This window comes from Pseudalkalibacillus salsuginis, assembly GCF_021646685.1.
GTDB classification, from domain to species: Bacteria; Bacillota; Bacilli; order Bacillales; family Fictibacillaceae; genus Pseudalkalibacillus; species Pseudalkalibacillus salsuginis.
Genome location: NZ_JAKJHW010000007.1, coordinates 115,344 through 230,686 on the forward strand (window position 1 = coordinate 115,344; position 115,343 = coordinate 230,686).

Annotated in this window: 104 protein-coding genes and 2 pseudogenes (1 of these 106 only partly in view); 27 read left to right on the plus strand and 79 right to left on the minus strand. The window is 42.0% G+C overall.

What is annotated here, in order from left to right; genetic code table 11:
• Positions 1 to 757, minus strand: the 5' portion of a protein-coding gene (locus L1611_RS16625) for a HAMP domain-containing sensor histidine kinase (RefSeq protein WP_236314841.1). It extends 596 nt beyond the left edge of the window; 757 of the gene's 1,353 nt are visible here — the first part of the coding sequence; the start codon lies at positions 755 to 757; its stop codon lies beyond the left edge, outside the window.
• Between the two features lies 1 nt (position 758).
• Positions 759 to 1,454: a response regulator transcription factor gene (locus L1611_RS16630; RefSeq protein WP_236314842.1), complete on the minus strand. Its 696-nt coding sequence runs from the start codon at positions 1,452 to 1,454 to the stop codon at positions 759 to 761.
• 455 nt (positions 1,455 to 1,909) lie between these two features.
• Here L1611_RS16630 and L1611_RS16635 point away from each other — a divergent pair, with 455 nt between their 5' ends.
• Positions 1,910 to 3,091: a styrene monooxygenase/indole monooxygenase family protein gene (locus tag L1611_RS16635; protein WP_236314958.1), complete on the plus strand. Its 1,182-nt coding sequence runs from the start codon at positions 1,910 to 1,912 to the stop codon at positions 3,089 to 3,091.
• 345 nt (positions 3,092 to 3,436) lie between these two features.
• On the opposite strand, the gene L1611_RS16640 is transcribed toward L1611_RS16635, so the two are convergent.
• From L1611_RS16640 to L1611_RS16685, 10 genes are all read right to left on the minus strand, one after another.
• Complete coding sequence (locus L1611_RS16640) at positions 3,437 to 3,595, minus strand: hypothetical protein (RefSeq protein WP_236314843.1); 159 nt, start codon at positions 3,593 to 3,595, stop codon at positions 3,437 to 3,439.
• Between the two features lie 390 nt (positions 3,596 to 3,985).
• The gene (locus L1611_RS16645; RefSeq protein WP_236314844.1) at positions 3,986 to 5,260 is read right to left on the minus strand and encodes a TRAP transporter large permease; all 1,275 of its coding nucleotides are present in this window, start codon (positions 5,258 to 5,260) and stop codon (positions 3,986 to 3,988) included.
• Positions 5,257 to 5,715, minus strand: a complete 459-nt coding sequence (locus L1611_RS16650) for a TRAP transporter small permease (RefSeq protein WP_236314845.1) — start codon at positions 5,713 to 5,715, stop codon at positions 5,257 to 5,259. The genes L1611_RS16645 and L1611_RS16650 overlap by 4 nt, the downstream gene beginning before the upstream one ends.
• A gap of 92 nt (positions 5,716 to 5,807) precedes the next feature.
• Complete coding sequence (locus tag L1611_RS16655; RefSeq protein ID WP_236314846.1) at positions 5,808 to 6,797, minus strand: TRAP transporter substrate-binding protein; 990 nt, start codon at positions 6,795 to 6,797, stop codon at positions 5,808 to 5,810.
• Between the two features lie 16 nt (positions 6,798 to 6,813).
• Positions 6,814 to 7,611, minus strand: a complete 798-nt coding sequence (locus L1611_RS16660; protein WP_236314847.1) for a carbon-nitrogen family hydrolase — start codon at positions 7,609 to 7,611, stop codon at positions 6,814 to 6,816.
• Positions 7,612 to 7,623: 12 nt separating this feature from the next.
• Positions 7,624 to 8,325: a DUF2848 family protein gene (locus tag L1611_RS16665; protein ID WP_236314848.1), complete on the minus strand. Its 702-nt coding sequence runs from the start codon at positions 8,323 to 8,325 to the stop codon at positions 7,624 to 7,626.
• A gap of 40 nt (positions 8,326 to 8,365) precedes the next feature.
• Positions 8,366 to 9,019, minus strand: coding sequence for a GntR family transcriptional regulator (locus L1611_RS16670; protein WP_236314849.1), 654 nt, complete (start codon positions 9,017 to 9,019; stop codon positions 8,366 to 8,368).
• A 634-nt stretch (positions 9,020 to 9,653) separates the two neighbouring features.
• Positions 9,654 to 10,295, minus strand: a complete 642-nt coding sequence (locus L1611_RS16675; RefSeq protein WP_236314850.1) for a YczE/YyaS/YitT family protein — start codon at positions 10,293 to 10,295, stop codon at positions 9,654 to 9,656.
• A 247-nt stretch (positions 10,296 to 10,542) separates the two neighbouring features.
• Positions 10,543 to 11,421, minus strand: coding sequence for a phosphatidylinositol-specific phospholipase C/glycerophosphodiester phosphodiesterase family protein (locus L1611_RS16680; protein ID WP_236314851.1), 879 nt, complete (start codon positions 11,419 to 11,421; stop codon positions 10,543 to 10,545).
• 263 nt (positions 11,422 to 11,684) lie between these two features.
• Positions 11,685 to 12,161 carry a hypothetical protein gene (locus L1611_RS16685; protein WP_236314852.1) on the minus strand — a complete coding sequence of 159 codons (477 nt, stop codon included), beginning with the start codon at positions 12,159 to 12,161 and terminating at the stop codon, positions 11,685 to 11,687.
• A gap of 171 nt (positions 12,162 to 12,332) precedes the next feature.
• Here L1611_RS16685 and L1611_RS16690 point away from each other — a divergent pair, with 171 nt between their 5' ends.
• Positions 12,333 to 12,785, plus strand: a complete 453-nt coding sequence (locus L1611_RS16690; RefSeq protein ID WP_236314853.1) for a CHRD domain-containing protein — start codon at positions 12,333 to 12,335, stop codon at positions 12,783 to 12,785.
• Here L1611_RS16690 and L1611_RS16695 read toward each other — a convergent pair.
• From L1611_RS16695 to L1611_RS16735, 9 genes are all read right to left on the minus strand, one after another.
• Positions 12,782 to 13,057 carry a cation:dicarboxylate symporter family transporter gene (locus tag L1611_RS16695; RefSeq protein WP_322972569.1) on the minus strand — a complete coding sequence of 92 codons (276 nt, stop codon included), beginning with the start codon at positions 13,055 to 13,057 and terminating at the stop codon, positions 12,782 to 12,784. The genes L1611_RS16690 and L1611_RS16695 overlap by 4 nt on opposite strands.
• Positions 13,058 to 13,178: 121 nt before the next feature.
• Positions 13,179 to 13,694 (minus strand): hypothetical protein, encoded by a 516-nt coding sequence (locus tag L1611_RS16700; protein ID WP_236314854.1) that lies wholly within the window; start codon positions 13,692 to 13,694, stop codon positions 13,179 to 13,181.
• A 340-nt stretch (positions 13,695 to 14,034) separates the two neighbouring features.
• On the minus strand, positions 14,035 to 15,096 hold the full coding sequence (locus L1611_RS16705; RefSeq protein WP_236314855.1) for a DUF4030 domain-containing protein: 1,062 nt from the start codon (positions 15,094 to 15,096) through the stop codon (positions 14,035 to 14,037).
• The gene (locus L1611_RS16710; protein ID WP_236314856.1) at positions 15,086 to 15,616 is read right to left on the minus strand and encodes a sigma-70 family RNA polymerase sigma factor; all 531 of its coding nucleotides are present in this window, start codon (positions 15,614 to 15,616) and stop codon (positions 15,086 to 15,088) included. Before L1611_RS16710 ends, L1611_RS16705 begins: the two co-directional genes overlap by 11 nt.
• A 692-nt stretch (positions 15,617 to 16,308) precedes the next feature.
• Positions 16,309 to 17,673 (minus strand): SLC13 family permease, encoded by a 1,365-nt coding sequence (locus tag L1611_RS16715; protein ID WP_236314857.1) that lies wholly within the window; start codon positions 17,671 to 17,673, stop codon positions 16,309 to 16,311.
• Between the two features lie 57 nt (positions 17,674 to 17,730).
• Positions 17,731 to 19,239 (minus strand): FAD-dependent tricarballylate dehydrogenase TcuA, encoded by a 1,509-nt coding sequence (tcuA, locus tag L1611_RS16720; protein WP_236314858.1) that lies wholly within the window; start codon positions 19,237 to 19,239, stop codon positions 17,731 to 17,733.
• A gap of 239 nt (positions 19,240 to 19,478) precedes the next feature.
• Positions 19,479 to 20,990, minus strand: a complete 1,512-nt coding sequence (locus L1611_RS16725) for a tripartite tricarboxylate transporter permease (protein ID WP_236314859.1) — start codon at positions 20,988 to 20,990, stop codon at positions 19,479 to 19,481.
• A 12-nt stretch (positions 20,991 to 21,002) separates the two neighbouring features.
• Positions 21,003 to 21,452, minus strand: coding sequence for a tripartite tricarboxylate transporter TctB family protein (locus L1611_RS16730; protein WP_236314860.1), 450 nt, complete (start codon positions 21,450 to 21,452; stop codon positions 21,003 to 21,005).
• 185 nt (positions 21,453 to 21,637) lie between these two features.
• Positions 21,638 to 22,612 (minus strand): tripartite tricarboxylate transporter substrate binding protein, encoded by a 975-nt coding sequence (locus tag L1611_RS16735; RefSeq protein ID WP_236314861.1) that lies wholly within the window; start codon positions 22,610 to 22,612, stop codon positions 21,638 to 21,640.
• Positions 22,613 to 23,089: 477 nt separating this feature from the next.
• On the opposite strand from L1611_RS16735, the gene L1611_RS16740 reads away from it, so the two are divergent.
• The 4 genes from L1611_RS16740 to L1611_RS16755 all read left to right on the plus strand — a co-directional run bounded on the left by L1611_RS16740 (position 23,090) and on the right by L1611_RS16755 (position 27,578).
• Positions 23,090 to 23,785: a response regulator transcription factor gene (locus L1611_RS16740; RefSeq protein ID WP_236314862.1), complete on the plus strand. Its 696-nt coding sequence runs from the start codon at positions 23,090 to 23,092 to the stop codon at positions 23,783 to 23,785.
• Positions 23,778 to 24,782 (plus strand): sensor histidine kinase, encoded by a 1,005-nt coding sequence (locus L1611_RS16745; protein WP_236314863.1) that lies wholly within the window; start codon positions 23,778 to 23,780, stop codon positions 24,780 to 24,782. Before L1611_RS16740 ends, L1611_RS16745 begins: the two co-directional genes overlap by 8 nt.
• A 101-nt stretch (positions 24,783 to 24,883) precedes the next feature.
• Positions 24,884 to 25,645 carry an ABC transporter ATP-binding protein gene (locus tag L1611_RS16750; protein ID WP_236314864.1) on the plus strand — a complete coding sequence of 254 codons (762 nt, stop codon included), beginning with the start codon at positions 24,884 to 24,886 and terminating at the stop codon, positions 25,643 to 25,645.
• Positions 25,635 to 27,578 carry an ABC transporter permease gene (locus tag L1611_RS16755; protein WP_236314865.1) on the plus strand — a complete coding sequence of 648 codons (1,944 nt, stop codon included), beginning with the start codon at positions 25,635 to 25,637 and terminating at the stop codon, positions 27,576 to 27,578. Before L1611_RS16750 ends, L1611_RS16755 begins: the two co-directional genes overlap by 11 nt.
• A gap of 169 nt (positions 27,579 to 27,747) precedes the next feature.
• Here the strand turns inward: L1611_RS16755 and L1611_RS16760 are convergent, their stop codons facing one another.
• The 22 genes from L1611_RS16760 to L1611_RS16865 all read right to left on the minus strand — a co-directional run bounded on the left by L1611_RS16760 (position 27,748) and on the right by L1611_RS16865 (position 54,172).
• Positions 27,748 to 28,422, minus strand: a complete 675-nt coding sequence (locus L1611_RS16760; protein WP_236314866.1) for a response regulator — start codon at positions 28,420 to 28,422, stop codon at positions 27,748 to 27,750.
• An 18-nt stretch (positions 28,423 to 28,440) separates the two neighbouring features.
• Complete coding sequence (locus L1611_RS16765; RefSeq protein WP_236314867.1) at positions 28,441 to 30,126, minus strand: sensor histidine kinase; 1,686 nt, start codon at positions 30,124 to 30,126, stop codon at positions 28,441 to 28,443.
• An 80-nt stretch (positions 30,127 to 30,206) separates the two neighbouring features.
• The gene (locus L1611_RS16770; RefSeq protein WP_236314868.1) at positions 30,207 to 30,716 is read right to left on the minus strand and encodes a hypothetical protein; all 510 of its coding nucleotides are present in this window, start codon (positions 30,714 to 30,716) and stop codon (positions 30,207 to 30,209) included.
• A gap of 273 nt (positions 30,717 to 30,989) precedes the next feature.
• Positions 30,990 to 31,796: a CBS domain-containing protein gene (locus L1611_RS16775; RefSeq protein WP_236314869.1), complete on the minus strand. Its 807-nt coding sequence runs from the start codon at positions 31,794 to 31,796 to the stop codon at positions 30,990 to 30,992.
• Between the two features lie 29 nt (positions 31,797 to 31,825).
• Positions 31,826 to 32,917, minus strand: coding sequence for a threonine aldolase family protein (locus L1611_RS16780; protein WP_236314870.1), 1,092 nt, complete (start codon positions 32,915 to 32,917; stop codon positions 31,826 to 31,828).
• A 107-nt stretch (positions 32,918 to 33,024) separates the two neighbouring features.
• A complete protein-coding gene (locus tag L1611_RS16785) occupies positions 33,025 to 34,233 on the minus strand; it encodes a M20 family metallopeptidase (protein WP_236314871.1) in 1,209 nt (402 codons plus the stop codon).
• 27 nt (positions 34,234 to 34,260) lie between these two features.
• On the minus strand, positions 34,261 to 35,382 hold the full coding sequence (locus L1611_RS16790) for a metal-dependent hydrolase family protein (RefSeq protein WP_236314872.1): 1,122 nt from the start codon (positions 35,380 to 35,382) through the stop codon (positions 34,261 to 34,263).
• A 356-nt stretch (positions 35,383 to 35,738) separates the two neighbouring features.
• Positions 35,739 to 37,292 carry an AbgT family transporter gene (locus L1611_RS16795; protein WP_236314873.1) on the minus strand — a complete coding sequence of 518 codons (1,554 nt, stop codon included), beginning with the start codon at positions 37,290 to 37,292 and terminating at the stop codon, positions 35,739 to 35,741.
• 25 nt (positions 37,293 to 37,317) lie between these two features.
• The gene (locus tag L1611_RS16800; protein ID WP_236314874.1) at positions 37,318 to 37,953 is read right to left on the minus strand and encodes a helix-turn-helix transcriptional regulator; all 636 of its coding nucleotides are present in this window, start codon (positions 37,951 to 37,953) and stop codon (positions 37,318 to 37,320) included.
• Positions 37,954 to 38,573: 620 nt separating this feature from the next.
• Positions 38,574 to 39,293 (minus strand): LutC/YkgG family protein, encoded by a 720-nt coding sequence (locus L1611_RS16805; RefSeq protein ID WP_236314875.1) that lies wholly within the window; start codon positions 39,291 to 39,293, stop codon positions 38,574 to 38,576.
• Positions 39,286 to 40,719 (minus strand): LutB/LldF family L-lactate oxidation iron-sulfur protein, encoded by a 1,434-nt coding sequence (locus L1611_RS16810; protein ID WP_236314876.1) that lies wholly within the window; start codon positions 40,717 to 40,719, stop codon positions 39,286 to 39,288. The genes L1611_RS16805 and L1611_RS16810 overlap by 8 nt, the downstream gene beginning before the upstream one ends.
• 7 nt (positions 40,720 to 40,726) lie before the next feature.
• Positions 40,727 to 41,452: a (Fe-S)-binding protein gene (locus L1611_RS16815; protein WP_236314877.1), complete on the minus strand. Its 726-nt coding sequence runs from the start codon at positions 41,450 to 41,452 to the stop codon at positions 40,727 to 40,729.
• An 89-nt stretch (positions 41,453 to 41,541) separates the two neighbouring features.
• Complete coding sequence (locus L1611_RS16820; RefSeq protein ID WP_236314878.1) at positions 41,542 to 43,035, minus strand: L-fucose/L-arabinose isomerase family protein; 1,494 nt, start codon at positions 43,033 to 43,035, stop codon at positions 41,542 to 41,544.
• 132 nt (positions 43,036 to 43,167) lie between these two features.
• A complete protein-coding gene (locus tag L1611_RS16825) occupies positions 43,168 to 43,932 on the minus strand; it encodes a DeoR/GlpR family DNA-binding transcription regulator (RefSeq protein WP_236314879.1) in 765 nt (254 codons plus the stop codon).
• 20 nt (positions 43,933 to 43,952) lie between these two features.
• A complete protein-coding gene (locus L1611_RS16830; RefSeq protein ID WP_236314880.1) occupies positions 43,953 to 45,428 on the minus strand; it encodes a rhamnulokinase in 1,476 nt (491 codons plus the stop codon).
• The gene (gene rhaI / locus L1611_RS16835) at positions 45,425 to 46,645 is read right to left on the minus strand and encodes an L-rhamnose isomerase (RefSeq protein WP_236314881.1); all 1,221 of its coding nucleotides are present in this window, start codon (positions 46,643 to 46,645) and stop codon (positions 45,425 to 45,427) included. Before rhaI ends, L1611_RS16830 begins: the two co-directional genes overlap by 4 nt.
• Before the next feature lie 119 nt (positions 46,646 to 46,764).
• A complete protein-coding gene (locus L1611_RS16840; protein ID WP_236314882.1) occupies positions 46,765 to 48,831 on the minus strand; it encodes a bifunctional aldolase/short-chain dehydrogenase in 2,067 nt (688 codons plus the stop codon).
• A gap of 363 nt (positions 48,832 to 49,194) precedes the next feature.
• The gene (gene rhaS, locus L1611_RS16845; protein WP_236314883.1) at positions 49,195 to 50,220 is read right to left on the minus strand and encodes a rhamnose ABC transporter substrate-binding protein; all 1,026 of its coding nucleotides are present in this window, start codon (positions 50,218 to 50,220) and stop codon (positions 49,195 to 49,197) included.
• A 48-nt stretch (positions 50,221 to 50,268) separates the two neighbouring features.
• Entirely contained in the window at positions 50,269 to 51,285 is a 1,017-nt protein-coding gene (locus tag L1611_RS16850; protein WP_236314884.1) for an ABC transporter permease, read from the minus strand.
• Between the two features lie 3 nt (positions 51,286 to 51,288).
• Entirely contained in the window at positions 51,289 to 52,296 is a 1,008-nt protein-coding gene (locus L1611_RS16855; RefSeq protein WP_236314885.1) for an ABC transporter permease, read from the minus strand.
• Between the two features lie 17 nt (positions 52,297 to 52,313).
• Positions 52,314 to 53,825 (minus strand): sugar ABC transporter ATP-binding protein, encoded by a 1,512-nt coding sequence (locus L1611_RS16860; protein ID WP_236314886.1) that lies wholly within the window; start codon positions 53,823 to 53,825, stop codon positions 52,314 to 52,316.
• A gap of 32 nt (positions 53,826 to 53,857) precedes the next feature.
• Positions 53,858 to 54,172, minus strand: coding sequence for an L-rhamnose mutarotase (locus tag L1611_RS16865; protein WP_236314887.1), 315 nt, complete (start codon positions 54,170 to 54,172; stop codon positions 53,858 to 53,860).
• A 192-nt stretch (positions 54,173 to 54,364) separates the two neighbouring features.
• On the opposite strand from L1611_RS16865, the gene L1611_RS16870 reads away from it, so the two are divergent.
• Positions 54,365 to 54,568 carry a hypothetical protein gene (locus L1611_RS16870; protein WP_236314888.1) on the plus strand — a complete coding sequence of 68 codons (204 nt, stop codon included), beginning with the start codon at positions 54,365 to 54,367 and terminating at the stop codon, positions 54,566 to 54,568.
• Between the two features lie 359 nt (positions 54,569 to 54,927).
• On the plus strand, positions 54,928 to 55,398 hold the full coding sequence (locus tag L1611_RS16875; RefSeq protein WP_236314889.1) for a DUF1259 domain-containing protein: 471 nt from the start codon (positions 54,928 to 54,930) through the stop codon (positions 55,396 to 55,398).
• Positions 55,399 to 55,767: 369 nt separating this feature from the next.
• Here L1611_RS16875 and L1611_RS16880 read toward each other — a convergent pair whose 3' ends face one another.
• Positions 55,768 to 57,162: a hypothetical protein gene (locus L1611_RS16880; protein ID WP_236314890.1), complete on the minus strand. Its 1,395-nt coding sequence runs from the start codon at positions 57,160 to 57,162 to the stop codon at positions 55,768 to 55,770.
• A gap of 309 nt (positions 57,163 to 57,471) precedes the next feature.
• A complete protein-coding gene (locus L1611_RS16885) occupies positions 57,472 to 58,389 on the minus strand; it encodes an aldo/keto reductase (RefSeq protein ID WP_236314891.1) in 918 nt (305 codons plus the stop codon).
• A gap of 171 nt (positions 58,390 to 58,560) precedes the next feature.
• Here L1611_RS16885 and L1611_RS16890 point away from each other — a divergent pair, with 171 nt between their 5' ends.
• Positions 58,561 to 59,304 carry a class I SAM-dependent methyltransferase gene (locus tag L1611_RS16890; protein ID WP_236314892.1) on the plus strand — a complete coding sequence of 248 codons (744 nt, stop codon included), beginning with the start codon at positions 58,561 to 58,563 and terminating at the stop codon, positions 59,302 to 59,304.
• A gap of 37 nt (positions 59,305 to 59,341) precedes the next feature.
• Here the strand turns inward: L1611_RS16890 and L1611_RS16895 are convergent, their stop codons facing one another.
• Positions 59,342 to 60,502, minus strand: coding sequence for an MFS transporter (locus tag L1611_RS16895; protein ID WP_236314893.1), 1,161 nt, complete (start codon positions 60,500 to 60,502; stop codon positions 59,342 to 59,344).
• 165 nt (positions 60,503 to 60,667) lie between these two features.
• Positions 60,668 to 62,050, minus strand: coding sequence for an amino acid permease (locus tag L1611_RS16900; protein WP_236314894.1), 1,383 nt, complete (start codon positions 62,048 to 62,050; stop codon positions 60,668 to 60,670).
• A gap of 476 nt (positions 62,051 to 62,526) precedes the next feature.
• On the opposite strand from L1611_RS16900, the gene L1611_RS16905 reads away from it, so the two are divergent.
• The 4 genes and pseudogenes from L1611_RS16905 to L1611_RS16920 all read left to right on the plus strand — a co-directional run.
• On the plus strand, positions 62,527 to 63,900 hold the full coding sequence (locus tag L1611_RS16905; protein WP_236314895.1) for a M20/M25/M40 family metallo-hydrolase: 1,374 nt from the start codon (positions 62,527 to 62,529) through the stop codon (positions 63,898 to 63,900).
• A 25-nt stretch (positions 63,901 to 63,925) separates the two neighbouring features.
• On the plus strand, positions 63,926 to 65,368 hold the full coding sequence (locus L1611_RS16910) for a YfcC family protein (protein WP_236314896.1): 1,443 nt from the start codon (positions 63,926 to 63,928) through the stop codon (positions 65,366 to 65,368).
• Positions 65,369 to 65,557: 189 nt separating this feature from the next.
• Positions 65,558 to 66,904, plus strand: coding sequence for a serine hydroxymethyltransferase (locus L1611_RS16915; protein ID WP_236314897.1), 1,347 nt, complete (start codon positions 65,558 to 65,560; stop codon positions 66,902 to 66,904).
• A 357-nt stretch (positions 66,905 to 67,261) separates the two neighbouring features.
• Positions 67,262 to 67,366 (plus strand): annotated as a pseudogene (locus L1611_RS16920) (8-oxo-dGTP diphosphatase MutT); the annotation flags it as partial.
• 382 nt (positions 67,367 to 67,748) lie between these two features.
• On the opposite strand, the gene L1611_RS16925 reads toward L1611_RS16920, so the two are convergent.
• From L1611_RS16925 to L1611_RS20840, 4 genes are all read right to left on the minus strand, one after another.
• The gene (locus tag L1611_RS16925; protein ID WP_225066986.1) at positions 67,749 to 69,077 is read right to left on the minus strand and encodes a CitMHS family transporter; all 1,329 of its coding nucleotides are present in this window, start codon (positions 69,075 to 69,077) and stop codon (positions 67,749 to 67,751) included.
• 626 nt (positions 69,078 to 69,703) lie between these two features.
• Positions 69,704 to 70,615 (minus strand): hypothetical protein, encoded by a 912-nt coding sequence (locus L1611_RS16930; protein ID WP_236314898.1) that lies wholly within the window; start codon positions 70,613 to 70,615, stop codon positions 69,704 to 69,706.
• Positions 70,616 to 70,748: 133 nt separating this feature from the next.
• A complete protein-coding gene (locus L1611_RS16935; protein ID WP_236314899.1) occupies positions 70,749 to 71,270 on the minus strand; it encodes a TetR/AcrR family transcriptional regulator in 522 nt (173 codons plus the stop codon).
• Between the two features lie 99 nt (positions 71,271 to 71,369).
• A complete protein-coding gene (locus L1611_RS20840) occupies positions 71,370 to 72,071 on the minus strand; it encodes a MerR family transcriptional regulator (protein ID WP_236314900.1) in 702 nt (233 codons plus the stop codon).
• 148 nt (positions 72,072 to 72,219) lie between these two features.
• Between L1611_RS20840 and uvrA the strand changes: the two genes are divergently transcribed.
• Positions 72,220 to 74,676, plus strand: coding sequence for an excinuclease ABC subunit UvrA (gene uvrA, locus L1611_RS16945; protein ID WP_236314901.1), 2,457 nt, complete (start codon positions 72,220 to 72,222; stop codon positions 74,674 to 74,676).
• Between the two features lie 76 nt (positions 74,677 to 74,752).
• Positions 74,753 to 76,489, plus strand: coding sequence for an ABC transporter ATP-binding protein (locus tag L1611_RS16950; RefSeq protein ID WP_236314902.1), 1,737 nt, complete (start codon positions 74,753 to 74,755; stop codon positions 76,487 to 76,489).
• A 124-nt stretch (positions 76,490 to 76,613) separates the two neighbouring features.
• Here L1611_RS16950 and L1611_RS16955 read toward each other — a convergent pair whose 3' ends face one another.
• A complete protein-coding gene (locus tag L1611_RS16955; protein WP_236314903.1) occupies positions 76,614 to 78,017 on the minus strand; it encodes an aminotransferase-like domain-containing protein in 1,404 nt (467 codons plus the stop codon).
• A gap of 403 nt (positions 78,018 to 78,420) precedes the next feature.
• On the opposite strand from L1611_RS16955, the gene azlC reads away from it, so the two are divergent.
• Positions 78,421 to 79,140, plus strand: coding sequence for an azaleucine resistance protein AzlC (azlC, locus tag L1611_RS16960; RefSeq protein ID WP_236314904.1), 720 nt, complete (start codon positions 78,421 to 78,423; stop codon positions 79,138 to 79,140).
• On the plus strand, positions 79,137 to 79,469 hold the full coding sequence (locus tag L1611_RS16965; protein ID WP_236314905.1) for a branched-chain amino acid transporter permease: 333 nt from the start codon (positions 79,137 to 79,139) through the stop codon (positions 79,467 to 79,469). Before azlC ends, L1611_RS16965 begins: the two co-directional genes overlap by 4 nt.
• A gap of 291 nt (positions 79,470 to 79,760) precedes the next feature.
• Here the strand turns inward: L1611_RS16965 and L1611_RS16970 are convergent, their stop codons facing one another.
• From L1611_RS16970 to L1611_RS17020, 11 genes are all read right to left on the minus strand, one after another.
• Positions 79,761 to 80,312 (minus strand): GNAT family N-acetyltransferase, encoded by a 552-nt coding sequence (locus L1611_RS16970; protein ID WP_225066993.1) that lies wholly within the window; start codon positions 80,310 to 80,312, stop codon positions 79,761 to 79,763.
• A gap of 538 nt (positions 80,313 to 80,850) precedes the next feature.
• A complete protein-coding gene (locus tag L1611_RS16975; protein WP_236314906.1) occupies positions 80,851 to 81,183 on the minus strand; it encodes a hypothetical protein in 333 nt (110 codons plus the stop codon).
• A 218-nt stretch (positions 81,184 to 81,401) separates the two neighbouring features.
• Complete coding sequence (locus L1611_RS16980) at positions 81,402 to 82,070, minus strand: O-methyltransferase (RefSeq protein WP_236314907.1); 669 nt, start codon at positions 82,068 to 82,070, stop codon at positions 81,402 to 81,404.
• 286 nt (positions 82,071 to 82,356) lie between these two features.
• Entirely contained in the window at positions 82,357 to 82,602 is a 246-nt protein-coding gene (locus L1611_RS16985; RefSeq protein ID WP_236314908.1) for a hypothetical protein, read from the minus strand.
• A gap of 353 nt (positions 82,603 to 82,955) precedes the next feature.
• Positions 82,956 to 84,413 (minus strand): protein adenylyltransferase SelO, encoded by a 1,458-nt coding sequence (locus L1611_RS16990; protein WP_236314909.1) that lies wholly within the window; start codon positions 84,411 to 84,413, stop codon positions 82,956 to 82,958.
• Between the two features lie 155 nt (positions 84,414 to 84,568).
• On the minus strand, positions 84,569 to 85,660 hold the full coding sequence (locus L1611_RS16995) for an ABC transporter permease (protein WP_236314910.1): 1,092 nt from the start codon (positions 85,658 to 85,660) through the stop codon (positions 84,569 to 84,571).
• On the minus strand, positions 85,657 to 86,583 hold the full coding sequence (locus tag L1611_RS17000) for an ABC transporter ATP-binding protein (RefSeq protein ID WP_236314911.1): 927 nt from the start codon (positions 86,581 to 86,583) through the stop codon (positions 85,657 to 85,659). The genes L1611_RS16995 and L1611_RS17000 overlap by 4 nt, the downstream gene beginning before the upstream one ends.
• 87 nt (positions 86,584 to 86,670) lie before the next feature.
• Entirely contained in the window at positions 86,671 to 87,099 is a 429-nt protein-coding gene (locus L1611_RS17005) for a DUF6526 family protein (RefSeq protein ID WP_236314912.1), read from the minus strand.
• Between the two features lie 608 nt (positions 87,100 to 87,707).
• Entirely contained in the window at positions 87,708 to 88,283 is a 576-nt protein-coding gene (locus tag L1611_RS17010) for a dihydrofolate reductase family protein (protein WP_236314913.1), read from the minus strand.
• Positions 88,280 to 88,666, minus strand: coding sequence for a VOC family protein (locus tag L1611_RS17015; RefSeq protein WP_236314914.1), 387 nt, complete (start codon positions 88,664 to 88,666; stop codon positions 88,280 to 88,282). Before L1611_RS17015 ends, L1611_RS17010 begins: the two co-directional genes overlap by 4 nt.
• Positions 88,667 to 88,711: 45 nt before the next feature.
• Positions 88,712 to 89,125 (minus strand): DoxX family protein, encoded by a 414-nt coding sequence (locus L1611_RS17020; RefSeq protein ID WP_225067002.1) that lies wholly within the window; start codon positions 89,123 to 89,125, stop codon positions 88,712 to 88,714.
• Between the two features lie 489 nt (positions 89,126 to 89,614).
• On the opposite strand from L1611_RS17020, the gene L1611_RS17025 reads away from it, so the two are divergent.
• Positions 89,615 to 90,784: a DUF4317 domain-containing protein gene (locus L1611_RS17025; RefSeq protein WP_236314915.1), complete on the plus strand. Its 1,170-nt coding sequence runs from the start codon at positions 89,615 to 89,617 to the stop codon at positions 90,782 to 90,784.
• A gap of 79 nt (positions 90,785 to 90,863) precedes the next feature.
• Here the strand turns inward: L1611_RS17025 and L1611_RS17030 are convergent, their stop codons facing one another.
• Positions 90,864 to 91,526 (minus strand): class I SAM-dependent methyltransferase, encoded by a 663-nt coding sequence (locus L1611_RS17030; protein WP_236314916.1) that lies wholly within the window; start codon positions 91,524 to 91,526, stop codon positions 90,864 to 90,866.
• A gap of 318 nt (positions 91,527 to 91,844) precedes the next feature.
• Here L1611_RS17030 and L1611_RS17035 point away from each other — a divergent pair, with 318 nt between their 5' ends.
• Positions 91,845 to 92,420 carry a TetR/AcrR family transcriptional regulator C-terminal domain-containing protein gene (locus tag L1611_RS17035; protein WP_236314917.1) on the plus strand — a complete coding sequence of 192 codons (576 nt, stop codon included), beginning with the start codon at positions 91,845 to 91,847 and terminating at the stop codon, positions 92,418 to 92,420.
• A 74-nt stretch (positions 92,421 to 92,494) separates the two neighbouring features.
• Here the strand turns inward: L1611_RS17035 and L1611_RS17040 are convergent, their stop codons facing one another.
• Together L1611_RS17040 and L1611_RS17045 are read right to left on the minus strand one after the other, a co-directional pair.
• Positions 92,495 to 94,291 carry a YhgE/Pip domain-containing protein gene (locus L1611_RS17040; RefSeq protein WP_322972570.1) on the minus strand — a complete coding sequence of 599 codons (1,797 nt, stop codon included), beginning with the start codon at positions 94,289 to 94,291 and terminating at the stop codon, positions 92,495 to 92,497.
• 2 nt (positions 94,292 to 94,293) lie between these two features.
• Entirely contained in the window at positions 94,294 to 96,351 is a 2,058-nt protein-coding gene (locus L1611_RS17045) for an efflux RND transporter permease subunit (RefSeq protein WP_236314919.1), read from the minus strand.
• Between the two features lie 169 nt (positions 96,352 to 96,520).
• On the opposite strand from L1611_RS17045, the gene L1611_RS17050 reads away from it, so the two are divergent.
• The 4 genes from L1611_RS17050 to L1611_RS17065 all read left to right on the plus strand — a co-directional run bounded on the left by L1611_RS17050 (position 96,521) and on the right by L1611_RS17065 (position 100,258).
• On the plus strand, positions 96,521 to 97,087 hold the full coding sequence (locus tag L1611_RS17050) for a TetR/AcrR family transcriptional regulator (protein WP_236314920.1): 567 nt from the start codon (positions 96,521 to 96,523) through the stop codon (positions 97,085 to 97,087).
• 231 nt (positions 97,088 to 97,318) lie between these two features.
• A complete protein-coding gene (locus L1611_RS17055; protein ID WP_236314921.1) occupies positions 97,319 to 98,035 on the plus strand; it encodes a response regulator transcription factor in 717 nt (238 codons plus the stop codon).
• Positions 98,032 to 99,096, plus strand: a complete 1,065-nt coding sequence (locus L1611_RS17060; protein ID WP_236314922.1) for a sensor histidine kinase — start codon at positions 98,032 to 98,034, stop codon at positions 99,094 to 99,096. The genes L1611_RS17055 and L1611_RS17060 overlap by 4 nt, the downstream gene beginning before the upstream one ends.
• Before the next feature lie 88 nt (positions 99,097 to 99,184).
• Positions 99,185 to 100,258 carry a hypothetical protein gene (locus L1611_RS17065; RefSeq protein WP_236314923.1) on the plus strand — a complete coding sequence of 358 codons (1,074 nt, stop codon included), beginning with the start codon at positions 99,185 to 99,187 and terminating at the stop codon, positions 100,256 to 100,258.
• A gap of 164 nt (positions 100,259 to 100,422) precedes the next feature.
• On the opposite strand, the gene L1611_RS17070 is transcribed toward L1611_RS17065, so the two are convergent.
• The 4 genes and pseudogenes from L1611_RS17070 to L1611_RS17085 form a co-directional block, all read right to left on the minus strand.
• The gene (locus L1611_RS17070; protein ID WP_236314924.1) at positions 100,423 to 100,989 is read right to left on the minus strand and encodes a GNAT family N-acetyltransferase; all 567 of its coding nucleotides are present in this window, start codon (positions 100,987 to 100,989) and stop codon (positions 100,423 to 100,425) included.
• A 112-nt stretch (positions 100,990 to 101,101) separates the two neighbouring features.
• Positions 101,102 to 101,269, minus strand: a pseudogene (locus tag L1611_RS17075) (IS1595 family transposase); the annotation flags it as partial.
• 18 nt (positions 101,270 to 101,287) lie between these two features.
• A complete protein-coding gene (gene rlmD, locus L1611_RS17080; protein ID WP_236314925.1) occupies positions 101,288 to 102,661 on the minus strand; it encodes a 23S rRNA (uracil(1939)-C(5))-methyltransferase RlmD in 1,374 nt (457 codons plus the stop codon).
• Positions 102,662 to 102,787: 126 nt separating this feature from the next.
• Positions 102,788 to 103,510 carry a DUF1385 domain-containing protein gene (locus tag L1611_RS17085; RefSeq protein ID WP_236314926.1) on the minus strand — a complete coding sequence of 241 codons (723 nt, stop codon included), beginning with the start codon at positions 103,508 to 103,510 and terminating at the stop codon, positions 102,788 to 102,790.
• Positions 103,511 to 103,653: 143 nt separating this feature from the next.
• On the opposite strand from L1611_RS17085, the gene L1611_RS17090 reads away from it, so the two are divergent.
• Positions 103,654 to 103,833 (plus strand): hypothetical protein, encoded by a 180-nt coding sequence (locus L1611_RS17090; RefSeq protein WP_236314927.1) that lies wholly within the window; start codon positions 103,654 to 103,656, stop codon positions 103,831 to 103,833.
• Between the two features lie 19 nt (positions 103,834 to 103,852).
• On the opposite strand, the gene ggt is transcribed toward L1611_RS17090, so the two are convergent.
• On the minus strand, positions 103,853 to 105,622 hold the full coding sequence (gene ggt, locus L1611_RS17095) for a gamma-glutamyltransferase (RefSeq protein WP_407681742.1): 1,770 nt from the start codon (positions 105,620 to 105,622) through the stop codon (positions 103,853 to 103,855).
• Between the two features lie 272 nt (positions 105,623 to 105,894).
• On the opposite strand from ggt, the gene L1611_RS17100 reads away from it, so the two are divergent.
• Together L1611_RS17100 and L1611_RS17105 are read left to right on the plus strand one after the other, a co-directional pair.
• Entirely contained in the window at positions 105,895 to 106,809 is a 915-nt protein-coding gene (locus L1611_RS17100) for a LysR family transcriptional regulator (RefSeq protein ID WP_236314928.1), read from the plus strand.
• A gap of 187 nt (positions 106,810 to 106,996) precedes the next feature.
• A complete protein-coding gene (locus L1611_RS17105) occupies positions 106,997 to 107,179 on the plus strand; it encodes a YciI family protein (protein WP_236314929.1) in 183 nt (60 codons plus the stop codon).
• Between the two features lie 145 nt (positions 107,180 to 107,324).
• On the opposite strand, the gene L1611_RS17110 is transcribed toward L1611_RS17105, so the two are convergent.
• The 4 genes from L1611_RS17110 to L1611_RS17125 all read right to left on the minus strand — a co-directional run bounded on the left by L1611_RS17110 (position 107,325) and on the right by L1611_RS17125 (position 110,149).
• A complete protein-coding gene (locus L1611_RS17110; RefSeq protein WP_236314930.1) occupies positions 107,325 to 107,819 on the minus strand; it encodes a S4 domain-containing protein in 495 nt (164 codons plus the stop codon).
• Between the two features lie 320 nt (positions 107,820 to 108,139).
• On the minus strand, positions 108,140 to 108,739 hold the full coding sequence (locus L1611_RS17115; RefSeq protein ID WP_236314931.1) for a flavodoxin family protein: 600 nt from the start codon (positions 108,737 to 108,739) through the stop codon (positions 108,140 to 108,142).
• Between the two features lie 310 nt (positions 108,740 to 109,049).
• Complete coding sequence (locus L1611_RS17120) at positions 109,050 to 109,403, minus strand: PH domain-containing protein (RefSeq protein WP_236314932.1); 354 nt, start codon at positions 109,401 to 109,403, stop codon at positions 109,050 to 109,052.
• A gap of 131 nt (positions 109,404 to 109,534) precedes the next feature.
• Positions 109,535 to 110,149 (minus strand): TetR/AcrR family transcriptional regulator, encoded by a 615-nt coding sequence (locus tag L1611_RS17125; RefSeq protein WP_236314933.1) that lies wholly within the window; start codon positions 110,147 to 110,149, stop codon positions 109,535 to 109,537.
• A gap of 179 nt (positions 110,150 to 110,328) precedes the next feature.
• On the opposite strand from L1611_RS17125, the gene L1611_RS17130 reads away from it, so the two are divergent.
• Positions 110,329 to 111,504 carry a YhgE/Pip family protein gene (locus L1611_RS17130; protein WP_236314934.1) on the plus strand — a complete coding sequence of 392 codons (1,176 nt, stop codon included), beginning with the start codon at positions 110,329 to 110,331 and terminating at the stop codon, positions 111,502 to 111,504.
• 214 nt (positions 111,505 to 111,718) lie between these two features.
• Here the strand turns inward: L1611_RS17130 and L1611_RS17135 are convergent, their stop codons facing one another.
• The 4 genes from L1611_RS17135 to L1611_RS17150 all read right to left on the minus strand — a co-directional run bounded on the left by L1611_RS17135 (position 111,719) and on the right by L1611_RS17150 (position 115,340).
• Positions 111,719 to 112,192 carry a hypothetical protein gene (locus tag L1611_RS17135; RefSeq protein WP_236314935.1) on the minus strand — a complete coding sequence of 158 codons (474 nt, stop codon included), beginning with the start codon at positions 112,190 to 112,192 and terminating at the stop codon, positions 111,719 to 111,721.
• A 126-nt stretch (positions 112,193 to 112,318) separates the two neighbouring features.
• Positions 112,319 to 113,602, minus strand: a complete 1,284-nt coding sequence (locus L1611_RS17140; protein WP_236314936.1) for a DUF4179 domain-containing protein — start codon at positions 113,600 to 113,602, stop codon at positions 112,319 to 112,321.
• Positions 113,599 to 114,117, minus strand: a complete 519-nt coding sequence (locus L1611_RS17145; protein ID WP_236314937.1) for an RNA polymerase sigma factor — start codon at positions 114,115 to 114,117, stop codon at positions 113,599 to 113,601. Before L1611_RS17145 ends, L1611_RS17140 begins: the two co-directional genes overlap by 4 nt.
• 524 nt (positions 114,118 to 114,641) lie before the next feature.
• Positions 114,642 to 115,340 (minus strand): YetF domain-containing protein, encoded by a 699-nt coding sequence (locus L1611_RS17150; RefSeq protein WP_236314938.1) that lies wholly within the window; start codon positions 115,338 to 115,340, stop codon positions 114,642 to 114,644.
• Between the last annotated feature and the right edge of the window lie 3 nt (positions 115,341 to 115,343).

Here is a 115,343-nt window from a genome sequence, read left to right on the forward strand (position 1 = left end):
GACTGGAATAGCTCTCAATGATCGTGAGCGGCGTCCTTAATTCATGGGATGCATTGGATACGAAGCTCTGCTGTTTTTCCGAGTTCTCCTTAAGAATGTCGACCATATTGTTGAATGTCGTTCCCATCTTATGAAGTTCATCCTTCGACTGGTCCTCGAGCTCGATATGCTTGAAAGTCTTCTTCCTTTGGATCTCTTCCATAGTTGCGGTCAGCCGTTCTATAGGTCGTAAAATCAATTCGCTCAGGACTCGTGCTGAAAGGAAAGCGGGCAAAATCGCTAGCAACGTCGCCAGTAACAAGATCGTGCGCAAAATTTCAAGGTTGGCCTGGACTCCAGCCAGACTTTCTGTCACTTCAAGTGTGACGACCTCCCCATTTTTCCAGATGATCGGAATCGAAACGACTGCATAGGACGCAACGCCGATTTCACGGATATCAGCGGATTGTGAAGACTGGAACTTCGCCTCGCTCTTCTGGAGTTCATCTGTTTTCACCTGTGTTAAAACCGCTTTCGAATCCTGATTAATGATCCGGATCATGCCGTCACTCGGAATGAATGCAGGCAATAATGTACGTGGATCGATTTGTTCTTCCTTCAGTGCAGCAGCAACCGTTTCCGTCTGGTTCGTCAGACGATCCAGTTCTCCTTCTGTCGTCACTTTATTGAATAAGTAATAGATTGTACTATTGATCAGCAACAGGATGATGAATAGAAAAATAGTTGAAAAAAGATGAATTTTATTACGTATTCTCATCTTATTGCTCCTTCAAGACGTACCCGACACCACGGACTGTATGGATCAAAGGTGGTTCCCCATTGTCGATTTTCCTCCGCAAATAACGGATATATACATCAACTACATTCGTATCACCATAATAGTCGAACCCCCATACAGCGGATAAAATCTGATCCCTGTTCAGCACAAGTTGCTTATTTTGAAGAAAATAAACGAGCAGGTCAAACTCTCTCGGTGTCAGTTCAATCTCTCGATCACCACGTTTAACTTCTCTTGTCTTCTCGTTGACAACCAGATTACCAAGAATTAACCCCTTCTCTATGTCCTCTGTCTTATTAGATATCCCCTTCAGCCGTAATGATGCTCGGACGCGGGCTAACAATTCCTCGATTTGGAAAGGTTTCGTGATATAATCATTGGCACCTTGGTCCAAACCAGCCACCTTTTCGGGTACAGAATCCCGGGCGGTCAGTAAAATCACCGGTGTATTCTCATCCTTTGTACGGATCCGCCTTAAAACTTCCAGCCCGTTGAGTTCCGGGAGCATGATATCTAACAGGACAAGATCCCATGTGTCTGAACGGATTTTTTCAAGTCCTGTTAAACCGTCGTATGCGGCATCAACTTCATATCCTTCAAATTCCAGTTCAAGCTTGATAACACGAGCAATTTTCTCTTCATCTTCCACGATCAATATCTTCTGATTAGCTATCATTTTCCCACCTATTTCACGATTATTCCGATTTCAACTCATTCAGCTTCATTATACTTCTCTAACATTAAAAAATGGTGAGAAACATTAAGAAAGGCTGTTTTGATTGTTGCTTTTTTACATATCCAATGAATAGCTTGATATAATCAGGTTTCAGGAGGCGAACATAGAGTGTGGAAGTATATATACCAAGAGATCTGCGATTTAAGTAAACCGGAGTACTTAGCATTATTCAAAGCTATGAAACATTTCAAAAGAACCAGATAAAATAACCTAGCTACTGAATAATATCCGTGAAAACTCGTTTCAACAGTGGTTTAGCTTGTGTCTATTGTGGATATAAGTTTATACTACCTGGAGAGTCAGCTTATGAAGGTAAAGATCAAGGCCTATTACATATATGTAACTAGTGCATGCACGCAAATCACTTGTTGAATGCCAAATTTTCTAATAAAGGAATGAGAGTGTTGAAAAAGAGACTCTGTATTATTGGTAGTGGGGTATCCGGACTACACCTAGCTTATGCTCTAAAGGAAGATTTTGATATTACAGTCATTGAACGTCAATTACCAGATCAGATTAGAAAAGGTAGAATTATGTCTACCCAGGTACATTTCGGATCGACAAGGACTCGTGAAACACGCTTTAATGTACCTGAATGGGGAGAACAAACCCTTATTGAAAGTATTCATATTACCATTGGAAATCAAAAACTATTTGTAGGACAGTTACAAGAACCGGCATTATCTGTTGATCAACGTTTGTATTACTCTCATTCTATTGAAGATCTTATAGATAAAGGAGTTTCCTTTCGTTTTGAAAAGGTAGATAAAGAGAGTGTGGAAGTACTAATAGATGAGTTTGATTTAGTTATTGATTGCACAGGGAAAAATGGAACTCTTTTGCCATTTCCGATTGAAGAGGACCTGTCCCCTTTTCAAACTCCTCAGCGAAAATGTATCGTTGGTTATTTTATAGGTATAAAAGCAAACACTCCTCTGGGAGTAAGTGTAACGGTTCTTCCTGAGTTGGGTGAAATGTTTGAAATACCTGCAATAACAGAACACGGTCCTGTAACCATACTGTTCATTATGGCAATACCAGACAGCGATTTAGACGTATTTAAAGGAATAAAAAATGCAGAAGAGTTTACTCTTAAAGTAAGACGTACAGTTCAACAGTTTTTCCCAGAAATTTATAACCGAATTGAAGGGGAAAATTTTGCTTTATGTGATGAAAATAGTTTTCTTCAAACTGCTTTAACACCTGTTATTCGAAAGCCTTATCTCATGATTAAAAATAAGCTGGTGGTTGGCTGTGGCGATAGTGTTTTTTTAAATGATCCTATTACGGGTCAGGGCTGTAATCTCTCTTCTTACTGTGCTGAACAATTGTATGAAACCCTTACCGAATACAAAAACTCTAAGTGGGACATGAAAACAGGAGAAGCTTATTGGAATCGAACGAAACAGTTTGTAAAAGAAGTAACTGAATGGACTAATGCCATGACGAAGCCATTACCTGAGCATGTTGTTCAATTGCTGCTTCAGGGTACACAGGATCAGGTAAAAGCAAACGAAATTGCTGAATGGTTTGCCAATCCGACAAAAGCGTATGAAGCGTTTTTTTCAACAAAATGATACATTTATAAAGTCAATGACCGCCATGAGGGTCCATTCCAAAAGTTAATGACTACTCCTGAATTTAATAAGCTGTAATATATGAGGTATTTGCTAATAAATATTTCCTTCCTTCTTAACAATCGAGAGCTATTCAAGAGTATTGGATTGCGCCATTTTCAAAGATAAGGGGGGATTTAACGGAAAAAGCAACCCCATAAAACAGTAGATCATTAATAAAATTGGCGTACCTCTTAGTAAAATAGGGTACGCCTTTTATTTAGGACTAATAGCAATAATCTATTTGAAAACAGCCTTAAAAAAAAGACCTGTAAAATAGGTATTGAATAAGATCAAACAAATAATTCAGCCTTGAAAACCAACAGGATGAAACCGATCAAGGCAGTTCCAGAATTTAATGATTGTAAAAATACCTCTAAGGAGCCATTTGATCGGGTAGATGATCAGCTCAGGGATCCCTATTAATAAATCCGGTAACCAGCTATCTTTTTTACGTTTTCGCATTTTCCCTTGCTCCTTCTAAAATCAGAGTTCTATTTCTACGTCTTTCATGATGTAAGGTTTCAATCATGTAGATTTTTCTAAGAAAAATCGCCAATTTAGAGGACCAGACTGGAATCAATCAACCTACTTTTTGTGTTAATCTGTTCACTTCTCCGCTCATTCTTTCTGGTCACTTCTCTAATCATTCTGGTCACCTTCTGATTAATCTGTTCATATTAAAAATCTCCCAGCAGAATGGCTGGGAGATTTAAGAATCTTTTATTCTTCTACTTTCTGTTCCGAAATGATCGAACACAGCACGGTATATTCAAAACTCCAATGTAAGTTATCTATGGGAGTATGGAAAACACCATGATTGCGTTGCTCACCTTTTTAAAACAATAACCCTATTTATTTGAATAATTCAACAGGGAAAAGGATAACTTCTGGGACATAAGTTATAATCAAAAGGATTAGTATCAGGATTGCAATTTGCGGGAACAAATACTTGAACATTTTCGGTACGCCTATCTTCGCAATGGAAGATGTAACAAACAAACATACTCCTAATGGTGGAGTGACCATACCGATTGTAAGATTGACAGCTAAAATTATTCCGAAGTGTACTGGATCAATACCGCCAGCTAATACCAATGGCAGGAACAATGGGGTGAAAATAGAGACAGCACTGATGGTATCAATAAATGTACCTGCAATTAACAAGACGATATTAATAATGAGCAACAATAGAATCGGGCTCTCAGATACATCCCCCATCATCTCAATTAATTGATTCGGAATTCGGTTGAAGGATAAGAACCAGATAAAAAGTGAGGCGCTCCCGATCAAAAAGACAATCGCTGCCGTAGTCTTTGCTGTCTCAAGCATGATCGGCCATAGATCTCGCAATGAAATCTCTCTATATACAAACATCCCGATGATCAATGCATAAACGACAGCTATGACGCCGGATTCAGTTGGGGTGAATATACCTGAAACGATCCCCCCGATAATGATAACCGGCATGATCAAGGCAAGTAGTGCATCCTTCGCACCGATTACTACCTCATTCAAGGTAGCGCGCCGATCACTCGAACGGTACCCTTCCTTTTTCCCTACATAATAACTATAAGCCATTAGGCCAATACCCATCAGTAAACCAGGAATGACCCCAGCTATGAATAGATCTCCGATAGAGACACTTGCAATTACCCCATATAAGATCAAAACGATGCTTGGAGGGATGATCGGTCCGATTGTTGCTGATGTAGCCACCAGACTGGAAGAAAACCGGACATCATATCCTTCTTTGTTCATGGCTGGGATCATCATGCCACCAATTGCAGCGGCTGCTGCTATCGCAGTCCCAGTCAACGCAGAAAAGAATACGCTCGCAAGTACGACGACCATAGCCAAACCTCCTGGCAGAGGACCGACAAGTGTTTTAGAAAAGTTGATCAAGCGCTTCGAAATACCGCCCTTAGACATGATTTCACCCGCTAAGATGAATAATGGCACAGCTACTAGAGTAAAGTTGTTTACCCCGCCGAATACTTTTCTCGGAACATTTGTAAGCAACCCTGGGTCTGCGAGAAAAATTCCAAGAATGGAAATGAACCCTAGTGCGAAGGCAATCGGGATTCTTAAAAGTATCAATAGGAACAATAATACGACTAGCCAAATCATATAAACACCTTCTTAACATGGTAATAGATCATAAATAAGGCACTTAGAGGTACGGCTAGATAAACATAAGCCTTCTGGATTGGCAAAATCCCAAGAACCTGCCCTGACGCAAAATTGTCCATTACTAGAAGATAGCCGAAATAAAGAAGGACCACGATTACAATCCCTACAACTATGAATTCAAGAACCTCCAGAATTTTAGATAATAGTTTAGGAGCATTTTCCAGCATATCCACTGTTAGATGATCCCGGTTTTTGATAGCTAACGCTGCACCAAACAAGACACTATAGACAAAACTGATCATTAATGCTTCCTGTGACCAACTTAGAGGCTGTTTTAGTACATAACGAAATATGACTTGTAAAAAAGTGATCACTACAGTAGCTGACAAACAGATTGTAATGATAACTTCAAGCAGTTTCCCTAGAAAGGCATCTATTTTATTGAAGACCATACAGCCTCCCCTTTCTTTAAAAGAGGGGATCGACTCACAAGGACCTGACAGGAGTGCCGGGCACATTGTTCAAGAGTCATCCCCTACAGTGATTATTGTTGGATTTTATTGATCAAATCCTCCGGCACCTGTGAACTAACTGCGTCTTTTACGTTCTGTGTAGCATCACGGAATGCTTCACGATCGGGTTCAGTGAAGGTTACCCCATTCTCTTCAAGCTTATTTTGAATTTCCTTCGCTTTTTCAGCTAGTGTTTCCCTATGGTATTTGGTAGTTTCTGAAACTGCTTCTTGTACAAGCTTTTGTTGTTCTTTATCAAGCTTGTCCCAAGCACTATTACTCATGACAACGATTGCCGGTGAATAGGTATGAGCTGTTATGGCTACATATTTTTGTACTTCATAAAATTTCATAGAATCGATTGTAGGCAGCGGATTTTCTTGTCCATCCACTACACCTTGATCAAGTGCAGAATATAGCTCGTTGAAATCGACAGGAGTCGGGCTTGCACCTAAGGCTTTCATGTGAGATTCCCAGACAGGGGCTGGCTGTACACGTATTTTCAGCCCTTTTACGTCATCAGGTGTTTTGATTTCTTTTTTATTATTCGTTAAATGTCTGAACCCGACTTCCCAATAGCCGAGCCCTTTCATATTGTGCTCATCGACTAGACTCAACAGCTCTTTTCCAACTTCTCCATCCAATGTGCTGTAAACATGTTCAGTATCATTAAATAAATATGGAATTCCGAAAACATTCATTTCGGGAACCGTGTTTGCAAAAGAACTATCTGCCGCGACCGTCGTCATATCTACAGAACCATCCATGACCTGTTCGATCACGTCTGCTTCACTTCCTAGTGTTGCGTTACCATGGATTTCCACTTTTACAGAACCACCCGTCTTTTCTTCAACCAATTCCTTGAATTTTTCGGCTGCTATATTGTACTGATGGGAATCAGAACCCGAGTGGGCGAGCTTGAGCGTTACAGTATCACCATCACTTCCACTGCCAGAACACGCTGTCACAACGACTAACAATAAGGCGAACAAGCTGACTGTCAATAACTTTTTAACCTTCATTGATCATTCCCTCTCCCTATAACTCTTTTTTATATAAATGAGGCACCCTGCTTGTGAAAATAGGTACATCAGTCCTAACCTTCTTAACCTTCTCTAAATCGAGCACAATCGATAACGATTCTTCCTTTTCAACCTTTCCTTCAACCAATACATCTCCCCATGGGTCAATTACCATTGAGGTCCCGCTGAATTCGACACCATCATAAGCACCAATCCGATTACAAGACAGTACATACATCTGGTTTTCAATAGCCCTTGCTTTTTGAAGAGTCATCCAATGATTTCGGCGTGCTAAAGGCCATTCTGCAACAATGAATAAAATTTGAGCGCCTTCGAGAGCTAACGAACGGATGAGCTCAGGGAACCGCAAATCATAACAAATGATGACACCCATCTTAATACCATCCAGTTCAAACACTTCCGCCGCTTTTTCCCCTCCTGTCAGAAAGTTTGGCTCATCCAGCATTGGTACAAGATGTACCTTATCGTATTGATAAACCTGTTCCCCTTTACGATTGAAAACGAAAGAAGAATTGTAGATCTTTCCATCTACTTGATTCGCAACCGAACCACCAATGATATTGATCTCATATTTTGCTGCCAATTCCTTCAAAAAGCTACGGGTAGGTTCACCATCTCGATCAGCTAATCCATCCAATTCATTCAGGGTATATGCAGTCGTCCACATTTCTGGTAAAACAATCGTATCTGGTGCATTGTCATTCACTTCTTTCTCAATCCATACCTTGACTTTTTGTCTGTTCCTTTCTGGATCTCCAGGGAAGATGTCCATTTGGTAAAGAGAAAATTTCATCCTTACACGCTCCTAATCAATTAAATTATCAATCTCATATTCAGCTTTGATCTGATCTCCATTTGTAGGATCCGAGAAGACCATTCTGAATTTCTCTCCATATTTGAATCCATCGAGTAATGGGACAGTACCAGAAAATGCAATGCTGTTTCGGAGTGGAACATTTTTACGATTCAAATACTCTTTGATCTCCTCGTATGGAATGATTGCGTCTATCGTATCTTTCTGATAGGCTATCCACTCACCGTCAATGTATATTTGTGAAGACAATTCCAGCTGATCCCAATGGTCTTTCACCTTTTCAAACGACCATGCTTTGGTAGCAAATGGTTTATCGCACACTTGTTTTGACTTATTGATGTCTATAGTCTCAAGTGAACGGTCGGTATGATCACTTCCAACCGTTACAAAGACTTCATCGGAAGAATCACCGTAAATCAACACAATCTCTGCTTCACCGCTTGTTTTATCACCAATTACCTCCACCCTCTTCCCCTGGCTTAAACTACTTATGCTGACTGGGTATAATGAAGGGACTTCTTCAGGCTCTGGAACACCGATTTCAGCAAGTTCTTTAACATGCTCCCACGTTTTTTCTTTATTCCTTCCTGCATAACCGACACAATAGGCCTTATCGATCTTGATTTCCTTTTTTTCACCTTCAACCTCCACAACGTAAAGATTCCTTTTTTGGTTTCCATTTGTATGATTCATATTTCCTCCACCTGTTTCGCTTACATTTTTGATGATAAGCCTAATTATTTTCTACCGATCTTACTGTTTCCCAAGTCTTTTCCAAGTGATCAATCATCAATTCGGTTGCTTTTGACTCATCATGATTTTCTAGAGCATCGATGATTTCTTTATGTTCCCGGATAACTTCCTCCATCCGGCCTTCCTTCATCAAGGCTGTATGCCCGATCAATCGGGTAAGGTTGTAAACCTCTTTTAATATTCGCTCTAAAAGGTTCTGGTCAGCAAACTCTAATATTTTTCTATGAAAGAATTGATCCAGTTCGATATATTTAATACGATTATTTGCTGCCATGGCTTCTTCTTGCCTATTGACAATTTCTCTAAGTAACTCGATTTGCTCGTTGGAAACCACTTTGGCTAACTTCCTTAAACCTTCAGCCTCAATAGATCGTCTTAGAAAAATGATTTGCTCCTTTTCACTTTCGGTTATTTCTCTTACCTTGAAGCCTTTCCTTGGTATATGGACCAATAACCCTTCTTTAAGCAACTCCGATACTGCTTCTCTTATAGGTGTCCGTGACGTCTCCAACGTTTCAGCAAGTGACGTTTCCGTCAGCATCTTTTGCTTTGGAATCATGCCTGTCAGTATCGCATTTTTGATTTGGTCGTAAACAATTTCTTTTGTGGTTTTCTTCTTTTTAACTGGTTCCATTTTAAAGTTCTCCATAAAAAACCTCTCTAAATGTATAATGTATACATTGTACATCATACAGTATAATTTTCAGAAATGTCAATATTGCCTGTTAATTTTCGCTCAGGTATTTTATTTTAACCAAAGAAAAGCGCAAGCGCCCTGGTTAACCACGAAGGTCATTGGAAGTCCGACGAGGAGGCTCTAAAGATCGGTTTTTCGCGTTTTAGGTGCCTCATAAAGGGTCTAATGAGTACCTTAAGATCGGTTTTTCGCGTTGTAAGTGCTTCATAAAGGTCTTATGAGTACCTTAAGATCGGTTTTTCGCGTTGTAAGTGCTTCATAAAGGTCTTATGAGTACCTTAAGATCGGTTTTTCGTGTTGTAAGTGCTTCATAAAGGTCTTATGAGTACCTTAAGATCGGTTTTTCGCGTTGTAAGTGCTTTATAAAGGTCTTATGAACCAAACAAAGTTCGGTTCTACGTGGGCAAACACTTCGACCTAAATCAATGTGTCGGCCGCCGCAGGAGGACTGAAGTGATCCAAGTGGTTGGGCGGTGGAGCTAGACATTTCTTAACTGAAACCAAAACTTTTATACTCTCTTATCCTCAAAAAGAAAACTGCCGATTAAAATCGACAGTTCATTTAACAGTTTTAAGCTGATCGGACATCCTTCTTCGGTTTTAAGGGTTCAGAAAGCTTACTTCCCCATTTCGTCGTCATCAGATAAGCATATTGATAGATCGGGCTCTGAATGAACGTAAATATAAATGTGAATATGAAGACCGGACCGCCAAGCAGCCATCCTAATAGCAGTACAACGCTTTCAACCATGATTCGCACCCGGCTGATCGACATCCCCAGTTTATCGGAAACTGAAAGCATGAACCCATCCCTTGGCCCGGCACCAATCCGCGCTCCTGAGTACATTCCACCGCCGATTCCCATCAGTACAACACCTAATATCAAAACCAGGATATCGGTGAATACGGAAGAGGAAGGTGGAAAGAACTCCAGATAGAGGAACAGGTCGACCAAAGGACCGACAGCCAATGCATTCAGGAACGTCCCGATGTTTATGTAGCTCCGGTCTAAAAAGAAGGAGACGAGGACAAGAAACAGCCCAACCAGAACAGCCCACGTCCCGATCGTAAGACCTAATTTTTCAAATAAAGCGATGTTCAGGACATCCCATGGGTGAATCCCCAAATGTTGCACCTGGATTGCTACCGAAATCCCATATGTGAAAATGACCAACCCAAGCATAAAAAAAGGAATTTGTATGCGGAGTTTCATAAGTTGTGCCTTCCTTCAAAATAGTAAGTTCTTTCATTTTATTTTAAAATAACGCTTAATACAATTTATTCGTATTCCTCCAAAAACGAGACCGACCCACTCCATGTCAGCGTTCCTCCTCTTGGAAGGTGGCATACACATAGTTTTGGCCGATCTCGCTTCTGATCACATCCAGTTAATGTTTTCTATTATTAGTTTTGCTGATAATGGGTTCTTAGGATCCGAGCAGGGAACGGGCAAGTAAGTTTCACCAATTGATATGCGGTTGGGTAGGGTCAGGGTCATTTTTTTCAAGGAACTCTTGCAAACCAGGAAGATCATCACTATTAATTAAATCGACACCAGCTTCCAATAATTCCTTCCACACTGAATTCCTTTCTTTAGATGCACTGTCAGGAGTCGCCCAAAATCGAACGATCTGTCCATTTTCATGAGCTGTGGAAACGATCCTTTTAAGCTTTTCCTTTTCATCTTCCGGCATCTCACCTTCTCCAGTCCATGAGAAATGTTTACTCCAATTGTCGCTGATCACAGGCATGAACTCATTGCTGGTATTCGAACCAAGGTCAATCATCCGTCCATCATACGCAGCAAACCTGATTTCCTGTTCCTCCATTAAAGTACGGGGACGGTTTCCTGAAACGATCACGGTTACAGAACCAGGCTTTACACCTGATGGCAGAAATTTCGTGAGCATTGCCTGATAATTTTGAAGCTGTTTATGCAATTCTTTGTATGTAGCTTCATCCTCAGATTTAATATCTATCCAAAGGAGGAAATCCTGCTGGGATCCAGGATAAACTGACCCATGGTTCTTGACAGTCTCCATTAATGGGTCTAAATAAAGAGATTTCAATGTACGGTCCTGCTGGATCTCTTCTTCATCATGCGCAACAAAAAGGTCTCCATCTTTCAGCCACACATCTGCTTCCACACTGGTAAAACCATGATCCAGTGCATCCAATAACGGTCGGTCGTGCCAGTAATCATTATGCGCATGAGCTTTTGAGAGTGGCTGTACAGCCGATTTTCCTTTTGGAGATTCTGCATCAACAGGCATTGCACTTGAAAATGACATTAATAGTGCTGAAATGATTAAACCGATTTTTACAAACCTATTTTTCATCATTTATGGCCTCCTATAGTTTGTTCGCCTTCAATATTATAGGAGCCCGGTTCAAATTCAATATAGATCCTTAATACTTAACTAAACCTTTAAATCCAATTTACAACGTAAGCGAAAAAGTTCTGCTAACCTTGTAGCAGAACTTCTAGTGGAAGAAGATGGGTGGGTGCTTGCGGCATATTCATCTCTTTACCAATATTTTCAGCTCCTTTACCAATAAATTTTGGCGGTTTACCAATATTTCGTGTAGAAGTACACTTCCCTCATAAAGCTTTCTCCTTCAATAGCTGATCGACCCGATTTTGCATCGATAAAATTACGGTCCGCTTATACCTTGCACCCAACAACAAAACTTTGATCTGCTGGTAGCGGGACAGTTTTTGAAAACGCGGCTCCTTTTTAAGGAATGCACGTACGATCGACCAGCTTTTCGGTGCCAACGGAAAATCGTCCAAAGGCTGCTTGTTCCGAATTCTCAAAATGATCGCTTTCATCCTCGATGGACCATTATCATCCACAATACAAGGTGCATAAACGTTCCGTGTCTTATTTCGTAAGTGATCATATCGTTCCCGTCCACTCAAAAGGGTATAGCTGCCGTCTGCCCGGTTCTTCTTTACAACTAAGATATACATGCAATCCCACATCAGATGTTGAAGTTTCTTGATGTGCTCAGTAATTTTCACCGATAAATCCGGTTTGATCTTACTCAGCGGAATATACTGTACCGTGAATTTCATCTATACCCTCCCCCTGTCCCTGGGCTGAATTTCTTTTACCTATTATATGAACGTTCTGGGCGAATGTGACTGTGTCCATTCTTCTTATTCCTTGGACAATCGGTACGTTCAACCATACGACCTGTCTACAACTTGAATAGGATAAGTATAGTTTCTTTTGCAGTTCAGGAGGTGGTAAATTTGCAAAAGTATAACGTCAAGCTGAGCGGTAATAATCAAGTTCCAACAGTGGATACAGACGCTTTCGGGGTAGCCAGGTTCGTTTCTAATCGTGATAAAAGCCAAATCAGGTTCATTTTCAAAATGGATGACATCCGTAATTTCGTACAAGCACACATCCATTTCGGTGCGATCGGCCAAAACGGCCAAGCTGCAGTCTTGTTAAAAGGTGATGAACTGTCTTCATTTGAAGAGCAATCCAGTACCGGCATTCAAAAAGGACTGATCGCGGGTACGATTACAGATAAAAATATCATCAGCAATGATGAAGGCATCGATAGTGTGAGTGACTTGATTCTTTTAATGGATGAAGGCCTTACTTATATCAACGTGTACACTGAACAAAATCCAGATGGTGAAATCAGGGGACAAATCATACCTGTACGAAAACGGCCGAGCTTTTAAAATTTTACGCAAGAAGTCACATAATAAAGGAACACCTTCGTCCCCATCCTCCCCAGATGACGCGATCGGGTCATATTTATACCGACTATCAACGTAAATAAAACAAGAGGAATGATCAGAAATTGAAGCAGACGAAGCAACAGATCACCTAGTGGAGCCAAAACTGCTGTCTGTTCACCAAAAAGGATACCAGTAATAATCCCGAGAATTAATGCGACGGTAATCATTAGAATTAAAGAGGTATTCAAATACCCATTTATCAGTCTTTTCATTTTTGATATTTCCCCCTTCCTACAAGTCAAATTAAACTCATATAATTAGTAGGGATTAAGGTACATGACATTCTCCATCCTGTCAAAAAAACAGCTTGTTGAGAGACTACCTTGGGGGGCTTTAATTCATTTCATTCAGCTGTGCCAGTGTTTCCAACACATGATCAATCAATGCAGGGATATCCTGGATGTGACCCTCATTGATTTTACGATTGAACCCTACTTCAATCTTGTTCATAAATTTGTTCTGGTCAGGGCTATAAACGAAGGAAATCGTCTGGGTCAGGGGGCGTTGATCCCAAATGCTTTGCATGAGCTGTTCAATCAGTCCACAATCAGTCTGAACATCGTTTACTTCCATATAAAAGCGGACCAATAGGGTGCAGCCGGGATTTTCCCCTGAAGTTTCCATGATTTCTGCCGCTAAATCATCGAGGGAAGCTGCTAAGAAAATTTCCGCTGTAACATCCTGTTGACCGGCAAGAGTGAACTGAAGGCTGAACGCCCTGGACATTGAAGCCATCTCCATCTTATCTTTCCGATTACTGACAGATACTTCTCCATTAATATTATCGAGGTCATATACATAGTTTTCAAACGCTACTTTTAAATTATCAAATATGGTAGGATCATTCATTGCTTTCCACTCTTTTCATTATAGAAATCTATATACATCTTACCACTTTTTGGCTATACTCATTCACGATAAACCCACAACCGACTTATATATAAAGAAAAGCGTAAGCGCCCTGGTCATCCAGGAAGGTCACTGGAAGTCCGACGAGGAGGCTCGAACAAACAAAATTCGGTTCTGCGTGGGTAAATGCTTCGATTTAAATCAATGTGTCGACTGCCGCTGGAGGATTGAAGTACCCCAGTTAGGTGATGGGGCTGGATTTTCCTTCACTGGATAAAAGTTTTCTTCTCTTAAAAAAAAAAGACTGCCCAATCGGACAGTCCTTATGATACATATTCGACTAGTTAAGTTTCTTGTGATCCTTACTTCGTATCGTAATCGTGTATGAATCACCTTTCACCTTATCCTTCATTTCTTCCGAGCTCAGGAAATCCTCAATGATTTTTTCCATGTCTTCACCGTATTCCTTAGCATCTGGGTCTGTGCTTTTGACCGAAGATTTGAAAATGATCTCGGGTTCAGGGTCTACGGAATTGGCCAACCCTGTAATTTTATAAATCTTTTTACCTAGCAGGTCTTCCCCGACAAGATGGAGTATATTTGCCCACCTGGCTTCCTGTTCTCTTTTTTCGAGATCGACCTTCTTGAACTCGACAGGATATGTCTCTATGTCATTTGACTCAACCACATCATTGATCAATGATTCAATTTTATCAAGTTGAGCCTTAGACTCTGTCTCTGGTACCTCTACCATTATTCCCCGTTTTAAATTATCATTCTTGATACTCAATGTAAGAATGTCATATCCATGCTTTTCCAACACATCATTGATCGTCTTGTACAGGAAATCATTTTCTTCTATTCTTTTTTTATCTTCTTCACTGATTTTCATAAATTCTTCATTTACTTCGGCCCGGCTCACTTTTACTGTATAGGCATCATAGTTCCTGGATCCCAGGATATCATGTGTAGTTTTTTCAACATCTTCTTTAATCTCGTTGAAATATTCTTCAGAGCCTCTAATCCGAATACTGATCTCTTTTCCATCCTGATATGATACCCCGACTCCTGAGATTGGATAATCCATTTTTTCCAATTCTTCAGCAATGTCACTGACAACAAGATCGGATTCAAATATCTGGCCTAAGTATGGAAGCTTCGAGGCCATCTTCGCCATGACAGGTGAGACGAAAGCTGAACCGATGAACAACCCGAAGAATAAGACGACAGCCGCGCAAACATAGGTTGTTTTTTTAGAGAACCATCGGTTTTTAGACCGCTTATTCACTTCAGAGCTCCCATTTAATTCAGCTTTCGCTTTTTGAAACCCCATTTTCGCCCGATTATGTAGTTCACTCGGGATTTCGATCTTCTCTAATTCGTGTTTTAATTTATTGTTCATATACATCATCCTTCCGGACTTTTTTTCGGAGTTTATCCAGCCCCCGGTATAAAACGGATTTCACTGTGCCTAGTGGAGATTCGACAATTTCAGCGATCTCATTCAACTTGTAACCGTAGTAGTATTTCAGCAGCACGATCTGTTTTTCGTTTTCATTCAGGGTCTCGATCAATTCCTGTAAGGAAATGGAAAGTGGAATATCTTCGTCTTTTGACCGGATGTTATCCGTGTATTTCGGATTCAAATGTATGACCTTCTGTTGTTTCCTTAACAAGTCGAGCGCACAACTCATCGTGATTTTGATCAGCCATGTCTTGAAAAACTCAGGGTTTTTCAACGTGTTGATTTTCTTAAACGACCGATAAGCTGTTTCTTGAACGACATCAAGGGCATCATCTTGATTTTTGACATACAGATATGCTGTTCGATAGATATCTATCTCATATTTCTGGAATAGTTCCAAGAAAGCTTGATCATTTCCTTGCTTCGCTTCATTCACCAGCTCGATAATTTGACTCACCCTCTTTTCTATTTGGTTTTCATTCATTAGACGACCGGATCGGCTATTTGGCTTAACTTTTTTATCGGTAATTTCTCCCACTAGAAAAACCTGATCCGTTCAAACGAATCAGGTCTAGGAAAAATCCTGCATATTAATTATAAAGAGGAAATGGTATTAGGCAAAGCTGACAAAATTTGCTTTTCGGCAATCAAATGTCACAACACCGTTCGTAGCCGTATTTAGTCCTGTTACACAACAAGTCTTCTGGTCAAAGCACAAGAACGTCAGAGCAATAGGAGAGCCGCCAAAAGAAACAGTCACTGTAGTACCCGGTCTTAGATCGCAGAATATTTGACAAGTACAAAAATGTGAGCTGAAACAAGAGTGGGAACATGAGCAAGACTTCTTAGACGAGTGGCGGCAAGAGCAGGAAAAGGACTGAAAACATGAACAACTCATATTCGTATTCCCTCCTTTCTATGGGGGAATACTATATTCTATTAATCTAGTAACCAAAAAGTATAGACCTATTTACTAGATTTTAAAGATTTGGTGCCTGGCACCGAATAAAAGTCCTTACAGGGGAAGGGATCTGAAACAGTGCCTGGCACCGAATGGAAGTCCTTGCAGGAGAAGGGGGCTGAAACGGTGCCTGGCACCGAATGGAAGTCCTTGCAGGAGAAGGGAGCTGAAACGGTGCCTGGCACCCGTCACCAATAGAACAGGAGGGAGGTTATGATGACGATCAACCATATGAGCGCTGCGGGGATCCCAACTTTAAGCAGGTCTGTTTCAGAAAAATAACCGTAAGAATGACTGATAAGATGGACTGGTGATTGGGTGATAAGCAAGAATCCAGGAACCCCTGTCAGGAATACGGCCATGGCAACTACTAATGGTGAAAAATCGGGGATGTCCTGGCCAATCGTAATCGCCAAAGGAATCATGATACTCAAAAACCCGAGTATATTGACAAAAATGATCCTTAACAAGGCAGTACAGATGAGCAACACAAACACGATAAACAGTGGCGATTGGCCGGATAACGTATCCAGAAGCTGGCCTGAAATCCATTTGATCGCCCCTGTCTTGATCAACATTCCAGATACCATCAGGGTGCTGGCGAAGAACAGCATCATGTCCCAATCGATCGACTTCTTCGCCGTTTCCCAGTTCCAAACTCCGACAACCGGCAGAACCGTCAGCGCAGCACTTAACAAACCGATCAGAGAAATGGAAAAGCCGTGCCAGCTATGGGTCGTCCACAACAGGATCGTCATCGCCATGATCCCCATCACTTTTTTCTCTGGCAAAGAGATTCTCCCGAGCTCTATTATTTTTTCATCCAACAAACGCATCAAATGTTTCCGATCGATATTTTCCGGCGGGAACAGATATAATAACAACAACCACAAAAGCCCAACAAACAAGAATATCGGTGGCACGAAATAATACAGCCATTTTACATAATTGAGATCAGGAGAAACCTCCGAAAAGAGCCCGAACGTATAAATCGTCGAGCTGGCACCGGTCGCTACCACAGCCCCAGAAATGGCAACCAAATACGCAATCCCGATGAATAGTGATTTTGCGAGTTTCTCAGTCTGCCGGATCTTATCTAAACTTTTCACCAGCCGATCAAGAACCGAGGATACGAGGCTTCCTTTCCCTACATTCGAAGGGATCAGCATCGACAAAACGAACATCAGAATAAAAGAAAACAAGATCAATAGCCTGCCGGACCCACCGGACAATTTAAGCATTTTAAGAGAAACGCGGCTTGCCAGGCCTGTACTTATGAACGCCTTTGAAATGATGAATGTAGAAAATAGCAGCCAGACGATATCCGTACTGAAATAAGCCAACGTCTCTTCATAACTGAAAAAATGAAAAGAGAGAATCAAAATTAATAGGATCGAACTGAACGCGAGCGGGAATACCCTGCCGATCCATAACATCTGGATGATGACTAAAGTGATCGCAGCCTGCACTTTGATATCCCAATGAAAAAAAGGCAGGAAAAACACCAAGTATAAAATCAATGCCAGTGTACCTACGAGAACCTTCTTATCCATGCTAAGACCCCTTGAAGTAGAAAAGCCACCAGAGCGAGGTGGCTTCCCATCATATTGTTATTTTTGAATAAGACGACTATATTTTGCGGCAGATTCTCCTGCTAATTTTCCGAACACAGCACCGGACATCAATCCTGAGCCGCCAGGATAGTTTTCATAAAAGATGCCTCCAACCATTTCGCCTGCAGCGAACAACCCCTCTAAAGGTCCGCCGTCCTTACGTATTACTTCTCCCTCGGAGCCTACACGCAATCCACCGAATGAAAATGTAATGCCGCATGTAACCGGGAATGCAAAAAACGGCCCTTCCTTGATTGGCAAAGCCCAATTCGTTTTCGGAGGATTAATGCCTTCCGTTCCTTTTCCATCTTTTACGGTTGGATTATAGTTCCCGGACTGGACCGCTTCATTATATTCTTCAATCGTTTTTAAAAATTCCACCTTATCGACAGGAAGCTGGTCGACAAGATCCTCGAGACAGTCCGCTTGAAAAAAGGTTGCTTCTTCAAGGTCATATTCCTTCCGGAGCATCGGACGCACCTGCGAATCATAAATTTGATAGGCGACATGGTCAGGCTGCTTCAGAATTTCCCTTCCATATTTCGCATACGTATAATTCCGGAAATCCGCTCCCTCGTCGACGAAACGTTTTCCCTCTTTATTCAGCATGATACTGAGCGGATACGAATGCTTTTTATAAATATCACCAGGCTTTGTAAAATCTCCGACCTTCGGGGCGTTCGCGTCAGTACCGATCGAATGACACCCGGCCCAATTGCCGAACTTCTCGGCCCCTGCGTCTAATGCCATGGAAAGACCGTCACCCGTGTTGAATTCGGTCCCGCGGACGATCGCTGCTTCCCATTCATCACCGATCTGTTCAGAGCGCATCTGCTTGTCAGCTTCAAAACTCCCGCAGGCTAGGACGACACTCGATGCGTAGATCTCAAGGGACTGACCCTCCTTCTCTACGACAACCCCGGTTACACGATCTCCTGCTTTCATAAGCTGTTTTGCAGCTGAGTTGTACCAAATTTCAATGCCAAGTTCTTCAATGCGCTTAAAAAGGCTCGTCATCAAACCGATCCCTTTGTTCTCGGTCTTGACCGGCAGGCCGCCCCAAAAATGGAACTTACCCTCCTTTTCAAAGGACTGGTTATCATAATTCAGTTCGAATTTGACGCCATGTCCCTTCATCCACTTGATCGTCTCATATGAACGGTTGACTAACTGTTCGGACAGATCCGGATCGCTTTTACCGCTGTTGACGCGCATCAGATCTTCATAGTAGGCTGATGGCGAATATTCAGGCATGACGATCTTCTCGGCTTCTTCGTCTGTTACATCGGGCATCAGTTTTAATATATCCTGGAAATCATTGTATGCGAAACGAATCGCCCCATCCGTGAAGTAAGAATTACCTCCCCGCTTATGTTCAGGTGCTTTTTCCAGCACCAATACGCCAGCACCCTCTTCTCGAGCAGAGATAGCCGCACACAATGCGGCATTCCCCGAACCTACGACCACGATATCGTAATGCTGACTATCTGTTTTTTGATCAGACATTCGGTTTCCTCCCTTATCATAAAGACGCTGTTAAACTATGATGTGACTTGCTCAGCCTTCGCTATGGCTTGACAATGCCCGTGCTATCTTATCGGAAAGTTTGATAAGTGAAATTCACGTGCAGGGAAAATCAAGGGATACCCCGCAGCGAGGACGAGCAAGCAGCTTGCAAATCTTCCGTGAAAAAAGAGTGAACTCAGCACCCAAGAATAACTGAGCTATTTGTATAAGGGACTACTTTATGACGTACTGGATTGATCCAGGTTATTCGATTTCTTCTTTTTGAACGCTTTGATGACAAGCGGGTAAAAAAGAGAGATCAACGTTAGAATAACTAAGCCGATACTGACTGGTGTCGAAACAAAAATATCAAGACTTCCATTCGAAGACAGAAGCGCTTTCCGGAAGTTCTGTTCCATATCAGCCCCAACGATCAATGCTAGGACAAGCGGTGCGATAGGAAAATCGAACACCTTCATGAAAAGACCGAAAACACCGAATATCAGCAATAAGAAAAAGTCGATTACATTGTAACTGAGCGTATAAGTACCGATAAAAGCCAGAAGGACAATGATCGGGTACAAAACTTTTGCCGGTGTGTCGAGGATCTTGATCAATAATCCAACCAACAGGATGTTGACGATGACGAGTGCTATATTCCCAAGGAACATACTGTTGATCAAAGTCCAGGCGATTTCTGGCTGGTTTTCAAACAACAGCGGTCCAGGTCTCAGACCAAGCATAATAAGAGCACCAAGCATGACAGCTGTCGTCCCTGAACCAGGAATCCCCATCGTAAGCAATGGAATCATCGCGCCGACCGAGGCCGCATTGTTCGCAGACTCCGGTGCGGCTAACCCTTCCACTGCTCCCTCTCCAAACTCTTCCGGTTTTTTAGATATTTGCTTTTCCGTCGAATAACTGATCATCGATGCGATCGAGCCGCCTGCACCTGGAAGCACCCCAATGATGAATCCGAGCGGCCCACTGCGTAGGATTGGCCATTTTGATCTTTTCCATTGTTCCTTCGTGAACCAGATCTTCCCGACTTCTTTCTTTTCTTTTTTCTCATGATCAATCGTAAGAAAGTTATAGAGCACCTCACCGATTGCATACACGCCAATGATGACGATCAGGAAATCGATTCCGTCACTTAAATGAGGCACACCCATCGTAAAACGGTAGACCCCGGTTTGTGTATCGATACCGACTGTGCTGAGCAGGAGCCCAAGCAGCATTGCGATGAATCCTTTTACCATGCGCCCGAGCGAAAGCGAAACGATGGCAGATAGTGTAAGGAGCATCAATAGAAAGTACTCTGCCGGACCGAACTTCAAGGCAAAATCAGCGAGCGGCATCGCAAGGAAAATGAACCCGATGACCGCCATGATTCCGCCAATAAAGGAGGCAACAGCTGAGATCGCCAGGGCTTGCCCGGCCTGTCCCTTCTTCGCCATCGGATAACCGTCGAAAGTAGCAGCGATCGCGGATCCGTCTCCTGGTGTATTTAAGAGAATCGAACTACGGGAGCCCCCATACATCGCTCCGTAATAAATCGCTGCCATCAGGATGATTGCGCTGACCGGTTCCATCCCGAAAGTGACAGGGATCAGTACGGCCACCGCAGTAGCCGGTCCCAACCCGGGAAGCATGCCTACGATCGTACCTAATATACCGCCGATAATCACCCACATGATGTTGATCGGTTCCAAGGATGTCATTAAACCGTTGATGAAGCTGTTTATATCCATACGATCACCTCCCTAAGGTAAACTCACTCCGAGTAATTGACTGAATGCATACCAAGTAATAAAGGAAAAGCAGAGGGAAACGATGATGTTCGCCTTCCACTTTTTCACACCATTAATGAAAAATAATAACGCTCCTAAAAACAGGATTGTCGCTATAAGAAAGCCTGTCTGTTCAAAAATGAACGCATACCCGATTCCGAGCAGGACTGTCACAAGGATTAGCTTTGGCGTCCTCCCAGCAATCAAAAGCCTGATGTAATCGTCTTCTTTTTGGAGGTTCTTCAACTCCTGAAAGAAGTATCCAATACAGAAAATCAGCATCAAAGCACTGAGTCCGATCGGAAAATAAAGTGGTCCATTCGGATTGCCCAGATTCGCTTTCGGCACATTGAACGACGCGATCAAGAAAATGCCGCTTATTATGAGTAAAACGATTGGAAAAGCTAGTTTGATAGCCTTCATGGTAATCGCTCCTTTCCTTAAAAATCAGGTGCTGACCCTTATCTGAGCTTAGAGTCAACACCTTTTATTGTTTGGGTATTGTCGAACCGACGAATTTTGATAATCGCCAATATAATTGTTGAATTGACGATATATTTTAAAAATCGATGCTATAACTCAATAATCGCCGATATCCAAAATTCTTCTTACTTCACGAGGCCTGAATCGTTGACCAGTTTTTCATACAACTCGTGCTGTTCTTTCATGAATTTCTTCGATTCTTCACTGTCTTTATAGAAATCTTCCCAGTTGTTGTTTTTCAAGAGTTTCTGCCAATCTTCGGTCTTGACCATCTCTTTGATTTTTTTATCCCAATATGCGACCTCTTCCTCGGTCATATCTGGAGGTCCCATTACACCGCGCCAGTGAGGGAATACCATGTCCACGCCTTCCTCTTTCCAGGTTGGTACATCATCAAGGTCCTCAAGTCTTTTATCTGAGGAAACAGCAAGGATTTTCAGTTTTCCAGCAAGGTGTTGATCTTTCACTTCAGAAAGTGAAGTTGTAACCGCATCCACATGTCCGCCTAATAAAGCCGTTACGACATCTCCTCCACCTTCATAGACAAGGAAATTAAGCTGTGCCGGGTCTACTCCATACTCACCAGCTGCTTGTACAATGGATAGATGGTCATCATTTCCAAGTCCTGGTCCTACTCCGATCTTGACTGACTTAGGATCGGATTCTAACTGTTCCATCAATTCAGTAGCAGATTCATACTCAGAATCAACGGGTACTGCTAGTGCCTGCCACTCTGTAGCCAGTGTTGCGATTGGTGTGAAGTCCTTATAGCTCAAGTCACTTTGTCCAAGCAATTCATTGGTTAAAACCAAACTTGAATTGATCGCCAAATGGTGAGAATCTTTGGACTTCAGATACTTCCATCCTGTTTCTCCCCCACCGCCAGGTTTATTGATGACATTGATGTTTTTATCGACTAGATCATTATCCCGCATTGCTTTTTGCATGGAACGAGCTGTCAAATCCCATCCACCACCTGGTGAAGCTGGCGCGATCAGCTCAAGATTTTTTGTCGGAAATTCTTTATTCGCCCCTGAATTACCTCCCGAACAAGCAGATAATAGCAATACGACGAGTAATAATACCGATAGCTTTTTCATACGTAATACACCCCTAATAAAAAGATTTATTAAAAACATCCTACCTTTAGAAACTTTCAATGTAAACGTTTTCAAAATATTGTTTTTTAAAAATTTAAATAACTTTTTGTTCATTTTGTTCACAGGATTCCTAATTATTCGACAATTATAGGGTTTTACCCACAAAAATCCCGCCAAATTGATCTTCCATCCAAATAAATTTCGACAGTCTGTTCAAGTGTTCCCTTTGATTTCATTTCCATAATTTTCATGATAATCCTGAAAACGTAAAAATGCCATTACGCAGTTCTTTCCATACTAAAATTAGAAAACTTTTAAAAGTGAAATATGGATACCGGTTTTAAAAAAGTAAAGAGGAGAGCTTTTCTTGCAGCTCTTTTTTATGCCAATAATAACATTTAGCCCCAAAAACCATATAGCACACTTCCTGGTTTTGATTTACACTTTAAACTGAAGACAAATAATGTGGTGATGCCGTTGTTTAAACTTTTATTGATTGAAGATGATGTAACGTTATACGAGGAGATAAAGGATCGGTTGGCTCAATGGTCCTATAATGTATATGGAGTAACGGATTTCAATGATGTGCTGCATGAATTCACGAAGATAAAACCTCATTTAGTGATCATTGATATCCAATTGCCAAAATTCGATGGCTTTCATTGGTGCCGTTTGATCCGGTCCCATTCAAATGTACCGATCATATTCCTGTCATCACGCGATCATCCTACTGATATGGTCATGTCGATGCAGCTAGGTGCTGATGACTTCATCCAGAAACCTTTTCATTTTGACGTACTTATTGCAAAAATACAAGCGATTTTACGTCGTGTATACAACTATAATTCGGAACAAATCACCCTTAAAACGTGGTGCGGCGCAACAGTAGACTATGAAAAGAATACCGTAAACAATGAGGCAGGAACGATTGAGTTGACAAAAAATGAGATGTTTATTTTAAAGCTGCTGATCGAACAAAAAAATAAGGTTGTAAGCCGGGAAACATTGATCAATCGTTTATGGGATGATAAGCGTTATATCAGCGATAATACCTTGACAGTCAATGTAAACCGTTTGCGGAGACGCCTCGATGAGATCGGACTGGGCCATTTCATCGGAACGAAAGTTGGACAGGGGTATATTGCAACTGAGGGGGAAAACCCACATGCTTAAGACCTATTTGGCGGAAAGGAGAAGCTGGATCCTTCTCTTTTTTTTCCTGCAGCTTCTTACCCTTTCCATCTCCTATATCGATGCGGCGATCCCAGTCGGCTCCATCCTATATATCGTGTTTTTATCGATCCTCCTGTTTTCTATTTTTCTGATTCTACGTTATAAGAAGGAGTCGATCTTTTATAAAGCTTTGGAGGAACGTGAAAACCACTTTGATACGAGCGATATCCCAACGGCCTCCACTCCTTTTGAAAGGATCGTCGAAGAAAGCATGACAGACCAGGCAGAACTGCTAAAAAAAGCAGCTTCAGAAAATCGATTGGCGATGGAACAAGAGAAGGATGATTTATTATATTGGATCCATGAGGTCAAAACACCCTTGACAGCCATGCATTTGATGATCGAGCGCATGGAGGATGAGCCATTGAAAGCTAACTTGACTTATGAGTGGCTTCGTATTCATTTATTGCTCGATCGACAGCTTCATCAAAAACGCATCCCTTTCATGGAAAATGATTTATTCATCGAGCAGATCGAATTGGAACCGTTGATTTTTAATGAAATCAAGACGATACAGACATGGTGTATACAAAAAGGGATCGGATTTGAGGTCGATTTGGAGGAAACAAAAGTGCTCAGCGATACAAAATGGCTGTCATTCATCCTCAGGCAACTGTTGACGAACGCTGTCAAATATAGCGATGCGTCTGAAATACATATCAACAGCTGTCATCAGGACGGCCAAATGATCTTACAGGTGAAAGATGCCGGCCGAGGAATCGATCCAAAGGACCTCCCTCGGATATTTGAAAAGGGGTTCACTTCCACGACACATCATCATGATCGTGCATCGACAGGCATGGGATTGTACCTTGCCAAAAAAGCGGCCCAACCTTTATTGATCGATATTCAAGTCGAGTCTGAGCTTGGATCAGGATCGACTTTCACTTTGACGTTTCCAAGAAGAAATGAGTTCGTGGACATCTTAGGCGTGTGACAAAAATGTCACATGCTTTTGTCATTTGTTAGGTGAATCGAAGGAAAAATCTGCTGCTCCTTTTTATAATGGGGATTATCAAGTTAAAGGAGTTTTGAAGGATGAACATTTTAGAAGCTATCAAATTGCGTAAAAGCTACGGTAATAAATTTAATCGGCAGGAAGTATTGAAAGGGGTGGACATCGGTATAAAAAAAGGGGAATTCATCAGTACTATGGGGCCATCGGGTTCGGGAAAAACAACGTTGCTCAATGTCCTCTCCTCTATCGATAAAGCCAGTGAGGGCACAATTGAAATCGAAAATAAAGAAATCACGTCGATGACGGAAAAACAATTAGCTGAATTCCGAAAGCGTCATTTAGGCTTCATCTTCCAGGAATATAATTTATTGGACACCCTGACAGTGAAAGAAAATATCCTATTACCATTATCGATCACGAAAACATCTAAAAAAGATGCTGATCAGAAATTTCATACAATCGCTTCAGAATTGGACATCTATGAGATCAAAGATAAGTATCCAAATGAAATATCCGGCGGTCAAAAACAACGTACTTCAGCAGCCCGTGCTTTCATCCACGACCCAAGCATCATTTTTGCGGATGAACCAACAGGTGCCCTTGATTCAAAATCCGCTTCCGATTTATTGAATAAATTGAGTGAACTGAACCGTCATAGACATGCAACCATCATGATGGTCACCCACGATCCGATCGCAGCAAGCTATTGCACCAGGGTCATCTTCATTAAAGATGGGCAAATCTTTACCCAGTTGCATAAAGGAGACCAGGACCGACAGTCATTTTTCCAGGATATCATCAAAACCCAGGGTATATTGGGTGGGGTGCAATATGAGCATTAATCAAATCATCTTACGGAACTTGAAGAAGAACTTGACCCATTATTACCTGTACGTATTTGCCTTGATTTTCAGTGTAGCCCTGTATTTCGCCTTTGTCACATTACAATATGACCCGGCTATGGATGAAGTGAAAGGGTCTATTAAAGGAGGCGCTGCATTACGTGCTGCTTCCATCCTTCTTGTCGGAATCGTCACCATATTCCTTCTCTATGCCAATAATCTATTCATCAAGCGGAGGAGTAAAGAGATCGGCCTCTTTCAATTGATCGGAATGACTAAGAATAACATCTTCCGCATATTGAGTATCGAAAACATGATCCTTTACTTCGGATCATTGATAATCGGAATCTTCTTAGGGTTCTCCGTTTCGAAATTGATCATGATGGTTTTATTCAAAACGATCGGGATCGAAGAGATTGCGAACCTGTATTTTTCGGATCAGTCGTTCAGCCAGACACTCATTGTATTTACGCTTATTTATGGTGTGATCATGCTTATGAACTACATGTTCATCAAAAGACAAAGTATACTCTCCTTGTTCAGAGTGACTTCATCCACTGAAAGTAAAGTGAAGAAATTGTCTGTTTTTGAGATGATCATCGGATTGATCGGCATGGTGGCGATCATTTCAGGCTACTACATCTCATCGAAACTGTTTGGCGGAGATTTTTCAACGATGAATGAACTATTCCTGGCCATGACTATGATCCTTGCTTTCGTCATCATCGGAACCTACCTTTTTTATAAAGGATCTGTACGTCTCATCTCTAATATGATCAGAAAAAAGAAAGATGGGTATTTGAACATCCAAGACGTATTGTCACTTTCATCCATCATGTTCCGGATGAAGTCAAACGCCTTATTGCTGACCGTCATCACTACTGTTTCAGCATTAGCGATCGGTTTATTGTCTTTGAGTTATATTTCCTATTACTCAGCGGAAAAAACAGCAGAAAACTATGTTCCTTCTCACTTTGCACTTACAGATTTACAAGACGTAAAAAAATTTACAGAGGCGCTCGAAGCAAATGAGATTAACTATAGTGAAAAAAGGGTTGATGTCATCCAGGTAGAGGTGGATATCAAACATATCCTTGCTACCGATCTAGAATTGAACCTTGATCCGAATAGGATGACTCTTCCGGTGATAGCTGACGGGGACATGGAAACGATCGATGTTTCTGCCGATGAAACGGTATTTACAGGCTATAACGACCTGATGCAGAAATTCATGACATTAAAGGATTCCGGAGACATCGAACTGAAAGGGCAAAACCAAACCATTCCCCAAAATTTTTCCGGGTTAAAAAAAGATTACCCCGTATCAGCGTATTTTTCGAATGGTGGATTACCTGTTGTCATAGTTGACGAAACCGTATTTGAGAAACTGAAGAATGATCTGGATCCTGACATTCAAAAGGAATCATCGACTTATATCGGGATTGATATCGCTGAGGAGGATCGTCTTAAGGAAGCCAGTGGGATATTTCAAGAAACGAATATGGATGATAATGATGCAAACAGCTCACGTATCGAAACAAGCAACAACCAAAAAATGAACATGGGGCTGATCATGTTCATCGTTGGATTCTTAGGGCTTACCTTTCTTATTACATCCGGTTGTGTCCTTTACTTCAAACAGATGGATGAGGGGGAAAGTGAAAAGCCCGATTATACAATTTTAAGAAAGCTCGGTTTTACACAGGGGGACTTACTGAAAGGGGTCCGGCTTAAACAGATTTATAATTTTGGAATCCCGTTGCTTGTCGGTCTGCTGCATAGCTACTTTGCTGTTCAATCAGGATGGTTTTTATTCGGTACAGAGCTATGGACACCTATGATTATCGTGATGGTCCTATATACTTCCCTATACTCTATATTCGGTATTTTATCTGTACTCTATTACAAGAAAGTGATAGAAGAAGCTCTATGATCGGTGTAAACTAGATCGTTAGTATTATTTACATCCTCATCAAATACCTTTATACTTTAACGCATAAAATCCTTAAAACCTCCCCTTTTTTAGACAGTGATCCCCTTCACTGTCTCTTTTTTTGTTTTCGGTACAAACTCTTCCGCCGAGCAACTGATCGTTTTATTCCCTATCCTCTCGCATAATACCTTCGTTCTGGCCTTCCGACGATTCCATAAACCTGCTCGACTGTTGCTTGTTCGATTCCTACGAGATACTCGAGATAACGCCTTGCGGTGGTCCGGGATGCACCGAGAATCTCCCCGGCTTTCTCAGAAGTGATCCCTTCTTTATTATCTTCCAAGAGCTTTTTCACCTTTTTCAACGTCATCGCATCAATCCCAGGCGGGAGGTTCGATCTCTCAGGCTCCTTAACTCCTTTACCAAAAACGCGATCCAGCAAGGACTGGTCCACATCTGCAGTCTCCTGCAGCATCACTTTCTTCTTTTTATATTGATTGATCGTTTCTTTGAATCGTTCAAGTGTGATCGGCTTGATCAGGTAATGATGCACACCATAGCGGATCGCCTTTTCAAGGAATGCTTTCTCTTTAGCCGCTGTGATCAACATGATATCGACCTCGGGATGTTCCTCCCGTATTTTATGCAATAGGTCGGTGCCTAACTGATCTGGCATATAGACATCAAGCAGAAGCAGATCCACCTTGTTCTCACCCAATAACCGCATCGCATCTTCTCCGGTCAACGCCTTACCGACCAATTTCATATCATCAATCGCCGCCAGATATTCTTCATGTATTTGAGCCACACGGTAATCATCTTCCGCAATTACGACGTTATACATGAACCATTCACCTTCCCTCTATATCTTTTCGGTATAATCTTCAGGCCTTTTTGGCAAGATTACCGTGAAAATGGCCCCGCCGGCCTGAGTATTCGTCCATTCGACTGAACCACCCAGTAGTTCGACTTCCTCTTTTACATTCGTGAGCCCGTACCCACGATTCTCCCCTTTGCCAGAGAACCCTTTTTGGAAAATCTTATCTTCCGTACCATTCTTGATCCCTACTCCGCTATCCTCGACTTCAAAAATGATGTCATTTCCGATATCGGTCACAAAAAACGTAACCTCCTTCACCTTACTGTCCGCCACCGCCTCAAAAGCATTGTCGATCAAGTTTCCAAGGATGATGATCAACGGGGAAAAACCGATATGGCCCGGAAGAGGCATCATCGCACTTTCTTCATCTATTTTAAAATCAATCTTTTTCTCGGAGGCTTTCGCAAGTTTTCCGAGGAGGATCGCCTGTACCTTGTCGTCGTTAATATTCGTAAAAAGAAATTCGGTATGGTGTTCCTGCAATTGCGTCTCCTCTTGGATCAATTTAATCACTTCTGTGTACTTTCCGAGCTGGATCATACCAAGAATAACATACAGCTTGTTCGTGAATTCATGGGTCTGTGCCCGAAGATCTTCAGAGTATTGCCTTACCTCCGACAGGGCATCGACCATCTTCTTGATTTCGGTCTTATCCCTGAAACTGGCGACCACCCCGACCTGCTCCCCATCTTCTATAATCGGTTGTGTATTGACGATAAGGATTTTGTCCTTATAGTGGAACTCCTGATTGCTGATCGTCTCTTTGGATTGCAGGGCCTTACGAAGATTGTCCGACAAAATGAACGATGTCAGCGGGATACCTTCAATATCCTCACTAATATCCAACAGTACCCGTGCAGAGTGGTTCATCATCGTGATCCTACCATTCTGGGAAATAGAAAGGATGCCCTCTTTCACGGATTGTAGTATGGCATTCCGCTCGCGGTACAATGCTCCTATCTCATAAGGTTCCAGTCCATGTGTGTCTTTCCGGATGCTTCTTGCCAGAAAGTAACTTCCTGCAATCCCTACAATGAATACGATACAAGAAACATACACCATTTTCCTGATATCCGAAGCGATCTTGCTTTGGATCGTTTCCATATTAAAAATAACGGAAACAGTACCTCCGACTTTTTTATAGTCCCCATAATTGATCAGAACCGGTGCGATGCCCTTCAGGACCTTATGCCCTTCATCTTCTGTCTGCGTCACATATGTGCTCCCAAATACAAGGGAGCGGTAACGATCCTTCCGTGGGGATGACTGATTCGTAATGATGTCGCCGGCATAACCATTCAACTCTCCCTCACGATTTTCAATCCGTATCGCTGAGGCATCAACTTGATCCCGCATACGTTCAACGATTGGATTCGTCTCTTCATATGAACCTCCCTCCTTCACTGCTTGCTGGATCGTCCCTATATAGGACAGGGTTTGTGCAGTCTGTAAGGCAATCTGTTCTGCTTGTTTGACATCCTCTTCCCTTTCCAAATAACCGACGATGAAAGAAAGCAGACCGATCACCAATAACAAAAGAAAGATGATCAAACCGAGGATTTTCACTTGGAGCGATACATTCAGTAATTTCTGCAGCATGATGAACTCCTTGATGGCACACGTATTTACTGAACATTCTAGCCTATTTGCATGCATTGTACCAGGCACGACAATTTCTCCCTTGGGCCCCAACGGTTTTCAGAAGGTGCCTGGCACACATCAAAAAAAGCCAACAAAAACGCTGGCTTTTAACCATTTACACTTTTATTGAGCTTTGGCGGGCTTGGTAATCTTACAAGCTTTCCACCATCATAAAACTTACCGTACTCTCTGATGATATCCCTTACCTCTGTTACAGAGGGGATTTTTTCATTAGATGAATAAGTAAGGTAATAAGTCTTCGTGTTTTTCCGATGGATCACCCATCCGAAAAACTTCATCGCAATACCATGAGACCGCCTATTCCGGAATTTCGGCATCGTCTTCCCATCCCAAACCGTCATGGTCTGCCCATATCCTTTTCGATCTTTCATCTCTCCATATAATTCTGCGTACAGGAGACCCGGGGCTTTCTTCATCTGATTCATGACCATCAGGGTTAAAATTTGATTGATGATCAACTGGAAGAAATTTAGCCCTTCTCCTCTTGTCAAAGAAATAAAAATCTGTTCTGATTGTATTTCAGGCTTTTTTCCGAGTATAAGTGTACCAAATCCACTACCCTCCCCTTTCACCGAACGCCACTTCTTTTTTTCCATAAAATCCTCCTACCAAAAAGTCCTGCTTAAAAATAAATATTCTTTCAAAGCAGTAAGATTCCTCCACTGAATTACTTTATTTGTAAAATTTTATGTACCCCTCTCTTTACCTTTTATCACTTCTCTACATGCTTTATCAGTTCGTTTTGTACCAGGCACCATTTCGGAACCCTTGCCGCGCAAGGGGTTTGAAATGGTGCCTGGTACAGAATAAAAGAGTAATTTAGTCAATATTCAGAAATCTATTTTCGGAACTCTTAATGTATGCGATCATTAGATTCCTTCACAGGTTTCGAATATTTCTTCTGTTTCTTCGATCAGTAAGATCATATCATCCCATGAACCTTCTGCATTGAGTTCCTGAGCATGAGCCAGGTTGTTCCTCAATTTTTCCAACCTTTTAAAATAGTCTTTTCCTTTCGTTTTTGAAGGAATTTTCAATTGTTTTCTTATATTAAGCTCATTCAAGATAATGTCTCTCTTATCGCAAATCTGTAAGCAATCAATTAGACCAATGGCTTCGTTTTTAATTCTTCTCTCAGTGTATATGACTTCAGCCTTTTGAATTCTTCCGTTATCTAAATGCTTTTTCCACGCATCTTGAGGGAGGTAATGATTGATTACTTTCAAAAGATGCATCTCAAGCAATGTTATAATCCCGAACAATAACATCCTGATTGGCGGCTTTTGAAGGTCAGCTTTCGTTACTAACCTGGTCACTCTGTTTTCCTCTAATACAAAAATTCTCTCGGTTTCCCTAAATAGGTATAGGATTTTGATCAAAGGGGTTGATTCCGAAACCAATTCTTTTGGCGAAAAGTGATTGATATAATTCCTGCAAAATCCGTCTTTTAATCCTTCTTTTCTTACATAACCAATGACACGTTCGTCTTCCTCAACACCAAGTACATCATAATCCTTCTCTTCCATATAGGACTTGATGATTTGTGCATCATCATGAGGATGACAGATATCGAGGACCTCGGATATATGATTCACCTTGATATCTTGTTCATAAAGTAATCGAAGATCATGATATTGACTTAACCTTTTCTTAAACCCCGACGAAGTTGAATTCATAGATGTTACCTCCTTTTCACAACTCTTCACTACAACTTTTTTAGCCTCTTATCTAAAATTTGAAAAACGTCCTTTAATCGGCCTTTTGGTATTTTTTCGTATTGATCGCCAATGCTCACTTCGTAGTAGCAAGAGGTGTCATCCGTATCACTTATATAACCTGTTAACCCGACATTGGTCATTTCATATATGTCCACCAGGAGCGGTTCCAGCTTCTCTTTCGGTACACCGAAATGGACATGGAACATATTCGAGACCGGTTTTGCGGGCCTGGTTGTTACAGCATGGCACTGGTTGAATAATCCAGCGAGTTCTTTCGCCTCCACGTAATACTGCTCCATTTTTTCTACCCGTTGATCGAAGTAATAATCCGAACTGAGTATGTATGGATAAAGGCTGATCAAATCGCCGCCATGTCGTCTTTTCCACACTTTTGATTCTTTTGTAAAAGCCTCATCACCAGCAAGGATTGCCCCCGCCAGTCCTCCGATCCCTTTGTAAAACGAAACATAGACACTGTCAAAAAGATCGCTGACTTCAGCTGCTGATTTTTGATAGTATGGAAGAGTTTCAAAAAGCCTTGCCCCGTCCAGATGCAACCGGATCCCATTCTCTCGGCAGTAGGAAGAAATCGATTCAAGTGTTTCATAGTCTGGCAGTTGCCCTCCGATTTCACGTTGAGGCAGTTCAAGCAATATACAGGAGATTTCTTCCTCCATATTGACGACATCCTCCAACTCTATCACCTTGTTTTCATCCGCTAAAAGAATCGGTTGGATATGGTGCAGTTCTTTCAACCCGTCTTCTTCATGGATTTCAAGGTGACATAAAGGATGATACGCCACTTTGTTTACCTTCTTCTCATCACTCCAGATCCGCAAAGCGATTTGCTGGGCCATCGTTCCGCTAGGAAAAAACACTGCACTTTCTTTCCCTAAATACTCCGCTATCTTTTCTTGAAACGCTTCGATTACCTCCCCCTTCCCATACATATCACTGTCCGTCTGGCCATCCACTCCATCCAGTGCGTCTTTAAGGATTTGAACGTTTCGGGATCCGTTACCTGTAATTTGATATTCCGTTAGTTTGAATGCTTTGGCTAAAGGAACGTTTTCAGGCATTGAAATCTCCTCCCTTATGTCTTTCTGACTCTTACTTATTTCCATTCTACAACTAAAAAATTAAAAGAGGCGGTCCAAAATGCATGGACCGATCCTCCTCTCCCTTACTATTTTACTTTCACTGTCTGGCTTTGTTGCGCTGATCCTTGCTTCAGATAAGCCAGGGCTGCTGCTCCAAGTGTGTTAGCCGCGATAAGCAAGGCACGCTCATCAATTTTGAACTTAGGATGATGGTGTGGATAGGTCACATCCCAGTCTACGTTCTGTGCGCCTGTAAAGAAGAACGTCCCCTTTACATGCTGAAGATAATAAGCGAAATCTTCCCCGCCCATTTCAGGAGCCACTTCTTTTACCTCCGTCACACCCGGTACCCCTTGTGCAACCTGTGCCACAAATTCCGTTTCCTCCAGATGGTTTTCAGTTGCCGGATATCCTCTATAAAAGTTATACGTATAGTCTGCATCCGATGCGATGCACGTTCCTTTGACGACTCTCTCAATCTCTTTTTCAAGGAGCTCACGTACATCCTCCTTGAATGTCCTTACTGTCCCTGTCAGTTTGACCGTATCTGCAATAACGTTGAATGCATTGATCGCTTCAAAAGCCCCGACTGAAACGACGGCAGACTCGAGTGGATCGACCCGTCTACTGACAAGCTGTTGAAGGTTCGTAACCGCCTGGGCACCGATGACGACCGCATCTTTCGTACGATGAGGCTGTGCACCATGTCCGCCTTTCCCCTGGATCGTGACCTGGAATCGGTCTGCTGCAGCCATGATTGGGCCTGAACGGTAGCCGATTTCCCCGACCGGGCTCGTCGCCCAGAGATGTGTTCCGAAAATGACGTCTACACCTTCAAGGCAGCCATCTTCAATCATGGAAATCGCACCACCTGGCTGCATTTCTTCTGCATGCTGGTGGATGAAGACGATTGTCCCTTCAAGCTCATCCTGCATGCTGTTCAAAACCTTCGCTAAACCGAGCAGCGTTGCGGTATGCCCATCATGACCGCAAGCATGCATCACACCATCCACTTTGGATTTATAAGGAATATCGTTTGCTTCCTGGATCGGCAGCGCATCGAAGTCTGCGCGAAGTGCGACCGTTTTTCCAGGCTTGCCACCCTTCAGCTTTGCGACGACACCACGTCCTCCTACTCCTGTACGGACCTCGTGTCCCAGCTTTTCATGATATGCAGCAATGAACTTCGGTGTCTCCACTTCTTCAAAAGAAAGCTCCGGGTTTTGGTGCAGGTGACGGCGGATCTCCACCATCTCTTCGTAATGTTCTTCCAATTTCGCAAATAATTTTTCCATATCTTCATCATCCTTTTTCAAATGATATTAAACCTTGTAAGGCGATTTTTCACGTTTGGCTGTGACACATTTTCCTTCTTTGAACACATAGGCGACATTCCGGACATCCGAAATATTCTCAAGCGGATTTCCTTCTACGAGCAGCAGGTCTGCCGTCTTCCCAACCTCCACAGATCCTGTCTTGTCCAAAAGGCTCATTGCCTCGGCTGCGATAACCGTCGCAGAGCGGAGTGCATCCAGTTCACCCATCCCGTATCCGACCATCAATTCAAGCTCTTTCGGAAATTTCCCATGAAAGTTGAATGGTGTTCCTGCATCAGTACCGGCTGCAATTTTCACCCCAGCCATGTAAGCTTGGATGAAGCTGTTTTTATGGTCATCCATAACGATTTTCGTTTTCTCGATGGCATGTTGGGGGATATCGCCGTCTAACCCATTTTCAGCTATGTTAAAGGGCGCAGACAGGGTCGGCACGAGGTATGTACCCGACTCAAGCATCATCCCGATCAACTCTTCATCAAGGTAGATCCCATGTTCCACAGTCGTAATCCCCGCGCGAATCGCATTCTTAATGCCCTCTCTCCCTTGCGCATGGGCAGCAGTCATTTTACCAGCTTTCGAGGCTTCTGAACAAGCACATCGCAGCTCATCTTCATCAAGCTGGGTTGCTCCAGGGTCGACTCCTGGGGTTATGATACCACCTGTAGCCATCAGCTTTAACAGGTCAGCCCCTGCTTTCAGCTGGGTTCTCGCTGCCTTCCGGACTTCATCCACACCATCCGCCTCAATCGCCATATTATGGGCATGTCCACCAGTCATGACAATCGGTTTTCCGGATGCTATGACACACGGCCCTTCTATCATACCTTTTTCAATCGCATTACGGAGAGCAATGTCAATATTGTACTGCGATCCGAGATTGCGGACAGACGTCACACCAGCATCGAGTTGTTTCCGAGCATTACGGACAGCTAGGAAGGAACCATCCGCTTCTGAATCCCCTGACATGTCACGGAATGGATCCGGATTCCCATCCATCGTGAGGTGAACGTGACAATCCATCAATCCAGGCAAACAGGTCAATCCTTCCCCATCAATCACTTGATCCACATCGATTCCATTTGCCTCATGACCGATCGCTATAATCAAAGATAATCGTCGTTTTACCGGTATGCAGTTCATATCCATCAAATAGTTGAACGTTCGTTACTTTAGTTTTCAACACTTACCCCTCCTTTTCCTTTAAGAGAACTGAAAGAAAAGCGCAAACTCCCTGATCAACCACAAAGGTCACTGGAAGTCCGACGAGGAGGCTCGAACCAAACCAAGTTCGGTTTTGCGTGGGTAAACACTTCGACTTAAATCAATGTGTCGCCGCCACAGCTGGACTGAAGTATCCAAGGGGTTGGGCGTTGGAGCTAAACATTCCTTCATCAAAATACTTTCTTGTCTTGTGGAAAATGGCAGAAAGGATCCTATAGCAGGATCCTCCCTGTTTAAAAAGATCAGTTTTTTAAATGGATGTATTCTCCTGGTCCGAGCGGTAGTCCTAACCAGTACCATACGGCGAACAAGATCGTCCAGAAAATCGTGAAACCGATCGAGTATGGGAGAAGGACGGACATAAGCGTCCCGACACCCATCTTCGGGTCGTACTTCTTCGCGAAGGTAAGGAGGATCGCGAAATAAGCAAGCATCGGTGTGATCGTATTTGTGATCGAATCTCCAATACGATAGGCCAGCTGTGTGAATGCTGGATTATAACCGAGAAGCATGAACATCGGTACAAATACCGGTCCAAGCAATGCCCATTTTGCTGAAGAACTGGCAATCAACAGGTTGACGACTGCACAGAACAGGATGAAGGCGATCAACATCGGCAGTCCGGTAAGTCCTGTATTCTGTAAGAAAGCGGCACCTTTGATCGCAATGATCGAACCAAGGTTGCTCCAGTTGAAATACGTGATCATTTGAGCTGCAATGAAGGCTAGGACAATGTAATAGCCCATGCCGGACATCGCTTTGGTCAGATGCTCAGCCACATCTTTATCCGACTTGATGACTTTCGCACCGATTCCATAAAAGAGTGCCGGGATGAAGAAGAAAAAGAGCATCAGCGGGACAAGCGCTTGCATGAACGGTGAATCTTCCACAAGGGAACCGGTCTCTGCATTTCGTAATAGCCCACTTTCAGGGATTGTGACAAACGCCATGATCACAAGGAATACAACAACCGAAACCCCTGCCCAGCGCAATCCAACCTTCTCTTCTTTGGTAAGTTCAGCTTTCGTATCCACCTGTGCTTCTAATGTGTATTCACCAAGACGCGGTTCAACGATCTTGGAACAAACGAATACGGCGACTGGTAATAACACAAATGTCGATGCAAACAAGAAGTAATAGTTCATTGCAGGACTTGCGTCATAATTCGGGTCGATGATCTGTGCACTTGAAATCGTAAAACCAGCGACCAACGCATCGAGCATGTTCAGGATCAGGTTGGCACTGAAACCGCCGGAAACCGCTGCATAACCTAAGGCAAGACCCGCGATCGGATGCCTTCCTAATGTCATGAAGACAAGGGCAGCAATCGGCGGCAGGACGATCAATGCAGCATCTGCTGCAGCATTTCCGAGCATCCCAATCAAAACGATGATCGGCAGAATAAGAAATTTCGGAGATGCAAGGACAACCCTTCTCATGAATGCTGAAACGAGACCTGTCGATTCAGCAAGCCCGACCCCAAGCATGACAACCAATACGAGGCCGAGTGGCGGAAACGACATGAAATTATTGACCATTTCGGTAAGGATCTTTACAATTCCTTTTCCATCAAGCAGGTTCACTGCAGTTATCGTTTCATTAGTGGCTGGATTAACTGCACTCCATTTCAACTTTCCAGCAATAAAGGATGAAACCAAAATAAGTCCTGTAAAAATCGCAAACAACGTAAGTACGTCTGGAAGCTTGTTCCCGTACTTTTCAATCCAGTCCAGGAACCTGTTGAACAGACTGCTTTTTTTGACTTCCCCCTGTTTTCCGATCTCTGGCACGCTCATCTTTTACCCCTCCTGATCTATGTTGCTATGTTTTTTTATCCAGATAGTTATAAATAGTAAATTTAGAAACCCCGAGCAGTGATGCGACATGCTGAATGGATCCCTTTACGCGGAATAAGCCCATATCGTCAAGCAGATAGATGAATGGTATCCGATCGGCCTTGTCCATCATCTGTATCGGCTTCCCGATTTTCTCTGCTGCTCTTTCAATCATTTGGTTTTCAAATTGTGAGATCGATAACGGGGCCGATTCCTCATCTTTCTTTGTATCCGTAATCTCAGCCAAAAGCTTTTCTACAATCGAAAATTGGGTGATATCAAGGTTAATGCTTAAACAACCTAGCAAATTTCCATCATCATCCCTGATGTAAATTGAACTGGACTTCACCCGCTTTCCTCTCAAGTCTTCGTTAACATAGTTTAAAAGACAATCTGTCCCTTCCTCTACTTTCCTGAGAAGATTCAAACCAAAACTGGTAATGGTTGAGCCTACCTGTCTCCCTGTCACATGGCCGTTGAAAATGGCAACGATGGAGGCTGAAACGTCTGTCAGATCGTGGATGACAACCTCACAATGGCTACCGAATGTTTTCGCGATGCTTTCTGCCATCGGTATATATCGCTTAAAAACAGGATGAAGATCTGTTGCTACTTGATTCATTTTCAAACCCCCAGAGATCCAATATTACTTACTTCTCTCTGTCAAAGCGTTCTTTTTCCTTGTTGTCCAGTAACATTCATTCTTTGCAAAAATGTGCTTCTTTTAATGAATCACCTTCCTCTTGATAGAATTATAGGAAAAACCTGGGCTCAGCGGTACTTGTCCCGAATTGATTGAATATTGCACCAATTGTACAAGTGTATCGGAAAACTTTCAACAAAAAATTTTAAAATTTAAAAAATTTTTTAACTTCTGTTACAAGATTCATCAAAACCAGCATGATATGGAGTATTGGAAACCTACAGGTGGGTTTGTTATGTCTACAGAGTTATATCTGGAAAATAGCTTCGTAAAAAGTTGGAGTAAAAATGTGGAGAACTAAATGAAAGTAAGATATCGACAGAAATTTGATTAGGAGAGACGGTTCTGGTTGATACGGCACCCATTAGTTCGTAAACTTTTCTGCTACGTCGGTTAGCTACATCGCTGAAAAATTATACTTTCTTAACGTATAACAAAAAATGGGCTCCCATAAGTGGCAGGCATCTATGGGCAGCCTAAAATCACCTTCAACCAAATCGATTGGACTAAATTGTACTCTCGTATAACGAGCACGACTATTATTTATCAGAAACTACAATATAGGTTGCTTTAATCGGTCCATGTACACCGACAACGAGGTTCATCTCGATATCCGCACTGTTGCTGGGACCAGAGATGAAGTTCACACATGAAACTACCTTCTCCCCCTGTTCAATCTTTTGGTGTATCTCTCTGGTGGCTTGTGACATCCTCGGAACAATCGTGCTTTTCGGGATGATGGCAATGTATGTGACCGGAAGTAAGCTGATCGATCGACCTTTACCGTCCCCACTCATAAGGACAACTGTTCCTGATTCAGCCAATGTCATATCACTGAAGGTGATCCCAACGTCCGCCTTTTCAGTAAGAACGATATTTTGCTTCCCCAGCTTTGGATCCCATCTGTGGCAGCTGAATGCCCCGTCTGAACATTTTTCGTTAAAATAATCTGTAATGCCGTATTCATCAAACCTCAGGTCATCCCATACGGCAGCCGATTTCCCTTCATATTTCCTGATCGTATCCTCAATCACTTCTGTTAGGTGGCCTGAATCCGTTTCATAAAAGTCCGTATGGTTCAACGTACACTGTTTTTTCAGGATTTCAACAAGTTCATCCTTTGATGCCCCTTTATGCACTTCCCATTGGGGCTGATGTTTCCAGACTGGTCTTTCTACATGTACCGGTTTACTGCGCCCAAGTTGAAGGGAGATGTTCTTCAAGAAAGACTCTTTGTTATGAATCTTTTTTTCACCCATCCGTTTTCGCCTCCCTCTCTCTTTTCCTAAACCAATCACGAAAACGTTCTTTATTCGGTTCAGGAAGATTCCTGGTTTCTGTCCATGGTCGGATCGGACCAGGACCGTTTGTGATCATCCCTTCGGTTACAAATGGAGTTGTTAAAAGCGGTACCAGCCTCGTTCCGATTTTATATAAAAAAGGTGAACCTGCTGCATATTGGAAGCCTTTCATTGCCATCCGTTCCAGGGCAGGAGACATCCCTTCTTCTTCAACTATCCTCCTACGGTGTTTATTCAACAGTTCATGCAGGGGGATTTTCACAGGGCAAGCCTCTGTACATGCCGCACAAAGGGTTGATGCAAATGGCAGTTCTTTATAATCTTCATATCCACCAAGTAGTGGAGAAAGCACCGCACCGATCGGGCCAGGATAGATCGATCCATAACCGTGGCCGCCTACATGGCGATAGACAGGACAAACATTGATACAGGCAGCACACCGGATACAATGAAGGGCTTCTTGAAACTCGGTACCCAGGATTTTCGAACGGCCATTGTCCACGATCACAAGATGAAAATCTTCTGGACCATCCCCATCTCCATCGTCTCTTATCCCTGTCAGGCCAGTTACATAAGTTGTAAGCTTTTGCCCGACTGCACTCCTGCTTAAAAGACTGATCATTACATCAAGATCCTCCCATGTCGGGACAATCCGCTCCATTCCCATCACAGTAATTTGGGTTTTTGGAAGGGTCGTGGCAAGCCTCGCATTTCCTTCATTCGTCACTAAACTGATTGAACCTGATTCAGCAACAGCAAAATTACAGCCGGTAATCCCTATATCAGCCGAAAGGAATTCTTTTCTGAGCTTCTCTCTTGCAAAAAGGGTTAATTCCTCAGGTTTTTCAGTATTCAAGTAGCCGAGCTTCTCCCGAAAAACATCCCGTATTTGTGATTTGTTTTTATGTAGAGCTGGAACGACGATATGGGAAGGGGGATCATGATCATCGATTTGCAGGATATACTCGCCTAGATCACTCTCAACGACCTCACAACCTATACTTTCCAGCGCTTGATTCATGCTGATTTCTTCGGTTACCATCGATTTTGATTTGATGACTTTACGTCCATTTTTTTTCTTTACGACATTCTGGATGTACGTATTGGCTTCTTCGGCTGTCTCAGCAAAAAAGACATGGCCGCCTCGCTTTACTATATTATCGCTTAACTGTTCAAGATAGTAATCCAAATTTTCCAGAGTATGGCTGCGGATTTCTTCCCCATGGTTCCGCCATTCTTCCCAATTACCGAGTTCTTCTGCAGCATTGAGCCTTCTCTCGTAGAGTCTGCCTTGGGCCGATCGAACAGCTTCTCTCATAAATCCATCATTTATTCCTTTTCCTACACGGCTGTTGAATTCTTCGGTTCCAATTTTCATCGGCATAATACACTCACTCCCAGTTTCCACTGTTTAAAACTTCTGCAATATGCAACACTTGGATCGGCTTGCCTTGTCGGTTGATTCTTCCACCTATATTCATCAGACACCCGCTGTCTGCGCCAATTAAGACATCGGCTTCTGTCTTTTCAATGTTTTTGACTTTTTCATCGACCATTTGCTCTGAAATAGGTCCCATTTTCACAGAGAAGGTCCCTCCGAACCCACAGCAATTCTGGCAGTCTGGAAGCTCTCTGATTTCAAGCCCTTTCACCTTTTCCAATAATGCGATGGGGGCATCTTTTACTCCTAAGAGTCTGGTCATATGGCATGATCTGTGATACGTTGCCCTTCCATTAAAGGAGGCTCCGACATTTTCCACCTTTAATACTTCGACTAAAAACTGGGTGAACTCGTATGATTTATCCACTAGATCTAAAGCCCTCCCCTTCCATTCGGGCTCATCCTTGAATAGGCTCGGGTACTCATGGAACATGGAAATGCATGACCCTGAAGGAGCGACTACATATTCTGAGTGTTGAAATGCTAGAATCATATTTTTCGCTACCTGTTTGGCATTCTCTTGGTAACCACTGTTGAATGCCGGCTGCCCACAACAAGTCTGGGACTCGGGAAAATCAACCTCACAGCCAAGCCGTTCAAGAACTTCAACAGTGTCCTTTCCAACTTTTGAATAAAAAATATCGCCCAAACAGGTTATAAAAAGGGATACTCTCATAGTGACTCTCCTTTTTCATTCAAATAAACAAACTTGATAAGCTTAGCCTTTGGCGCAGTCTTGTCATAGTACCCCGAACTTCTACTTGGTCAAAGTGTCACGTGCAGGCAGCTCATCAATTCAGCTACTTTCTTGAATTGGGAAGCATTTTGTCCAACAGACATGGCACAATGATGTGTCGGCGCTTCAGCAAACCACTTTTCCATATAGGTGTCTGGATGTAATGGAAACTTGACTGGTGTCTGCGTATTGCCGATTTTCATTATCGGCCCATCTGTGGATTCTCCTTCACTGCTTATCATCTTCAATTTCCCATCTCCAGTTTGGGTCACATTCAACGTAGTGATCGGCCCATTTTTCACTTTGGCTTCCACCGAAACGCCACCCCCTTGTTTCCCATGATAGAGGCCCATCCCCCTCAAAATCGGTTTACCATCCGCGATCTCTATGTGGAATGGCCCATCATGACCAAGCAAAATGGTTCCGTCCTTGTAATCTACCACAACAATTTCGGAAAAACTTCCACCAGTTCCGAGCAGATCACAAATTTTCATGCCAATGGCTGTTTTCAGGTCACCTTCACCTGCGCAAGGAATTCCCTTTGCTGTCAATAACGAATTACCTAATATGAAACCAGATTGGAGTTTTTCATATTTATTTCCAGGAGCTCCGTGATAATAGTACGCCAGGGCATCCAAATCATATTCACGTACCAAATTTTCCTGTGCAACGGCAACCATGCATGACCATTCCATCTGTTCATCAGTCGGACGCTTAGCGATCGGATCTGAAGGAGAATCACCGCTTATTTCAAAAATACTCTCCACCTCTCGCATTTTTCCTTTGACTTCTTCTTCCGTGACATCCTTTAAAAACTTATCCAAATCACACATTTCCAAGACTTCAATATGCATGCCGGTTTGGGCTTGGATCATTGTAAAGTCACTATACAGATCCAACATTCCGCTGTATGTGTTGCCTAAGAAACCAAACCTGGAATGTCTTAACGTCCTGGTTACCGATGCAGCCTTGATCCATTCTAAGATTTCACGCCATGCTTTATTTGCTTCAGGCATCCCGGCTGTCGTTTCATTTGTTGAGGAAATGTCAGGCGTGTAAGGTAATCCTAGCAGCCCGTTGATCACCCTGAAAGGTATATCAGCACGATTAAGAGCATTCGAGATTTCAGGGACTGGACAGGCTCCACAATGGGCCAGCCATTCACCTGTATTCGCTGTTTCATAGTTGATGCGGTCTGTCGGTTGCAGATTTAAAAACACAACAGGTTTTTGACAAATCTGATGGACCGGTAAAACCGTCGAACTGTTGGCATAGGTAGCTGAATGGCAAAAAATGATATCCACGTTTTTTTCGTTGAACCATTCTCCTGCCCTCCTCGCTGTTTCTTCCGTATCAACTAAACCAAAATACGAAACGTCCGCTTCCTCACCCATCTTACTTGTTATGAAATCACCGTATTCAAGCAAACGTTCTCTTAACCCGCTGAATTGATCCCAGTAAGCTTTCAAACCAATTGAATAAACCCCTACTCTAGCTCTTTTTCCTTCTTTAAACGTTTTCATTTTTGACGTCCTCCATACACCTGTTTTAGAGCCAATCACGGGTAGGATCGACCCTGTCCTAATCGCCCATTATATAAGAGATTATGATAAATTGCCGCCAACTCCATGGACAGGAGAATCAGCGGCAATCAATCAGATTTTAATCACGTTCAAATTATGTTGTTTTAAACGGGTGATCGTTTCTTGGTCGACATTACTGTCAGTCAGGATATGATCTACACTATCCACCTTCCCGATATTCGTGAAGGCCTGAACGCCGAATTTCGTATGATCGATCATCATATATACACTATCAGCGATGTCCATCATCTTTTTCTTGATTCTTGCCTGCTGCTCGTTCGATTCACTCAACCCTTTAGTAAAATGAAATCCTTTGCAGGACAAGAAGGCTTTATTCACGTGATAATTATCAAATGAACTTTCAGCCAGAGGTCCTACGTAAGATAAAGATCGAGGAAGCATGATCCCACCTGTGGAAAAAACGGTGATTTGTTTTTTACCGCTTAGTTCAAGCGCCACTTTAATGGAATTCGTCAATACCGTCAGCTGAATATCTGGCAGCCTTTTAGCCATATACCATGCTGTAGAGCTTGCATCCAGGATGATCTTATCTCCTTCTTCCACCTGTTTCACTGCCTCTTCAGCAATTTCCTTCTTCTCTTTCACATTCATGATTTCCCGTTCGAAATAAGGCGTTTCAGGTGTATCAGATCCATTGGTCAGGCTGACTGCTCCTCCATGGCTTCTGGATAGCTTATGTTCCTTCTCTAACCGTTCAAGGTCTCTTCTGATGGTTTCTTCTGTGACTGAAAAAATTCGGCTTAATTCAGCAACACGGACACTTTTTTTTTCATTCACGATTTGGACAATTTTTGAATGCCTTTCCGCTACAAGCATAGTTTCAGCCCTCTTTCTATCTATTCTTCTATGAATCGTTTGAACGTTTCGTATACATCCTCCCACTGGGCAGATGAATTTGGTATATAGGTTTTTATGGAAAATGAATTTTGTACGATTGCACGTATTTCGGTCAGATCTTTAATCTTTCCCATTCCTTTATATTGCATCAGTATGTTACCGATCGCAGTAGCTTCTACAGGTCCAGCTTTTACTTGCCTACCCAAAGCGTTGGCAGTGAACTGACAGAGCAGTTCATTCTGTATACCTCCTCCAACCATATGGAAGACGGGAATCCTTTTATTTACCAGGCTTTCCATCCTCTCTAATACAAAACGGTATTTCAGGGCCATGCTCTCCAATATACAGCGTAAGATCTCCCCTTTTGTTTCAGGGATCGGCTGGCCCGTTTCAGCACAATATCGCTGGACTTCCTCTGGCATATGGGCCGGACGGATGAACACTGGATTGTCAGGATCAATGAAGGAGGTAAAGGCTGGAGATTGTTCAACCCACTCTTTTTGTTCCTCGTATGAAACAGGATCTCCTTCCAATTCCCACACCCTGCGGCACTCCTGGATAAGCCATAACCCCATGATGTTTTTCAGCAGACGATTGGTGCCCTCCACCCCTCCTTCGTTGGTAACGTTATATTCTAACGCCTTTTTGGTAATCACCGGTTCTTTTGTTTCAGTTCCCAGTAAAGACCATGTCCCGCAGCTTAAATAAGCAAAGTCTTCAGAGGTGGACGGGACTGCTGCAACAGCGGAAGCAGTATCATGTTCTCCTACCGTCATAACGGATATCGGCTTTTTCAATCCTACCTCCTTGCATATAGATGGGAGAAGCTCACCAATTTTCGTCCCCGGCTGGACCGGTTCTAAAAACAGCTTATTATTTAACCCCAGTTTGTTCAATAGGTACTCGTCCCATTTCCTTCTTGTTGGGTTAAAAAGCTGAGTGGTCGTCGCATTGGTATACTCGGAACATTTGATTCCTGTAAAAAAATAACGGAGTAAATCTGGGATCATTAATAAGGCTTCTGCCCGATCAAGCAGATGAGGATTGTTTTTCTTCATAGCAAAAAGGTGATAGATCGTATTTATTTTCATAAACTGGATACCGGTTCTTTTAAAGATTTCTTCTTTCGGTACGATTTCAAAAACTTCTTCCATCATTTTATCGGTTTGGTTATCCCTGTAATGGATCGGATTGGATAAGAGATGGCCGGTTTCATCAATCAAACCGAAGTCTACCGCCCAAGAGTCGATCGCTAAGCTGTCGATCGATTGATAACCAGCGTTGACTGTTAATACAAGCCCTCTTTTCATCTCATGGAAGAGACGTAAAATATCCCAATACAAATGCTTATTCACTTGGACTGGATCATTGCTGAACCGATGGATCTCGGTTATCTCTAGATGATGATCCTCAAGCTTGCCCAAAACAACCCTGCCGCTGCTTGCCCCCAAATCATACCCAAGAACGGTCGTCACCAGCTAGCCCCGCCTTTCCCGCGAGCTAGTATTTCCTCTCCATAACTACTGGATAAATACGCCTCAAGCGGGTTGGCTGGCACGCCCATTTCCTCGCGTACGACATTCAACAACGGTGTGACATCAAATTCAAACGCTTTCCGGACAGCATTTTCTGCAGCCAATACATCCTGTTTTTGTTGCGCATCCTCCACTTCCTTCAAATCAATCAAAAGCGCTTTCGCATATAATGTCTGGACATTTGTAATCGACCGGATCATCGCCGGGATTTTAGGCTCTAAATTATGACATTGGTCAAGCATATAAGCAATATTCTCTGTCGTTTTCCGAATTCCGGCATCACTGTCATTCTGGGCTGAAACGATTTGGAAAAAGGTAAGGAATAGTTCGTATGGGTTATGGGCCGCCACAATCAGATCATCATCTGCATATTTCCGGCTATTGAAATGAAAGCCGCCAAGCCTTTTTTCATCAAGTAAATAGGCAACAATATGCTCAATATTCGTTCCTTGCGGATGGTGTCCGGTATCGACAAGCACTTCAGCTTTAGGCCCCAATTTCATCGCCATATTGTAGGACATGCCCCAATCCGCCAAATCGGTATGATAAAAAGCAGGCTCGAAAAATTTATATTCGATCAGCATTCTCATATCATCATCTAATGCCTGGTACATTTCAGCCAGGGATTCATACATCCAATGCTTCCTTTTCCTTATGTCAGCCTGGCCCGGATAATTGGTTCCGTCAGCAAACCATAAGCTTAAATCCTTGGAACCTACTTCTCTAGCAATCTGTACACACTCTAGTAAATGCTCGACAGCTTTCTTCCTGACTTTAGGATTCGAGTTGCTGACACTTCCGAATTTATAATCCTCATCTTGGAATAAATTCGGGTTGACAGCCCCCACTTTCATTCCATGTTCTGCTGCAAATCGCTTTATTTCCTGGTAGTCATCTGCCTGATCCCATGGAATGTGGATGGCCACTCCCGGGCAAATACCTGTATGTTTATGGACTTGAGCCGCATCTTGAATTTTTTCGTAAAGGTTTCTAGGTACTCCTTCTTGCTGAAAGACCTTGAAACGAGTACCTGAGTCTCCATAACCCCAAGATGGCGTTTCCACTTGGATTTCTTTGAGTTTCTGCTTAACCGCTTCCAGATCGATTCCCCGATCCGTTTGTTGCTGTTCAAAGATGTTATAGACTTGATCTTTCATATCTTACTCACCCCATCTTTTCTTTAATTTCGCAGAGAGCTTACCACTGATGGTCTACATAAGAAGACCAGCTGTCCTTATAAGCGTCTGGCTTTTTTGGAACAGTCCTTTTTTGATATTCACCTTGTGAATGCTGCTGGTACTCCGCCGTCAACCGTAACCATACAGCCTGTCGTCTTCGCTGATTTTGAAGAAGCGAGGAATGCAATGGATTCCGCGATATCTTCCGGTAGTACGTTCACATTCAAAATGGTCCTTTTACGATAATGCTCTTCTAATTCATCCGGCTCGATTCCATATGAGGATGCCCGTTCTTCTTTCCATTTGGAATCCCAAATCGCCGAACCCCTTATGACTGCGTCCGGTAAAACGGTATTGACACGGATTCCATGCTCTCCTCCGTCAGCAGCAATCGTTCGTGCCAGGTGGACTTCAGCCGCTTTGGCTGTACTGTAAGCAGCTGCATTTTTACCTGCATAAATCGAGTTTTTCGATCCGACAAATACCATGTTTCCTCCGATTAATTGATCTTTCATCAATTTGAACGCTTCCCTTGCTACAAGGAAATAACCAGTGACAAGGACATTGATATTCAAGTTCCATTTATCAAGTGTCGTTTCATCAAATGGACTTGAACTCGCTAATCCTGCATTATTGACGACGATATCGATCCCGCCATACTCCAACACTGTCTTTTGGAAGGCAGACTTGACATCTTCTTCCTTTGTCACGTCCATCTTGACGGCAATCGCCCTTTTCTCACCGTACCTCTCCTGAATTTGTTCGGCCACTTGTTCCGCACCTTCAAGATTGATATCGGAAATGACCACGTGGGCTCCTTCTGTCACAAGTCGGCGGCAAGCAGCACTACCGATTCCTCCAGCTCCTCCTGTAACAAAAACGATTTGACCTGAAAATTCTGCTTCTGGCTGAGCAAGGCTCAGTTTATACAATTCTAATGGCCAATATTCGACAGCGAACGATTCTGCTTCATCAAGGGATACGAATTCTCCTAAAGCAGTCGAACCTTTCATCACTGAAATTGCTCGATGATACAGTGATTCACTGACTTTCGCAGATTTCCAATCCTTTCCTGTGTTGATCATTCCGATCCCAGGAATGAGAATGACACGAGGAACAGGTTCGAACATGACATCATCATCTTGCTTATTTCGATCAAAATAAGTTTCGTAGTTTTCCTTGAATTTACCAATGCCTTCCTTTATTTTCGCTTTTAGTTGTCCCACATTGTTTTTATCAGGCTCCCAATTGACGAAAAGCGGTGTCCGTTTCGTATGTACGAGGTGATCAGGACAAGCGGCCCCTACCTGTGACAGATCCAGCGCATCCTGACTGTTCACGAACTGGAGGACTGGCTCACTAGCATCATACGTGACAAGCATTTTCTTGGATCCGCTGACATACCCTCTGATCTTCGGAAGGATAGCCATCAATACATCCCTTCGATCCTCGGCATCTAAAGGTTTGTATTTATTACCTCCGAAAGCTTCTTTAATTTGAATTTTTTGGTTGATATAATTTTCTGCCTCTTGAATAATGGCGATGGTCTTGTCATAACATTCTTTACTGGAGTCTCCCCAGGTGACCAACCCGTGTTTCTCCATAATGACAAGTTCGGCATTCGGATTCTCTTTAACGCCCTCTGCAATCATTTTTGACAACTTGAAGCCAGGACGTATGTATGGAACCCATACATACCGTTCTCCATAGATTTCTTTTGCTATTTCCTGCCCATTATCCGCACAAGCAATACTGATGATGGCATCAGGGTGCGTATGATCTACATGCTTATAAGGTAAAAATGCATGAAGCAGCGTTTCAATAGAAGATCGGGGGTGTTTTGGATCTATCATGCAATGTGACAGGTAATCTACCATATCCGCATCATCCATATCTTCTTTTTCCATTAGAGGCCGGATATCCTCCATTTTCAATGCAGTGAAGTTTCCTGTCTTCATTGAAGCCAGATCTGACCCGCTTCCTTTTACCCACATGACCTCGACTTCCTGCCCTTTAAAATCCCTCTCCATGGACTTTGCAGAAGTGTTCCCGCCTCCCCAGTTCGCTATCGAACGATCTAATCCGAGGAGATTTGACCGATACACCAATCCTGCTAAATCCGTTTGTAATTCAGCTTCAATCGGGTCCCAAAGATTTTTAACCACTCCATCTACCTCCATTTTTGTAGTTCATTGTTTGTCTTCCAACTAGATAAAGAAAACTCGGGCTTTGCCAAACCTTGGCGAAGGCTGAGCCTTAGCTGAACTTAAACTTCGTTCGTAAACTTTTCTGCTGCGTCGGTTAGCTACATCGCTGAAAAGTTATACTTACTTAACGTGTAAAGAAAAGCACAAGCGCCCTGCCTTCTACGAAGATCACTGGAAGCCCACCGAAAAGGCTGTCGCCGTCCAGTGGGGCTGAAATAATGATCCGAGTGAAAGGGCGCTTACTACTATGCAGTTTCATGCTTTCTTCTATTTATAATAAGGTGCTTCTCTCATTGATTTTCAGAGGCATCCCCCTATCAATCAGTAAATCTCTTTCCACTCTTCGATGTTTTCTTTATCAAAACGGAACGGGTCCCCTAGTAGGATTTCGGTGCCATCTTCCCCTTCGATGATTTCATATTCTCCAAGTTCTCCCGCTTTAAATTTGTCTCCAGCTTCACCAGTGATGTCTCCTTCTACCAATGAGTGGGAGGCGTGGCCTGCTAAATAACCTACATCAAGCGGGTTCCATAAGTACATCCAAGGAGTAGCTCCATTTTCGATATACGCTGCCATTTCACTAGGCAGCCCCAACCCTGTAACAACCACATCACCGATCAATCCTTTGTCGGTGATTACCTTTGCTGCAGCTGCAATTCCTACGGTTGTAGGTGCTACAATCGCTTTTAAGTCTGGATAAGACTGTAACAATGCTTCTGTCTCTGATACACTCTTGTCACGCAAGTCATCCCCATATGCAACTTTAACCAGCTCGATATCCTTGTATTCTGGCTTTTCCAATTCCTTCTTCATCCATTCGATCCAAAGGTTTTGATTGGAAGCTTGGGAAGTGGCACTTAATATTGCAATTTGTCCCTTTCCATCAATCATTTCTGAGACCGCTTCGATTTGAGTCCTTCCGATCGCTTCGGGATCCGCTTGGTTCACATGGACCATCCGGCTGTCACCATTGACAGCACTATCTAAAGATAAAACCTTGATCCCTTTATTCATCGCTTTTTTCAAAGCTGGCTCCAAACCATCATAATCATTTGCTACTACGGCAATACTATCCACTTGTTGAGAAATCAATTCTTCAATGATCTTCACTTGGTCCTCGACAGATGGATCATCTGGTGCACGTAAGATCGCTTCTCCCCCAAGATCTTCGATTGCATTTTTGAATCCTTCCATTTCTTTTTCGCCATAAGGATTTCCAGTGTTCTTGAAGACGACCGCATGTTTCGCCTTACCGTCTCCCCCTTCAGCAGGCTGGTTACTTCCACAAGCAGCTAGAAATACCAATAGCAATGACATTAATAAGCCCAAATTGACAAACCTTTTCATCTTTTAGATCTCCCCTTAATTTTTATTTTCAGAACAGTAGTGTCACTGTTAAGAAACGTTCTTTTGTTGTGGATGTCCAACCGTCTTCTTTTTCTTCACCTTGAACTTCAAATTCGTGACTGTAACGGAAATGATAAGAAGCAAACCGATGACAATCAATAACATTTGAGCTGGAATATTGATCAGTCCAAGACCAAACTGTAGGTAACCAACGATGAATATCGCAAGGATCGCACCTGTCATTTTCCCTTTCCCGCCTGCGGTACTGATCCCGCCTAAAGCAACCATCGCAATGACATCCAGTTCATACATGGTCGCAACGTTCGGTCTTGTACTTCCCATCCGTGAAGTCAGAAAAATCGCAGTGATCGCAGCGGTCAATCCTGCCAAAGTAAATACAATCAATTTGATACGGTCCACCTTCACTCCGGAGAATCGACTCGCTTTCGAATTGCTGCCAATCGCATAAATATGTCTGCCAAATACCGTTTTGTGCAGGATCAACGTAAAGATTACTGCAAAGGCTACAAATAGAACCAAGATGAACGGAATCGTTCCTACATATCCCCATCCAAAGTAGGAGAACCAGTCAGGAAAACCACCAGCAGATTGGTCTTCCAAAAGCATATAAGCAATCCCCCTATATAAAATCATGGTAGCCAGGGTGACAATAACAGCAGATAATTCCTTGTACCTGACGATCAGGTAACCGTTTAAAAATCCGCATAATGCCCCTGTCAGCAGACATGCAGCTATTGCCAGCCCTATCGGTAAACCGGCGTTATACAACATCGCCATAACAACGGATGATAAGGCGACTGTGGAACCGACCGAAATATCAATTTCCCTCATGATCATGATCATGACCATAGGAAAGACGATAAAAGCCTTATCGAGAAAAGTCATTGTCGCATCAGCTATGTTTATAAAGTTGAAAAAATAAGGAGAAATCGAACTATTCATCATGAAAATGGAAATCAGAATCAATACGAGCATCCATTCCCATTGGAGAAAAAACTTCTTCCAAGTGAATTCCCTCTCACCGCTAATCGTCCTTGTGTTCACACGCTATACCACCCTTCTTGCCAACTCATTCTGTTGGACAGCCCTGTTGACAATCACGTTAAATAAAACGGCGAATAAGATGATTCCACCTTCAATCCCCATTTGCCAAAATGGAGAGACATCAATCAGTGGTAAAGCATTGTCTAGGATTCCAAGTAAAATCGCTCCAAGCAATACACCGGTGATCCTTCCTACACCCCCGGCAATGCTGACTCCACCTAAAATGCAAGCTGCAATCACGGTAAGCTCATAACCACTTGCGGTATCTCCCTGGGCTGACGCAAATTTCGAAACCCATAGAACCCCAGCCAAGCCGGATAAACCACCCATGATCGTATAAACCAGCAATAATATTTTCTTGCTGTTGATTCCAGTGATCTCGGCTGATTCCGGGTTACTGCCTACTGCATAGATCTGCCTTCCGGTAATCGTATAATTGACAAAAAAGTAAAAGAACAAGAAAATGGCGATGGCGATCAAAATCAGTGTGTTGACCCCTAAAAAGCTGCTGGTAGCGATCCCTTTAAAGGATGCTGGCATCTGATGGGCACTTACCCATCCTCCACCACTACTCCAAAAGGTGAGACCTCTATATACATTCATTAAACCTAACGAAGCAATAATCGGTAATATCCCTATGATCGAAACCAGGTAGCCAAGGATGATTCCGCAAATAATACCAACCATGATTCCCAGTAATATTGCCAATAATGGATTCAGTCCAGGGTAAGCGCTTACGAATAAGGAAGAAGTCATCCCTGAAAGTGCTAAGGTCGATCCTATAGATAAATCGATCCCTCGCGTTATAAGGACAAGCATCATGCCGACCGCAAGAATGATAAGTATTGTTGTATTGGTGATTAAATTTGCCAGATTCCCGATCGTCAAAAATTTTGGGTTCAAAAGTTGGAACACGATGGAAAGAATAATGATGAATCCAATCAGCCCAGCTTCTCTATGTTTTGCAATGACACTGAGGATCGATTGTTTTTCCATAAGTCTATCGCCCATATCTGTCACCTCTCCCTTTAACTTGCAGACACCGTTCTCTCTTTAGACATTGCTGCTTCTAAGATTGCTTCTTGCGTTGCTTCCTCTTTGGCTATTACTCGAGTGATCCTCCCTTCACACATCACTGCGATCCGATCGCTAAGACCGATCACTTCCGGCATTTCTGAAGAAATCAAAATGACGCCATATCCCTGGTTCGCCAAGTCAACGATGATTTCGTAAATGGCTGATTTTGCACCGATATCTACGCCTTTCGTTGGTTCATCAAAGATCAGTACCTCTAAATCTGTTGTGAGCAGCTTGGCTACTGACACTTTTTGCTGATTTCCCCCTGAAAGGGATTTCGCTGGGTTAAAGATGCTCCCTGTCTTTACATTGACCTTTTCGGCCAGCTTCTTTGCTATGCTTCTTTCTTTCCTCTCATTCAACCAGCCTTTGGTCGAAATCTCCTCCAAACAGGAGAGGGTTATGTTTCTGCCTATCTCCCAATCTAATATTAAGCTTTGCTCCTGGCGATCTTCAGGAAGATAGCCTATACCAAGCTGGATGGCGTCGCTAGGGTTTTTGATTTCCACACGCTTGCCATGAAAATATACTTCACCTGAGTCGTAGGGCTCGATTCCAAACAGGGCTTGGGACAGTTCACTTCGTCCAGCTCCGACTAGTCCTGTAATCCCAAGAATTTCTCCTTTGTGGAGCGTGAAAGAAATATCAGCAAACCTGCCCATCTGTCCTAAGTTTTTCACCTTTAAGAGCTCTTCTTGGACATTGGCCTCTTTTTTCGGGAATAATTGGTTGATCTCTCTTCCTACCATTGCAACGATTAATTTTTCATTAGATATCCCATCAACATTCCAGGTACCTATGTATTCTGAATCCCTAAAGACTGTAACCCTGTCAGCAAGGCGGTACATGTCTTCAAAACGGTGGGAGATAAATATGATGGAGACCCCGTCATCCCGAAGTCCTTCTGTAATTCTGTATAATTCCTTGCTTTCTCTGTGTGTCAGGGCAGCAGTAGGCTCATCCATAATGATGATATTTGCGTCCGTCGATAACGCTTTTGCAATCTCGACGATTTGTTGCTGGGCTACACTCAGGCTTCCCATTGTCGTTTTCGGATCCAAGTTTGAACCTAGGCTCTCCAAAAGTTTTTTTGCATCCTGATGCATTTCCTTCCAACGGATTTTTCGGGTTTTTTTGTTTATTTTTTCATGCCCCATATAAATATTTTCAGTGATGCTTAGATGAGGATAATTGGTGACATGTTGATATATGGCGGCAATCCCCAACTTTTGGGCTTCCTTCGTGTTGGAAATATCCACTTTTTCCCCATTTAAAAAGATCTCTCCGTCATCTGGAGTATGGACACCTGTGATCACTTTGATGAACGTCGACTTACCTGCACCATTTTCCCCCATGAGGGCATGTATTTCCCCTCGCTTCAATTCAAACTGGACACTATCCAATGCTTTGACGCCAGGGAACTCCTTGGTAATATCCCTAAGTTCCAAAACCATTTCGTTCATACCTTGTACCTCCTATCTAACTGAATGGGGTTTTATTTAAGAAAGAACACTTCGTCTTTGATCACATGCATTTTCGGGTTTCCAGTCTCATCCATAACTAGAATATCACTCATGAATTCCTGCCATTTGATGTTGGCTGGATGATTCTCCAAGCTTCCCATCGCTTCATCAAAATCATCTACTTCCATAAAGGCATATAGGTGGTTTCCATCCATGAAAATACTGTAATTGCTTACACCGGTTTCTTTAAGCGCTTTCAATAATTCTGGATATACATTTTCATGCCTTCTTTTATACTCCTCTTCTTCACCTTTTTTACATTGCATCAAAAATGCGTATCGCCCCATTTGCAATCCCCCTTGAATATGTAAGCCTTTTCATTTTTGATAAAAATTTTTTGAAGAAACAAATATGTTGTTTTACTTTTGTTTACCTTTTTATATTTTTGTTTTATTTTGATTTATAATATCATACCCTGAAAAATTTGGGAAGTTTTTTTAGGAATATTCTAAAAACTCTGAGGACAAAGGAGAATTCATGTGAAAAATTCTAAACTGTTTCCGTTTAATGGGATATGTTTTGTCATTGAAATTGGCTTTATAAAGAAAAGCGTAAACGCCCTGATCAGTCACGAAGGTCACTGGAAGTCCGACGAGGAGCTCGAACCAAACAAAGTTCGGTTCTGCGCGGGTAAACACTTCGACCTAAATCAATGTGTCGCCGCCGCAGGAGGAATGAAGTGATCCAAGTGGTTAGGCGGTGGAGCTAGACATCACTTCATCGAAACAAAATTTTTTATCCTTTTTTATCCTTTAAAAAAGCTCGTCGAATTGACGAGTTTTTTTGCTCGATCTTTATTGGAGGTATTTGTAACTGCTAGACTAAATTTAACAGTTTCCGCTTGATAGAATTGACAACAACGGTATCAAAATATTGAATAGCTAGACTCCCCTGGGCCATTTATAGTTAATAACACAATTTTTTCTTCCACTATTAATTTTTTAATAGATTTATACATTTGTCCATTTCAAATACTAGGATATCTCATATATATGATACTAAGGGTTTTACAATTTACTGTTTTTAGAAGGGAGGCTATATTATGAATCGAGAAGAACTTGAAAGACTATGTCAGGAATTTGCTAGGATTCTCGGAGGAGAAGGAAGTTTAGATGAAAATGGTGTTTGTCTGGTACAAAAATTCCGTAACCTTCAATTTACAATTCTTGGGCGCTCCACTCAATCCCCACTAGTCATTCCTCAATTCTTTACTTTTGAAAATATTGATAGTAGAGGCAATGCATTAAACTTAGGAGAAACTGTTCTTTTACAGGAAGAAGTTAACCCCCTCTTAACAGAACTTCGGGAAAGAGATCTTATCGTTACAGCAGTTCATAACCACTGGTTGTTTGAAGAACCTAGAGCAATGTATATGCATTTCGAATCAGTCGAACCACCACTACAATTTGCAAGAAAAGTTAGAGAAGCATTTAGAGTTTTAAACAACAACAGCTGTAAGAGAACACACAAACGTAATAAACGTAATAATATTTATAATGATTTGTTCTTTTAAACCTTTCGTATATATTATTGCTATTAAAAAAATGAATGACGTACTCAATGATCATATCAGGATGTCATTCATTTTTATTATTTCGGAGCTCAATATCTATAAAAGCATATGCACCACCAATAGAATGATATGAAGTATTATTGCATGTTTAAGTTTCTTTTCTTTCAAAACCAATTTCGCAGTAAAAGCGTTGAGCTTCTCCCCCGTGTTTTGACCACGATTCCAGTTATCTAATGAATTTATCGTGTTATTTGAACTGTCATTTGGTTAAATAAATATTTGGTAAACCTTGATATTATAGGGAAATGCCCTGTGTCAATTCACAGGACATTTCTACTGTCATTATAAGTTATGCACCCCAAGTAGGTGTCAAGCTAGCTTTTGCAGGTTGATGCATTGCTGTCTGTAAGCCTCTGATTCCTGTGTTTTTCCCATCTCTCCATACACTTTTGCAAGCCATCGTAACGGTTTTGGATCAGTTGGATTCAGTTCTGTCTGCCAGCTGAAGCATTCCACCGCTTGATTCAACTGCCTGAATTCATAATATAACTCTCCAAGGGTTTGCATTTGGTCCGGATCATTACTAAGCTCTTGCATCGTATCGATCTTTCTGATGATTTGAAGATTTTTATAATTTTCATTGAAAGGTCTAAGCCATTCTTGGATAGAAGATAGTTCCTCGGTTTTCAGCAATGAAATGACGTATTTGGTCAGAAGATTATCCGCTTTTTCAGGATACATGTTCATGACTGGCCCCAACACAGTGTGAAGCATTTCTGGTTCTATTAAGTCTTCTTCGGGATCTACCTGCTCAAGCAGGTCTCCAAAGATTTCGACTTGATTACTGTTAAGCTCGAAGTCATGGTTTTTCATCATATGGGAAACAGCTTCAATTTTATGGTGCTTGATATAGTGTTGGAACAGATTTTGTTGTAACGGACGGAATTCAGGTAATTTAGAGGATAGCGCTTCTAGAAAGGACATTGTTTCATACTCATCAAAATGTGCTTCAAGCAGTTTGATAAGAGGGTAATAGTAGTCGGTTGAAGGTGATGAAGTCAGTTTACAACTGAATAAAGCAATCAAATCGATCCACCGGGACTCTTTTTCTAATCGTTCTGTGAGCTGCTGAAAACAGGAGTCCTTCTTTTTCCTGTAATAAAGTGCTTTTTCAGCAAAAATGAAATCCTCTGCAAGGATTTTCTCTGCGTTTTTGTTATATAAATCAGCATACTTTTGGACCTTGATATCATTGGCAAAGTATTCAACCAGGCTATGATTAGGTGCAAAATCCATTAAAATACGGATGATTTTATAGCCTAAGAACGTTTGGCCTTTTCGATTATAATGGTAAAAAACGGCTTTGATTTCATTGAACAATTGCTTTTTTGGAATAAACGATTCGAAGAATGTCAAAATAAATGCCTTTTCTTGTGGTGTATAATGCTTCTCGAGCTTATCCAATAGTGGATTGAAGCTGAGTATTTGGCAAGGGTGATTGGAGGAAAGCAATTCTTTGATAAACGGATGGGGAGCGTTGAAAACCATACCTCTTTTAAAAGCCTTTTCAATAAATGATCGGCGTCTAAGCCTGGTTGCTTTTACAGCGGTAAGGAATTGATACTTATAAAAAAACAGATAATAAACAGCATTGTCTTCACTATACGATTCAATAATTTCGCCCTGAAGATAAACTGCAACTCTTTCTGCTCGTAATCGAATCGGCTTCTGATGATCATACAGTAAAAATTGATCTTGATCCATATCGATTCCCCCTATTCGTATTTCTAATATAGCATAGTTTCATCGAAAACTCATTCCACGCTATCCACATTGAAATAAATGGAAAATAGCTGCCATAAAGAAAAACTTAGGTTTTGCCAGGAGGAGTAGTCCCTCGAAAAATATATCTCCGTGTATTGCTTCAGAAGCGAACAGCTTTTGCTCTTATACGATCTTTAAGCACAAAAAACCGCATAAATGGAGTAAAACACCGACGGTTTTACTCCACATTTGCGACATATATCGTCTGTACGATTACTATAGTCCGATTTCCTTTTTCGACATCATTTTTTAGGGAAGATCATTCCCAGCCGCACGATAAAGCTGGTACCATTCTTCTCTCATCAATTTCACTTCAGAAGCTTTTGCGATGTCAGCCATACGCTGAGGGTTCATCGTTCCGACAACTGGTTGGATTTTAGCAGGGTGGCGCAAGATCCAGGCAATGGCGATTGCTGAATCCGTCACACCATATTTATCAGCCAGCTCCTGCAGTTTCGCGTTGACTTCCGGGAAGTCCTCATTCCCAACAAACGGTCCTTTGATCATGCCGTATTGGAACGGCGACCATGCCTGGATTGTCATGTCGTTCAGACGACTGTACTCAAGTATACCTCCATCTCGCATAACTGATCCTTCATGCTGCATGTTCACATTGACCCCTGCATCAATCATTGGTGTATGCATAATACTGAACTGCATCTGGTTGATGATCAATTCCTGATCCAAGCTTCTTTTCAAAAGTTCAATCTGCATCGGGTTATGGTTACTGACTCCAAAATGACGGACTTTCCCGCTTTCCTTCAGCTCATTGAAAGCTTCCGCCACTTCTTCCGGTTCCATTAAAGCATCTGGACGATGCAGTAACAAAATATCGATGTAATCGGTCTTCAAACGCTTCAAGCTTCCTTCAACTGAACTGACGATATGTTCTTTTGAAAAATCAAAATAACCTTTCCGGATCGCACATTTCGTTTGCAGGATCATCTTTTCACGGACATAAGGATTCATATCGATTGCATCCGCAAACACGGATTCCGATTCTCCACTACCGTAGATGTCCGCATGGTCGAATAGATCGACACCATGTTCCATCGCGTTTTCAATGACATGTCTCGCACCATCTTTAGAAAGTGTACTCATTCTCATACAACCTAATGAAATTTCTCCAACTTCCAGGCCGCTGTTCCCTAACTTGATTCTTTTCAAAAAGGTCACCTCTTTAGAGTAGGAATGCTTCTATTCTACCATTCTATTTTGTGTACCCGCCATAACTCTGCTTTCGCAATGATTACAGATGTACACCCGTCCAAGAACATATATGATAAACTTATAATATCCAATACATAGAAAAGGTCATTTTAGAGAGGAGCGGAATGGATGTCTAAACCTGGCTTTGCTGTCGCTGATAAAGCGAATTATGGAGTAGAGGGGATTCGTGAGGTCAAGATGTTATGGGGGCTTGGTACCATCCTGTTGATCGCGACGATCTTCCTGTTTCGAATAGATGGGCTCGTCTGGACCATCTTATCCATAATCCTGCTCATCATCACCCTCATCAGTTACGGAGAAGCAGTTCTGATGACGTTGAGCAGCAAAAAAGGACAGGGCCGTGTTGTTAAAGATATACTTGAAAAGTTGAAACTTAAGAAAGAAGATCTTGTCTTAGATGTCGGCTGTGGCCGAGGCTTCTTGATGAATTCAATGGCCAAACAAGTATCCGGCGGGAAAGTCATCGGAATTGACAACTGGAGTGATAAGCGGCACCAAAACACCCTTGAAACAACATTACAAAACGCTGATACAGAAGGTGTAAAAGACAGGATTGAAGTCCAAACCGCGGATGCACGCAACTTGCCGTTTGAGGATGATACATTCGACGCTGTCGCTTCAAGCCTGACGATCCATACGTTACCTGATCAAGATGAAAGACAGAAAGCTCTGGCAGAAATTGTCCGTGTCTTAAAGCCGGGTGGCCGAGTGGCGGTACTGGATTTCATGTATGTCGAGGAATATCCAGCAATCCTGGAGAAAGTCGGTTTGAAAAATGTAGAGAAATCACAATTTTATTTCTCCATGTTTCCTCCTGTCATCATCGTCTCCGGAATGAAAAAAGAAGATTAAAAGCTCCATTGTCTATCATGGAGCTTTTTTTGTGTATTCAACTTGAGACAATCGATTTTTCTTTTTGCCCTATCCCCTGCCACCCGATGATCGTAATGGCTAGCGCAACCACGATAAACGCGATGAAGTACGGTGAAATGAATGCGCGGATCGCACCCGCGGTAAGCGAGCTTGCGATGATTCCAAGCGAAAAAACCGCTGAGAGGATGCCGAATGCGGTTCCGTGTTTGCTTTTATCGATTTTTTCCGTAATCAAGGTGGTGATGGCTGGAAACAGGATGCCCAAACCGATTCCGACGACAAACAATAGCTGGCTGAGGCTAAGTGGCGCAAACGGCACCACCATCTGATAAAAGCACGCCGCCAACACGAGCATGCCGAACATCGTCCGTATCAATGCTGAGATCCGGTTGATCCAGGTCATACAGACGATCACCAATGTCCCGACGCCAATATAGCTGAACAACTTACCTGCATCACTCGTCGACATTCCTTTTTCCACCACTAAAAACGGCAGTTCATAGCCAATGGTCCCTTGCGCGTACATCAAGGCGAAAGCGACAAAATAGATCATCAACAAGTGTTTATCCAACCTCAATCCACCGCTGTCAGCCTGCTCTTTTTTATACACGGTGATCGGTTCGAACTCCCTGATAGACATAACACCGATGACGGCTGTAATCAAAATGCATCCACCGATGATAAAATAAGTGCCTTGATAATCCACGAGTTCCACCAGGTACCCACCGATCGTCGGAGAAACGATATGTGCAATCGTCATCAGCAATCCGTTGAACGCCATGTTCTTCCCTTGCTGATGGCTGTTCTTAGCGTAACCTGACAATAGCGCAAAGCATGCCGGTGTCATAAACGCCAGGACAAGCCCATTGAATAAACGCAGGACCAACAACCCGTCAGGATTAGATGCAATCCCATGCCCCATCATCAATAACCCAGATAAAAAAAGCGGTACCACAATGAACTTTTTCTTACCAAAAGCATCAATCAGCGGTCCAGCAATCAAGTTTCCACACATGTTTGCGAAGGACGATACACTCATCATGATGCTGACAAAAAAGCTTGTCGCCCCAAGTGCCACCGCATAAGGCGTGAAGATCGGATACTGGATATGTAAACTTAAAGACACCAAAAAAAGCACCGTGAAAATCGCAGCCATGCCTTTTCTTCTCTCGTCCATAAAATCGCCTCCAACATAAGTGTATGAACGAAATCGAAAAAGAGACATGCTCAATAAATTTTGATAAGACCTAATTAATATTGCGGATTCATTACGCATTTAGTCATGTGGTGGAAAAACACAAGGCACTACATATTGGATGTTTCCAATGACATAAAGTGGTTTTCATCCTGCTTTTTCTTTGGATATGAATTTAGAAAAAATAAAGATCATTAAAATCATTCCCAAACTGATAAACATGCCGATTCTTTGATTCATATGGACGATTGCCCCTGAAATAGCGAGTAAAATAATCAAAATGCCTATATAGGAAGTATACGGAGATCCGAATGCTTTGAATGTCCCTTGGGTATCGGCATACGTAGGATGTAATTTGATCTGTGAGGCCAGGATGATCACCCAGTTCAAAATCAGCATGACACCTGCAGAAGTCGTTACATATTCATACATTGTGCCTGGTAAAAGGTATGAGAAAAGAATGGAAATTGCCAGTCCAATTGCCGTCAATGACAGGGCCGGTAACGCTACACCACGATTATTTTTCTTTTGCAGTATTTTTGGTGCATCCCCATCCTTAGCCAGCGAAACCATGACACGACTGATCGAAAACAAGGCTCCAACCATCGTTGAAAAAGCTGCACTGATGATGATGACATTAAAAATGGTATCCAGATAAGGGATTTGGAATGCCGATAGTGCTGTCACAAAAGGACTTTCTGACTCGTTGATGATGGTCCAGTCCACCATTTCCAATACAAAAAATAAGGATAATATGTAGATTGAAATCAAGGTGATGATCAGTCCTACACCTGTCTTTGGAACATCTTTCTTACTTTCAAGTTCCGATGATGCGACCCCAACAACTGCAATCCCCCCAAATGAAAAGAAGATGAAAATCATCGCTGACCATAACCCACCGATCCCATTTGGAAAAAGATCCCCGATTCCTGAGTGGTTTACGGAGACGATATCCTTCGGACTGATGAAATCCAACAAGAACAATGTTCCGAACACGATGAAAATGATGAGCGTTGATAATTTTATAATGGCAAATAAAGACTCTATCTGACCAAAGTTTTTCACTCCGAGCAAATTGATTCCAAATCCCAACACCGCGTAGATAATCGAAAATAACCATAATGGGATATGAGGAAACCAGAACTGTGTAAAGGTCGAAAGCGCCACGATTTCACTGGACATGATCAAGACACCGGACAACCAATACATCCACCCTGAGAGAAAACCTGCAGAATGTCCGAAGGCTTTCCTTGCATATGTCCGAAAAGAGCCTGTTTCCGGATCATTTACTGTCATTTCGGCCAAAGAACTGAACACAAAGAAAGTGGTCAACCCCGCGATCAAATAACCAATCAAAATAGATGGGCCCGCAATTTTGATTGAAAGACCTGTCCCCAGGAAAAAACCAGCCCCTATGATCGAACCGATTCCTATAAGGGAAAGCTGCCACCATCTTAGTCCCTTTCCTTTTTTAAGTTGCTTTTCCTTCGCATGTTGCACAGACTGTTCAAACAAGTGATGGTGTTTCATGTAAACTTCCCCCTATAAGTGTAGAGTCGTCACATACGCCTGATTATTATTAGCCATTGTGCCAATCTTTACTAATAACGGGAGGATGATTTATTTTCGAAATAAAAAAACGGCCTCAATGGATCATTACTACATGTATGAAAACACGAATAACCAGTATGCAATTTACCAATCCTGCGCGATGTAAAATTTGTCAGCTTTTTGGATGCCTTTATTCCCCCAGCGCGCCTCGATTCAGGATAAGCTCTTAATTCTCCAGGCTAGAACAGCTACCAACATTTTTCTGGTGGTGTAACGTAACGTCAGAATCATGATTCCTATCCTTTTTAAAGCGAAGGTAACTTTTAATTTTCTGATAATTCAAAAATTGCTGTTGCTTTTTTATTTTATTCCCTTTATCATAAAAATCAGACTACAGTCGACTGTATGTTTTTATAATTCAATACTTTTTTACTGAATTCTATGGAGGTGGCAATTTGAGACTGCTAAGCGAGATTGATGAAATAATACTAAACAAACGAGACGAATACTTAGAACAATTGTTCACCCTACTACGTCAAAGGAGTATTAGCACACAAAATGAAGGAATTACTGAGTGTGCAGATTTGCTCAAAAGAATGATGGAGGAAATTGGGATAAACACCAAAATAATGAAAACTGTTGGTCATCCAGTTGTTTATGGTGAAAGGATAAAGGATAAAAGTTTTTTTACGCTACTTATTTACGGCCATTATGATGTTCAACCGCCAGACCCAATTGCCGAATGGAAATCTCCCCCTTTTGAACCCACTATTAGAGAAAATAGAATTTATGGCCGAGGAGCGGGAGACAACAAAGGACAACTAATGGCCCAACTCCTTGGTATTAATACATATATAGAGGCCTTCGGGGATCTACCTATTAATATTAAATTTATATTTGAAGGAGAAGAGGAGAAAGGTAGCGTTAATTTAGCCGCTTTTGTAGAAGAACATAAAGACCTATTGAAAGCTGATTTGGTTTATACAGCTGATGGCTCCTCCCATTATAGTGGTTCCCCACTTATTTTATTAGGTGTAAGAGGGGTGCTTGCTCTTGAATTAAAGGCAAAAGAGGCAGAGTGGGATAACCACTCAGGGAATACGGGTAACATTTTAACCAATCCCGCTTGGAAGCTAATTGATTTATTACATACAATGCGCGGAAAAGATGGTCGTGTTTTAATTGATGGATTTTATGAAGATATTCGTCCTCCCTCTGTACGGGATAAAGAATTACTTAAATTATTACCTTTTGATGTTGAAGATATAGGTAAAAAAATTGGTTATCCCAGTTTAAATATGGATGGTGAATCATATTACCATAAGTTAACCATGGAACCGACATTTAATATTAATGGGTTGGAGAGTGGTCATACTGGTGCCGGCTTGAAAACGATAATACCTTCTATGGCCACTGTAAGACTAGATATACGCCTCGTAGTAGATCAGGATCCTATGGATATCTATAAAAAAATCGCTCAACATGTTCAAGTCCATGATCCTAGCATCGATGTGAAATATTTAGGGTCGATGAAGCCGTCTAGGACTTCTGCAGATATTGAAATAGTGAAAGTTGTAACTAAAGCAATACAACAATCATATGAAAAGAAGCCGATTATCCAACCGAGTCTTGGCGGCTCCCTACCTGACTATGTTTGGACAAGCATCTTAGGCATACCTTCTATAATAATGCCTTATGCAAATTTCGATCAAAGAAATCATTCTCCTAATGAAAATTTAGAATTAGATTACTTTTTTAACGGAATTAAGTGTACTTGCCACGTGATTCAGGCTCTCGGTGAGCATTCCAAATCATATTCAAATAAATAACTATTGTCAGAAAGGGCGAGTAACAATGGAAGAAAAATCAAATATCGAAACGCACGACGTGCAAGAGTCTAAGAAAAACAAAAAATTCCCTATGCCAGATGTTTTTGTCATTTTATTTTCTTTTCTGTTAATAGCTTATGCTCTTTCTTATATTATTCCTTCAGGGTCTTATGAGAGAGTAGAAAGGGGTGGGATTACACAGATAGATCCAAATAGTTTTCAATACGTAAACAGTGAATCTTTGTCTATAATGGATTTATTTTTATCCATTGTGCAAGGACTTTCTGCATCAGCTGATATAGTGTTTTTAATCCTTATAGTCGGAGGTACCCTAGCTCTCATTGAATCAAGTGGAGCATTTAAAGCAGGAATTGGTTCTCTTATTAGATTGACAAGGGGCAATTACTTGTTGTTACTTGTCACTTTCTCTAGCATATTTGCTGTCCTCTCGACGTTTGGAGTCGGAGCCAACATAGTCATTGCTTTTGTACCAATAGGAATAATAATTGCTCGGTCTCTGAAGCTGGATCCTGTTGTAGGGGTTGCACTGGTTTTCTTAGGATCCTATTCTGGTTGGGCTGGAGGAGTTTTTGATCCAATAGTAACAGTTTTTGCTCAAAGCATTGCTGAGCTTCCTTTATTTTCAGGTGTTTTATTCCGTCTTGTGATTTTTGTTATTTTTGTCTCTATCACCATTTTATATATCTGTTTATATGCCAAAAAAGTACGGCACAATCCTGCTAACAGTCTAATGGGATCTGACTATCTTTCTCAGTATCCTGATTATGAAGATAAGGAATCTGTAACAAGTACGATTTTTACAACACAACAAAAAATAATCCTCTTGTTGTTTGTAACATTCCTTGGGATCTATTTGTATGGTGCATTTAATCTAAAATGGAATATAAAAGAACTTTCAGCAATTTTCATTATGCTCGGCATTGCTGTAGCTATTGTTTCAAGGATTTCCCCGAATCAATTCGTAAATGAGTTCATGAAAGGTATTAAACAAGTAATATATGGAGCTCTTGTAGTTGGTTTAGCTCGAGCTGTCATCATTCTACTAGAAAATGGACGTGTCATAGATACAGTTGTCAATGGAACCACTGCGACTTTAGATATGTTCTCTCCTGTTGTATCTATGCAATTGTTATACTTCTTTAATTTATTTTTCAACTCAATCATTACTTCTGGAACAGGGCAAGCTGCAATCGTTATGCCAATCATGGTACCAATTGTGGATATGTTAGATGTTACAAGACAAGTTGCATTTATAACATTTAAGTTAGGGGACGCAATTACAAATATCATCACCCCTCTTTCTGGAACATTAATGGCTTGTTTGGCATTAGGAAAAGTATCATACGGGAAATGGTTGAAATTTATTTTTCCATTATTTCTAATCTGGACTGTAATTGGTGCAATTTTGGTAGGAATTGCTGTAGTTATCCAATATGGACCTTACTAGATTAAATATTTAATATCCGCTCAAAGTTATCACTTTATACTTGTGATCCATAGACTGTGAGGAATGATATTAGGAAGTGTTATTAATGGATAAATACTGAAGGATATTTCAATGATTTTTTAAAGAACATTTCATTGAGTCGTGTCGGAAGAAAGTAGTTTTAAAAAATAATAACTTAGGAGGGTTACCATGGATTCAACGATTACTACAACAAATGAAAATTGCGAGGTCCACGATCAAAAGGTGTTAAACTGGGCAAAAGATATTATTGAAAATAGTTCTTCTTCGAGATTGATTCAGAAAGAAATTATTGATGCTGTCGACCGGAATGCCATTTGGAGAGGGCAGGAATGTCTTAACTTATTAGCCCCTGAAGCACCTACAAGTCCGATCGTTCGCCAATTACTAGCATCTGAAGTAGGGACTAGAGCAGCTGAAGGTCATATAGGACCCACACAAAGATGGTTTTCAGGAACTAAGTATATCGATGAAATTGAATCTCTATGTGTAGAGTTATTAAAAAAGGTCTTTAAGAGTAATTATGCAGATCATCGCCTTGTCGCAAGCATGATAGGAAATATGACTGTCTATGCAAGTCTAACAAAACCGGGAGATAATATCTTATCCATTTCACAACCATTTGGCGGTCATTCCAGTAACCGTTATGATGGACCAGCCGGTATTCGCGGACTAAATATTTATGATGTTCCAATGGATCCAGTTGATTTGGTAGTAGATATAGATGAGTTTGCAAAGGTAGCAAGACAAGTAAAACCTCAGCTAGTTACACTCGGTGCCTCAATGACATTATTTCCATTCCCACTTAAAGAAATCTCTGAGATCGTCGATGAGTGGGGAGGAAAAATATTCTTTGATGGGGCTCATCAGCTTGGACTAATTGGAGGTGGTCAATTCCAAGATCCTTTAAATGAGGGAGCTTGTATCATGACGGGATCAGCAGGAAAAACGTTTAGTGGTCCTCAGAGTGGTATCATTGTTTGGAATGACCCAGAACTAACACAATCAATCAGTGATACGATCTTCCCTGCTCTTGCTGCAACACATCAAGTAAATCGTGTCGCTGCTTTGGCTGCATCTGCTGCAGAATTCCTAGCATTCGGAAAAGAATATATGGAACAAATTGTGGCGAATGCAAAAGCATTGGCTAAAGCATTACATGAAAGAGATATAACTGTGCTCGGTTCCCATAAAGGTTTTACAGAAACTCATCAAGTGATTCTTGATGTTAAGCGTTTTGGTGGTGGATTAGAAGTCGCACAAAAATTGGAGAAAGCAAATATTATTACAAATAAAAACCTTATTCCCGGCGACAAACCTGAGGATTGGGATTACCCAAGTGGGTTACGCATTGGAACGATTGAAATCACACGCTTAGGTATGAAGGAGGCTGAGATGGATATCATTGCAGACTATATTGTAAGTGTTTTGGAGGGAAGAGAAACAGTCGATTCTATCCGAAAGCGTGTCATTGAATTCCGATCAGCCTATCAAAAAATGCATTATTGCTATGACTGATCTTTGTAGGGTACATTTTTAAAATGACTGGGTGACCTTATAATAAGAACGGGGGCTTATTCGAAGTAGGGTAAGCTTCCTTTTTTATGAAATTAATGATGTACTTCAACAAGATAGACAGTAATCCGGGGAAGGTCACTGTCGCAAAAGAGTCGTTGATAACAATTGCAATACCTCATGACAGGTGTTTTATCGGATATATTATATTTCTCTAGCATTTTTTTCGGAGGGTAACAGTTTAATTTAGCCTCTCTTGGAGTCGGTTCTGGATAAAGTGGGTCAGGGAAATGACGACCACATTTTTTCTCGCGAATTCATCTGATTGATCTCGCCGGGCATGCTGATCAAGAATAGGACGAACACTCTAAGCTCGTTTGGCTGAAGAGAGAAAACCTTAAATCTTTAGTATGGGCACCAGCGGATATCCCAGCTGTTGAAGAGCTGATAGAAGAAAAAGTGTAGTCCATTGTCAGACTACACTTAATGATTAACAATCATTTTTATTTTCTGCAACACTTGTTAAAGGGTTGAAGAATTCATTTTCTGCATACCCTATTGAAACAAGGTTTAAAATCTTGAAATAAAGCCATTTTATATCAAAAAATCGTCACGTGACACGGTTTTGGAAGACCATAAAGACTAAGTTCGTCTTAACCGCAAAGCTGGCATAGGTGTATGACGACCTTTTTTTAAAACAAAAAAGCTTATCATTTCTATCCAATATGCAAATGAGAAGTTTAAAAAAGTACGTATTTGGAAAAAACACGTACTTTTTTAACAATCTGAGTCCAGGAAGCGTTCCTGCGCTTTTGTTACTAAAGTTGATTCAAAATCTCTAACTAGATTAAACCTGAATCAGCCCTATAAATATCGCAATTACAATCAGGACAAGACTAAGCCCCCACATCCAAAATACAGAATAGCGTAAGTGACGACCCATTTCCAGACCTGATAAACCTAATGCAAGCCAAACAGCAGGAGCTAATGGACTGACAAATGTACCTACGATATTTCCAATAATCATTGAATAGGATGTTGATAAAGAGTCTATTCCAAAACCTGTTGCAATTTGTTCGACGACTGGAAGTAATGCAAAATAATACGCATCTGTACTTAATATTAGCTCAAATGGTACACCTAAAATTCCAACAATTAAATGCAGAAATGGAGCGATCGTTGCCGGAAGAACACTTACAATATCGTTTGCAATCGCAGTGAGCATGCCGGTACCATTAAGGATTCCTAAAAACAGTCCTGCTGCAAGAATAATCGATGCCATCGTAAGTGCATTTGGTGCATGTGCACGAATTGTTTCCATTTGATCTTTTACATGAGGAAAATTAATCGGCAGTGCAATACTAACACCAATCATAAACGCTAATCCTGCAGGAATAAGTCCTGATACAAGAACTCCAATAACAGCTAAAGCTAAAATCGAGTTTAACCACAACAATTTTGATTTTTCTTTCGTAGAAGTGTCTGATTTTTCTGTCATATCAGGGTCATATTCTAACTGTTCAGCTGTAGCCGCGATTTCTAACGACCCATATTTCTTAATGATTCGGCGTTGTTCTCGCATCCCAAGGAAAACAGCTAAAACAATCATTAGAACAATCCCGCTAATTTGAATCGGTATAAGCGGCCTCCATAATTCAGTTACATCGACTCCAAGAACAGAAGCAGTTCTCCCTAACGGTCCGGCCCATGGAAGCATATTCATAATACTTGCCGCTCCACCTACTAATAAGAGCAGCAAATATGGATTCATTTTCAACCGATTATATACTGGTAAAAGTGCTGGCACAGTGATCAGAAAAGTAGAAGCACCAGATCCATCTAACTGAGCAACTGTCGCAATAAGAACAGTGACTACACTAATTGTAATGACATTCCCTCTAGAAAGGGCTACCATTTTATTAATCATTGGATCAAAAAGTCCTACATCCTGCATAATTCCAAAGAATATAATCGCAAATATAAACATAATCGCAACAGAGATGACAGAACCAATCCCCTCTTCAAAAAAGCCCCCAATTTCAGAAAAAGTAAAACCTGCTAATAACGCACCAATAATCGGCGGTAATACCATAGCTACAATCGGCGTCACCTTCCCGCTAATCAGCAATGATACGATAAGTAAAATGATGAAAAAACCAATAAAACTAAGACTCATTATCGCTTCACCTTCCTATGTAAAAAATTCTCTCCACCTAAGTATGCCGCCCAATTTTTATATTGAATGCGTTTACGATGGAGTATGAAAAACGATCTACTTCCTAGAGGATGCAAAATAATACAGTGCATATCGTTATGGTCTTTTTCATTACAGTTAAGTCTCTCCTCGGTACGAAAACGCTTACTTTTTTAAGTATAAAATATTCAGAAAAGTTTGTAACGATTATCAATTTAATGTGTTTTAAAATCTTTCTATGCATTTTTTTTATTTTGTTCACGGAAATATAAAAAAAAGCATGACCTGATAGTCATCCTTTCTCACTATTTACAAGTTACAAGTTTTTTCACTGTTTTTTAGGAATCCTGTCCCTTATTCCAGATAACTGCCCAGTTATTGAATAAAGGAAAAGCTGGAGATCAACTAACAATCTTCAGCTCTCGCCCCTGTAGTTTTCACCGCATCCTTTTTTAGTTCCCTTTTCTCTCGATTCAGTTTTTGAACTCTTCTTTTTTATCATTCATTCATTACCTAAATGTGTAATCATACTCATTTATTAATAAACATACTTCCAAATCATACATAGATTAAATGCCATATACAAATAAAAGTTGATACATCATTTACTACCGTTTTACAGCAGAAATAGGAGCTGTTTCTAAAGCATTGTTTATGCCCTTTTTCATAAAAAACACAAATGCGAGGGCTGTTGAAACAAGCCAACCGAGCAAAAAAATGCCTGTTAGGACGGGAAATAGTGTCCATTCAAATACAGGGAGACCGAGAGCAGTTTGGAATCCGATCAATGCAATCGAAATCATCCACGCGATGCTCCCATAATGGATCAGCAATTTTTTTATGCGCTCAGTGACTTGCGCTTTTTCCAAAAGCCATGCTGGCAAGATCAACGTTTGCAAGGCGTGAAATCCGATTCCATGCAGTACGATCAAATTTCCTGCATCTCCTGTAAATCGGCCCTGAAGTAAAATCATACATATCCCTGCAAGATTGGCTAGAAGGACAGAAAGAAACGCATATCGGATTCCCAATATCAGAAATGGGCGTCCATGAGGTGATTTCAATCTGAAAAACTTTATCATAAGCCATATGGTTAAGCCTACCAGCATTAAGGAAAGGACCCCGAAAAGCATCCCTGCAAGTGTATCAATGACAGAACCCTCAGTTGAAAACCGCGGATTCAAGCCCCGGAAATTCTGAACGGTTTCAATTGCATAAGCATACAAAATCGAGATGATGAAAAGCCATCGTATCGTTTTCCTTTTTCGATCACTGAATCTTGCTAATGGCAAAATCGCGGCGATTGAGAGGGTAAAAATACCGATTGCCGCATTGAAGGAAAATGCATCGTTCATATTGCCTTCAGGTAAAATGATGGAGCCTCGGAAAAGGATAAATGCAGCAATACCGATTGCCAGTAAAAGTCCGATCAGACCAGTGAACACGAGCCATTTTTCTCCTTTAAACAGCTTAGGAGATGGTTCAACAACATTTGCATCCGTCTTGATCAAATTTGTCATTCAGATTACCTTCCTTCTTAATTTTTAATTTATTTATTAATCAATAAATAAAGATTCTAAAGAAAAACTTGGCGTGGCCAAGCCCTTCATTATGGTTATACTTTGTTAAATGATTTCATTAGAAAATTCCATTTTAACAGTCCGTTTTATTTTTCGCTTCAAGCAATTCGGGCATATCCAATACTTCTGCAAGTGTAATTAATAAGCCGGTTCCAATAAAATCAGCTGCACTCTCTTTCGGATTGGGAATTTCCGCTAAATCCATTTTCAACGTCAAGCTTTCAAAAATCTTATTATACATTTTACGGACATGTTCACGAATGCCTTCATCTGAAATGGTGTAGGCCTGCATGACCATCAGCACCTCATCACGATTGGTTTGCATGATTTCAAAGAAAGCACGCCCCATCGTTGGAATTAATTGGTCAGAAGGTGCGTCGACCTCTGAAAATGTATCATAAATACGGCTGAAAGCTCGATCGATGACAACCTTGAACAACTCCTCTTTATTAGAAAAGAAATGGAACACATAAGGCTGAGTTACACCTGATGCCTTTGCCACCATTGCAGTCGTCGTTTTATGGTACCCCTTCTCTGCGAAAATGTTCATCGCATTTTCGATGATCCGTTCTCTTTTATCTTCCCGGACTACCATCATATCATCCTTTTATTCATTTTATTTATTTATTGATTGATAAATAAATTATATTCAACCAACGTCATTTTGTCAATTGTCTTTACTAAATTGATTGATTTACTCATTTTCTACTATCTCACATAACTCATGTAGATATCTCATTCCCCGTAGCTGTTCTTTGACTAAATAATCCAGATAGATGAGAGAATCCCTCGTGATTCTTATAGCCTCGTCGATGTTATGCTTATCCATTTCATCAAGTATTTCCCGTACGACTTCCAGTGAGTATACAGCATGCTGAAGCGTACGGATGACCAATAGTTTCCTTAAATCACTCTTCGTGTATTTACGGTACCCACTTTCGTAGTCCCGCTCCAGCTCGATCAATCCTTCTTTTTCCCAGTGTCTTAATGTTGAATTGGGAACGCCTATTGCTTCTGATGCTTCCCCGATTGAGTACCATTTCTTTTCCATTGAGGGATTCACAACTGCGTCGATATCATCCTGCTCAAGCACTTTAAGTGCTTGCTCCGCCCTCTTTTTATCCTTGAATAGTTGCGCTTGGACCTCACTCACCATCCATAAAGCGTCGGTGGTCTGTTTTTTTTGGATCAGCGGCATGATTTTTCGTATCAGCTTCATACCGAACCCTGAATTCATCGCCCGGATACATTTAAAATAGGCGACATGCTTCTGAGTATAGATCCGATAGCCATTTTCCCCACGTTCAACCTTCGGAACGATTCCCCACGATTCATAATGTCGGAGAGCACTTGTGCTTATCCCCAGCTCCCTCGCGATATCGATCGGCTTGACCACCTGAACACCTCCACAACATTATTGTTGAACCTTAAACCACCATGACAGGTTTGTTCCTATTAGATCAACCTAAGAATCGTAAAACATTCACACTTGCATTAATGTTATAGAATTTAATAGTAAATGTAAAATTCAGGGAGGGAATTAGATGATCAATTATATCGAGATTAAAGGTGCACGTGAGCATAACCTTAAAGACATTTCACTAAAAATCCCTAAAAATAAGCTCGTCGTTATTACAGGACCTTCTGGATCCGGAAAATCGACATTAGCATTGGATACCCTCCAAAGGGAGTGCCAGCGACAATACATGGAATCGATGGGGATGACGGCAGATGCCGTCAGTAAACCAAAGGTCGAATCCATCATTGGATTGTCTCCATCGATCAGTATCGGTCAGCATCTTACAAATCGGAACCCACGTTCCACTGTCGGGACGACAACAGATATGTACACGTACTTGCGTGTCATTTATGAAAAATTGGGAGAACGACCTTGTCCGAATTGTCATGAGACCATTCTGCCTCACTTTGACAAAGAGGAATACGACGAAGAGGCTGGATTCAAACAATGGATTCATTGCCCCCACTGTAACCATCGGTTTGAAAAATTAACTCGTAGTCATTTTTCCTTCAATAAGCCTGAGGGCGCTTGCAGTACGTGTGACGGACTCGGAAATGTCGTTGAGTTGGATTACGAATCGGTTTTTCAAGAGGAACTTAGTTTAAATGAAGGCTGTGTAACCATTTGGAAAGGGCAGTTCCAGGAGTATCAGCTGAATATTTTGGAAACCGCCGCGAAGTATTACGGTTTGTCCCTTGATTTCAACCGTCCTCTCAAAGATTTTGATGACGTTCAAAAGTACCTTTTATATTATGGGGCCGAAAGCGATCCTTTCATTTCACATTTCCCAGATAAAAAGGTTCCAAAAACGGTGAGTCAGGGGAAGTTTGAGGGTGTCGTCACTGGTATTTGGAGAAGATACAGGGAAAAATCCGGCCAATCAGGGGAAGCGAAATTATTTTTCTCCAAAGTATGTCCAGATTGTTCAGGACAACGGTTAAATGAATCAAGCCGTCTTGTTTCAGTAGCTGGCACCTCAATAACGACGTTAACGATGTGGTCTCTTGATGACATCCTTACATGGATCGAGAAGCTTCAGTCGAACTTACCGCTGGAAAGCATGCACGTTGTTGAAGCGCTGCTGCATGATTTGAAATCGAAAGTGACACGAATCGTCGATGTCGGGTTAGGCTACTTGTCATTAGATCGACAAACGATTACTTTATCCGGCGGAGAAGCACAACGTCTACGACTCGCTACGATTCTAGGCTCTGGTTTAACCGGCGTCCTATACATTCTGGATGAGCCGACAGCTGGCCTGCACCCGAAAGATACACATGGGTTAATGAAAGTGATGAAAGAACTGAGGGATCTAGGGAATACGGTTCTAGTCATTGAACATGATGAAGATATGATGAGTGGTGCCGATCACATCATCGATTTTGGCCCTGGCGCCGGAAAGTACGGCGGAACAATCGTTGGTGAGGGAACTATCCAACAAATAAAGGAAGATGATAAGTCAGTCACCGGCGCGTTCCTCCGGAAGGTTCCCAGCCTTCCTCATGAAAGACGCAAAGGCAATGGGAAATTTCTTACCGTTCATAACGCGAGTAAACATAATTTGAAAAATATCACTGTCTCCTTTCCACTAGGATCTTTCATCTCCGTGACAGGTGTATCAGGTTCCGGAAAATCGACCTTGGTTTTTGATGCCCTTTCTGATGGGATCGATATACGAAGCGATAAGATTACCGGCCATCAAGAAATCAAAAACATGATTACTGTCAATCAATCCCCTCTCACTCGGATGCAGCGTTCAAATATAGCAACATATACAGATGCTTTTACGCTCATAAGGAATCTGTTTGCAAGCCTTCCGGAAGCAAAAGAAAAAAGTTTGAAACCTAAAGATTTCTCCTTCAATACACAAGGAGGAAGATGTGAGCATTGCCAAGGTCTCGGCGTTGTTTTGACAAATATGCACTTTCTGCCTGATCTTGAAGTGACATGCCCTGTCTGTAAAGGGAACCGATTTAAAGACTTTATTCTTGATATCACGTATAAAGGAGAGACCATTTCATCTATTCTGGATCTGACGATTGAAGAAAGCCGACCTTTATTTGAAGATGTCAAAAAAATCAGACCCATTATCGAGCTCTTGTGCGATGTCGGTTTAGGATACTTGAGTTGGGGACAATCGGTCACAACCTTATCTGGCGGAGAAGGACAACGCTTGAAATTAGCGAAAGAGCTGTACAAACAAAAGTCGGATCATACGCTCTACCTGCTCGATGAACCGACCAGAGGACTTCATTCAACCGATGTAAACAAGCTCCTCCTCCTTTTAAATCGGCTCGTTGATGCTGGGAACACAGTCATTGTCGTCGAGCACACCTTGGAGGTCATCCGAGCATCCGATTGGGTCATCGACATCGGCCCTGAAGGCGGAGAAGCTGGTGGGCAAGTCGTCGCCGAAGGTACACCGGAACAAATTGCCCGAACAGAAGCATCATATACAGGGAAATTTTTAAACTTCTCATAAAAGATTGCAACATGGAACGCTCTGGTCCGTATACAAAACCAGAGGCATTACGATGCATGTTAAAGGAGCCAAACATATGGAAAAAGAGCAAATGAATACACTTAAACCTTTTTTCTCCCTCATTCTTTCTACAAAAATACCAAAGCTTGCACTAGCTGTAGGGCTGATCGGGAGTCTCATCACCACACTTGTTGGACTTACGATCCCACTGTTAACAAGGGAAATGGTCGATGGTTTTTCGATTGATTCCTTGAATACCTTTTTGATCGTGGTGATCATTATCGTCTTTATTTTACAGGCGGTCACCAGTGGGATTTCCACGTATGCACTGGTCTACGTTGGTCAAAAAATCATCGCCCGCTTGCGGGAAAGAATGTGGTTCAAGCTTTTACGCCTGCCAGTCAAGTACTATGATAAAAACACAAGCGGGGAAACGGTGAGTCGTGTCGTCAATGATACCGGAATTGTAAAAGATTTGATCTCCCAGCATTTTCCTCAATTCATAATCGGGATCATCACCATCATTGGAGCTGTCATCATCTTGTTTGTGATGGACTGGAAAATGACATTATTAATGTTCATCTCTGTTCCGATCACTGTTCTTATCATAATGCCACTCGGTAGCAGAATGTCAAAAATCTCCCGTGGTTTGCAAGATGAAACAGCAAGCTTTACCGGAAATGTGCAGCAAACCCTTAGCGAAATCCGTTTGATGAAAGCCTCCAATGCAGAAGTAACCGAAGAAAAAAAGGGGTTGACGGGGATTGAAAAGCTTTTTTCCTATGGATTGAAGGAGGGATTGATTTTTTCACTCATTGCCCCACTGATGTATTTCGTCATTATGATTGTGATCGTCATCATAATCGGGTATGGAGGAATTCGGGTCGCCGATGGGACAATGACGACTGGTTCACTTGTAGCGTTTTTACTCTATTTATTCCAGATTATATTCCCGATTACGTCCTTCGCAATGTTCTTTACCCAGCTTCAAAAAGCAAAGGGGGCAACAGAACGGATTATCGGTATATTGGAAGTAGATGTTGAGGCAGGACAAGAAGGGAAATCCATGGACATAACGAATCAAGCGATTCATGTCGATGATGTATCCTTTTCTTACGGTGAAAATGAGCCGGTCTTGAAAAATGTATCCTTTGATGTACAACCAGGAACGATGGTCGCTTTTGCCGGTCCGAGCGGTGGCGGGAAAACAACCATGTTTGGATTGCTTGAACGCTTCTACGAACCGACCTATGGTGATATTCGAATCGGAAACACATCGGCAAAAGATCTGTCCATCTACTCTTGGCGAAAACAGATCGGTTATGTTTCACAAGACAGCCCGATGATGGTCGGAACAATCCGGGAAAATTTATGCTACGGATTGGAGGATCGCGAGGATATTACCGATGATCGCCTATGGGATGTATCGAAGATGGCGTACGCGGATGAATTCATCAAAGAGTTTTCGAACGGTCTTGATACAGAAGTCGGCGAGCGCGGCGTCATGCTTTCCGGCGGCCAGCGGCAACGGATCGCTATAGCACGGGCATTCCTGAGAGATCCAAAAATATTGATGATGGATGAAGCAACAGCAAGCTTAGACAGCCAATCAGAAGGAATCGTGCAACAAGCCTTAGCCCGACTCATGGAAGGTCGCACAACCTTTGTCATCGCACACCGGTTATCGACTATCGTGAACGCAGATAAAATCATCTTTATTGAAAAAGGGCGAATAACAGGAGAAGGCACCCACCAAGAACTCGTCCAATCCCATGACCTCTATCGAGAATACGCCGAACAACAATTGACTTAAAAGAAGTAAGGTCCACTTCAACTTTTGTGAAAGTGGACCTTATATTTCATAATTTGTCTACTACAAGGAGTTTTTCGAGGATTCCTCTGTTATTTTCCAAGGAGTTTATTAGCTTTTAGCTCTTCTAATTACTCTCTTGTATATAAGTGATATATTCCTTCAGTATTTCCAACCCTTTTCTTAATTCTCCCAATGAATGAGTGGAAGAAAGGGCGATCCTTAAATAATTTTCTGTAGTAAAGGAACCACTGAGAAACCGATCGGAATGGAAAACGCGTATCCCTTGTTTCTTTAATTCTTTCTCTAATTGGGGTCCATTAATGTCCCCTATGTCCAGCCAACGATAAAAACTAAGAGGGTGACCTGTAGGATTTTCTTCTGGGAAAAATTCTGAGTACATGAGATTGGAGGCTAATGCCAGATCATGTTTCTTAGAAAAAATATCGTGAACTTTTCCCGATAGGATGAGTTCTGTGATGACTTCAGCATCTAAAGCAGATGTTTTTACATTGATGTTAAAAATGGCTTGCAGCACCTTTTGCTGAAGTGCTTCTCCAAAGACCATATAGGCAACTCTCAAACCTGAACATATGGATTTGGTTGTGCCGCTAATATAGACGGTTTGTTCGGGAAGCAGATTGTACATAGGCTGCTTATAATCTGGAATGATTCCCGCAGTCATAAAAGCGTGTATATCGTCTTCGATTAGAATGAGACGATGTTTTTTTATTACGGCTGCTAATTCGTGTTTTCGAACATCTGAAATCATCGTGGTTGTAGGGTTATTGCAAGAGGGCATGAGGAAAATCCCGTGTACATTTGTTTGATTGCACTGCTTGTTCAGTTCTTCTGCCGACATCCCAAACTCGTCTCCTATAACAGGGATCAGTTGGATATGATGCATTTTGGCTAGTTCTATAAAGTTCGAGTACGTATATAAGTCTGTCGCTATCCGGTTTCCTGGTTCAAACAACGCAGTCAGTGCAACAGCTAAAGCATTCTGGGCTCCAGATACAATCGCCAGGTTTTCATGATCAGCTTGAATTCCCAACGTCTTCATCCAATTCAATCCAGCCGTTTTATGGTGAGGTAAACCTGTAGGCTCATTATAATTCAGCAATTGCTCCAAGTATCCTTTCTTAACCACTTCTTGGGTAACCTCAGCTACAATATCGTTTGTTTGCTCAAATGAAGCTGCAAACCCTAAATCAATAGCTCCCTTGCTTTTATCTATGGAAATTGTGATTGAACGGGCAGCGTTCGGAGAAACAAACGTTCCACTTCCTGTAACTGCATAAATCAAACCTTTGGTTTCACATACCTTATAAGCTCGTGTAATGGTAGTAAAATTCAAATCGAGAAAATCAGCGAGTTCACGTTGTGGAGGTAACTTTGTTCCGGGAGCTAAAAAGCCATTTGCTATATCATGCTCCATTAATGAAGCGATTGATTCATAATAAGGGCGTTTTAGATTCTTTTTTTCCGGCCGCCACGACATTGGATAATTTTCGAACGAATTTACCGGCATCCTTCTCCTCCTCCTTCCCCTATATTTCATACAAATGTATCACATTGTATGTTTTTTTGGAATACACACGAAAATTAAGACGTTAACTGATCTATTTTTGTCTTATATTTTAAACGAAAACATTGTAATCCATACAATTATACCCGTTTTTGTATGGATTTTATGTGATATAGTCAAGAAAAGCGCAAACGCCATGATCAACCACGAAGGTCACTGGAAGTCCGACGTGGAGGCTCGAACCAAACAAAGTTCGGTTCTGCGTGGGTAACACTTCGACCTAAATCAATGTGTCGACCGCCACAGGAGGTCTGAAGTGATCCAAGTGGTTGAGCGATGGAGCTGGATATCACTTCACCGCAACCAAAATTTTTTTCTTATCCTTTTAAAAAATTGCTCTAAGGGTGTGAATGAATTGGAAAGACATCGGATTTGTGCAGCATTTTCAGCTGCTTTTCCTTATACAACTCCTATTCTAGCTGGTTTTGTTTTTTTAGGGATAGCGTATGGAATCTATATGAACTCTTTAGGTTTTAGTGCAATTTACCCTATTTTAATGAGTCTCACAATATTTGCAGGTTCCATGGAATTTGTGGCTGCAAATTTGTTGCTCGGCAGCTTCCAGCCTATGAATGCATTGCTCCTAACTTTAATGGTAAACGGGCGTCATTTGTTTTACGGGCTTTCCATGCTAGAAAAATATAAGAGATTAGGGAAGAAAAAACACTATTTGATTTTCGGACTATGTGATGAGTCTTATGCGATCAATAGTACAGTGAAAATTCCAGATCATGTAGACAAGGGATGGTTTATGGTATTTGTTACATTGCTAAACCATTTTTATTGGGTACTTGGATCGGCCATTGGAGGGATTTTCGGTTCTTTCATTCAGTTCAATACCGAGGGGATTGAATTTGTGATGACCGCACTTTTTGTTGTGATTTTTGTTGATCAATGGATGAAAGAAAAAAAGCACGAAATTGCAATCATTGGATTAGGCGTTTCCATATTCAGTTTAATCATTTTTGGAGGGCAGAATTTTATCCTTCCTTCCATGGCAGGGATTTTAATTGTTTTGACTGTGCTTAAAAGACCGCTTGAGAAAAGAGGTGCCATTTCTGCATGACAATGACGATCACTCAACAGCTTATCACTATTATCATGATTGTTTTGGGAACAATGCTGACAAGGTTCCTTCCGTTTATCGTTTTCCCACCTAATAAAACAACTCCGAGGTATATCCAGTATCTTGGGGAAGTATTATCACTAGCAGCTTTAGCTCTTTTAGTAGTTTATTGTTTCAAAGATGTGGGTTTTCTTACCGGCAGCCATGGATTTCCTGAAATCATTTCTGTAGCTGTTGTCATTCTCCTTCATGTTTGGAAGGGACAAATGCTGTTGTCGATAGCTGGTGGGACTCTTTTTTATATGCTGCTCGTCCAAACCATTTTTTAACGCCTTTATCTATTAAAAACTAATAAAGGACCAATGGGACTCATGTCAAAAGACTAACTTCGGAAACGGATCAAGAAGAACAACATGGAACCCACTGAGACATCCAATCTGCCCTGAAAGATCTTTTGGCTGAAACGATCAAGAAATGTCAGAAGGTCAAGTTTGTACTGAACTAACGTGCCAGTTCTTTTAAGACCAATAAGCGATTGCAAAAAACACTTCCCTGTGGGTAAGTGTTTTTACTTAAAACTTATGTGGAACAGGGCACCTGATAGAGGAGCCCTGGAATAATTAGCATTGATATTCTTCTTTTAATAACCCCATCACGACGGTGTCATAATATTTCCCTTCTATATAGGCATCATTCCGTAAGCGCCCTTCTACCACAAAACCGCATTTTTCATAGGAACGAATAGCTTGTACATTTCCGCTCCATGTATCGAGCTGGATACGGTTAATATTCATTGTCTGAAACAAATAGTGTATCAGTGTCTTCATGGCATCCGTGCCAAAACCTTTACCCCAGTATTCTTTCACTCCAATTCCAATCCCTACAGTGCAACGCCTTGAGACACTGCTCAGTTCACGATAACCAATTAAACCAATATGCTTAGGATTATCACCAAGGGTATAAATAGAAAATTCCCCAACCTCACGTTTGTCAAGTTTTTTTATTGCTTTGTCATAATCGTCTTCGATTTTTTCCATAGGTACGTGACTGTGGCGAAAGAAACCAGCTCCAGCTTCCAACCTTGCTGTCTCTTCATCGTTCCGCCAATCGTAAGTTCTTTTAAAGTCTTCTAGCGAAACAGGCCGCAGTTCCACTTTTAATCCTGTGATCATAGGTGTGATCCCATCCTTTTAATTGTTTTTTACAATACGAATAACAGCGACAGATAAAATTATTAATACCCATAAGCGTCACACCCTTCTAATATCTGATTTTAAGTTAATGGTATAACCCTTTATATATTCTTTAAAAGTTCCTAATTACCTTCATCGATTAAACTGTGTTTGATTCCTTTTAAAAAAGAGCTACATGGAGCCTGACAGGTCTATTTTTAGATCGGAATTCATAGCCTAAGTTCCAGGCGAATCACACAATATTCACAAGAAGTCCCGCATATGTATTCACAAGAAAAAGAGCAGGGTTTGACTAGATTTTATGCATCTAAGAGTATAGGAAAAAAGTTGGCGCAGGGAAATAGAGGAGGTCTAGTAGACTCCATTATTCTTCTGAAATTCAACATAGATATTTCCTAATACCATCCTTGAACCCACAACGATTTCACGCTGACAACTAAAGTCTTCAAAATTATCAGATCTAACTCCATCATTTATTTGATGAGAAAAGGGCCTACCATTATACGGATAACCCCCTTTAATTGAGTAAAGGTTTTTTGTCTCTTTTATTATTTTTAATAAACATTAACCACCATACAAATATGAACAAGCTTCCAATCATCACATAAAAAGCCCAAACAGAACCTTGTTGCATACTAGTTATTAAATGTTCCAATTCGTTGTCCCCAACTTTTCTTCCCATATTATTTATAAGACCTATTAGCGGTGTAGATATAACAAATACAATAGCAACAACAGATAAACTTTTATTTCTTTTTTGGATAAGGCTATACACCGTTGCTACTAAAGATATGAGTAAAAACAGATAATAACAAGCCCAAAACCAAGAAGGTAATGTCTCCCAAAACATAAGATTCTCCTCCGATCTTACTCAGTTCTTAGTAAGGAGAAGACCAAAAATCACTTTAAGATCTTCAACACTAGCCCTCTGTACCCGGAATAACGAGTGCCCTCCAATAAGGATAATCCTCACGCCTCAAAGCGCTTAAAACAGAACTTGTCGAGCGGCGCCTGAGTGTTGAATAGAATTCAGGTGGAAAATTAACTATTAATTCAATTGTCATCCACTTACTCTTTTACAACCCCTAGAACAAACCCATCATACCCTTTTAAACCAACAGTTTGAATGGCCGTCGAATCAATACGTGATTCTTCTGATAACAAATCAATAAATTGACGAATCCCCTGTACATTTGAGTCTTCAGTATCATCTTCAATCACTTTTCCATTACGTACTACGTTATCTGCAATGATAACTGTTCCAGGTTTTGAAAGTACTAGTGCCCATTTAAAATAATTTGGGTTGTTTGGTTTATCTGCATCAATAAAGATGAGATCGAAGCTCGGGAATCCTTTCTTTTCCAGGGTTGGAAGAGTTTCAAGTGCTGGCCCTACAATGATGTCGATTTTATTCTCTAACCCTGCGTTTCTTACATTCTCATTAGCCACTTTTGCATGTTTTTTACTATATTCAAGTGTTATAAGATGTCCTTCCTCTGGTAATGCACGTGCGAGCCAAACGCTGCTATAGCCGCCAAGAGTCCCGATTTCCAGGATATTCTTTACTCCTTTAAGCTTGGCAAGTAAGTAAAGTAACTTTCCCTGATTGGGTGACACATCAATAGCAGGCAAGCCAGCTTCTGCATTTGCTTTCAGTATAGAATCCATAATCGGATCGGACTCTTGAAGTTTACTGCTAAAGTAAATATCTACATCATTCCATAAAGGACTATTCATTATGGTCCCTCCCTTTTTATTTGTAGCACATATTTCCTTTTTCCAATTATTCTATTATTCTAGTTATTGATTTGAGTACCTTTTAACCTGGTCAAAAAAGAGGCTTATCCTATTCTGGATATGCCCCCTTATCTGAATATTACTTACTTAAATAAAAACCCCTAATGCAGGAAAGTAATTATCAAAGCAACGATGATAAATACATATAGCGTAATTTTCACCGCATCCTTTTTTAGTTCCTTTTTTTCTCGATCCAGTTTTTGAACCCTTTCTTTTTTATCACTCATTAATGATTTCCTATTTTCTTTTCTGCCAAAGTCCAAATAAAGTAAATCAAAATTGATATCCCCACAACTATCAATAATCCATTCATTAATAAATCTACATCTATTTCATGAATCACTTGAACAGGTCCACCAGTTTCGTCTCTCCCATGAATGTAGTATGTCAAACCATTATAACCAAGTGTATAATAGGAGATGATAACACCCAATATAATCCCGCCCAATAAGGAAATTAGGCCCTTTTTCAAATTCCCGCCTCCCTTACAATTTCTTTTTATTTTTTTACAAAATGTTATGTATTTGGTCCTCGTCCTTATTCCAGAACCCTGACCGATTGCTGAATAACGATCACTATTTATTCATATCAATTTTAACATATTTTTCTAGCGTCTTTCTTATTCACATACACATTCACATCCCTAAATAATATTTCTTACCCTGTGAATTGGGAGGTGAATTTAGACCAGTTTTTCACTAAATCCTTATATAAGAAAAACGCAAGTGATTTCTTAATGTGAAAACACTTGCGTTTTATGTGAATGATACTGTGTGTACTCCAAAACGGAACCCGTTTGCCGAACGAAGCAACCACTTTTTTATATCATGTTCCACAATAGGTCACGTAAGGACGATCGGAATCTGGTGGAAGTGTGCAGTACTCTTCCTGATCAGGAGTGTGAGCGTAAGGGTTAGATAGCACATCCAACAACTTCTCCATCTCGGAGTAGTCGCCTCGTTCTACGGCTGCTTCAAGTGCCTCCTCCACCCGGTGGTTCCGAGGGATCACCGCAGGATTGTTGTCCTGCATCAATTGTTGGGATTCTTCCTTCGATTCCTGCTGCTTGCCGAGCCGGTCCTGCCAGCGTTTATGCCACTGTGTAAACTCCTCTGCTTTAAAAAGATTCGCATCTTCCAGCTTATCAAACGTGAAAGCCCGGAATGTATTGGTAAAGTCAGCCTCATGCTCCTTCATCAATTTATGAAGGTCTCCAATAAGGGTTTCGTCTTCTGGCTCTTCGTTAAAGATGCCGAGTTTTGCTCTCATTCCCGACAGCCAAAAATCGCGATACAAGTCCCCAAACCTTGAAATCTCATTCTCAGCGAGTTCAATCGCTTTCTCTTGATTGTCATGGATCAGAGGTATGAGGGTTTCTGCAAAACGTGCAAGGTTCCATGCGGTAATCGGTGGCTGGTTCGCGTACATGTAACGACCCCGAACATCAATCGAACTGAACACAGTTTCAGGATCATAGGTATCCATGAAGGCACAAGGGCCATAATCGATGGTTTCACCACTGATCGTCACATTGTCGGTATTCATAACACCATGAATGAAACCGATTTGCTGCCATTTTGCCACCAATGAAGCCTGTCTCTTGATCACTTCCTGGAGCAATGAAAGATAGCGGTTTTCGTCTTTTTTAATCTCAGAATAGTGGCGTTCAATTGCATAGTCAGCAAGTGCTCGTAATTCTTCTTCCGTTCCCCAATTGGCGATAAATTCAAAGGTACCGACGCGCAAATGGCTGGCTGCCACACGGGTCAGGATCGCACCAGGAAGTTCGGTTTCTCGAATGACAGGCTCGCCGGTTGTCACTACTGCCAGACTTCGTGTAGTAGGAATACCAAGTGCATGCATCGCTTCACTGATGATATGTTCGCGCAGCATCGGTCCAAGAGCCGCTCGACCATCTCCACCACGAGAATATGGGGTTCGCCCTGAACCTTTCAGCTGGATGTCAAAGCGTTCACCATCAGGGGTGATCTGTTCACCAACCAGCATCGCCCGACCGTCCCCTAACATTGTAAAATGCCCGAATTGATGCCCTGCATAGGCCTGAGCAATGGGCTGTGAACCTTCGGGAGTATTGTTACCTGCAAAGACTGATACTCCTTCTTCTGATTGGAGAACCTCTGGATCCAATCCTAATGATTTTGCAAGGGACTCATTTAAAATGACCAATTCCGGCGACTGTACAGGGGATAGATCAATTGTAGAAAAAAGCTTATTCGGCAGACGTGCATAACTATTGTCAAAGTTCCATCCAGTTTGCGTCATTTTATCTCTCCTTCTTTTTTGCCTTATGTATCGTGATCCTTTTATGAAAAATCGTCTTTAGTGTTACCTTTACCGTTTTCATTTACTCTAACACATTCGAATTCATCAAATACTAAAAACTGAGTCAAATTGGCTTCAACTCAGTTTTTTCAAATCTATTCCCACTTGAAGACATAGCTTGCGAGTGCAAATCCTCCGATAAGCCAGGCACCTAGAATCAGCGTTTCTGTACCTAACTGCAGGATTGATGTGCCGAGATTCATCGTTTCTCGTAATGCAGAGCTTAGATGTGCAATCGGAAGAATCTTGACGATCGGTTGGATCCAGTCTGGCATGTTGCTGATTGGGAAGAATACGCCCCCTAAGAACAACATTGGAAAAGAAGCAAACCCTGCAATCGGACCAGCACTTTCCGGGTTTTTTGCAATACCAGCAATAATGAATCCAATGGCCATAAAGGCAAGTGTTCCTAGAGCGATGAAAAAGATCAACGTAAGCCAAGAGCCGACCACATTGATGTTAAAGATGAGGTCCGCAATCAATACGACTAGCAATGCTTGAGTTCCATTAAGGAGTAAGCGCGCTGTAATCTGGGCAGCAATAAAGGTGGACGCTTTCAATCTGGTTCCTTGCATCCGACGTAAAATGCCTCGTTCACGCCAGGCTGAAATTTGACCTGCAACTCCATTCATGTTGTTGTTCATAATCATCATCGCAACGATCCCTGGTACGAGAAAATCAATATATCGGATATTAAGTGCCTCAATCCCGACCTTTTTGATGGTCACCAAAGGCTGATAATCAACGAGCTTTTTACTATATTGGTCAATAATTCCGTTCACAACCGTCAGTCCAAGCTCTGAGGCGGAAAGGTTCTTCTCATTGTAATAGACCGGAAGTGAGAAGGCTTGATTCTTATCCTTCAAACTTGCTTCATATCCTTTCGGGATTTCAATCAGAAGCTGGACATCCCCATTTTCAACAGCTTCTTTTCCGTTTTCAGTTTTTTTATAGGAAATGGTCTCGATGCCTTCGTTGTTGTCAAACAAGTTTTTTAAGGTCTTGGATCCATCTGTTTGATCCAAATCAACGATTCCTGCCGTCAGGGAAAGTGCATTTCCACCACCGACAAATGATCCAAGGGCTAACATCAAAATGACCGGAAAGAGTAACGTGAAGAACAATACTTGCTTATTGCGAGCAAAAATACGTAGTTGCGCCAATGTTAACTGCCAATATGCTCTCATGATTCTCTAAGACTCCTTCCTGTCATATGTATGAAGACATCCTCTAATGTCGCGGTACGGGTCTGTAAATCCTCAATGTTCAGATTATGTTCTGCCGAGATTTGGATCAGGGAGATTAACGCGAGCTGAAGGTCGTCCGTATAGAGCTGTACGAAGGTATCTTTGATGGACACTTCTTCGACGCCATCCATCTCCATGAACCACGCTTGTTCAGGCGGATTGGTCAGACGGAATTCAACGGTGCTTGTCGACTGCAATTTTTTCACGAGATTGGTCGGCGTGTCGAGCGCGATCAGTTCTCCTTGATCCATAATCCCGATTCTGTCACAGAGCACATGGGCTTCATCCATATAATGCGTGGAGAGGATGACCGTTTTCCCCCGTTCCTTCAAACGTAGGACAATGTCCCATAACGTCCTTCTTGCCTGTGGATCGAGTCCAGTTGTAGGTTCATCGAGGAACACGATGTTTGGATCATGGATCAGTGCTAAAGCAATCGCTAACCGTTGCTTTTGTCCACCAGAAAGGCTTTTGATCCTGTCGGTCCGTTTTTCCGCTAAAAGCATATCGCTGATCAATTGTGGGATGTCGATATGACTGGGGTAAAAACTCGCATATAAGTGTAAAATCTCTTCGACCTTCAACAATTCAAATAAGGATGTGGACTGGAGCTGTACTCCGATGATCCCTTTGACTTGATTCACTTGTTTTCGTACATCAAAGCCTGCCAGTGTTGCAGTACCTTCATCAGGCTTGCGGAGACCGACCAGCATTTCAATGGTTGTTGTCTTTCCAGCACCATTAGGTCCAAGCAGGCCGAATATTTCTCCTTTATTCACCTTAAACGTCACTTCGTTCACCGCGACGAGAGAGCCATAACGCTTCACAAGGCCTTTCACATCTACCATCGTTTCATTCTGCATGACGAACCCCCCTTACACCTGCATGGATTTCATTTTTATGTCGAAAAAAGAAACAGCCCTTCATGAGCTGTCAGGATTATATTTCCATTATACGCGATGTAGGTCGGGGCGCCAATTCTTGACTGCCTTTTTTATTTCATCTGGTGAAAGGTTTTCTGACCGTGCTTTTTCAACTAGATCCGGGTATTCTTCATCACTAGCAAATCGAAGCGCAATCACTTGATTATGCGAAATCTTGGTGTCTAATAGATTCCCAGTCAACCGGTAATAGCGGAAGTTTTCCTCGTCACGAATGATTCGATCCTGAAGCTTAAGTGCATACAATCTTAGCTTCATTGCCATCAAGATGATCGTGAGGACCGCCGATACGTTGATTAGGCTAAGCAGCATCTTACCCCCGATACTTTGGAAAAGGAAAATAAGCGCTAAAATAAGGGTTACGAGTGCGAGAAGGGCGATACCTTTATGGAACAAGGGATCAATCCTTCTATGATTTTGATAGTTTTGCTCTTCCAATAATGATGACCTCCATCTTTTTTCTATTAACTATGCTTGTAACCTACCTAAAAAGTATATCGATAACCTGGTTCAATTAGAACAGAAAAGTTAAAACTCGTGTGAGCTGCACTTCCGTATTCGACCTGCAATGGCTATTGATTATTCTCCTTGGTTTGTGAGTTGTTAGGATAAATATAAAGTTGTTGAGATAATCTCCGAGTTGTCGGGATAATTTGGGAGTTGTCGGGATAATTTCAAAGTTGTAAGGTTTTCCCCTTTAGTTGTCGGGATAACGCTTTGCACCATAGGTCTTTATCCCGTTCAACATGTATTTTAGAAGCTTTGATTCTATTTTCTTAGTCTATTCAGTCATTTTTACCTTTGTAAAGCACAAAGAAAAGCGCAAACGCCCTGATCAGCAATGAAGGTCAGTGGAAGCCCGACGAGGAGACTGTCGCCGCCGCGATCCAAGTGGTTGGGCGTTGGAGCTGGACATCACTTCACCGCGACCAAAATTTTTATGCTTTCTTATCCTTTAAAAAACGTTGGAAGGTACCTGGGCTTCTGCCCCTTCCAACGTTTTTTGGATTTGGTTTGACTATAACGACTCTGGATTCGTTTTTAAACTAACTTTTTTTAGGTCGATAAATTAAACCAACGACCCCGTTTCGGAACGTTTTATTTGAGACCAGTTCCAAATCAATCTGATCTTTCATATCCTCAAACAATGGAAGTCCTTGCCCCAAAACTACCGGAGCCACATTAAGCCTGAATTCGTCGATCAGTCCAAGTTGGATCAAACCGCGGGTAAACCGGGGGCTTCCAAGAATCACCATATCCTGGCCGGTCTGTTGTTTCAACTCCAAAACAGCCTGAGCAGCGTTGTCTTTCACCAGCGTGGAATTGTTCCATTCCGCTTTTTCCAGCGTACTGGAGAATACAACCTTATGGGCTTTATTGATCCATTCCGCATGCTTTTTGTCATGCTCCGTAGCTTCCGGGTTGCCTGGGACGGTCGTCCAGTATTCCTGCATTCCCTGATAAGTCGATCGACCCCACAGTACAGTATCAGCCGTACTTACAGTTTCGTCTGCGTACGCTGCCATTTCCCCGTCGTAAGGAATCCAGTTTAAATCCCAGTCTTGCGTTCCTTGTACATAACCATCCAGCGATACATGTAAAAAAGAAGTCAGTTTTCTCATTGGATTTGCTTTTCCTCCATGACAGCAAAGTAATTTTCTTCATGATCTGCAAAGTTAAATACTTTTCCGGTAGGTATATTAACAATTTCTCCGACTGTGACATTTTTATTTGATAAGTCGCTATACAATTGATCAAGGTTTTCCGTAAAAAACATTAAAGAAGGTGTACCGAGATTTAATTCTGGCTCCATTTTGGCAATGAGTTCCTTATTTTGTAGAATGATGCTTGTGTCTGCGCCCTTTGGTGCAACTTCAATCCATCTCATACCTTGACCGTTGTTTTCTTCTGAAATTACACTAAATCCAACTTTTTCCGTCCAAAACTCCAATGCTTTATCTTGATTATTTACATACAACATAATTTGACCGACTTTACTAATCATTGATTTTTCGCTCCTTTGTTTTCATTATTATTCGACCCAATGATGCTAGGCTTCTTCTACGACTCCACCAGTTCGCTCAGTTACTTGCCCAGCCATTTTAGCTTTTCTAATTATGTGGTGCGTTACGTAGGAACCTGCAATCATAAGGAACCCGAGGATCATGAGGATTCCTTCAATGGGTGTTCCGATGGCAATGAAAGAATACGTGGCCCCTGCAAGGTCGAAGGTAAGACCGGCATATGCCCATTCCTTGATTCTGGGAAACCCAGGCAAAATAATCGCAATGACGCCTAGCAGCTTCGCTACACCAAGGAAGGGGAGAAGATAGGCAGGATAACCAAGCTGTTGAAACAAGGCGATTGATTCGGCCGAGGAAAGAATGTTAGGCAGGGAACCCACTCCCATAAGCAAGGCCAATAATCCAGTGCAAATCCAGTAGGTAACGATGAGTTTACGCATAATGACTCTTCCTCCTTTAAAGGTTGTTTTTACGTGATATTGTTGTTTGTGGATTAAGTATACCCTTAAAGGAATATTCCCGTCAAGGAATATTTTAAAAAATTTTTCAGACTTTTTCCGATCCAACCATCTGCAGTGCCGTTCTCACTTCATCCCTCCTCGAAGCTCATCGCATGGGAGGCGCTGGAAGAAGCCTTTGAGAAAAAGGGCCAGATCCGCAACCCTCCAAGGGTATGTGGTTGATTTGATCAAAAAAAGTCGGCGCTTGTACCGACGGAATTGGAGCCGGATGTGCTGACCTAGTGGTAAAGCTATAACAGCACACCATCTCATATTTAGGAATGTTACGAACCACTTCTTTTATTTAATCGAGTTCCAAAGTCTGTTACATAGTTAACACATCTGCCTGACTCCATAAACCCTATGTTAAAATAGAAGAATCGTTCTTTATGAAACTCACAATAAATGCAGCATAGGAGTGTACGGTCGATGAATAAAAAAGATATAGCAGGTATCCGCAGACAACTGAAAGTGGATAATGATTTATTAAAGATCTCTGACATCTTTAACGTGTATATCATGAAAGAAACAACAGATATTTACCATCATCAGAGCCAGCCTTTCGAAATGCTGGATAGAGATCAGCAGGAGCTTTTCATCAATAATTTTAAGAAGTTGCTGACAGGACAATTGGATGAAAAATTATTTGAATTGAAATTCGTGCGTGAGGCAGACAATCACAGTCAGCTTATTCTACATAAAGGGTTACTTAGCAGCGAAGTCGAGGACTGGAAGGAACAGTTGCTGAAGATGACTGAAAAAATGATCAAAGACCATCCGTATGAAAAGGATGTTGTCATCACCTTCATTCGCGCAGAATATTTGAAGCCGATGAAACCGCGTAATGAAGAAGCGGAGGAAAGTGAACGGGACGCCGTTTATTCCCATTCCTTCATCCTTTGCAGCATTAACAAAACGCAGGAGGCGAAAAAAGAGTTGGTGTTTGATTATGTCGAGAAGCAGTTCAAATACAACATCGATGTAGATTCGGTCATTGACCTCGCCACCCCGATGACAGGATTTCTTTTCCCATGCTTCTCCAATGGTGCATTGGATGTGAACCATGTTTTATACGTTGCAGGGAAAGCGAATGAACCTGACCATAGGTTCATAGAAGAAGTTCTGAACAGTGAACATACGATTACAGCGAAAGAAGACAAAGAGGTGTTTGAGGAAGTGATGAGGGATGTCATGGGCGACCAGCTCACCCCCTCTACTCTTGCGAACGTTTATCGAGAAATCAACACGATGGTCGAAGAAAACGAAGAGGATGAAGAACCGAAGCTCGATTATAAAAACGTGGAGCATGTCTTGAACCAAAGTGGTGGTGAACAAGTCGATTCCGAAAAAGTAAAAGCCGCTTTCGAGAGAATCACCGATAACGAGTCCTATGAACTGAAAGCAAGCAGCGTCGTACCGAAATACAAATCAAAGTCGATCAAAATTCAAACGAAGGTCGCGAACATCTCCATCAGCCCACAAGACCTCGAATACGTGAGACAGGTCAATTACAAAGGGAAACGCTGTATCATGATCGAAATTGAAGAAGATGCTGAGATTGAGGGATTCAAGATGCTTCCAGAAGCTTTTGGGGAGTAAAAAAACGGTTCTCGTGCTTAAAAAGCATGAGTGCATTAAAAACGGTTCTCATGCTCAGGAAGCACGAGAACCGTTCCCACTATAGTTTATAAAGATAAACATATAAACTAATGCCTTCTTTTACTATTTTGTAATTTTGAAAAGGGGCTTCTTTTAAGAAGTCCATGAAATCTTCTTTTGTGTAGGCACCTTGTTTCAAGAACGTTTTAAAAGCAAATTTCACAAAATACTTGTCAAACCCCTTCATGCCTGATTTTCTAACTTCCATATCAATATCTTCAGGTGTTGCCTCATAATTCATGTCAATTATGAGAGAGGTTCCGCCTAGTTTCAGCACTCTATACATTTCACATAATGCCTTTACAGGGTCTTTAAAATTCTTAAATGCAGCACTGCATACGATAAAATCGAAAAGATGATCTTCACAAGGGAGGTTTGAAGCATTACCTTCTTTAAAATCAACAGAAACATTCGCTTCTTTTGCATTATGTTTTGCTATTTTCACAAAATCAGGGCTTAACTCGACTCCCGTTAAATCAAAGCCCTTCTTAGCAAGTTCTATAGACAAATAACCTGGACCGGGTGCTACTTCCAATATATTTGCATTTTGGCTTACCTGAGATGCAACTTCATCAGCATATCTACGCATTTCTGCCATTCTGCTTTTGCGAGAATTTTTATCATACCATTTTGCTGTTAAGCCATAAATGCCGACATCTTTATTTTTTCGCATGTTTTTCATCAAAACATTTCACCTGCTTATTATTTAATTTCAATCAGACATGACTGTTAAATTAAAGGATCAGGATCCCAACAAATGCATAAATCAAGCCGGTAATGACTTAACCCGTTATTATCAAAAAAGGGAAGTACACCACAGATTAACCGTCTATTAAATCATGTATCCTGCCTGGAAATGTGGTCTGTTTCAATTTAATTTGATTTTCTTAAGTTAATAGACTAAAATAAAACCTCTAACACCGTTAGTTTAGCTAACACTGTTAGAGTACCATCTAACAGTGTTAGTGTCAATATGTTTTTAAAATTGGGGAGTGTTTTCATGGCTATTACAAAAGAAGCAATTATAAATGCATCGCTTGATATATTGAATCGTGATGGAATAGGCAATTTATCAATGAGGACTTTAGCAAAAGAGCTTAACATTAAAGCAGCATCATTGTATTGGCATATCAAAGATAAACAAGGTTTATATGATTTGATAGCAGAACACCTTAACCAAGAAATTGTTCTTCCTGATACCATAGATGATGCAAAAGAAGCAATAACAATCCTTGCTTTAGAATTTCGAAGAGTTTTATCAAGTACCAGAGATGCGGTAGACATTTTTGCTCAATCTATTCCGACCACACCCAGCAGAATAAAAGCAATAAAATTTCTTTTAGCTGCTCTTACCAAGTACGGAGTTTCTGATAAAAATTGTTTGACTGCTGCAAATATGGTAAACAATTACATAACATCATTTGTAGCCGATGAGCAGCGTGCAAAGCATTTTTCCTCTGAAGACGCTAAACAATTCGGATTACTTTTCGGAGAGCAATATGAAATTAGTTTGGATTTTGAGCAGCAGTTTTTATATGGATTAAGAGTTTTGTTTGCAGGTTTATTAGTGGATTGACAAAAAATTTCAGATTGAATTTCAAACCAAAAAAAAACGGTTCTCACGCTCAGGAAGCATGAGGACCGTCCCTACTAAAACAAGGCTTTCAATTTTTCCCAGAATCCTTTCTTTTCTTCGGGTTCTTTTTTTCTTGTTTCTTTTTCTTCTTTTTCAATACTTTTGGTTTTGATCACGAATTGGACGGAGGAGACGTTTTCATTCTTAGAGGATACAAAGGATACCGGTTTAAAATCCGATTTATCATATTCCTGGATCATCTGATCGATTTCCTTTTGCATCTGTTCTGGCAGGTCTTTCGTTTCCTGATGCAATTGTTTTGTTCCGTTGTGAAGCTCGCCAACACCATCCTTTAATCCCCCTGTTCCGCCTGCCAATTGATCAATCCCCGAATGCAGCTTGTTATAGGAAGACGATAACTCACTTACCCCTCCTGTGTAGTTAACTAATCCGGAATGGAACTCACTGTAATTCGAAGACAAGGATGAGATGCCTTTCTTCAATTCACTCAGCCCGCTCATGTCCATCCCTTCAAGAGAGCCAGACAGATCATCTGCGATCGAATTCAGTTTCTTACTCATCTCCTGAACAGAACCGCTGACCTCATTTAATGTTGGTTCTACGGCGGCAAAGGCTCCCTTTACGTTGGAATACGTCCCTTTCACTTTTTGGGCGGCTTTATAGGAATCTACCAGTTTATCAACGACCTTCGGATCCGCACCGCTCGCATACAATTCAGCGATTTCTTCCTTTGAAACTTGCTCAGCCGGGATTTCTACAATCGCACCATCCAATGCGCCATATGCCTTTGCGTAATTCTCTTGTAAAGTTGATAAGCCATTTGCTGCTTTTGTAAGGCCATCCGCTAATTGGCGAAGTCCGTCCGGCAATTGTTTCAGACCAGATAGGTCCAATTCACCGGAATCCGCCGGAAGGGAACGATTGATCGTCTTAAGTGCTTCGCCAATGGAATTGGATGCACCCACGATTTTTGATGATGAACTATCTAACTGGTTTATTCCATTTTTATAGTTCGCCGAACCTTTACTCAGGTTTGCTGCCCCGTTGTTCAAATCAGAAACACCGTCTTTCAGATCCGAAACACCGTTATTCAATTTCCCGATCGCCTTGGGTAATTCCGACATGTCCTCTGTCATGTTTTCAGTTTTCGATGTATCGATTGGAACCGTGGATGGAACAGCTGCGATTTCGACTCCCTGGAATTCAAAGTCTTTGACATCCGCCTCCACGGTGAGCTTTTCCTCTTTTCCAGGCATGACCGTAAACGTAATCTGCTTATTTTTTCCCGCATTTGCGATCATTCCGTCTGAGGCTTCAATGTTCTGATACGTATTCGGCAGCTTCAAGGAAACTTGCAACAAATAGTTGTCATAGAATACAGAATCGACATCGTTATTCTTAGCCGTATCGATTTTGATCTCGAGATGGCCGGTTTTTCCCGCAAGTTCGGGTGGTTTCATTTCATGACCATCCAACGAATACGAAACCTTTACATCCCATGGGATTTCTGTCTCGTCATTCATGTTTCCCTGATAATAGAATTTGCCTTCCGGGGCATCCATACGGACGGTCTGCCCCTTTTGGTCGAGTTTCGATAGATCAGTCAAATTCTTGACACTGCTGTATACCCCAAGATCAAGGATCTTTCCAGCCCGTGCCACATCGAGCGTATTCACGACATAGATGTTATCGAGATTTCCATCAGCTGTTAAGGTTGCATACACGACTTCTTCCTTTGAAGTGACTTTTCCCTCACTTTTCCCATCATTCGCTAGAGCAGCATGGCTAAGAAATGAAGGCAAGACGATTATAAACGTGAGCGCAATATAGAATAATTGTTTTTTTCTCATCATCATTTCTCCTCATAAAAGTTTGCTTTATAGGTCGTTTTCTGTATAAGTTTATCGGATACCAACAGCATCGCCGGCAAGAATAACACTACCATGACAAAGGCAAGTAAAGCTCCTCTGCCCAGTAATAGACCGATGGATCCAACGATCGGATTTGAAGACGTAATCCATAAAATAAAGCCGATGCTGGATAATATCCCCGCAGAAATGGATATGGAGAACGTCTTTTCATCCAATGTTTTCACGATTGCTTTTCGAGCAGACATTTCCTTACGATGGTGCTGATAAGCTTCTGTAAATAAAATGGCGTAATCCACTGTTGCTGCAAGCTGTACCGTACTGATAATCAAATAACCGACAAATACGAGCAAAGTATCTGTAAAATATGGAATCGATAAATTGATCCAGACAGCTGATTGGATCGTTATGAGCAAGATCACTGGAATGGAAATGGACTTAAAGCTGAACAGCAGTACAAGTGCAATCGTAACGACCGTCAAAACGTTCACAACGCTATTGTCCTTTGTTACGGTATTCTTAATATCATACAGCGTAACGCTTTCTCCTAAGCTGAGCGCCTGATCTCCATAATAGTCCGCACCCGCATCTTCCACTTTTTCTACGATGGAAAAGGGAATATCCCCTTCCGTTCCTTGATTCGTATTGATCACAATCCGGCTGTAGTTTTCAGAATAGAATTCATTCTTAATCGATTCATCTAGATATTCTGGCGGGATTGCCTCGCCAACCTTATTTACATACGCTATTACGCTCGTCACATGGTCGAGACCTTCTAGATCTTCAACGAGCTCTGCCTCTTTCGCCACATCTCCTTTAGGGACTAGAAGAACAATTGGCGTCGTTTCCCCAAATGATTTTTCAATCTTTTTAAAGTCACTGCCGGCCCGTGTATTTTCCGGACTTTCTCCAATACCATACGCAAATTGAGTGTTACTTTGGGCCAAGAAGGCTGGAATGATAATGGCTAAAACAAGGAGCAGACTTGGAATTCTTAGTTTGACAACCTTCTTTCCAATGCCCGTGAAGCTAGGAACGAAACTTTTATGTTTTGTCTTATCCATCCATTTATAAAATAATAGGGTCAAAGCAGGTAAGAATACCATGACACTGATGAAACTCAGGACAATACCTTTTACCAGATTCAACCCAAGATCTGAACCGATCTCAAACTTCATGAATGTAAGGGCGATGAATCCGAAGAACGTGGTTGCGGCACTCGCGGTAATGGCCGGGAATGACTTTATCATCGCAAGCTGCATCGCTTCTTCAGGGTTGTAGGTTGTTTTCCGATAATCAGAAAAACTGTGAAGTAAAAATACCGCATAATCGAGTGAAACAGCTAACTGTAAAATCGGAGCCACCGACTGGGTGACGAAGGAAACTTCCCCAATGAAAATATTCGTTCCTAAGTTGATCAGAACCGAAAACCCGATGGCCGTTAGGAAAAACAGTGGTTCGACCCACGAAGTCGTTGCGATGACAAGAATCAGGATAATAATCGGAACTAATAATAGACCCGCATATAACGATTCTTGGCCAGCCATTTTTTGAGAGCTTGCCGTATTAATCGCTTCACCTGCAATTGCACCCTCTTCACCGATCAGCTTATAAATGGCATCGGTTATTTCCACCTCGTCCCCAGTGCGCGCACTGATTGAAAACAGGGCATTCCCATCTTTGTAGTAGGGCTCTACTGTCTCTTCGTCCGCCATTTCCAGAGGAGTCTTCAAATCAACGACATCATCTAGCCACATGACATCTGAAACGCCGTCAATGGCTGAGAGCTTTTCTTTATAATCGAGTGCTTTCGATATTGATACATCGGTAACCATGACTCTTGTATCTGGAACATCACCCGTGAATTCCTCTTCCATGATCTCCATCGCCTGAGTCGATTGAGCATCATCTGGTAAATAGTCGACCATATTATAGTTGACCGATACAAAAAATTGCGACACCGTTGAGATGACCGCAATCAAAGCAAACGCAACGACAACTGCTTTTTTATGTTTTATGATACGTGCTGCAATAGTTAACATCTCTTATCCTCTCTTGTGTCTTTCGCATTTTCACTTTATCATTATATAACACGGTGTTGGTTTTACAACAAACAGTTGTGTCCATTACGTCGAATACACAACAGAACACCATTTTTTGTTGGATACTTTTTGAACTTTTTTAAAAACGGAATGAAAGGATCGTTGACGATTGAATGCTAAAATAGATCGACGGAAAAAATATACACGGATGGTTTTGAAGGATAGTCTTATGGAATTATTGAAGGTAAAGCAGATATCCACTATTACGATAAAAGAACTTTGTGAGTTGGCAGACATCAATCGTTCTACATTTTATGCCCATTATTCAGACCAATACGACCTTCTTTATTCCATTGAAGAAGAGTTTATCGAGGATATGGTTGTGACAATGAATGAATACAACTTCTCAAAAGAAGAAGAAGCATCCCAGATGACAGAAAAACTCCTTGAGTATATTGCTGATAAAAGCGATATATGCCAAACCCTTCTGAGTGAAAATAGCAATATCCACTTTCAAAAGAAGGGTATGATGATCACAAAGCAATTCATCTTCAAAAACCTGATGATTGGCAACAAGCTCGATCAGGAAACGTTTGAATACATCAGTATCTTCTTTGTGAGTGGAAGCATTCATGTCATTAAGAAATGGCTGGAAAACGGTATGAACAAAACACCAAAGGAAATAGCCTTAATTCTCAACAATTTCATAAACAAAGGATTGTCTGATTTTCGATAGAACCACGCTATAAAGCCCCTGGCAACTGACTTGCCAGGGGCTTTTTCAATAGCTAGTTTATTTGGAGCTCTGCAACACACTCTACATAGCTTGAGTGCTTATTTTGGCAAAATGCATCTGATGAAACGACATTCCGTAATACTCTATATTGGTGATAGGTCTTCATTCTATAATTTGGTAAAATAAGTATCATATACTTCAGATTAGATAGAATTATGGGAGGCAAGTATCATGAGGAGCGAAGCGATATTAGTGGTCGATGATGAAGACGGAATTGTTGTAATGTTGGATAACCTTCTGCGAAGAGAAGGATATACCCATATTACAAAAGCAACCTCGGCTGCCGAAGCACTTACAGCAGTTCGAGCGGTGCGCTTCGATATGATCGTACTAGATGTAATGCTTCCCGACATGGATGGATTCACATTGTGTACGGAAATACGTAAAACCAGTAATACCCCAATCTTGTTCCTCACTGCTCGTTCCAGTGATTTAGATAAACTGCAAGGCTTGTATTTGGGAGGAGATGACTACTTAACGAAACCGTTCAATCCGCTGGAAGTGGTTGCTCGGATTCATGCCCATATAAGAAGGAGCTCCATTTATGCATCAGACTCGATGAACACAGAAGAACTGTACAAATTCGACAGACTTACGGTTAACCGAACTACCGGTCAACTTATCGTTAACGATGAGGAAGTGCCTTGTCCGGCCAAAGAGTTTGAGCTGCTGCTCTACTTTTGCAAGCATCCGAATCGTGTATTTACCGTTCAGCAATTATATGAGCAGGTATGGGGGACGATGGTGGATGGGGATGAGAAGACTGTTGTGATCCACATCTCCAGATTGAGAAAGAAGCTCGAGGCCGATCCGTCTGTATCTAAGCTGATTGTCACTTTACGAGGCATTGGGTACAAGTTCGTCCCGCCTACAAGGAGTTTAAGATGAAGTTTATGTTGCGTATTGCTCTACAGTTGTTGTCGGCCTTTTTTTTGCTGTTTACTGTGGTTCAAGCTATTGTGATTGCGGCGATTTATTTGATTTGGCCGGAAGCTGGTGCGGACGAGAATAGTCTAAATAGGTATGCGATTTTCGTTCAAGTCTTGTGCGGTGTCCTTTTTCTACTGACTTTACTTGTGACGGGTTGGTACTTGGGCAGGCCGATCTATTTCATAATTGTTTGGATTAAACGACTAGCGAACGGCCAATACGATACTCCCTTGCGATGGGAGGAGATTCGTAGGCGTAAAAGCGGATCGTTGAAAATCCCATATTCGGTCTATCGTGAAGTGTTTGAGCATTTACAGATACTTGCTGCCACACTTCAAAAGAATGAAGAAGATCTGCGAGAATCCGAACGAGCGAAAGAGGAATGGATTCGCGGGATATCTCATGATCTGAAAACGCCATTAACCTACATAACCGGCTATTCCACCATTTTGATGAATCAAGAGTACAACTTGACTGAAGTGGAACGAAGAGAGTATCTGTCCATCATTGAGCAGAAGGCTATCCATTTGCAGGAACTGGTACACGATCTTAATGAGAACATTCAAGGTCAGCTTCCGTTAAAAAAAGAGAAGTCAGATTTAATTGAACTTGTTCGTAGAGCGGTGGCGGACATTAGCAGTGCACCATGGGCGAATGGTCATCAGTTCACGATGGATTCGGATCAGAGACGCATCATAGCTGACATCGATCCGAAATTACTGACACGGGCGATCCGTAATTTGCTCGTTAACGCGGTAATCCACAATCCGGAAGGAACCGAAATTGCGGTTTTCATATCAGTTGAAAAAGGCAATACAGCGGAATGTAGAATTCGGGATAACGGAGTAGGTTTCATTGAAAGTGGCGTTCAAGTGGATGCGGCAACAATTCCCAAACGGGAGGGATTAGGGCTTTCTATCGCCAAACAGATCATCCATGCCCATGGCGGTGAATTAAAAATGAGCAGCAGACCAAATGAAGGGACGTCCATAACAATTAAGCTCCAAGTAACGGGTTAAAAGTTAAGATGAAGTTGATCCCGTGTTTACCTCCTGTTTACTTGCGGTTCCTATACTAAGGAAAAGCAGATAAGGAGATGGGATAAAGATGGGCTTTCAAAGCAGCTTAAGTACAGGGGCAGGTAAGAAGACTATTAGTGCCATAAAAACACGGTGGATCCGGTATGCGGTTATCCTTTGGACATTCATTTATGGTGGGCTAGGGATGTACTGGTCGATTGGCGGTGAGGGATATCCATTCGGTTTGGATCAAGATGCCGCCGGCTCTTTTTATCGCCATGCCTCTTCTGAAATGTCAGGGGCGGTCATTGCGATTCTCAGCGTACTAGGTATCATCGCACTCCTCTCGTTTGGCAGAATGTCGAGTCGATTCGTACGTAGGATCATCATTGGATTCTCATGGAGCATGGCGGTTATTCTCTGTCTCACCATTCCAGATGCCAGGCTGCTGATCGGGGTGGCATACGCGCCAGTTGCCTTGATCGGCGGCATATTCGGCGGAGGAATATGGAGCGAATACCTGGATACAATCACATGGCCCATTATTAATCAGTGGATTTGCTTGACGGGCGGATTGCTTTGGGGAGCGGCAGCAGTGTCGCTGCAGCGCCAATTCAGGAATGCCTGCCTGCATTGCGGAATTGCAGAAGACGGTAACAGGCGGAAGTCAATGATCAAGGTGGAACGATGGGGAAGATGGATCACTTATGTTGCGATCATTGCGCCCCTCTTTTACGATATTACCCGCTTGGCATGGTTGTTGGGCATACCACTTGGCATATCGGGGGAGCAATTTCAAATTCTGAAGGAGACAGGTGCCATATCGGCTGGGGCAGGACTCGCCTTCGTATCGATAGGCGGAGCCATTCTTACTCATGGATTGATTAGCCCATGGGGGGAAGTCTTTCCCAAGTGGATTCCATTTGCAGGAGGGAAACGTGTCCCTCCCGCTGTGGCGATTGTCCCTGCAGGTCTTGTTTCTGTATTGATTACAGTTATGGGGATGCAAGTCGTTTGCGATTTCAAGATTAGCGATGCGACACCGGACTGGGGGGCCGTAACGCCACTCTTGTTGTTTCCGGTTTGGGGGATTGCTCTCGGAGGCGCTGTCGTCTGCTATTATTACCGCAGGAGAGTTCGCTGTAACGAGTGCGGCCGGTGAGTAAAGCTCATAGTCAGTGGGAGACTTCCAAGCTTAGTATTGCTTGAAAACTTCTTTATTTTTAGCTATGTTAAAGAATAATGTTGATTTTTATAAATAAAAATGGGGAACTCCGTTTTTTGGGAGTCCCTTGTTCAATTAAGGCTCCCGACTGTTGGAATAGATTACTTTGAGTTCTTGTAATAAACTAAATGGTCGGTCCACTCATCATATTCGTATATAAAACCTTTTCGAATACATTCGAATTCCATACCTACACTTTCAGCTAATTTCATAGAAGGTGTATTATCAAGGTTAATATGGGCTTCTATACGGTGGAATTTCAAATGTTTAAATGCCATATTAAGAGCTTCTTTTACTGCTTCTTTGCCGTACCCTCTTCTACAATACTGATTATGGATGGTATATCCTATCCTTCCCCATTGGAAATCATCTCTTGCTAAGGTTGTAAAATCAACCATACCTAGATGCGTACCATCTTCTTTTCTAAACACACCAAATACGTGAGCAGTATCTGTAAGTGCTAACTCTTGATGTTTATTTACCAGATTATGAAACCACTCCAATGTACATTCACTCATATCGATTTTTCCTTTATCATGGCGATTTTGAGATGGATAACGGTTTTCAAATTCATTTAACCAATTTTCATAGTCGTCTTTCTTTAATGGTCTTATTACTAATCTTTCTGTTTTTGAAATATACTCAAATTTTTCCTCTTTCAATTTCAATGTGACATCTCCTCTGCATTGACTTTTTCCTAAAGACGAAACCTGCTTTGTTAATATGATTTAGTTTATATGCCATAAGACATCACACCTTTCATTATTTACTCTTTTTTGCTCATTTGGAAAATTTCAACAACCTAAGTTTGTCATAGGTCGCATCCGTTGAGAACGGGCAGCTTTCCACAATCATTTTACTAACGGTGATGTCGTCATTACGATGTTTAATTTGGTCAAGGAATTCAAACCAACTCAAATAATGGTCGAGGTACTTCGTTGCCACGCCAATGCGACTCTTACTATGCTACTTCTTTACGAGCGACACACAGCACTCCACATGTGTCGTATGGGGGAACATGTCGACGGGTTGGATTTGTTCGGTTTTGTAGCCACCTTGTTCAAGTATGGCGAGATCACGGGCAAGGGTTGCTGGGTTGCAGGATACATAGACAACCCGGTTCGGTTTCATGTCCAGGATCGTGTTAAGCAGGGTTTCGTCGCAGCCTTTCCGTGGCGGGTCGACGACGATCGTGTCGGCTTTGATCCCTTTTTCATACCAGGCCGGGATGATCGCTTCCGCTTCCCCGACTTCAAACTCCACGTTCGTCATCCCATTCAGTTCCGCATTCCGTTTGGCATCTTCAATCGCTTCTGGAACGATTTCGACGCCGTATACCTTCTTCGCTTTTTGGGCGAGGAACAATGATATGGTCCCGATGCCGCAATAAGCGTCGATCACCGTTTCGTTTGCCTTAAGCTGTGCATACTCCAATGCATTGTCATAGAGCACTTTCGTTTGCGTCGGGTTCACTTGATAGAACGAACGGGCTGATATTGCGAATTGGATGTCGCCGATCGTATCGTAAATGTACTCATCTCCCCAAAGGATGCCTGTCTGATCGCCGAAGATAACATTCGTCTTTTTCGGATTGATGTTTTGGACGATCGATTTAACATGCGGAATCTGATCGACGATGTCTGCGATGATGTTCTTTTTGTTCTGTAGCTCTTTTCCTTTCGTGACGAGGACGACCATGATCTGACCGGTGTTTTGGCCGTACTTCGCGATGACGTGGCGGAGTGTCCCTTTATGGGTCCGTTCGTCATACGCCCGGATGCCGTATTTTTTGGCGATCTCTTTTACCGTCTGCACGACTAGGTCATTTGCTTCCTGCTGGATCAGGCATTCCTTCATATCGATGATCCGGTGGCTTCCCTTTTGATAGAAGCCTGTGATCAGTCCGCCTTCTTCCTCACCGACTGGCACTTGGGCTTTGTTCCGGTAGCGCCATGGATCATCCATTCCGAGGACAGGATGAATCGTGACATCCTTCAGCTTACCGATCCGCTCCATGACGTCCTGTACTTGTTTTCGTTTGTACTCGAGCTGCCCTTCATAGGTGAGGTGCTGAAGCTGACAGCCGCCGCACTGCTCGTAGATCGGGCATGGCGGTATCGTACGGTGCCCGCTTTCCTTTGTTACCTCCAACAGTTTGCCGAACCCAAAGCCCTTCTTCGTCTTGATGACTTTGACCTTCGCCTCTTCACCAGGAAGGCCTCTCGGGACGAAAAGCGTGTAGCCGTTAACCTTCGCCACTCCCGCGCCATCATGGGACAGGTCTTCGAACGTGACGTTGATGATATCGTTTTTTTGTACAGGTAAGGCTTGTTTTGCCATGTGATTTTCCTTCTTCCGCTCGTAAAATTCTTATCTGATTGTAGCACATCCGGAAGCCAATAAACAAAATACAGACTAGCGCGAAAAAGCTCCCAACGACTAGCTGGGAGCTTCTGATTGTATGGATTATGCTTCTACACTTTTAAGAGTTTTCATGCTTTCGATGGCGATATTCAGATGCTTCTCTTCAGGTTTTGAAGTGAAACAAACGTATTGAAGAAAGGAACCGACCTTATAGAAGAGCGTCATGCGGCTTCTCTTCATACGGAACATTTCATAGCCGATACTCCATGCGATGAGCATGTTGAGGACCATATTTTCCATAAAAAAGGACAGGATGGTGGTATTGAAGATGATGAACACAACAAGATTCGTCCCACACCGTGGATGGACCCTCGGCTGCTTCGCGACATTCTCATAGGTGAGAGGAAGGTTCTTGTCTTCACAATGTGCGACCATATGTTCAGCCGCGTGATACTTGGAGATGCTCGTGAATTTAATGACAACGGCAGCAAGCGCAATCGCTGCAAAAGAAAAGAGCCATTCCATTTCCAGCAGTGGCAGACGACTGGTACTTGTTCCGCTTGGCAGAACTTTTCCTGCTAAAAGAAGTGTCGCGAAAGCTAAAATGAGCTGCTTATACACATTCATCATCGCTTTGACGATCGACCAGACACCTCTGACGAAAGGGATCTTGTTGAGAACCGAATCCAGCTTGCCTTCATTATTATGTATGGCTTCAACCTTTGATTGAAACGATCCGTTGTTGTAGATTGCTTTCACACGGAATTTTTTCCCGATGAACAAGACGCTGTTCAGTCCAGCAGCTCCACCTTTATATACCTGCATCAACATCACATTCCTTTTGATTTCGGATAGTACCAGTGTACAATAATCTGAATATTTATACAACAATTAAAAAGGTTAACTTGTTTTCCATTTAACAGAAATTGGGCATAAAGACAGTATGGACGTGAATGGAGGAGGTTCTTATGAATATCATCTTTATCCCCCTGATGATGGCCATCGTCGGGTTTGCGGTCGGTTATTTTCAAGAAGGCCTACAAGTCGGGGTCATCTATGCGATTGGTTTTTTTAGCGGAAGCTTCATCTATCGTACCTTACGTCACTATATCGTTAAAAATACCAAAAAAATCAGCCCCAGGCGATGAACGCTCAGGGCTGTTTTTCTTATTTCGAGTGACCCTTTCCAGGTTCGTTGATTCCAATGGCGGCTCCGATCCTTCTGGAGTCGGATGCCCCGTAGAACAGGCCTTTGTCATAATCGATTTGGATACTCTGGACGTTTCCGATCGTCGTTGAAGAGCCGATATTATGACCCATATCCGCCAGCTGCTCCCGTACTTCTGCTGAAATTCCTTGTTCCCAGTTCATTGCTGAAGTGTGCGAGTTATAAATCCTTGGTGCTTCGATTGCTTCTTTCAGCTCCATGTCATACTCGACTAGGTTCAGGAAGACTTGGAGGACTGATACGATGATCCGTGGTCCGCCCGGTGAACCGAGTGTCAAAATCGGTTTCCCGTCATCAAGAACCATCGTAGGGGTCATGCTGCTCATCGGGCGTTTGTTCGGCTGCACTTCATTCGCTCCGCCTGGACGCGCATCAAAATCCGTGATTTCATTGTTCAGCATCAAACCATAACCTGGTACCATGATGCCTGTACCAAACACTTGCTCGATCGTTGTCGTATAGGAAACGACGTTGCCCCATTTATCCGCAACAGTGAAGTGAGTAGTTTCTCCCATTTCTTTATCGTCTGCTTGCTCGACGACATCCATCGCAGGGTCAGCCTCTTCATATTGCCACGGGTCGCCTGCTTCGACATTCCGGTTCGCCTCATTCAAGTCGATCAGGGCTCGTCTTTCTTCAATATAATCCGGATGGAGCATGCCATGCATCGGCACATCGACAAATTCAGGATCGCCGATATAGGCAGCTCGGTCCGCATAACTTACTTTCATCGCTTCCGATAAAAGATGGTATTTCTCGACGGAATTTTCTCCGTATTGGCCGATATCGAAGTCTTCTAACAGCTTCAGCATTTGCAACAATGTCAGACCACCCGAGCTAGGGGGCGGCATGCTGGCAATCTCGTAATTTTTATAATCACCATATACAGGTTCATCAACGGTCACATCATAATTCGCTAAGTCTTCTGGAGTCATCGTTCCGCCGAAGTCCTGGACCGTGTCTGCTAGCGCCTGTCCGATTTCTCCGTTATAGAGCGCTTCGGTTCCATTCGAACGGATCAGCTTCAACGTTTTCGCAAGGTCTTTTTGCTGTAGCCATTCCCCGGCTTCAAGCGGTTCGCCATCCGGTAAAAAGACATCTTTGGCAGCAGTCGCTGACAGTTTGTCCTCATTTGAGGCAATCATACGGGCAAGGTATTCATCGATTGCAAAACCTTTATCCGCCAGATGGATCGCAGGGGTGATCAACTGTTCCATCGGTCTTGTCCCCCATTTTTCAAGGGCGGTTTCCAGACCTTTCAATGTACCAGGCACGCCAACCGCATTTCCATGTCTCGAACGTTCTCCAAACGGGATGATCCTTCCATTTTCATCAAGGAACATGTCTGGCTCTGCTCCTGCAGATGCTCTTTCCCGGCTGTTGATGATCGTGACGTCCTCTGCCTCGGCATCATAAACCATCATAAAGCCACCGCCACCGATTCCAGACATCATCGGTTCGACGACGTTCAGCGCAAATTGGATCGCTACTGCAGCGTCGACAGCATTCCCGCCTTTTTTCAAGACGTCAGCTCCGACCTTTGATGCCAGCGTATGGGAAGTGGACACCATACCGTGTGTACCGACATCGTATTCTTTAAATTCCTCAGGATTGTCTTTCTTCGCTATACCTGAGGCTGGAGCCATCGAAAATAGTAGAACGAAAGCCAAGAGTGCGTACGTGAACTTCTTCCAATACAACTTCGTCATTTTACAATCCCCTCCTGAATTTAAAATATTTAGAATTATTATAAATTTTATCATCAAAACCTTAGTCGGATTGATATAATATGGTTATGAACTTATAAGCCTTACTTATATACGGGACTTTATCATTGTAATGAAGTCATCGATCTGTGCTAATCCGCCTATAAATCATCGCCCTTTCCTCCACGATCTGACACTTCTTTACGATACCGATTGAAAAATAATACGATTTTCCCATTATCTTGTAAAATAGCTGGTTATTAAGGAGGTTTTCGATGAATTTACTTGCATTTCGTTACTTTTTAGAAGTGGCTAAAACGTTGAATTTCAGCAAAGCTTCCGAGTCGTTGAATATTTCACAGCCAGGGTTGAGCCAGCAAATAACGAGTTTGGAAAATGAATTGGGTATCAAGCTGTTGAATCGCTCAACAAGGAAAGTGACATTGACGGAAGAAGGTGAGTATCTCGTAAAAAGCCTCCAGCCCTCATTCGAACATATCGAGAACGTCATTACGGAACTGAAAGAAAACCAACAACTGCCGAGTGCTTCACTCCGGATCGCGACTGTTCCTTCTGCCGCAAGCAACCTGATTCCGACCGCCTTGAAACAATTGCAAGCAGAGTTGCATGATTTTGAATTTTATCTGCAAGAGGTCACCTCCTCAAAAGCGATTGAACTAGTGGAAAGCCAACGGTCCCATCTTGCCTTGATCCGGACGCCCATCGATGTAAAACGATTGGATGATCGCGGGCTGGATATGCTGGAATTCGAGCGCCATCCTCTGCAGGTCATCGTTTCCGCTGAACACCCGATAGCTGAGCGATCCTCTATCGATTTATACGAGCTGAGGAATGAGCCTTTCATCCATTATGACGAGAAGGAAGCGCCGTCCCTCTTTTACTTGTTGGAGAGGGCTTGCCTTTCTGCAGGCTTCATACCGAATACGATCGGCGGCGGGCCGGAAATCCTGACGATTTCGACGCTCGTTTCCAATGGGCTGGGGATCACCTTGATGCCGAGGGACATGTATCATTTGATCCAATCCTACCGAATAAAAGCGATCGATATTGATGGGGATCAGTCATACAGTTCCATCTCGGTCATTTGGAAAATAGAATCCTACGTCCCTCTCGTCACCCAGCGTTTTCTGAACATCCTGCAAGGTTGCGAGATGATGAGGAGCACGTAAAAAGCCCCCGAGTAAATTGGCTGGGAGCTTCCTAAATTGACAACCTATTATGGACTTTAATTAAGCGTTGTTAACCCTGTGGGAAAAGCCTCAGGCTAGACCTGAGGCAGGAGGCTTGATTCCTTCAAAAAACTATAATGAAGGATCACAGGGCCAATATTTAAAAATTTCAAAAGGAGGAATGACATTGAAAACATTTTTAGTGACGCTTAGTAAAAAGATAGAAGGCGAATTGACTGATGATCTGTTACATAGGCATGTCGATTATTTGAAATTTATGAACCAGAACGGATCTTTAATCATGTGCGGCCCTTTTGTAGATAAGGATGGCGCAATGATGATCTTCAGGTGCCATTCTTCGAACAAGTGAAGACCCTTGTCAGCAAAGACCCGTTCATTGAGGAACAGTATTATGGAACCTATGATGTTACTGAATTTATTGATGCAAATGACGAAAACAATTGGCTTGTTGACACACCACAAACTCAAGAGAATTTGAAACAATAGTATACCTTTTAGAGGTCAATCTGGATTTCATCCGCTGTTTTTAGTCTGGTGGAGGGTTTTGCCGGTTCGTTGTTGATGCGGATTTTGCCTTCCTGGATACGTTTGATGATATCGGTCCTGCTCCAGTCTTTGATTTGATCGGCGATGATTTTATCGACTCGGAACTTGCCTTGGACGTCGGCCAGTGTAATGGTGATTTTTTCAATGCCGATGGTTTGGTAGTCTTTTATGTTGATTATAGTGAGCTGGCTGGGTTGTTCTGACGGCTCCTCTACCACTCTCGCGTGTTCGGTATAAGCCTGATAGATTTCGAGCTTCTTGTTCCACGTATGGTTCTTGTCGCATTTATAGATGGCGAACCGGTAGATGTTTTTCCCGTTCGCGTTATGGCGGCGGATCATCGTATCAGTGAATCGTACGGTCCTGCCGCAATTGCTGCAATGTCTTTGGACTGAATAATCCTTCGTTTCTTGAAGCTTCCATTTCAATTGGACCTTCTGCATTTCCTTCACCTCTATTTAGATGTAAGGAAACGTAACGCTTCTATTTGGAGATCTTGCAGTATGAAGTTTTTAACCAAAATAAAAAGAGGCACCCTAAGGGAACCTCAGTTTCATGCATGCTGCAGAAATTGGTTACGTTCCTTCGTAATGGGATTTAGACAGACTACTCCCGTTCAGCAAGCTTTGAGAAAAGCCGCTTCAGGCGAGTCCATATCCAAATTGTGTTCCATTACAAAGTGTATGTTGGCATAAATGTAACCTGATCCTTTCACTCCAAATAGATTAGATTCAGTTTACATGATAGTGGAATATTTTTCAATCTAAATTTGTTCGAGCGAATTCTCCTGGGCCGGGATTGGATAGTCCTTTAAAAGTCCGGCAAAGTAAACGAGGTTGTTGCTCATCTTCTTGATTGCCTTCTCATTGACTGGTGTTTCGCACTCCTTGCAAATGCAATACGAATCACCGTTTGGCGGAATCGTAAACCCGATATGGGATAACGCATGCAGAATCGACTGGGCAGCTTGTTTTGCACCGTAATTATTTCCGGTGATGAGAACTCCGCCTACTTTGTTGTAGAAAAGTGCTGGTCCATTCTCGATCATGTTGTCGCTTTCCGCATAAAGCCGTTCGATGACATGGGCTGCGATACTGCTCTTTTCTTCAATCCATAATGGTGTCGCGAAAATCACGATATCGGCGGCTTTCACCTTTTCGAAAATCTCTGGCCAGTTGTCGTCAAGGGGCGGATCGTCGTTCGTTGAATAGCTGATGTTGTAATCCGCAAGCCAAACGATCTCAAAGGAAACATTGTGATCCTGTAAAATTTCGAGTGAATAATTAGTCAATACTTGTGTATGGGAAAGGTTATCCTCGGTTTTCAGTGAACAATTCAGTATCAAGGTATGTAGAGATGACATAGCTCTTCCTCCTTTTCAACTTCAAAACCTCTATTCCCTGAAAAGAGGAAAGCTAATCCACTTTTTAATAAAACTTTTTACCTGAAATCATCCGAACGAATTGTTTCTTTCCCTCTGTGTTGGCTTTATTGTTATTCTGATATCGGGTGGTCAGCTGATGTTTCAATTGTTCATACTCTTTAGTAATAACTGAGTAGGAGAGATTTTAATAATTTCTCATCCTGTTCGAAAAGTGCTTTCCATTTCGTATTGTGCCAGGCTAGTACCACGTCCCCTTTATTGACTCTGGGCATATGATTCCTCCCTCTTTTCACCGGACATGCTTCCGTTGTGCGTTGACTAATTCGACAAAAGCCTGCGGTTGGCTGTCTGAAAGATATTTGAACTGGGCCTGATCGCCATTCCCCTTCAGAAAAAAATGCTTCTTGAACAGGTGTTTTTTCAACTGGAATTTTTCGATTGTCTGGTAATCGTATGTTTCGACTAGTTCCCCAGGCTTAGTCAAGTAATCACCTACAAATACCAAACGGTCTGTCGTAGCAGCCAGTATCCCAGGCCTTGGTGCAAACGAAAATATGTATGTAATCAATGCACATCGCCTTGTAGCCAATATCTGCTCATTCTCCCTTAACATCATCCTCACCTGCTTAGTCGTTACTTGCATCCTATCTCTCTCCCCATACTTTTCTAGTTACTACTACTTACGAACTATCCTAGTATAAGGTTTCAAAATGGTGCCTGGCACTTTTTTGAAAACCTTGGGGCATAACGGATTCAAAGTGGTGCCTGGTACACTCAAAGCTGTTTTTCTATTTTTAAGCCTGCTGCTTGCATCGGTCCGGCCGTTATGATCTTGGATAGCTTCATCGCCATTTCCTGTGAGGATGGTTTCGTGCTTTGCTTCAACCACCATTGGACGACACCGACAAAGGCAGCGCTGATAAAGTGAAGGATCAAGTCTTTGGGGATTTCAAAATCCTCCGGGCGCACCCCAAGTTCAATCATCTTCTTGCTGAAATTTTCCCGTATGACTTCCTCAAGGTTATTCCGGAAATTGTAGACCCCATGCTCGCCAAACATTACAGTATAGAAAACCTGATTTTTTTCCATGCTTTCGTATACTTTTTCAATGGTCGTCCGCAGTTTTTCGATTTGTACTTCATGTTCCTTAACGTGAAGCACGGGATTAAGTACACTTGTCAACTCATCGATGGCGGACCTGCTGATTTTTTCAAGCAGGTCATACTTATCCTCATAATGGAGGTAGAAGGTCCCCCTGTTGATGAGGGCTTCCTCAGCTATGTCTTGAATCGTCACAGAGTCGAATCCTTTTTGCTGGATCAATTTCAAAAATGCCTCATTGATCAGCTTCCTTGTTCTTTTTACACGCAAGTCCATTTTTTTGCTCATCTTTCACTCCCCTATTTCTTTTTTGTAAATTAATCAACAGTACGCTATGGGATGTCGTATATCATACGAATCATAAATGATTGGTTATTGAATGTTGAATTGAATCTTCTATAATTCATCATATACGACACTTTGTTAATTAATCAACATTTTGTCGGACAAAGGGGAGTGAAATTTTAATGAAAAAATTCTTTAAGCAAAAACTATTTTGGGGTGGATTTGTCGGAATTCTATTGGCGGTCTTTATCTTTACCTTCGCATTCATGGGGTCTACTGTGAACCCGACATTAAAAGAAATGCCGCTTGCGGTCGTTGTACAGGATGAAGGTGTAACCCTGCCAAACGGCCAAAAGATGAATTTTGGGAAAATCCTTGAGGATCAGCTTAAAAAGAATGAAAAAGCGTCCATCGACTGGACATTTCTTAACAGTCGGGAGGGTGCAGTCCAAGGGATGAACGAGAAGGAGTATTACGCAGCCATTGTCATCCCGGGTGACTTGTCTCAAAATATTTTTTCTTTATTAAGCGAAAAACCAATGCAGCCGGAAGTCGAAATCTTCATCAACGAAGGGATGAACATGACCGGAGCGACGATGGCTGACCAGGTTACTAGCGGGATCCTTTCTAATTTCAATCAACAGGTTCAACAAAATTTATACGGTCAAATCGACAGGGCACAATCAACAATGTCCGTCGAGCAGTCGAAGATACTTTCCCAACCGGTCCAAGTGAGGAAAGAGAAACTGAATCAGGCAGGCAGTCATACAGCCAACGGAAATACCCCAGCTTTATTCACCCAGATCCTTTGGATTACGACATTCATTAGTTCGATGATCATTTATACGGTTATCAAAAAACTTGAGCCAGGAAAATGGAACTTCTCGGCGATCCTCAGTCAGCTATTAGGCGGACTGGTATTCGTTGCTTCGATTTGTGGCCTCGTATTATGGTTGACGGAAGGAGTACTCGACGTTGCCATTACAAATAACGGTGAAATGTTCATGCTCCTATTGTTCACAGGATTGATATTCTTTTTCATCCAGGGCGCACTTTTGAACTGGATCGGATATGCAGCAGCCCCACTTATCATTTTGCTTCTTTTCTTTGCTATGCCGATCCTTACTTTGCCACCCGAGGTTCTACCGGATATCACGAGAGACTGGTTGTATTCCTGGATCCCATTCCGATTCAGTGTAGAGGCATTTAAAGATGTATTATTCTTTGGATCAAATCCTTTGGAAAATGGCATCGGTGTGCTTGGTTACACAGGTTTGGCCGGATTCCTGCTCATGCTATCAGCAGTGTTCAAACCAGAGCGTAAAGCGGCTGACCAGAATAGTATCAGTACTGATTGATAGCCGGTACCAGGCACCATTTTGAAAGCCTTGCGGCGCAAGGACTTTCAATTGGTGCCTGGTACACCTATTTCTTTTAATGTTTTCCTCTTTTTTTGTTGTCAAGGTTTTGGCGAGCACATGGTTTTAAAAAGAAGCGTTCTACCCACAACAAATGAAGAAAAGAACCAGCAATCTGTATGAAGATCGCTGGTTCTATTTTGGTCTATTAACTTCAAGATTGGCTTGGAACTTTGATTACCTTCACCATTTGGCGGATCGCCCCGAGATGATAGGCTGAGTGGGCTAAAGAACCCAGGATTCCATTTGCGGTTTGCTCATCCGGTATATCGATGAGTTCGATTTTTTCCAACAGCGCTTTGTACTCTAACTTGAGTTCCTCTTTGAATTGTTGCCATGTGATCTGATCTACGGAAGTGATCTTCCAGGACTCGCCCCAATTCAGGTTCGGCTTCTCGCCTTTCAAGTAGGTGTTCGCCATCCATAAATAATAGCGGGTGTGATCCGTGTGAGCCGCGATGGTCGTCCCCTGGATCGGGATAGATGCTTCTTCTGCTGATAACATTTCAAGTGTACCGAAGATTCCGCTCCCTGGTTTTGACTCTGTGTACCAGCTTTGATTCCCTTCAGGTCCATCAAAGGTTTCCTTCAATAATGTCTTCACAGCTTCCACTAAGGTATTGTTCAACTCAGTTCCTCCTCATTTTTTATAGATAGAACGTATTGATCCATTCCTCTGGTTATTGACACTGTAAGTTACATACGACATCTTCGGTAGAATTCCTTTTCTCATTTGAAAATTAGGAGAATTGCTCTATTGCCCTGCGATTCGAATCGTTTTGTAGGTTGGTTCTACTTTTGCGTATTTGGATATAGTTAAAACTTCTGCTTGAGTTAATGACCCGTCGAATACGAGTACGTGCTGCTTATCCAGGCCCTCTTCTATTTTATCAAACGACCGGTCATACGAGGATTCTAGAGAGATTGAAGACCCCTCCCCACTAAGCTCCGCCTCCATGACACCAAAATCTTCTGGTGCATTTACGGTGATTTCCGTCTTTCCATCTGTCACATTCATATCTTCAATCGTAAGGTTTTGACCGGCTAATCGGATTGTCTTCTGATCAAGTTCAGTTTTCACATTCACTTCATGAAATTTCAGTTCCTTTTCAAGTATGAGGGTCAGGTCTTTGACATCCTCAGGTAAAGGCTCATATTCCAGATCGAATGTGTAACCGCCAAGACTGGATGTTAAACCAGACCCTTGTGGTCGGATCATTTCACCGTCTGCTTTCAATCCGATTTGAAACGCGATGTGTCCCATGCCCATTTTATCCCATGCTTTTTTGTCCTTCACTTTTATTATTCCTTTAATGACAGTTTGCGTAGGTGTTGCAACCAGTTTTTCAAATTCATAGATGACGGAATCCGTTTTGATTGATTCATCTAGTTTCATATTGTATTTCGTCATCATCGCCTTTGATCGGTCCAGCTTGAATGGAATTGTCGCTTTTTCAGCCGGGTTATCATCCATCGCTATATGAAAGTCGATATTTTTTACAAAGGGATTGGGAGGTTCGAAGGATTGCACATACGACATTTTCGTATTGTCATCATTCACGGTACCGAAGCCTGATGTCTCACGAATGGTCCCGAAAACACTTTCCATCTGGATAAGGTAGTCCGAGAACTTGCTGTCTTCACCCTCCCTCGGGTCAAAAACGGTATACATCACAATCAACCGATTGTCATCAAGCATAATCCCATTGACCGTGACTTCGATTCCGTTAGGGAGTTTGGCACTTTTATCGATTACTTGGCCCTTCCCTTCTTCATTCAGCTCACTTAACGAATCTGTCAGTACGTCATCATACCCGAGAATTTTCTTGCCGTAATAAGCCATCGTGTCAAATTGGAAGGTGAAAAAGAGCAGGAACAAAAGCGATGCCGCAATGAGGGAGAATCTCTTCCATCGGTTGCGTGATTTGGGAGGTTCGATATCAAGCCTGTTTCTAAGCCGATCCTCCAGTCCTGCCGGCGCTTTCATAGATTGTATGTTTTCTCCGTCTTCCCTCAGCTTTTTTTCCAGATTACTCATAGATATTCACCACCTAGATACTTTTTAAGCTTTTTCAGCCCGATTGATATTCTTGATTTCACCGTTCCGACCGGGACTTTCGTGATCTTCGCGATCATTTCATAATCGTAGTCAAGCCAGAAACGGAGCTGTATGGCTTCTTGTTGATCAATGGACAACTTGCCTAAAAGTTTCTGTAGATCCAGTTGATGAATGACACGTTCTCCCTCATGCGTGTTTGAAGGCTCATCGATTTCTTCCATCACCGTCGTTTTCTTCCGCTTCCTCAGGATGTCCCGGCAACAGTTGACGAGGATCGTTTTGCTCCAACTGTAAAATGAACCCCGCTTTTTCAATTTGTTGATTTTTTCATAAAGGATGACGATCATATCCTCGAGCGCATCCATTGCATCCTCTTTATGTCTTAAATAAGTGTAAGCAAGCCTATAATACTGGTCTTTCTCTGCTAAAACAAGCTGTAACAGCGCTTCTTTATCCCCCTGTTGTGCTTTTCGCACAAGCTTCTCGATCCCCAAATCTCTCCCCCCTCTTCCACCCACACCTTAGAGTCACCAACCCCACAAAAAGTTCAAATTATTTATAAAAATAGATATGTGTACCAGGCACGACAATTTAGCCCTTGTGCCGTATGGGATTCCAAAAAGTGCCTGGCACCGATAAACAACGTTGATGTATCAAGAGGTCTGAATCGGTGCCAGGCACACTCCTAAATTATACCTAATTAATTAAACGTTTGTTTGAAAATACATTATGTTACGGCACAAGAGGTTAAGCTTCTTAATCAAATGTTTGTTTGAACGGGTGCAAGGCTTGTCGTAAAGGTGAATTTTTACACTTTTACCACTGTTTTTGACCATTGATCATACGTTTGTTTGAAATCCACTTATATTGCCCTCAAAGTAATTCAGCCGCTTAATCAAACATTTGATTGAACTCTAAAGGAGATTGTCGAAAGATTCTCTGTACCAGGTACCGAAATGAAATCCTTGTCCCCCAACGGATCATAAAAAGTGCCTGGCACCGAGCCAAGCACTTTTATTCAATGGACGACGCCATCATCGTATTTATCGATATAGAGTGTTCCGTCTTGTTGGACTTCTGCGTAAAAGACCTCTGAGATCCGCTGAATGCCTGAGTCACGTAGTTTTTGTTCAAGCCATGCTGTATCGAGATGAAGGTTGGATAGATTGCCTTCGATCAATTTGCCATCAGATACGACTACTGTCCCTACTGAACTGCCACGATCCGGTTTGAATATGTTCATATCCCTCTTTGTGAGGGGTTGCAAACTTTCCTTTTTCATCACCGATATGGTTCCATCCGTTTCAAAAACGGCAAAAGAAACATCAGAGAGGGAAAACACGCCTTTCTTTCTTAACATAACATTGAGTGTTTCCATGTTTAGTTGGGTTTTCCGGAGTGAGTCCTCCATAATCTTTCCCTCCTTGATCACAATGATGGGAGTTCCGTTAAGAAGTTTATGCGCTCCCTTCGATTTGAGATCTAGAAAACTGAACACCAAAGTAAATGCTGCCCATCCGATTAATGCAAGTACTCCATTTCGAATGCTTACCATGGAATTTAACACAAGAGAACCAGCGATCGTCCCGATTGCAATTGCCGACACGAAGTTATGAAACGTCATCTGGCTTATTTCTTTTCTTCCCATCAATCTGGTCATCGCCCATAGTACTAAGAATGATATCGATAATCGGATTATCAGTTCTGTAATATTCATAGA

What these genes read in the sequence shown, in the direction of transcription:
- L1611_RS16630 (WP_236314842.1), bottom strand. Translation starts at nt 1,454, where the DNA reads ATGATAGCTAATCAGAAGATATTGATCGTGGAAGATGAAGAGAAAATT.
- L1611_RS16635 (WP_236314958.1), top strand. Translation starts at nt 1,910, where the DNA reads ATGAGAGTGTTGAAAAAGAGACTCTGTATTATTGGTAGTGGGGTATCC.
- L1611_RS16640 (WP_236314843.1), bottom strand. Translation starts at nt 3,595, where the DNA reads ATGCGAAAACGTAAAAAAGATAGCTGGTTACCGGATTTATTAATAGGG.
- L1611_RS16645 (WP_236314844.1), bottom strand. Translation starts at nt 5,260, where the DNA reads ATGATTTGGCTAGTCGTATTATTGTTCCTATTGATACTTTTAAGAATC.
- L1611_RS16650 (WP_236314845.1), bottom strand. Translation starts at nt 5,715, where the DNA reads ATGGTCTTCAATAAAATAGATGCCTTTCTAGGGAAACTGCTTGAAGTT.
- L1611_RS16655 (WP_236314846.1), bottom strand. Translation starts at nt 6,797, where the DNA reads ATGAAGGTTAAAAAGTTATTGACAGTCAGCTTGTTCGCCTTATTGTTA.
- L1611_RS16660 (WP_236314847.1), bottom strand. Translation starts at nt 7,611, where the DNA reads ATGAAATTTTCTCTTTACCAAATGGACATCTTCCCTGGAGATCCAGAA.
- L1611_RS16665 (WP_236314848.1), bottom strand. Translation starts at nt 8,325, where the DNA reads ATGAATCATACAAATGGAAACCAAAAAAGGAATCTTTACGTTGTGGAG.
- L1611_RS16670 (WP_236314849.1), bottom strand. Translation starts at nt 9,019, where the DNA reads ATGGAACCAGTTAAAAAGAAGAAAACCACAAAAGAAATTGTTTACGAC.
- L1611_RS16675 (WP_236314850.1), bottom strand. Translation starts at nt 10,295, where the DNA reads ATGAAACTCCGCATACAAATTCCTTTTTTTATGCTTGGGTTGGTCATT.
- L1611_RS16680 (WP_236314851.1), bottom strand. Translation starts at nt 11,421, where the DNA reads ATGAAAAATAGGTTTGTAAAAATCGGTTTAATCATTTCAGCACTATTA.
- L1611_RS16685 (WP_236314852.1), bottom strand. Translation starts at nt 12,161, where the DNA reads ATGAAATTCACGGTACAGTATATTCCGCTGAGTAAGATCAAACCGGAT.
- L1611_RS16695 (WP_322972569.1), bottom strand. Translation starts at nt 13,057, where the DNA reads ATGAAAAGACTGATAAATGGGTATTTGAATACCTCTTTAATTCTAATG.
- L1611_RS16700 (WP_236314854.1), bottom strand. Translation starts at nt 13,694, where the DNA reads ATGAATGATCCTACCATATTTGATAATTTAAAAGTAGCGTTTGAAAAC.
- L1611_RS16705 (WP_236314855.1), bottom strand. Translation starts at nt 15,096, where the DNA reads ATGAACAATAAATTAAAACACGAATTAGAGAAGATCGAAATCCCGAGT.
- L1611_RS16715 (WP_236314857.1), bottom strand. Translation starts at nt 17,673, where the DNA reads ATGGATAAGAAGGTTCTCGTAGGTACACTGGCATTGATTTTATACTTG.
- tcuA (WP_236314858.1), bottom strand. Translation starts at nt 19,239, where the DNA reads ATGTCTGATCAAAAAACAGATAGTCAGCATTACGATATCGTGGTCGTA.
- L1611_RS16725 (WP_236314859.1), bottom strand. Translation starts at nt 20,990, where the DNA reads ATGGATATAAACAGCTTCATCAACGGTTTAATGACATCCTTGGAACCG.
- L1611_RS16730 (WP_236314860.1), bottom strand. Translation starts at nt 21,452, where the DNA reads ATGAAGGCTATCAAACTAGCTTTTCCAATCGTTTTACTCATAATAAGC.
- L1611_RS16735 (WP_236314861.1), bottom strand. Translation starts at nt 22,612, where the DNA reads ATGAAAAAGCTATCGGTATTATTACTCGTCGTATTGCTATTATCTGCT.
- L1611_RS16745 (WP_236314863.1), top strand. Translation starts at nt 23,778, where the DNA reads ATGCTTAAGACCTATTTGGCGGAAAGGAGAAGCTGGATCCTTCTCTTT.
- L1611_RS16750 (WP_236314864.1), top strand. Translation starts at nt 24,884, where the DNA reads ATGAACATTTTAGAAGCTATCAAATTGCGTAAAAGCTACGGTAATAAA.
- L1611_RS16755 (WP_236314865.1), top strand. Translation starts at nt 25,635, where the DNA reads ATGAGCATTAATCAAATCATCTTACGGAACTTGAAGAAGAACTTGACC.
- L1611_RS16760 (WP_236314866.1), bottom strand. Translation starts at nt 28,422, where the DNA reads ATGTATAACGTCGTAATTGCGGAAGATGATTACCGTGTGGCTCAAATA.
- L1611_RS16770 (WP_236314868.1), bottom strand. Translation starts at nt 30,716, where the DNA reads ATGGAAAAAAAGAAGTGGCGTTCGGTGAAAGGGGAGGGTAGTGGATTT.
- L1611_RS16775 (WP_236314869.1), bottom strand. Translation starts at nt 31,796, where the DNA reads ATGAATTCAACTTCGTCGGGGTTTAAGAAAAGGTTAAGTCAATATCAT.
- L1611_RS16780 (WP_236314870.1), bottom strand. Translation starts at nt 32,917, where the DNA reads ATGCCTGAAAACGTTCCTTTAGCCAAAGCATTCAAACTAACGGAATAT.
- L1611_RS16785 (WP_236314871.1), bottom strand. Translation starts at nt 34,233, where the DNA reads ATGGAAAAATTATTTGCGAAATTGGAAGAACATTACGAAGAGATGGTG.
- L1611_RS16795 (WP_236314873.1), bottom strand. Translation starts at nt 37,292, where the DNA reads ATGAGCGTGCCAGAGATCGGAAAACAGGGGGAAGTCAAAAAAAGCAGT.
- L1611_RS16800 (WP_236314874.1), bottom strand. Translation starts at nt 37,953, where the DNA reads ATGAATCAAGTAGCAACAGATCTTCATCCTGTTTTTAAGCGATATATA.
- L1611_RS16805 (WP_236314875.1), bottom strand. Translation starts at nt 39,293, where the DNA reads ATGGGTGAAAAAAAGATTCATAACAAAGAGTCTTTCTTGAAGAACATC.
- L1611_RS16810 (WP_236314876.1), bottom strand. Translation starts at nt 40,719, where the DNA reads ATGCCGATGAAAATTGGAACCGAAGAATTCAACAGCCGTGTAGGAAAA.
- L1611_RS16815 (WP_236314877.1), bottom strand. Translation starts at nt 41,452, where the DNA reads ATGAGAGTATCCCTTTTTATAACCTGTTTGGGCGATATTTTTTATTCA.
- L1611_RS16820 (WP_236314878.1), bottom strand. Translation starts at nt 43,035, where the DNA reads ATGAAAACGTTTAAAGAAGGAAAAAGAGCTAGAGTAGGGGTTTATTCA.
- L1611_RS16825 (WP_236314879.1), bottom strand. Translation starts at nt 43,932, where the DNA reads ATGCTTGTAGCGGAAAGGCATTCAAAAATTGTCCAAATCGTGAATGAA.
- rhaI (WP_236314881.1), bottom strand. Translation starts at nt 46,645, where the DNA reads ATGAAAGATCAAGTCTATAACATCTTTGAACAGCAACAAACGGATCGG.
- rhaS (WP_236314883.1), bottom strand. Translation starts at nt 50,220, where the DNA reads ATGAAAAGGTTTGTCAATTTGGGCTTATTAATGTCATTGCTATTGGTA.
- L1611_RS16855 (WP_236314885.1), bottom strand. Translation starts at nt 52,296, where the DNA reads ATGGGCGATAGACTTATGGAAAAACAATCGATCCTCAGTGTCATTGCA.
- L1611_RS16860 (WP_236314886.1), bottom strand. Translation starts at nt 53,825, where the DNA reads ATGAACGAAATGGTTTTGGAACTTAGGGATATTACCAAGGAGTTCCCT.
- L1611_RS16865 (WP_236314887.1), bottom strand. Translation starts at nt 54,172, where the DNA reads ATGGGGCGATACGCATTTTTGATGCAATGTAAAAAAGGTGAAGAAGAG.
- L1611_RS16875 (WP_236314889.1), top strand. Translation starts at nt 54,928, where the DNA reads ATGAATCGAGAAGAACTTGAAAGACTATGTCAGGAATTTGCTAGGATT.
- L1611_RS16880 (WP_236314890.1), bottom strand. Translation starts at nt 57,162, where the DNA reads ATGGATCAAGATCAATTTTTACTGTATGATCATCAGAAGCCGATTCGA.
- L1611_RS16890 (WP_236314892.1), top strand. Translation starts at nt 58,561, where the DNA reads ATGTCTAAACCTGGCTTTGCTGTCGCTGATAAAGCGAATTATGGAGTA.
- L1611_RS16895 (WP_236314893.1), bottom strand. Translation starts at nt 60,502, where the DNA reads ATGGACGAGAGAAGAAAAGGCATGGCTGCGATTTTCACGGTGCTTTTT.
- L1611_RS16900 (WP_236314894.1), bottom strand. Translation starts at nt 62,050, where the DNA reads ATGAAACACCATCACTTGTTTGAACAGTCTGTGCAACATGCGAAGGAA.
- L1611_RS16910 (WP_236314896.1), top strand. Translation starts at nt 63,926, where the DNA reads ATGGAAGAAAAATCAAATATCGAAACGCACGACGTGCAAGAGTCTAAG.
- L1611_RS16915 (WP_236314897.1), top strand. Translation starts at nt 65,558, where the DNA reads ATGGATTCAACGATTACTACAACAAATGAAAATTGCGAGGTCCACGAT.
- L1611_RS16925 (WP_225066986.1), bottom strand. Translation starts at nt 69,077, where the DNA reads ATGAGTCTTAGTTTTATTGGTTTTTTCATCATTTTACTTATCGTATCA.
- L1611_RS16930 (WP_236314898.1), bottom strand. Translation starts at nt 70,615, where the DNA reads ATGACAAATTTGATCAAGACGGATGCAAATGTTGTTGAACCATCTCCT.
- L1611_RS16935 (WP_236314899.1), bottom strand. Translation starts at nt 71,270, where the DNA reads ATGGTAGTCCGGGAAGATAAAAGAGAACGGATCATCGAAAATGCGATG.
- uvrA (WP_236314901.1), top strand. Translation starts at nt 72,220, where the DNA reads ATGATCAATTATATCGAGATTAAAGGTGCACGTGAGCATAACCTTAAA.
- L1611_RS16950 (WP_236314902.1), top strand. Translation starts at nt 74,753, where the DNA reads ATGGAAAAAGAGCAAATGAATACACTTAAACCTTTTTTCTCCCTCATT.
- L1611_RS16955 (WP_236314903.1), bottom strand. Translation starts at nt 78,017, where the DNA reads ATGCCGGTAAATTCGTTCGAAAATTATCCAATGTCGTGGCGGCCGGAA.
- L1611_RS16965 (WP_236314905.1), top strand. Translation starts at nt 79,137, where the DNA reads ATGACAATGACGATCACTCAACAGCTTATCACTATTATCATGATTGTT.
- L1611_RS16970 (WP_225066993.1), bottom strand. Translation starts at nt 80,312, where the DNA reads ATGATCACAGGATTAAAAGTGGAACTGCGGCCTGTTTCGCTAGAAGAC.
- L1611_RS16975 (WP_236314906.1), bottom strand. Translation starts at nt 81,183, where the DNA reads ATGTTTTGGGAGACATTACCTTCTTGGTTTTGGGCTTGTTATTATCTG.
- L1611_RS16980 (WP_236314907.1), bottom strand. Translation starts at nt 82,070, where the DNA reads ATGAATAGTCCTTTATGGAATGATGTAGATATTTACTTTAGCAGTAAA.
- L1611_RS16990 (WP_236314909.1), bottom strand. Translation starts at nt 84,413, where the DNA reads ATGACGCAAACTGGATGGAACTTTGACAATAGTTATGCACGTCTGCCG.
- L1611_RS16995 (WP_236314910.1), bottom strand. Translation starts at nt 85,660, where the DNA reads ATGAGAGCATATTGGCAGTTAACATTGGCGCAACTACGTATTTTTGCT.
- L1611_RS17000 (WP_236314911.1), bottom strand. Translation starts at nt 86,583, where the DNA reads ATGCAGAATGAAACGATGGTAGATGTGAAAGGCCTTGTGAAGCGTTAT.
- L1611_RS17010 (WP_236314913.1), bottom strand. Translation starts at nt 88,283, where the DNA reads ATGAGAAAACTGACTTCTTTTTTACATGTATCGCTGGATGGTTATGTA.
- L1611_RS17015 (WP_236314914.1), bottom strand. Translation starts at nt 88,666, where the DNA reads ATGATTAGTAAAGTCGGTCAAATTATGTTGTATGTAAATAATCAAGAT.
- L1611_RS17020 (WP_225067002.1), bottom strand. Translation starts at nt 89,125, where the DNA reads ATGCGTAAACTCATCGTTACCTACTGGATTTGCACTGGATTATTGGCC.
- L1611_RS17025 (WP_236314915.1), top strand. Translation starts at nt 89,615, where the DNA reads ATGAATAAAAAAGATATAGCAGGTATCCGCAGACAACTGAAAGTGGAT.
- L1611_RS17030 (WP_236314916.1), bottom strand. Translation starts at nt 91,526, where the DNA reads ATGAAAAACATGCGAAAAAATAAAGATGTCGGCATTTATGGCTTAACA.
- L1611_RS17035 (WP_236314917.1), top strand. Translation starts at nt 91,845, where the DNA reads ATGGCTATTACAAAAGAAGCAATTATAAATGCATCGCTTGATATATTG.
- L1611_RS17040 (WP_322972570.1), bottom strand. Translation starts at nt 94,291, where the DNA reads ATGAGAAAAAAACAATTATTCTATATTGCGCTCACGTTTATAATCGTC.
- L1611_RS17045 (WP_236314919.1), bottom strand. Translation starts at nt 96,351, where the DNA reads ATGTTAACTATTGCAGCACGTATCATAAAACATAAAAAAGCAGTTGTC.
- L1611_RS17055 (WP_236314921.1), top strand. Translation starts at nt 97,319, where the DNA reads ATGAGGAGCGAAGCGATATTAGTGGTCGATGATGAAGACGGAATTGTT.
- L1611_RS17060 (WP_236314922.1), top strand. Translation starts at nt 98,032, where the DNA reads ATGAAGTTTATGTTGCGTATTGCTCTACAGTTGTTGTCGGCCTTTTTT.
- L1611_RS17065 (WP_236314923.1), top strand. Translation starts at nt 99,185, where the DNA reads ATGGGCTTTCAAAGCAGCTTAAGTACAGGGGCAGGTAAGAAGACTATT.
- rlmD (WP_236314925.1), bottom strand. Translation starts at nt 102,661, where the DNA reads ATGGCAAAACAAGCCTTACCTGTACAAAAAAACGATATCATCAACGTC.
- L1611_RS17085 (WP_236314926.1), bottom strand. Translation starts at nt 103,510, where the DNA reads ATGCAGGTATATAAAGGTGGAGCTGCTGGACTGAACAGCGTCTTGTTC.
- L1611_RS17090 (WP_236314927.1), top strand. Translation starts at nt 103,654, where the DNA reads ATGAATATCATCTTTATCCCCCTGATGATGGCCATCGTCGGGTTTGCG.
- ggt (WP_407681742.1), bottom strand. Translation starts at nt 105,622, where the DNA reads ATGACGAAGTTGTATTGGAAGAAGTTCACGTACGCACTCTTGGCTTTC.
- L1611_RS17100 (WP_236314928.1), top strand. Translation starts at nt 105,895, where the DNA reads ATGAATTTACTTGCATTTCGTTACTTTTTAGAAGTGGCTAAAACGTTG.
- L1611_RS17110 (WP_236314930.1), bottom strand. Translation starts at nt 107,819, where the DNA reads ATGCAGAAGGTCCAATTGAAATGGAAGCTTCAAGAAACGAAGGATTAT.
- L1611_RS17115 (WP_236314931.1), bottom strand. Translation starts at nt 108,739, where the DNA reads ATGTCATCTCTACATACCTTGATACTGAATTGTTCACTGAAAACCGAG.
- L1611_RS17120 (WP_236314932.1), bottom strand. Translation starts at nt 109,403, where the DNA reads ATGCAAGTAACGACTAAGCAGGTGAGGATGATGTTAAGGGAGAATGAG.
- L1611_RS17125 (WP_236314933.1), bottom strand. Translation starts at nt 110,149, where the DNA reads ATGAGCAAAAAAATGGACTTGCGTGTAAAAAGAACAAGGAAGCTGATC.
- L1611_RS17130 (WP_236314934.1), top strand. Translation starts at nt 110,329, where the DNA reads ATGAAAAAATTCTTTAAGCAAAAACTATTTTGGGGTGGATTTGTCGGA.
- L1611_RS17140 (WP_236314936.1), bottom strand. Translation starts at nt 113,602, where the DNA reads ATGAGTAATCTGGAAAAAAAGCTGAGGGAAGACGGAGAAAACATACAA.
- L1611_RS17150 (WP_236314938.1), bottom strand. Translation starts at nt 115,340, where the DNA reads ATGAATATTACAGAACTGATAATCCGATTATCGATATCATTCTTAGTA.